This is a genomic window from Bacteroides sp. AM32-11AC (assembly GCF_003603515.1).
Lineage (GTDB): Bacteria > Bacteroidota > Bacteroidia > Bacteroidales > Bacteroidaceae > Bacteroides > Bacteroides uniformis.
In genome coordinates this window covers 1-115343 of record NZ_QTNH01000010.1, presented here as the reverse complement: position 1 = coordinate 115343, position 115343 = coordinate 1, and the positions used below count along the sequence as shown (strand labels likewise).

General features: G+C 45.5%; 103 protein-coding genes, 3 tRNA genes and 1 riboswitch (1 of these 107 running past the window's edge). Of the genes, 39 read left to right on the top strand and 67 right to left on the bottom strand.

Annotated elements, in window-relative coordinates; all coding sequences use genetic code 11:
- A protein-coding gene (locus DW800_RS12290) for a sensor histidine kinase (RefSeq protein ID WP_119958110.1) crosses the window boundary here: on the bottom strand, window positions 1-41 show its beginning. It extends 1531 nt beyond the left edge of the window; 41 of the gene's 1572 nt are visible here — the first part of the coding sequence; it begins with the start codon at window positions 39-41; its stop codon lies off the left edge, out of view.
- A 201-nt stretch (window positions 42-242) separates the two neighbouring features.
- On the opposite strand from DW800_RS12290, the gene DW800_RS12285 reads away from it, so the two are divergent.
- Window positions 243-2396 (top strand): outer membrane beta-barrel family protein, encoded by a 2154-nt coding sequence (locus tag DW800_RS12285; protein WP_057281297.1) that lies wholly within the window; start codon window positions 243-245, stop codon window positions 2394-2396.
- 115 nt (window positions 2397-2511) lie between these two features.
- Window positions 2512-4182: a formate--tetrahydrofolate ligase gene (locus DW800_RS12280; protein ID WP_005829089.1), complete on the top strand. Its 1671-nt coding sequence runs from the start codon at window positions 2512-2514 to the stop codon at window positions 4180-4182.
- 105 nt (window positions 4183-4287) lie between these two features.
- On the opposite strand, the gene glyA is transcribed toward DW800_RS12280, so the two are convergent.
- The 5 genes from glyA to pyrB form a co-directional block, all read right to left on the bottom strand.
- Window positions 4288-5568: a serine hydroxymethyltransferase gene (gene glyA, locus DW800_RS12275; protein WP_005829088.1), complete on the bottom strand. Its 1281-nt coding sequence runs from the start codon at window positions 5566-5568 to the stop codon at window positions 4288-4290.
- Between the two features lie 103 nt (window positions 5569-5671).
- Window positions 5672-6442, bottom strand: a complete 771-nt coding sequence (locus DW800_RS12270; protein ID WP_008663573.1) for a porin family protein — start codon at window positions 6440-6442, stop codon at window positions 5672-5674.
- A gap of 23 nt (window positions 6443-6465) precedes the next feature.
- Window positions 6466-7032: a flavin reductase family protein gene (locus DW800_RS12265; protein WP_005829084.1), complete on the bottom strand. Its 567-nt coding sequence runs from the start codon at window positions 7030-7032 to the stop codon at window positions 6466-6468.
- Window positions 7029-7493: an aspartate carbamoyltransferase regulatory subunit gene (gene pyrI / locus DW800_RS12260; protein WP_005829083.1), complete on the bottom strand. Its 465-nt coding sequence runs from the start codon at window positions 7491-7493 to the stop codon at window positions 7029-7031. Before pyrI ends, DW800_RS12265 begins: the two co-directional genes overlap by 4 nt.
- A gap of 26 nt (window positions 7494-7519) precedes the next feature.
- Window positions 7520-8467 carry an aspartate carbamoyltransferase gene (gene pyrB, locus DW800_RS12255; RefSeq protein ID WP_005829081.1) on the bottom strand — a complete coding sequence of 316 codons (948 nt, stop codon included), beginning with the start codon at window positions 8465-8467 and terminating at the stop codon, window positions 7520-7522.
- Window positions 8468-9078: 611 nt separating this feature from the next.
- On the opposite strand from pyrB, the gene DW800_RS12250 reads away from it, so the two are divergent.
- The 5 genes from DW800_RS12250 to DW800_RS12230 all read left to right on the top strand — a co-directional run bounded on the left by DW800_RS12250 (window position 9079) and on the right by DW800_RS12230 (window position 15224).
- Entirely contained in the window at window positions 9079-11409 is a 2331-nt protein-coding gene (locus DW800_RS12250) for a transglycosylase domain-containing protein (RefSeq protein ID WP_005829073.1), read from the top strand.
- A gap of 71 nt (window positions 11410-11480) precedes the next feature.
- A complete protein-coding gene (locus tag DW800_RS12245; protein ID WP_005829072.1) occupies window positions 11481-11846 on the top strand; it encodes a 2-amino-4-hydroxy-6-hydroxymethyldihydropteridine diphosphokinase in 366 nt (121 codons plus the stop codon).
- A gap of 82 nt (window positions 11847-11928) precedes the next feature.
- Window positions 11929-12684, top strand: a complete 756-nt coding sequence (gene kdsB / locus DW800_RS12240; protein ID WP_117748778.1) for a 3-deoxy-manno-octulosonate cytidylyltransferase — start codon at window positions 11929-11931, stop codon at window positions 12682-12684.
- Window positions 12685-12696: 12 nt separating this feature from the next.
- Entirely contained in the window at window positions 12697-13986 is a 1290-nt protein-coding gene (locus DW800_RS12235) for a M16 family metallopeptidase (protein WP_009038484.1), read from the top strand.
- Between the two features lie 74 nt (window positions 13987-14060).
- Window positions 14061-15224, top strand: coding sequence for a phosphatidylinositol-4-phosphate 5-kinase (locus tag DW800_RS12230; RefSeq protein ID WP_005829069.1), 1164 nt, complete (start codon window positions 14061-14063; stop codon window positions 15222-15224).
- An 85-nt stretch (window positions 15225-15309) separates the two neighbouring features.
- Here DW800_RS12230 and DW800_RS12225 read toward each other — a convergent pair whose 3' ends face one another.
- Entirely contained in the window at window positions 15310-16248 is a 939-nt protein-coding gene (locus DW800_RS12225) for a ribose-phosphate pyrophosphokinase (protein WP_005829068.1), read from the bottom strand.
- A 124-nt stretch (window positions 16249-16372) separates the two neighbouring features.
- Here DW800_RS12225 and DW800_RS12220 point away from each other — a divergent pair, with 124 nt between their 5' ends.
- The 3 genes from DW800_RS12220 to DW800_RS12210 are packed head-to-tail and all read left to right on the top strand — an operon-like array spanning window position 16373 to window position 22895.
- On the top strand, window positions 16373-20719 hold the full coding sequence (locus tag DW800_RS12220) for a DUF5113 domain-containing protein (RefSeq protein ID WP_119958109.1): 4347 nt from the start codon (window positions 16373-16375) through the stop codon (window positions 20717-20719).
- A gap of 3 nt (window positions 20720-20722) precedes the next feature.
- Window positions 20723-21451, top strand: coding sequence for a DUF5932 domain-containing protein (locus DW800_RS12215; RefSeq protein WP_005829066.1), 729 nt, complete (start codon window positions 20723-20725; stop codon window positions 21449-21451).
- Window positions 21444-22895, top strand: a complete 1452-nt coding sequence (locus DW800_RS12210) for an AbgT family transporter (RefSeq protein ID WP_119958108.1) — start codon at window positions 21444-21446, stop codon at window positions 22893-22895. Before DW800_RS12215 ends, DW800_RS12210 begins: the two co-directional genes overlap by 8 nt.
- Here the strand turns inward: DW800_RS12210 and rpiA are convergent.
- Complete coding sequence (gene rpiA / locus DW800_RS12205; protein WP_117703317.1) at window positions 22870-23574, bottom strand: ribose 5-phosphate isomerase A; 705 nt, start codon at window positions 23572-23574, stop codon at window positions 22870-22872. The two genes, DW800_RS12210 and rpiA, sit on opposite strands and share 26 nt — an antisense overlap.
- Before the next feature lie 288 nt (window positions 23575-23862).
- On the opposite strand from rpiA, the gene DW800_RS12200 reads away from it, so the two are divergent.
- Window positions 23863-23936 (top strand) — tRNA-Arg (locus tag DW800_RS12200).
- 333 nt (window positions 23937-24269) lie between these two features.
- On the opposite strand, the gene DW800_RS12195 is transcribed toward DW800_RS12200, so the two are convergent.
- Window positions 24270-25229 (bottom strand): alpha/beta hydrolase family protein, encoded by a 960-nt coding sequence (locus DW800_RS12195; RefSeq protein WP_119958107.1) that lies wholly within the window; start codon window positions 25227-25229, stop codon window positions 24270-24272.
- A gap of 311 nt (window positions 25230-25540) precedes the next feature.
- Complete coding sequence (locus tag DW800_RS12190) at window positions 25541-25774, bottom strand: YecH family metal-binding protein (RefSeq protein ID WP_005825578.1); 234 nt, start codon at window positions 25772-25774, stop codon at window positions 25541-25543.
- 209 nt (window positions 25775-25983) lie between these two features.
- Here DW800_RS12190 and DW800_RS12185 point away from each other — a divergent pair, with 209 nt between their 5' ends.
- Entirely contained in the window at window positions 25984-26697 is a 714-nt protein-coding gene (locus tag DW800_RS12185; protein ID WP_005825577.1) for a hypothetical protein, read from the top strand.
- Window positions 26698-26767: 70 nt separating this feature from the next.
- Here DW800_RS12185 and DW800_RS12180 read toward each other — a convergent pair whose 3' ends face one another.
- Genes DW800_RS12180 through DW800_RS12170 form a run of 3 tightly spaced genes read right to left on the bottom strand, consistent with a single transcriptional unit; the run spans window position 26768 to window position 29955 of the window.
- Window positions 26768-28777 carry an alpha amylase C-terminal domain-containing protein gene (locus DW800_RS12180; protein ID WP_005825576.1) on the bottom strand — a complete coding sequence of 670 codons (2010 nt, stop codon included), beginning with the start codon at window positions 28775-28777 and terminating at the stop codon, window positions 26768-26770.
- 31 nt (window positions 28778-28808) lie between these two features.
- Window positions 28809-29255, bottom strand: a complete 447-nt coding sequence (locus tag DW800_RS12175) for a YhcH/YjgK/YiaL family protein (RefSeq protein ID WP_005825575.1) — start codon at window positions 29253-29255, stop codon at window positions 28809-28811.
- Window positions 29256-29289: 34 nt separating this feature from the next.
- Window positions 29290-29955, bottom strand: coding sequence for a DUF2461 domain-containing protein (locus DW800_RS12170; RefSeq protein WP_005825574.1), 666 nt, complete (start codon window positions 29953-29955; stop codon window positions 29290-29292).
- Window positions 29956-30290: 335 nt separating this feature from the next.
- On the opposite strand from DW800_RS12170, the gene DW800_RS12165 reads away from it, so the two are divergent.
- Complete coding sequence (locus DW800_RS12165; RefSeq protein WP_009038443.1) at window positions 30291-30521, top strand: DUF6965 family protein; 231 nt, start codon at window positions 30291-30293, stop codon at window positions 30519-30521.
- A 104-nt stretch (window positions 30522-30625) separates the two neighbouring features.
- Here DW800_RS12165 and DW800_RS12160 read toward each other — a convergent pair whose 3' ends face one another.
- From DW800_RS12160 to DW800_RS12145, 4 genes are all read right to left on the bottom strand, one after another.
- A complete protein-coding gene (locus tag DW800_RS12160; RefSeq protein WP_119958106.1) occupies window positions 30626-32323 on the bottom strand; it encodes an alpha-amylase family protein in 1698 nt (565 codons plus the stop codon).
- A 32-nt stretch (window positions 32324-32355) separates the two neighbouring features.
- Window positions 32356-33165, bottom strand: a complete 810-nt coding sequence (locus DW800_RS12155) for a patatin-like phospholipase family protein (RefSeq protein WP_005825568.1) — start codon at window positions 33163-33165, stop codon at window positions 32356-32358.
- Window positions 33166-33450: 285 nt separating this feature from the next.
- A complete protein-coding gene (locus DW800_RS12150) occupies window positions 33451-33960 on the bottom strand; it encodes a hypothetical protein (protein ID WP_044467741.1) in 510 nt (169 codons plus the stop codon).
- Between the two features lie 69 nt (window positions 33961-34029).
- Window positions 34030-35151: a DUF362 domain-containing protein gene (locus DW800_RS12145; RefSeq protein ID WP_005837094.1), complete on the bottom strand. Its 1122-nt coding sequence runs from the start codon at window positions 35149-35151 to the stop codon at window positions 34030-34032.
- 168 nt (window positions 35152-35319) lie between these two features.
- On the opposite strand from DW800_RS12145, the gene DW800_RS12140 reads away from it, so the two are divergent.
- On the top strand, window positions 35320-35967 hold the full coding sequence (locus DW800_RS12140; protein ID WP_119958105.1) for a DUF4476 domain-containing protein: 648 nt from the start codon (window positions 35320-35322) through the stop codon (window positions 35965-35967).
- Window positions 35968-36075: 108 nt separating this feature from the next.
- On the opposite strand, the gene thiD is transcribed toward DW800_RS12140, so the two are convergent.
- The 10 genes from thiD to fabD all read right to left on the bottom strand — a co-directional run bounded on the left by thiD (window position 36076) and on the right by fabD (window position 44697).
- Entirely contained in the window at window positions 36076-36903 is an 828-nt protein-coding gene (gene thiD / locus DW800_RS12135; RefSeq protein WP_035448499.1) for a bifunctional hydroxymethylpyrimidine kinase/phosphomethylpyrimidine kinase, read from the bottom strand.
- Window positions 36904-36917: 14 nt separating this feature from the next.
- Window positions 36918-37529: a thiamine phosphate synthase gene (locus tag DW800_RS12130; protein WP_119958104.1), complete on the bottom strand. Its 612-nt coding sequence runs from the start codon at window positions 37527-37529 to the stop codon at window positions 36918-36920.
- Window positions 37530-37542: 13 nt separating this feature from the next.
- Window positions 37543-38238, bottom strand: coding sequence for a HesA/MoeB/ThiF family protein (locus DW800_RS12125; RefSeq protein WP_119958123.1), 696 nt, complete (start codon window positions 38236-38238; stop codon window positions 37543-37545).
- A gap of 35 nt (window positions 38239-38273) precedes the next feature.
- On the bottom strand, window positions 38274-39407 hold the full coding sequence (thiH, locus tag DW800_RS12120) for a 2-iminoacetate synthase ThiH (protein WP_008664609.1): 1134 nt from the start codon (window positions 39405-39407) through the stop codon (window positions 38274-38276).
- A 20-nt stretch (window positions 39408-39427) separates the two neighbouring features.
- A complete protein-coding gene (thiC, locus tag DW800_RS12115; protein WP_117588841.1) occupies window positions 39428-41110 on the bottom strand; it encodes a phosphomethylpyrimidine synthase ThiC in 1683 nt (560 codons plus the stop codon).
- A 157-nt stretch (window positions 41111-41267) separates the two neighbouring features.
- A complete protein-coding gene (locus DW800_RS12110; RefSeq protein WP_009038437.1) occupies window positions 41268-42047 on the bottom strand; it encodes a thiazole synthase in 780 nt (259 codons plus the stop codon).
- A 23-nt stretch (window positions 42048-42070) separates the two neighbouring features.
- A complete protein-coding gene (locus tag DW800_RS12105; protein WP_022402453.1) occupies window positions 42071-42721 on the bottom strand; it encodes a thiamine phosphate synthase in 651 nt (216 codons plus the stop codon).
- Window positions 42722-42726: 5 nt separating this feature from the next.
- Window positions 42727-42924 carry a sulfur carrier protein ThiS gene (gene thiS / locus DW800_RS12100; protein ID WP_005837106.1) on the bottom strand — a complete coding sequence of 66 codons (198 nt, stop codon included), beginning with the start codon at window positions 42922-42924 and terminating at the stop codon, window positions 42727-42729.
- Between the two features lie 70 nt (window positions 42925-42994).
- Window positions 42995-43085, bottom strand: a riboswitch (TPP riboswitch).
- Window positions 43086-43159: 74 nt separating this feature from the next.
- A complete protein-coding gene (locus tag DW800_RS12095) occupies window positions 43160-43702 on the bottom strand; it encodes a hypothetical protein (RefSeq protein WP_044467742.1) in 543 nt (180 codons plus the stop codon).
- A gap of 107 nt (window positions 43703-43809) precedes the next feature.
- Window positions 43810-44697 (bottom strand): ACP S-malonyltransferase, encoded by an 888-nt coding sequence (gene fabD / locus DW800_RS12090; protein WP_005825542.1) that lies wholly within the window; start codon window positions 44695-44697, stop codon window positions 43810-43812.
- 398 nt (window positions 44698-45095) lie between these two features.
- Here fabD and DW800_RS12080 point away from each other — a divergent pair, with 398 nt between their 5' ends.
- The 5 genes from DW800_RS12080 (at window position 45096) to DW800_RS12060 (ending at window position 52102) form a co-directional block, all read left to right on the top strand.
- Window positions 45096-45827 (top strand): NUDIX hydrolase, encoded by a 732-nt coding sequence (locus DW800_RS12080; protein WP_034523179.1) that lies wholly within the window; start codon window positions 45096-45098, stop codon window positions 45825-45827.
- A gap of 47 nt (window positions 45828-45874) precedes the next feature.
- On the top strand, window positions 45875-47353 hold the full coding sequence (locus DW800_RS12075; RefSeq protein WP_005825540.1) for a xylulokinase: 1479 nt from the start codon (window positions 45875-45877) through the stop codon (window positions 47351-47353).
- A gap of 105 nt (window positions 47354-47458) precedes the next feature.
- The gene (gene xylA / locus DW800_RS12070; RefSeq protein WP_005825539.1) at window positions 47459-48775 is read left to right on the top strand and encodes a xylose isomerase; all 1317 of its coding nucleotides are present in this window, start codon (window positions 47459-47461) and stop codon (window positions 48773-48775) included.
- A gap of 114 nt (window positions 48776-48889) precedes the next feature.
- Complete coding sequence (gene xylE, locus DW800_RS12065) at window positions 48890-50377, top strand: D-xylose transporter XylE (protein WP_005825537.1); 1488 nt, start codon at window positions 48890-48892, stop codon at window positions 50375-50377.
- A 192-nt stretch (window positions 50378-50569) separates the two neighbouring features.
- Window positions 50570-52102 (top strand): carbon-nitrogen hydrolase family protein, encoded by a 1533-nt coding sequence (locus DW800_RS12060; RefSeq protein WP_005825535.1) that lies wholly within the window; start codon window positions 50570-50572, stop codon window positions 52100-52102.
- A gap of 41 nt (window positions 52103-52143) precedes the next feature.
- On the opposite strand, the gene DW800_RS20055 is transcribed toward DW800_RS12060, so the two are convergent.
- Complete coding sequence (locus DW800_RS20055) at window positions 52144-52272, bottom strand: hypothetical protein (RefSeq protein WP_005837113.1); 129 nt, start codon at window positions 52270-52272, stop codon at window positions 52144-52146.
- 47 nt (window positions 52273-52319) lie between these two features.
- Here DW800_RS20055 and DW800_RS12055 point away from each other — a divergent pair, with 47 nt between their 5' ends.
- The 6 genes from DW800_RS12055 to DW800_RS12030 all read left to right on the top strand — a co-directional run bounded on the left by DW800_RS12055 (window position 52320) and on the right by DW800_RS12030 (window position 59411).
- Window positions 52320-53126, top strand: coding sequence for a hypothetical protein (locus tag DW800_RS12055; protein ID WP_005825533.1), 807 nt, complete (start codon window positions 52320-52322; stop codon window positions 53124-53126).
- 492 nt (window positions 53127-53618) lie between these two features.
- Window positions 53619-57107: an isoleucine--tRNA ligase gene (gene ileS / locus DW800_RS12050; protein ID WP_057258614.1), complete on the top strand. Its 3489-nt coding sequence runs from the start codon at window positions 53619-53621 to the stop codon at window positions 57105-57107.
- A gap of 33 nt (window positions 57108-57140) precedes the next feature.
- Window positions 57141-57521 (top strand): TraR/DksA family transcriptional regulator, encoded by a 381-nt coding sequence (locus DW800_RS12045; RefSeq protein WP_004290962.1) that lies wholly within the window; start codon window positions 57141-57143, stop codon window positions 57519-57521.
- 2 nt (window positions 57522-57523) lie between these two features.
- Window positions 57524-58156, top strand: a complete 633-nt coding sequence (locus DW800_RS12040) for a lipoprotein signal peptidase (RefSeq protein WP_005825525.1) — start codon at window positions 57524-57526, stop codon at window positions 58154-58156.
- A complete protein-coding gene (locus DW800_RS12035) occupies window positions 58153-59079 on the top strand; it encodes a DUF4296 domain-containing protein (RefSeq protein ID WP_005825524.1) in 927 nt (308 codons plus the stop codon). The genes DW800_RS12040 and DW800_RS12035 overlap by 4 nt, the downstream gene beginning before the upstream one ends.
- The gene (locus tag DW800_RS12030) at window positions 59076-59411 is read left to right on the top strand and encodes a hypothetical protein (RefSeq protein ID WP_005837115.1); all 336 of its coding nucleotides are present in this window, start codon (window positions 59076-59078) and stop codon (window positions 59409-59411) included. The genes DW800_RS12035 and DW800_RS12030 overlap by 4 nt, the downstream gene beginning before the upstream one ends.
- Here DW800_RS12030 and DW800_RS12025 read toward each other — a convergent pair.
- On the bottom strand, window positions 59359-60120 hold the full coding sequence (locus DW800_RS12025) for a TrmH family RNA methyltransferase (RefSeq protein ID WP_008664596.1): 762 nt from the start codon (window positions 60118-60120) through the stop codon (window positions 59359-59361). The two genes, DW800_RS12030 and DW800_RS12025, sit on opposite strands and share 53 nt — an antisense overlap.
- 143 nt (window positions 60121-60263) lie before the next feature.
- Here DW800_RS12025 and DW800_RS12020 point away from each other — a divergent pair, with 143 nt between their 5' ends.
- Window positions 60264-62573 carry a BamA/TamA family outer membrane protein gene (locus DW800_RS12020; protein WP_016273748.1) on the top strand — a complete coding sequence of 770 codons (2310 nt, stop codon included), beginning with the start codon at window positions 60264-60266 and terminating at the stop codon, window positions 62571-62573.
- A gap of 81 nt (window positions 62574-62654) precedes the next feature.
- Here the strand turns inward: DW800_RS12020 and DW800_RS12015 are convergent, their stop codons facing one another.
- From DW800_RS12015 to DW800_RS11940, 16 genes are all read right to left on the bottom strand, one after another.
- Window positions 62655-63209 (bottom strand): DUF3332 domain-containing protein, encoded by a 555-nt coding sequence (locus DW800_RS12015; protein WP_005825518.1) that lies wholly within the window; start codon window positions 63207-63209, stop codon window positions 62655-62657.
- 456 nt (window positions 63210-63665) lie between these two features.
- Window positions 63666-64088, bottom strand: coding sequence for an arsenate reductase ArsC (locus DW800_RS12010; RefSeq protein WP_011967356.1), 423 nt, complete (start codon window positions 64086-64088; stop codon window positions 63666-63668).
- 5 nt (window positions 64089-64093) lie between these two features.
- On the bottom strand, window positions 64094-65434 hold the full coding sequence (locus DW800_RS12005) for a permease (protein WP_011967355.1): 1341 nt from the start codon (window positions 65432-65434) through the stop codon (window positions 64094-64096).
- 10 nt (window positions 65435-65444) lie between these two features.
- Window positions 65445-65672 (bottom strand): thioredoxin family protein, encoded by a 228-nt coding sequence (locus tag DW800_RS19940; protein WP_041525701.1) that lies wholly within the window; start codon window positions 65670-65672, stop codon window positions 65445-65447.
- Between the two features lie 190 nt (window positions 65673-65862).
- Window positions 65863-66759, bottom strand: coding sequence for a permease (locus DW800_RS11995; RefSeq protein WP_119958103.1), 897 nt, complete (start codon window positions 66757-66759; stop codon window positions 65863-65865).
- A gap of 15 nt (window positions 66760-66774) precedes the next feature.
- Complete coding sequence (locus DW800_RS11990) at window positions 66775-67479, bottom strand: aromatic aminobenezylarsenical efflux permease ArsG family transporter (protein WP_011967352.1); 705 nt, start codon at window positions 67477-67479, stop codon at window positions 66775-66777.
- 6 nt (window positions 67480-67485) lie between these two features.
- Window positions 67486-67935 carry a nitrophenyl compound nitroreductase subunit ArsF family protein gene (locus DW800_RS11985; RefSeq protein ID WP_011967351.1) on the bottom strand — a complete coding sequence of 150 codons (450 nt, stop codon included), beginning with the start codon at window positions 67933-67935 and terminating at the stop codon, window positions 67486-67488.
- 77 nt (window positions 67936-68012) lie between these two features.
- The gene (locus tag DW800_RS11980; protein WP_041525699.1) at window positions 68013-68339 is read right to left on the bottom strand and encodes an ArsR/SmtB family transcription factor; all 327 of its coding nucleotides are present in this window, start codon (window positions 68337-68339) and stop codon (window positions 68013-68015) included.
- A 267-nt stretch (window positions 68340-68606) separates the two neighbouring features.
- A complete protein-coding gene (locus DW800_RS11975; RefSeq protein ID WP_011967349.1) occupies window positions 68607-69548 on the bottom strand; it encodes a relaxase/mobilization nuclease domain-containing protein in 942 nt (313 codons plus the stop codon).
- Window positions 69545-69901 carry a MobC family plasmid mobilization relaxosome protein gene (locus DW800_RS11970; RefSeq protein ID WP_011967348.1) on the bottom strand — a complete coding sequence of 119 codons (357 nt, stop codon included), beginning with the start codon at window positions 69899-69901 and terminating at the stop codon, window positions 69545-69547. Before DW800_RS11970 ends, DW800_RS11975 begins: the two co-directional genes overlap by 4 nt.
- A gap of 176 nt (window positions 69902-70077) precedes the next feature.
- Entirely contained in the window at window positions 70078-71016 is a 939-nt protein-coding gene (locus DW800_RS11965) for a toprim domain-containing protein (protein WP_011967347.1), read from the bottom strand.
- Between the two features lie 258 nt (window positions 71017-71274).
- Window positions 71275-72480, bottom strand: coding sequence for a primase-helicase family protein (locus tag DW800_RS11960; protein ID WP_119958102.1), 1206 nt, complete (start codon window positions 72478-72480; stop codon window positions 71275-71277).
- Window positions 72481-72831: 351 nt separating this feature from the next.
- Window positions 72832-73215 (bottom strand): hypothetical protein, encoded by a 384-nt coding sequence (locus tag DW800_RS11955; protein WP_011967345.1) that lies wholly within the window; start codon window positions 73213-73215, stop codon window positions 72832-72834.
- Between the two features lie 10 nt (window positions 73216-73225).
- On the bottom strand, window positions 73226-74437 hold the full coding sequence (locus tag DW800_RS11950; protein ID WP_041525618.1) for a site-specific integrase: 1212 nt from the start codon (window positions 74435-74437) through the stop codon (window positions 73226-73228).
- A 320-nt stretch (window positions 74438-74757) separates the two neighbouring features.
- Entirely contained in the window at window positions 74758-75195 is a 438-nt protein-coding gene (locus tag DW800_RS11945; protein WP_057098134.1) for a DoxX family protein, read from the bottom strand.
- 56 nt (window positions 75196-75251) lie between these two features.
- Entirely contained in the window at window positions 75252-76538 is a 1287-nt protein-coding gene (locus DW800_RS11940) for an NAD(P)/FAD-dependent oxidoreductase (RefSeq protein ID WP_008664590.1), read from the bottom strand.
- A 208-nt stretch (window positions 76539-76746) separates the two neighbouring features.
- Here DW800_RS11940 and DW800_RS11935 point away from each other — a divergent pair, with 208 nt between their 5' ends.
- Entirely contained in the window at window positions 76747-77940 is a 1194-nt protein-coding gene (locus DW800_RS11935; protein WP_117703314.1) for a BamA/TamA family outer membrane protein, read from the top strand.
- On the top strand, window positions 77927-79627 hold the full coding sequence (locus DW800_RS11930; protein WP_005837124.1) for a lipid A phosphoethanolamine transferase: 1701 nt from the start codon (window positions 77927-77929) through the stop codon (window positions 79625-79627). The genes DW800_RS11935 and DW800_RS11930 overlap by 14 nt, the downstream gene beginning before the upstream one ends.
- A 24-nt stretch (window positions 79628-79651) precedes the next feature.
- Here DW800_RS11930 and DW800_RS11925 read toward each other — a convergent pair whose 3' ends face one another.
- The 9 genes from DW800_RS11925 to DW800_RS11885 all read right to left on the bottom strand — a co-directional run bounded on the left by DW800_RS11925 (window position 79652) and on the right by DW800_RS11885 (window position 90693).
- Window positions 79652-80068, bottom strand: a complete 417-nt coding sequence (locus DW800_RS11925) for a DUF1893 domain-containing protein (protein WP_005825513.1) — start codon at window positions 80066-80068, stop codon at window positions 79652-79654.
- 1 nt (window position 80069) lies between these two features.
- Entirely contained in the window at window positions 80070-81470 is a 1401-nt protein-coding gene (locus tag DW800_RS11920; protein WP_009038429.1) for an aldo/keto reductase, read from the bottom strand.
- Between the two features lie 21 nt (window positions 81471-81491).
- Entirely contained in the window at window positions 81492-82988 is a 1497-nt protein-coding gene (locus DW800_RS11915; RefSeq protein WP_117703313.1) for a 4Fe-4S binding protein, read from the bottom strand.
- Window positions 82989-83184: 196 nt separating this feature from the next.
- Window positions 83185-84975, bottom strand: a complete 1791-nt coding sequence (locus DW800_RS11910) for a glycoside hydrolase family 15 protein (RefSeq protein WP_009038427.1) — start codon at window positions 84973-84975, stop codon at window positions 83185-83187.
- A 5-nt stretch (window positions 84976-84980) separates the two neighbouring features.
- Entirely contained in the window at window positions 84981-87236 is a 2256-nt protein-coding gene (locus DW800_RS11905; protein WP_009038426.1) for a bifunctional alpha,alpha-trehalose-phosphate synthase (UDP-forming)/trehalose-phosphatase, read from the bottom strand.
- A gap of 139 nt (window positions 87237-87375) precedes the next feature.
- Window positions 87376-87933, bottom strand: coding sequence for an NAD(P)H-dependent oxidoreductase (locus tag DW800_RS11900; protein ID WP_005825500.1), 558 nt, complete (start codon window positions 87931-87933; stop codon window positions 87376-87378).
- A 324-nt stretch (window positions 87934-88257) separates the two neighbouring features.
- Window positions 88258-88330: transfer RNA gene (locus tag DW800_RS11895), tRNA-Lys, on the bottom strand.
- Window positions 88331-88424: 94 nt separating this feature from the next.
- Complete coding sequence (locus tag DW800_RS11890) at window positions 88425-89228, bottom strand: MBL fold metallo-hydrolase (RefSeq protein WP_025835841.1); 804 nt, start codon at window positions 89226-89228, stop codon at window positions 88425-88427.
- Window positions 89229-89310: 82 nt separating this feature from the next.
- Window positions 89311-90693: an MFS transporter gene (locus DW800_RS11885; RefSeq protein ID WP_117703312.1), complete on the bottom strand. Its 1383-nt coding sequence runs from the start codon at window positions 90691-90693 to the stop codon at window positions 89311-89313.
- A gap of 207 nt (window positions 90694-90900) precedes the next feature.
- Here DW800_RS11885 and DW800_RS11880 point away from each other — a divergent pair, with 207 nt between their 5' ends.
- Window positions 90901-91590 carry an HAD family hydrolase gene (locus DW800_RS11880; protein ID WP_005825494.1) on the top strand — a complete coding sequence of 230 codons (690 nt, stop codon included), beginning with the start codon at window positions 90901-90903 and terminating at the stop codon, window positions 91588-91590.
- 42 nt (window positions 91591-91632) lie between these two features.
- On the opposite strand, the gene uxaC is transcribed toward DW800_RS11880, so the two are convergent.
- Entirely contained in the window at window positions 91633-93039 is a 1407-nt protein-coding gene (gene uxaC, locus DW800_RS11875; protein WP_117703311.1) for a glucuronate isomerase, read from the bottom strand.
- A 233-nt stretch (window positions 93040-93272) separates the two neighbouring features.
- Between uxaC and DW800_RS11870 the strand changes: the two genes are divergently transcribed.
- Together DW800_RS11870 and DW800_RS11865 are read left to right on the top strand one after the other, a co-directional pair.
- A complete protein-coding gene (locus DW800_RS11870; RefSeq protein WP_117703310.1) occupies window positions 93273-94334 on the top strand; it encodes a substrate-binding domain-containing protein in 1062 nt (353 codons plus the stop codon).
- Window positions 94335-94373: 39 nt separating this feature from the next.
- Complete coding sequence (locus tag DW800_RS11865) at window positions 94374-95822, top strand: tagaturonate reductase (RefSeq protein WP_117703309.1); 1449 nt, start codon at window positions 94374-94376, stop codon at window positions 95820-95822.
- A 108-nt stretch (window positions 95823-95930) separates the two neighbouring features.
- Here the strand turns inward: DW800_RS11865 and DW800_RS11860 are convergent, their stop codons facing one another.
- Together DW800_RS11860 and DW800_RS11855 are read right to left on the bottom strand one after the other, a co-directional pair.
- Window positions 95931-96464: an FHA domain-containing protein gene (locus DW800_RS11860; RefSeq protein ID WP_005825486.1), complete on the bottom strand. Its 534-nt coding sequence runs from the start codon at window positions 96462-96464 to the stop codon at window positions 95931-95933.
- Window positions 96465-96514: 50 nt separating this feature from the next.
- Window positions 96515-97669, bottom strand: coding sequence for an SPOR domain-containing protein (locus DW800_RS11855; RefSeq protein WP_117703308.1), 1155 nt, complete (start codon window positions 97667-97669; stop codon window positions 96515-96517).
- A 234-nt stretch (window positions 97670-97903) separates the two neighbouring features.
- Here DW800_RS11855 and DW800_RS11850 point away from each other — a divergent pair, with 234 nt between their 5' ends.
- The 4 genes from DW800_RS11850 to DW800_RS11835 are packed head-to-tail and all read left to right on the top strand — an operon-like array spanning window position 97904 to window position 102030.
- Window positions 97904-99322 carry a capsule assembly Wzi family protein gene (locus tag DW800_RS11850; RefSeq protein WP_035448527.1) on the top strand — a complete coding sequence of 473 codons (1419 nt, stop codon included), beginning with the start codon at window positions 97904-97906 and terminating at the stop codon, window positions 99320-99322.
- A gap of 4 nt (window positions 99323-99326) precedes the next feature.
- Window positions 99327-99875 (top strand): dTDP-4-dehydrorhamnose 3,5-epimerase, encoded by a 549-nt coding sequence (gene rfbC, locus DW800_RS11845; RefSeq protein ID WP_117703307.1) that lies wholly within the window; start codon window positions 99327-99329, stop codon window positions 99873-99875.
- A 3-nt stretch (window positions 99876-99878) separates the two neighbouring features.
- Window positions 99879-101192 (top strand): UDP-glucose dehydrogenase family protein, encoded by a 1314-nt coding sequence (locus DW800_RS11840; RefSeq protein WP_005825480.1) that lies wholly within the window; start codon window positions 99879-99881, stop codon window positions 101190-101192.
- A 37-nt stretch (window positions 101193-101229) separates the two neighbouring features.
- A complete protein-coding gene (locus tag DW800_RS11835) occupies window positions 101230-102030 on the top strand; it encodes a DUF4738 domain-containing protein (RefSeq protein WP_057097908.1) in 801 nt (266 codons plus the stop codon).
- A 36-nt stretch (window positions 102031-102066) separates the two neighbouring features.
- On the opposite strand, the gene DW800_RS11830 is transcribed toward DW800_RS11835, so the two are convergent.
- Together DW800_RS11830 and serB are read right to left on the bottom strand one after the other, a co-directional pair.
- Window positions 102067-103353 (bottom strand): DEAD/DEAH box helicase, encoded by a 1287-nt coding sequence (locus DW800_RS11830; protein WP_044467634.1) that lies wholly within the window; start codon window positions 103351-103353, stop codon window positions 102067-102069.
- A 128-nt stretch (window positions 103354-103481) separates the two neighbouring features.
- A complete protein-coding gene (serB, locus tag DW800_RS11825; RefSeq protein ID WP_005837143.1) occupies window positions 103482-104711 on the bottom strand; it encodes a phosphoserine phosphatase SerB in 1230 nt (409 codons plus the stop codon).
- A 276-nt stretch (window positions 104712-104987) separates the two neighbouring features.
- Here serB and DW800_RS11815 point away from each other — a divergent pair, with 276 nt between their 5' ends.
- The gene (locus DW800_RS11815; protein ID WP_044467870.1) at window positions 104988-105488 is read left to right on the top strand and encodes a thioredoxin-like domain-containing protein; all 501 of its coding nucleotides are present in this window, start codon (window positions 104988-104990) and stop codon (window positions 105486-105488) included.
- Window positions 105489-105760: 272 nt separating this feature from the next.
- Here the strand turns inward: DW800_RS11815 and DW800_RS11810 are convergent, their stop codons facing one another.
- Genes DW800_RS11810 through lon form a run of 3 tightly spaced genes read right to left on the bottom strand, consistent with a single transcriptional unit; the run spans window position 105761 to window position 110501 of the window.
- Window positions 105761-106897, bottom strand: coding sequence for an LptF/LptG family permease (locus DW800_RS11810; RefSeq protein ID WP_005825471.1), 1137 nt, complete (start codon window positions 106895-106897; stop codon window positions 105761-105763).
- The gene (gene tgt, locus DW800_RS11805) at window positions 106894-108024 is read right to left on the bottom strand and encodes a tRNA guanosine(34) transglycosylase Tgt (RefSeq protein ID WP_005825470.1); all 1131 of its coding nucleotides are present in this window, start codon (window positions 108022-108024) and stop codon (window positions 106894-106896) included. The genes DW800_RS11810 and tgt overlap by 4 nt, the downstream gene beginning before the upstream one ends.
- Window positions 108021-110501, bottom strand: a complete 2481-nt coding sequence (lon, locus tag DW800_RS11800) for an endopeptidase La (protein ID WP_005825468.1) — start codon at window positions 110499-110501, stop codon at window positions 108021-108023. The genes tgt and lon overlap by 4 nt, the downstream gene beginning before the upstream one ends.
- Before the next feature lie 171 nt (window positions 110502-110672).
- Between lon and DW800_RS11795 the strand changes: the two genes are divergently transcribed.
- From DW800_RS11795 to DW800_RS11785, 3 genes are all read left to right on the top strand, one after another.
- A complete protein-coding gene (locus DW800_RS11795; RefSeq protein ID WP_005825467.1) occupies window positions 110673-111380 on the top strand; it encodes a tRNA1(Val) (adenine(37)-N6)-methyltransferase in 708 nt (235 codons plus the stop codon).
- Between the two features lie 86 nt (window positions 111381-111466).
- A tRNA-Pro gene (locus DW800_RS11790) sits at window positions 111467-111541 on the top strand.
- A gap of 129 nt (window positions 111542-111670) precedes the next feature.
- Window positions 111671-112879: a tyrosine-type recombinase/integrase gene (locus tag DW800_RS11785; protein ID WP_119958101.1), complete on the top strand. Its 1209-nt coding sequence runs from the start codon at window positions 111671-111673 to the stop codon at window positions 112877-112879.
- A 49-nt stretch (window positions 112880-112928) separates the two neighbouring features.
- Here DW800_RS11785 and DW800_RS11780 read toward each other — a convergent pair whose 3' ends face one another.
- From DW800_RS11780 to DW800_RS11760, 5 genes are all read right to left on the bottom strand, one after another.
- Entirely contained in the window at window positions 112929-113156 is a 228-nt protein-coding gene (locus DW800_RS11780; RefSeq protein WP_119958100.1) for a DUF6965 family protein, read from the bottom strand.
- A 115-nt stretch (window positions 113157-113271) separates the two neighbouring features.
- Entirely contained in the window at window positions 113272-113769 is a 498-nt protein-coding gene (locus tag DW800_RS11775) for a hypothetical protein (RefSeq protein WP_061411836.1), read from the bottom strand.
- A gap of 195 nt (window positions 113770-113964) precedes the next feature.
- Window positions 113965-114426, bottom strand: coding sequence for a DUF6808 domain-containing protein (locus DW800_RS11770; protein WP_119958099.1), 462 nt, complete (start codon window positions 114424-114426; stop codon window positions 113965-113967).
- The gene (locus DW800_RS11765; RefSeq protein WP_119958098.1) at window positions 114423-114947 is read right to left on the bottom strand and encodes a glycoside hydrolase family 108 protein; all 525 of its coding nucleotides are present in this window, start codon (window positions 114945-114947) and stop codon (window positions 114423-114425) included. Before DW800_RS11765 ends, DW800_RS11770 begins: the two co-directional genes overlap by 4 nt.
- Before the next feature lie 22 nt (window positions 114948-114969).
- A complete protein-coding gene (locus DW800_RS11760) occupies window positions 114970-115311 on the bottom strand; it encodes a hypothetical protein (protein ID WP_119958097.1) in 342 nt (113 codons plus the stop codon).
- Window positions 115312-115343: the final 32 nt, after the last annotated feature.

Sequence of the window (115343 nt, the reverse complement as noted above, 5' to 3'; positions counted from 1 at the left end):
ACGATGACAAGTATGGCAATATATTTGAATGGCAGTTTCATGTTTGTTTCCGGTTACTTTTATACATACAAAGGTAAGATTAATATTGTGAACCCTATCATCCGATAAGACTAAATAACACTCCCGATAACACTGGATAACACTTGGTAAGCCGCTGATAACACAAGTTTCTGCTGATTCTGCCGTACTTTGCAGACGAAGATTTGCAGAAGAAGAATATAAACATAAATAAAAAGAAGAACATGAAACGATTCTATTTACTCCCTATTGTATGCTGTGCTTTGAGCATCAGCCTTTCGGCACAAGAGAACAACGGCACTGCAACCACCTCCGGTGCGGACGACAACCGCATCCTCAGCGCCGACAGCCTTATTACGACCGATGCCCGTCTGGACAGCCTTTATCAGACCTTGCCGGAAGTGATGATTACCGGTGAACGCCCCATCGTAAAGGCAGCGCAAGGCAAGCTGGTGTACGACCTGCCCCGCCTTATCCGGAACCTCCCCGTAGACAATGCCTACGATGCCGTGAAAGAGCTTCCCGGCGTCATCGAGATGAATGGCGGGCTGCAGTTGGCAGGCCAGGGAGTCACCGTTATCCTGGACGGCAAAGTAACCACCCTCAGCACAGAGCAGCTCTATTCCTTGCTGCGCAGCATCCCTGCCAGCCGCATAGAGAAGGCGGAAGTGATGTACAACGCCCCTGCACGCTACCAGGTGCGTGGCGCACTGATCAATATCACCCTGAAACAATCGGCAGGCGGCCCCGGCTCCTGGCAAGGCGAACTCTATGCCAAGTATCGCCAGAAGCATAACGAAGGCTTTGAGGAACGCGCCAGCCTGCTCTTCAGCAAAAATAAATTCTCAGCAGATTTTCTTTACTCGCACAGCCATGGCCGGGGCTACTCTACTACCGACAAAGAGGCTGTGCACACCCTGGCAGACGGCTCGGTTCACCCCATGACAACATATGAGGTGGGCCGTGGCCGCAGCCATACCCATAATTTCAGGGTAGGGGCGGACTATAACATCGCCAAGGACCATCAGCTGAGTTTCGTCTATAACGGTGGCTATTCCACCTCCCACAACTGGACGGGCGTGACGGGCACGCAGGTGTCCACAACTCATGGCAATAGCACCGACTGGCTGCACAACGGCCGTCTGGACTATCGTACCCCTTTCGGCCTCAAAGCCGGTGCCGAACTGACCTACTACCGTTCCCCGTCCGACCAGTTGCTGCATAGCCGCATGCAGGACGAGGAACTTGACTTCTACACCGAAGATTGCCAACGCATCAACCGATGGAAATTCTTTCTGGCCCAGGAGCACAGTCTGGGAAAAGGTTGGGATTTGAATTACGGAGCCATCTATACTACCAGCATCGACAACAGCTACCAATATTATTATGACCCCGAAACCGGTGGACAACTGACCTCATCGGATGCCTTGAGCAATATGAAGTCCCGCCGCCGCGAGCAGACCTGGAATATCTATGCAGGTTTCAGCAAGAGTTTCGGCGACAAACTTGCTTTGGACGCTTCCCTGGCTGTGGAGCATTACAAGACTCCCGTCTGGAACCAGTGGGACTGGTATCCCATCGTCAACTTGAACTATATGCCGGCACCGGGACATATCCTTCAGCTCTCTCTGAGCAGCGACAAGGACTATCCCGACTACTGGGCGGTGCAGGATGCCGTCTCTTACATCGGTGGCGGATACTCTGAGCTGCATGGTAATCCGTTGCTGAAACCGGCGCAAGAGTATGAGCTTAAAATGACCTATATTTTGAAGAGCAAATACATCTTCAGCGCTTGGTTCAACCATACCAAGGACTACTCCGTACAGACGCTCTACCAATCTTCCGAACGTCTGGTTGAAATCTACAAGACACTCAATTTTGATTATCAGCAACAAGCAGGTATACAAGCCTCTATACCGTTTAAGGTGAAGAATTGGTTGAATTCTCGTCTTACCCTCATCGGCTTGTGGCATCGCGAAAAGGATGGTGATTTCTGGGATATTCCTTTCGATAGAAAGCAATGCTATGGCATTGCCCAGATGAACAATACTTTTACTCTCTCCACCAAACCCGACTTGAAGCTGACGGTGACCGGATTTGTGCATAGTAAAGCCATTCAGGGCATCTACGACCTGCCTACGTCGGGCAATGTGAATATTGCCCTGCGCTACGGCTTCGCCAAGAACAAAGCCATTCTCAACCTCTATTGCAACGATATTTTTGAGACGGGACAGATTTCTCCCCGCATCCGTTTCAAGACGCAGAATGTGACGAATCATTACTCATGCTTCCGCGAATTCGGCGTATCGTTCACCTATAAATTCGGTGGATATAAGGAGAAGCAACGGGAGGCAGTGGATACGTCGCGGTTCAAATAGATAGAAGATGCAGGTGGTCAGGTGAAAATACGGTATTCTTTTGTACTTTGCCACATCTTTCGTACTTTTGCAACTTTCAAAACATTAAAGTTGTTATTTAAAGAAAAGACTCTGTATGAAATCGGACATTGAAATAGCCCGCAGCATAGAGCTGAAGAAGATAAAGCAGGTGGCTGAAAGTGTGGATATCCCGCGTGACGAAGTAGAGAACTATGGCCGTTACATAGCCAAGATTCCTACGCATCTGATTGATGAAGAGAAAGTGAAGAAGAGCAATCTGATACTGGTGACGGCTATCACGGCTACGAAAGCGGGTATCGGTAAAACAACCGTGTCCATCGGGCTGGCATTGGGGCTGAACAAGATTGGCAAGAAAGCGATTGTGGCTTTACGCGAACCCTCGCTGGGTCCTTGCTTCGGCATGAAAGGCGGTGCTGCCGGCGGAGGATATGCCCAGGTGCTTCCCATGGAGAAGATAAACCTGCACTTTACGGGCGACTTTCACGCCATTACCTCCGCACACAACATGATTTCCGCTTTGCTCGACAATTACTTGTACCAGCATCAGGCAGACGGCTTCGGACTGAAAGAAATCATCTGGCGGCGCGTACTTGATGTGAATGACCGTTCCTTGCGGAGCATTGTCACCGGATTGGGACCGAGCACCAACGGCATTACCGAGGAGTCGGGCTTCGATATTACCCCGGCTTCCGAAATTATGGCTATTCTCTGTCTGGCAACGGACCTCGACGACCTCCGTCGCCGTATCGAAAATATTATTCTGGGATTCCGTTTCGATGGTACTCCTTTCACAGTGAAGGAGTTAGGAGTAGCCGGTGCCATTACCGTACTGTTGAAAGATGCTATCAACCCCAACTTGGTACAGACTACCGAAGGCTCTGCTGCTTTTGTTCATGGAGGACCGTTCGCAAATATTGCCCATGGTTGCAACTCCATTCTTGCCACAAAAATGGCCATGACATTCGGCGATTATGTAGTGACGGAAGCCGGTTTCGGGGCTGACCTGGGTGCGGAGAAGTTCTACAACATCAAGTGCCGCAAGAGCGGCCTACAGCCCAAGCTGACGATAATCGTTGCTACCGCACAAGGACTGAAGATGCATGGCGGTGTCAGTCTGGACCGCATCAAGGAACCCAATATGGAAGGACTGAAAGAGGGCTTCGGCAATCTGGACAAGCATGTACGCAATTTGCGTTCATTCGGCCAGCAGGTCATCGTGGCATTCAACCGTTTTGCCAGTGATACGGACGAGGAGGTGGAAGCTATCCGCCGCCATTGCGAAGAAAAGCTTGAGGTAGGTTTTGCCGTGAACAACGCCTTTGCCAAAGGAGGAGAGGGAGCCGTTGACCTTGCCAATCTGGTAGTAGATACTATCGAGAACAAACCATCCGAACCGCTGACCTTCACCTACGAAGAGAGCGATTGCGTGGAACGTAAAATAGAAAAGGTAGCCTGCAACCTCTACGGGGCAAGCGTAGTGACTTACAGTCTCCACTCCCGCAAGGTTATCAAACTGATAGAGCAGATGGGTATCAGCCATTACCCCGTCTGTATTGCCAAGACGCAGTACTCCTTCTCTGCCGACCCGAAGATATACGGTGCAGTCAACAACTTTGAGTTCCACATCAAGGATATTGTGGTCAATAACGGTGCGGAAATGATTGTAGCCATCGCCGGTGAAATTCTCCGTATGCCGGGATTACCCAAGAAACCACAAGCCGAACACATTGATATTGTGGACGGAAATATAGAAGGGCTGAGCTAAACGCGCGGAGCGCGTTTAGAATTAAAAATTAAAGGCTGCGCAATGTTCGCTTTGAACTGCGCAGCCTTTAATTTTTAATTCTTAATTTTTAATTCTGTTTGCTTATTAATAAGCAAACAGCGGGTATTCTTTCATCTTCGCATTGACGCGTGCACGTACCTCTGCGATGACTTGTTCGTTGTCTACGTTGGACAGAACGGTTTCAATCATCTCGGCAATTTCGAGCATCAGGTCTTCCTTGGCACCACGGGTTGTGATGGCAGGAGTACCCAGACGGATACCGGAAGTCTGGAAAGCCGAGCGGCTGTCAAACGGAACCATGTTCTTGTTTACGGTGATGTCGGCAGATACCAACGCCTTCTCGGCAACCTTACCGGTCAAATCGGGATATTTGCTGCGCAGGTCTACCAGCATGGAGTGGTTGTCCGTACCGCCGGAAACGATGGTGAAGCCACGGTCTATCAAGGCTTGTGCCAGGACAGCGGCGTTTTTCTTCACCTGCTTGGCATATTCTTTCCATTCCGGTTGCAGGATTTCGCCGAAGGCAACGGCTTTGGCTGCGATGACATGTTCCAGCGGACCACCTTGGATACCGGGGAATACGGCTGAATCCAGCAACTGGGACATCATCTTGATTTCTCCCTTCGGAGTTTTCTTGCCCCAGGGATTGGGGAAGTCCTTACCCATCATGATAACGCCACCGCGAGGACCACGCAGAGTCTTGTGGGTAGTGGAGGTCACGATGTGGGCATATTTCACGGGGTTATCCAGTTCACCGGCTGCAATCAGTCCGGCAGGATGAGCCATGTCAATCATTAGGATGGCACCTATCTTGTCCGCGATTTCGCGCATGCGCTTGTAGTCCCATTCGCGGGAATAAGCAGAACCGCCGCCGATAATCATTTTGGGTTTCTCGCGCAGGGCAACTTCTTCCATCTGGTCATAGTCCACACGTCCGGTTTCCTGGTTCAGATTGTATTCGCAGGGAGTATAGATAATACCGGAAGTGTTGACCAGTGAACCATGGGAGAGGTGACCGCCGTGTGCAAGGTTCAGTCCCATGAATTTGTCGCCCGGATTGAGCACGGCGAGGAATACGGCTGCATTGGCTTGTGCACCGGAGTGCGGCTGTACGTTGGCCCATTCTGCGCCGAAGATCTGTTTCAAGCGGTCGATGGCAATCTGCTCACTCTGGTCCACTACCTCACAACCACCATAGTAACGCTTGCCGGGGTATCCTTCAGCATACTTGTTGGTGAGGCAGGAGCCCATTGCCTGCATAACCTGGTCACTTACAAAGTTCTCTGATGCAATCAGTTCAATGCCTTTGAGCTGACGTTGGTGTTCTTTTTCGATAAGTTCGAAAATTAAATCATCTCTTTTCATTCTGCTTATTAGATAAGTTTGATAAATCTGTGTTCTCTTATTTAAGCGCACAAATTTACGGGAAATAAATGAATAAATTGAAAGAAAAGGAAGAAATTTACTGTCAAAAGAACACTCCGAAAGAAAAACTCAGCACATTGTCCCTGCGGTGAAAACGGATTTCGTTTTTCGTGTTTTCGTCTGCAGCGTTGTTGTCGGCCGGAATATCGTATGTCACGCTTTTGGAGATGTTATGCAGCCCCATGTCGTAACGGAAGTCGAAAAAGACGCGTGAGATGGTGACGGATACGCCGACGGTGAAACTGAGATTGAGCGGACGCAGCCTTTCACGGATATTCACCTGGTCGAAATTCTCGAAGTCGATGTCACTTTTCCTGTCCCATATATAGCGCACTTTGGGTCCTCCAAAGACGGCAAGGCTGTACGGCCCCTCCTTGATGAAGTTGTATCCGTAGATGACGGGGATGTCTATACTGTGGATGGACGATGTAATGGAGGCTTCCTCCAGCCGGGCTCCTGATGCGGCGTCTTCGGGCAGAGGTTTCTCGAAGGTGATGTTGCACCGGTTGATGTTGTAGGATATTTCCGGTTGCAGGAAGTGGCGATCGAAGTTTATCCGCATGAAAAGGGAGCCGAAATATCCTATCTTGTAATTGTTCTGCACTTCGTCGATGGGCACTCCGTTGACGCTGAACTGGGATACAAGGAACAAGGAAGAGGTGAAACCGCCTTTGAAACCGAAATTGACCGGAGTTTCCTTGCGGTGTCCGGAATGCTCTTCGTCGGCAGTACCGGGCACAACCGGAGTCTGTCCCCACATCATGGCGGGGAAGGCCAACAGATATAAGCCCATCAAGATTCGTCGCAACTCCATCTCTTAAAACCTTTATCGCATTATTACTTCTTTTTCTCTACTGACCATCCGAATTTGCCTATCTTTTCTCCCAGCTCATAATATCCACCGTGCACATAGACCAAGGGATTCGTTTCCGCCAGTTCCAGTTTGCCGGTTTCAGGGTTCAGATTACGGGTATCGGCACGTACATTTACCACATCCGCTATAAACATGTCGTGCGAACCGAGAGCCATAATCTCCTTTACCCGGCATTCTATGCAAAGCGGTGATTCCTCGATGAGAGGCGCGCTGACTACGGTGCTTTTCCCCGGTGTCAGATGCATTTCCTCGAATTTGTTGTAGTCCTTTCCGGAGCGTACGCCACACCAGTCCGTGGCCCGTGCCATATCTTTCGTGGTGAGGTTGATGACGAATTCCATATTCCGCTTGATGATGTCGTAGGAGTGGCGTTCGGGGCGTACGGAGATGTAGCACATGGGCGGGTTCGTACAAATCGTCCCCGTCCATGCGATAGTCAGAATGTTATATTCCTCCGGAGTGCTTCCGCAGCTCACCAGTACGGCGGGCAGCGGATAAATCATTGTTCCGGGTTTCCAGTCTTCTTTCATATAATCTCAATATCTTCTCTGGTCTGCTCCTTTTCGCAGTAGTGGCATTTGATGACGCAATTGTCCTTATCCACGACATGAAACAACGTAGGCATAGGCTCATTGTTCGTGATGCACTTCGGGTTGGCGCATTTCACGATTCCGCGCAGCTCTTCGGGCAGGCGGACTTCGCGTTTCTCCACCACTTCGTAGTCGCGGATAATGTTCAGTTTTACATTGGGAGCCACCACGGCGATACGGTTTATCTCTTCGTCGCAGAAGAACTTGTCGGCAATCTTGATGATACCTTTCGTGCCCAGCTTCTTGCTCTTGAGGTTGAAGCCGATAGTGATATTGTTGCTCATGTGTTCCAGTCCGAGCAGGGAGACTACGGTAAACAGTCTCTCGGAGGGTATATGGTCTATTACAGTGCCGTTTTCCAGAGCAGCAACCTGCAATTCTTGTTTCTTTTCGCTTAACATCTTGAAATATTTGTTATTAGACGATTCTACTGAATTACTCCTTTACTCTTTTTCACCTCATCCAGCGTGATGCCCAGTACATCGCACAGAATAGCTTCACGGGCATACAGTCCGTTTTGTGCCTGCTGGAAATAGTATGCCTTGGGATTGTCGTCCACATCATAGGCTATTTCGTTGACACGGGGCAACGGATGCAGGATGCGCAGGTTGGGACGGGTATGTTCCAGCATCTTGTTGCGCAGGATGTAGACATTCTTCACCCGCTCGTACTCCATAAGGTCGGTGAAGCGCTCGCGCTGCACACGGGTCATGTAGAGGATGTCGGCATCAGCAATGATTTCTTCCGTAAAGTCCGTATGTTCCACGTACTTGATGTTGTGCTCGCGGCAGTAAATTTTGTATTCTTCGGGCATCCGCAACTCGTCGGGAGCGATGAAGTGGAAAGTGGGGTTGAAGTGGCGCATGGCCATCAGCAGGGAGTGGACGGTACGGCCATACTTCAAGTCGCCGACCAGGAAGATATTCAGATTCTCCAGCGTGCCTTGCGTCTTGTAGATGGAGTAGAGGTCGAGCATGGTTTGTGAGGGATGCTGGTTGGCACCGTCTCCGGCATTCACAATAGGCACGGTGGTGACTTCACTGGCATAGCGTGCGGCCCCTTCGAGGTGGTGGCGCATCACGATGATGTCGGCATAGTTGCTCACCATCTTGATGGTGTCTTTCAGCGTCTCGCCCTTGGATGAGCTGGTGGCCTTTGGGTCGCTGAACCCGATGACACGTGCTCCAAGCCGGTTGGCGGCAGTCTCGAAACTGAGGCGTGTACGGGTGGAAGGCTCGAAAAATAAGGTGGCAACTACTTTCCCGTCCAATATATGCCGATTGGGATGGGCTTCAAACTCTTTCGCCATCTCGAGCATATAGAGGATTTTTTCCCGGCTATGCTCGGCAATGGTGACTAAACTTCTGTTTTCCATATCGTTGAATTCATTTATACTTTTCGAGAGTGTAAAGTTACGGAAAATATGCGGGCTACGGAAATATGCGGGGAAGTTTTTTGCGAAATATGGGCTGTTTTTTTAACCGTGTGGCTTGTTGTCCGGAATGCCACACTTCATCATCCGAAATGCCACACTTCGACAAAGTAAATGCCGCATTTCGCGAATGTTCAAGTGTGGCATTTGCCTTAGTCAAGTGCGGCGTTTGCCTTGTCGAAGTGTGGCATTCCGGACAGTGAAGTGTGGTATCTCTTTACGCCGTCGCCGTCGTTCTTTTTAACGACAACGTCGTTTTTTTCTCTTCTCTTCTTATCTTATCTCCTCTTACGCGCGCGAGGGCAAGTTTTCATTGTTTCAATCTGTATTATAGCTCATTACGATGTGTTTTTCCTTTCCGATTTTTTCTTCAAGTTTTCTAATTATTTTGCAATCGTTTTGCATTTCACTGACAGTTTCCATTAAAATAAACGGGCGTTTTTTTTGTGAATGCCGGAAATCTTATCCTGAAAAAGATATAAAAAGCATAGGCACATCCAATATATTTCCGTACCTTTGCCCTATTATTGAACTTTGATTTTAGCAACTGAAACATGATAAGGAAAGTCGTCAAAATCCTATGGATTTTCATCGCACTGATTTCGCTGGTGTGTGTCTTTATATTCTTTTCCATAGCCAAGGGCTGGATAGGCTATATGCCTCCGGTGGAAGACCTGGAAAATCCGAATTACAAATTTGCCACAGAAGTCTTTTCCGAGGACGGAAAAGTATTGGGTACTTATTCCTATAGTAAGGAAAACCGCGTGTTTGTGGGATACAATGATTTGTCGCCCAATATCATCAACGCCTTGATAGCTACGGAAGATGTACGTTTTGCCGAACATTCGGGCATTGACGCCTACGCCCTGACGCGTGCCGTAGTGAAGCGCGGTATCCTGATGCAGAAGAATGCCGGCGGTGGCAGTACCATCACCCAGCAGCTTTCCAAACAGCTTTATTCTCCCAGTGCCGACAATGTGATGGAACGTCTGTTCCAGAAGCCCATCGAATGGGTGATTGCCGTAAAGCTGGAGCGTTACTATACAAAAGAGGAAATCCTCACCATGTATCTCAACAAGTTCGATTTCCTGAACAATGCGGTAGGCATCAAGACTGCTGCCTTTACCTACTTCGGTTGCGAACCGAAAGATTTGAAGATTGAGGAAGCGGCTACGTTGGTGGGCATGTGCAAGAATCCGTCTCTCTATAATCCGGTGCGCTACAATGAACGTTCCCGCGGACGGCGCAATGTGGTGCTCGACCAGATGCGGAAAGCGGGATATATTACGGAAGCCGAGCGCGACTCCCTCCAGGCATTGCCTCTGAAACTGAAGTACAACCGTGTGGACCACAAGGAAGGGTTGGCCACTTATTTCCGCGAATACCTGCGCGGCGTGCTCACCGCCAAGAAGCCCGACAAGGCCAACTACCGCGGTTGGCAGATGCAGAAATACTACGAGGATTCACTCGACTGGGAGAACAACCCGCTCTTTGGATGGTGCGAAAAGAACACCAAGAAAGACGGTACCAAATACAACCTCTACACCGACGGGCTGAAAATCTATACCACGCTCGACTCGCGTATGCAGCAGTATGCCGAGGATGCCGTGACAGAGCATCTGAAGGAACTGCAAGGTTACTTCTTCAAGGAAAAGAAAGGGGCCAAGAAAGCTCCCTACACCTTCCGTCTGACCCAGGAGCAGGTAGACGAGATTCTGGGACGTGCCATGAGGTTGTCCGACCGCTACCGCATTATGAAGAAAGCCGGAGCCACCGAAGCTGAAATAAAGAAAGCCTTCGATACCCCGGAGGAGATGTCCGTATTCAGTTGGGAAGGGGAGAAAGACACCATTATGACCCCGATGGATTCCATCCGTTACTACAAGTTCTTCCTTCGTGCCGGTTTCATGTCCATGGACCCGCGCAGCGGACATGTCAAGGCATACGTAGGCGGACCGAACTACCATTACTTCCAGTACGATATGGCCATGGTGGGACGCCGCCAGGTAGGTTCTACCATCAAGCCTTTCCTTTATACATTGGCTATGGAGAACGGTTTTTCTCCCTGCGACGAAGTGCGCCACGTGGAATACACGCTGATTGATGAAAACGGAAAACCGTGGACGCCGCGTAATGCCAACAAAAAGCTGATTGGTGACATGGTGACTGTGAAGTGGGGGCTGGCAAACTCGGACAACTGGATTACGGCCTATCTCATGAGCAAGCTGAATCCCTATAATCTGAAACGTCTTATACATACTTTCGGTGTCCGCAACCGTGATATAGTACCTTCCGTTTCACTCTGTCTGGGCCCGTGCGAGATTTCCGTCGGCGAGATGGTAAGTGCCTATACCGCATTCCCCAACAAGGGTATCCGGGTAGCTCCGCTGTTCGTGACCCGCATCGAGGACAATGATGGAAACGTGCTGGCAACCTTTGCTCCCGAAATGCAGGAAGTCATCAGTGTATCCAGCGCTTACAAGATGCTGGTCATGCTGCGTGCCGTTGTCAACGAAGGTACCGGAGGCCGTGTGCGCCGTCTGGGTGTGAAAGCCGACATGGGCGGCAAGACCGGAACGACGAACTACAATGCCGACGGCTGGTTTATGGGCTTCACGCCTTCGCTTGTGTCCGGTTGCTGGGTGGGCGGTGAGGACCGCGACATCCACTTCGATACGATGCTTCACGGACAAGGTGCTTCCATGGCATTGCCTATCTGGACCAAATACATGGTGAAAGTGCTCGGTGACAAATCTTTGGGATATGATGAAAATGAAACATTCCAGTTGCCCGAAGGCTATGACCCGTGCAAGGATGATGTGAATCTGGAAGGAGACACCCATATAGAAGAACCGATAGAGGGACTCGACGAACTGTTTAATTAGTTGAAAGGTGAAAATTGAAAGTGGAAAGGTAAACTTTCAATTTTCACCTTTTCCCCTTTCACCTTAAAAAAATGGATTATACGATTAGTATTGGGAGCAACGAACAGCGGAGGGAGAACATGGAACTGGCTCGCAGACGCTTGACGGAACTTTTTTCGGGAATACGTTTCTCGGAAGAGGAGGAGACGGTACCTTTGTTCTTTCACCGTCCGAATCTGTTCTCCAATCAGGTGGCATGCTTTGCTTCCGATAATCCGGTAGAGGAAGTCACCGCCTGCCTGAAAGCCATCGAACGGGAAGCCGGAAGGAAGCCCGAGGAGAAGGAGCAGGAAATTGTACGGCTGGATATAGACTTGTTGTCTTGTGACGGGACTGTCTATAAGCCAAAAGATTTGAAACGTGATTATATCCTGCGAGGATTGAAACAACTGTTATAATTAATAAAGAATATAAGGAGATGGGTCGATAGTATATGAACACTTTCGGACACACTCTCATTTTAAAAAACGAAGATTGAAAATGAAATTTTTAGGAATCATACCTGCCCGTTACGCATCTACGCGTTTTCCAGCCAAACCATTGGCGGTGTTAGGTGGAAAAACCGTGATACAGCGAGTATACGAGCAAGTGGCAGGAATCTTGGACGATGCATACGTGGCTACGGACGATGAGCGTATTGAAGCCGCAGTAAAAGCATTCGGAGGAAAGGTGGTAATGACTTCCACCGAACATAAAAGCGGCACCGACCGCTGTCAGGAAGCTTGTACAAAAATAGGAGGACAGTTTGATGTCGTGGTGAATATCCAGGGGGATGAGCCTTTCATCCAGCCTTCGCAGTTACAAGCCGTCAAAGCATGTTTCGACGATCCGGCCACCCAGATAGCCACTCTGGTGAAACCCTTTACGGTAGATAATGGTTTCGAGGCACTGGAAAATGTGAACTCTCCGAAGGTTGTGCTCAACAAAAACAGGAATGCCCTCTATTTTGGCCGTTCCATCATTCCCTACCAGCGTAATGCGGCGAAGGAAGACTGGCTGAAGAACCATACGTATTATAAGCATATCGGCCTTTATGCCTATCGCGTAGAGGTACTGAAAGAGATAACCGCCCTTCCGCAGTCATCCCTCGAGATTGCCGAATCATTGGAACAGCTTCGTTGGTTGGAAAACGGATACACTATCAAAGCAGGTATCACGGATGTAGAAACTATCGGCATAGATACTCCTCAAGATTTGGAACGGGCAGAAGAATTTCTTAAAAGCCATGGGCTGTAAACTAGAAAGCCCATGCTGAACCGAAGTGACCAACCCCGGATTCTTGAACCGGAACAACTGGTGGTGCAAAGGCCGGAACGTATCAAGTTGCCTAATGGCGTGCCATTGAGCGTGCTCAATGCCGGTGACAATGAAGTGACACGTATCGATCTCCTCATGGCAGGCGGCCGATGGCAACAGAAACAGCCCTTGCAGGCGTTGTTTACGAACCGCATGCTTCGCGAGGGCACCCGACGCTACGATGCCGCCCGGATAGCGGAAAAGCTGGACTATTACGGAGCCTGGCTGGAATTGTCCAGTGCATCCGAGTATGCCTATGTCACCCTTTATTCTCTGAATAAATACCTTCCCCAAACGCTTGACATATTGGAGTCTATCGTCAAAGAGCCGGTATTTCCCGAGAAAGAGCTGGGAGTGATTGTAGACAACAATATCCAGCAGTTTCTTGTCAACTCTTCCAAGGTGGACTTTCTGGCGCACCGCGGATTGGTGAAGGCTCTGTACGGCGGGCAGCATCCCGGTGGACGTCTGGTGCAGGAAGAGGATTATCGGCGCATCACTCCTGCGGTGCTACGCGAGTTTTATGACCGTTACTATCATTCCAATAATTGCAGCATCTATCTCTCGGGTAAGGTAACCGGTGATTGCATCCACAGGATAGAGTCCTTGTTTGGCTGCGAGGCTTTCGGTACGGATTTCCGTAAACCGGAGAAGACAGAATTCCATCCGGTTACCACCTCCGGAAAACGTATCTTCATCGAACGTCCGGACGCCCTGCAAAGTGCCGTCCGTATGGGCATGCTTTCCCTGGACCGTAATCATCCGGACTACTTGAAGGCCCGCGTACTGGTCACACTGTTCGGGGGTTATTTTGGCAGTCGCCTGATGTCCAATATCCGGGAAGATAAAGGATACACATACGGTATCTCCGCAGCCATCATGCCCTATCCGGGGCAGGGAGTGTTGGCGGTCAGTGCCGAAGCCGCCAACGAATTTGTGGAGCCTCTTATCGGTGAGGTTTATCATGAAATAGACCGCCTTCAGAACGAGCTGGCTTCCGATGGAGAGCTTTCCATGGTGAAGAACTATATGTTGGGAGACATGTGCCGTAGTTATGAATCTGCATTCTCGCTGGCAGATGCCTGGATTTTTGTGCAGGTATCGGGCTTGCAGGATACCTACTTTGCCGAAGCACTGGATGCTGTCAAGGAGGTTACTCCACAAGAAATCCGTGAACTTGCAGGGCGGCATTTATGCAAAGAGAAATTAAAAGAAATAGTGTGCGGCAAAAAAATGTCATAAAAAGCGGGAGTTATCGCATCATTTTACCGGATAAATCCTACCTTTGTCAATTATCAACTATCAATTATCAATTAATGAAATATCTATATACTGCACTCATTCTGGCTTTCTTATGCCAAGGTGGAGCCACTGCCCAGGAAAAAAAAAGCGGCTTTTTCGATAAAGTGAAAAGTACATTCTCTTCGGAGATAAAGATAGGTACCTATACGTTCAAAGATAACGGGGCCGTCTATACCGGTGAAATAAAAGGGCGCAAGCCCAATGGAAAGGGGAAGACCGTTTTCAAGAACGGCGACGTCTACGAGGGTGAGTATGTGAAGGGCAAGCGTGAAGGCTACGGTACATATATGTTTCCCGACGGTGAAAAGTATGAGGGGCAATGGTTTCAAGACCAGCAGCATGGTAGGGGTATCTACTATTTTATGAATAACAACCGTTATGACGGCATGTGGTTTCAGGATTACCAGCACGGTAAAGGAACCATGTACTATTACAATGGTGATATTTATGAGGGCGACTGGGTGAATGATAAACGCGAAGGCCAAGGAACGTATACCTGGAAGAACGGTTCCAAGTATGTAGGCTCGTGGAAGAATGACAAGAAAGACGGCAAAGGAACACTGACCTGGAATGACGGTTCCAAATATGACGGGGAGTGGAAAAATGATGTCCGGGACGGTAAAGGAACTTTTGAATATGCCAACGGCGACAAATATGTAGGTGACTGGAAGGACGACATGCAGCATGGCAAAGGTATTTACTTTTTCCATACCGGCGACCGTTACGAAGGTTCTTATGTTCAAGGTGAACGTACCGGAGAGGGCATTTATTACCATGCCAGCGGCAACAAGTATGTGGGCAGCTTCAAGGATGGAAAGCAGGAAGGCCACGGCACATTTACGTGGGCAAGCGGCGCCGTTTACGAAGGTAATTGGAAAGATAACCAACGTGACGGATACGGTACTTACAAATGGAATGTAGGTGACTCTTACGAAGGTGAATGGAAAGACAATAAGTTCAACGGCCAAGGTACCCTGATTCAGACCGATGGAACCAAATATAAAGGCGGTTTTGTGAACGGTATGGAAGAAGGTAGCGGTATCCAGGAGGACAAGAACGGAAACCGTTATGAAGGCTTCTTCAAACAAGGCAAGAAACACGGTCCGTTTGTAGAAACAGACAAGAACGGAAAGGTGATACGAAAAGGAACCTACAAGATGGGAAGGCTGGAGAATTAGAATTAAAAATTAAAGGCTGCGCAATGTTCACTTCAGAACCGCGCAGCCTTTAATTTTTAATTTCTAATTTCTAACCGCTCCGCGGTTAGATAATGTATTGTGAACTGATTGATTCATTGTTCATCACCCGCTTGATGGTTTCGGCGAACATATCGGCAATGCTCAACTGTTTAACCTTGTCACATTTTTTAGAGTAGGGGATACTATCAGTAAATACCATTTCCGTTAGTGCGGATTCTTGTACACGGAAAGAAGCCGGGTCGGACATTACACAGTGGCTGGCAATGGCACGGACAGATTTGGCTCCTGCTTCCAGCATGATGTTGGCAGCCTTGGTAATGGTTCCTGCTGTATCTACAATATCGTCTACCAATACTACATTCTTGTCTTTTACATCACCGATGATTTGCATGGTGGCAACCACGTTTGCTTTTTCGCGTGTCTTGTTGCACAATACCAAGGGTACACCGAGGTATTTGGAGAATGTGCTGGCGCGTTTTGAACCGCCGACATCCGGGGTGGCGATTACCAAGTCTTCCAGTTTCAAGGATTCAATATAGGGGAGGAATACTGCTGATGCATACAAATGATCCACCGGAATATTGAAGAAACCTTGAATCTGGTCTGCATGAAGGTCCATCGTAATCAGACGGTCGATACCTGCAACAGAGAGCAGGTCGGCCACCAGTTTAGCGCCGATGGAAACACGGGGTTTGTCTTTTCTGTCCTGACGTGCCCAACCGAAGTAAGGGATAACGGCTACAACGCTTTTTGCCGATGCTCTTTTAGCAGCATCAACCATCAGCAGAAGTTCCATCAAGTTGTCAGAATTAGGGAAGGTTGATTGAACCAGGAATACATGCGAGCCACGGATAGATTCCTCATAAGAGACTGCAAACTCACCATCTGCAAAATGGGTGATGTTCATCTTTCCCAGAGGGCAATCAAGGCTAGCGCAGATTTTCTCTGCAAGGTATCTCGAATTTGTTCCGGAGAATACCATAAAGGGTGCTTTTTCGCTCATTTGTGTAATAGATGTTACCTATTTGTTAATTTGCATGCAAAGGTAGGAATTTCCCGTTACATAAAACAAGAGTTATTGTATAAAAATTATTTTTCTTTCCCGGATTTATTCGTAGCTTTGCTTTATGAAACGACTTTCTTTTATATGGTTTGCGGGGTTGTTGTGCCTTTGTACAACAATGGTTTCGTGTGTGGGAACGGCACCCATGAAGGAAGTACGCCTTATCGACTCTCTAAACCAGGTGGCTTATGCTTTTCGTTATAAAAACCTGGATTCATCCTGCCATGCGGCATCAAGGGCCTACCGTGAAGTCAGCCTCTATAAACAAGGAAAAGCGGAAGCATCCAATAATCTGGGCTTTTGTGCTTTTATGCGCATGGATTTTGAGCAGGCCGAAAAGTTTCATATGGATGTCTATAATCTGACCAAGAATGAACTGGAACTCCTTATTGCCGACATCGGTTTGATGAAGATTTATCAGCGGACGGCGTTGAACAAGGAGTTCTACGATTATCGCAATAGTGCCTTGCACCGTATGAAAAGAATAGCGGAGGATGACAATCTGTTTGTGGACCAACACGAGCAAATGCGTTTGAATTATGCCCGTTCGGAATTTTATATTGTATCTGCTGTGTATTATTATTATTTGCAACAGCGTCCGGAAGCTGTAGCCTCTATTAATGAAGTTACTAAAAAACAAGAGTTGCTGGCAGATACCAATCAGCTGTTGTATTATCACTACATCAAAGGTTCTGCTGCCTTATGCGAGGGTGAGACACCGGATGAGCGAAGACTGAGAGAATTTGATGAGCTCTATACCGCATGGCAGTTGGCTTCGCGCAAGGGCTATCTTTACTTTGAGGGCAATGGAGTGCAGGGACTTGCCAACTTGATGGCTTCACCGGATAATTACGCATTTTTTCAAGACCGCCGCTCCCATGCCTTGACACGTTTTGGAGTACCGGTAGATTCGCTGCTTCCCATGCGTCTGGGGCAGTTGGCATTGCAAAAATTCAGCCAATACAAGGATTTGTATCAGATAGCAGGTGCATATGTATCTATCGGCAAATACCTGAATGCCCACAGTCACTATACAGAAGCTCTTGACACGCTAAAACTTGCTCTGGAATGTGTAAATGACCATCACCGCCTTTTCTATGACTGCCACGATAGTTTGGACTGGCTGAAAGCATTTGACCGTCGAGATACGATTTGTGCGGAGAAGGCATGGATGGAGCAGAAACTGAAAACCGTGCCCGAGTGGATTTCACGTATTCGTGAACAGTTGAGCGTTTCGTATGCAGGACTCGGAATGAAAGAAAAATCAGACTATAACCGCAATATTTACCTGGATATCCTTGAAGATACACGCCAGGATAAAGAACTGGAAAGCCGCTATCAGGCATTAGAAAAGGAGGCGGGGCAGCTCAACGTCGTGTTGTCACTGGTCATTGTGGGCTTCGTGCTTGTATCCCTCTTTTTCTGGTTTTTCAACAAGCGTTCCAAAGACCGGAACAGAGTGCATCTCCGCCGTCTGCAGCTGATGCTGGATATCTGTCAGAAGATAACGGCATCCATTCCGGCAGATGCACAGACTGAGGAGGAAATCATCGACTCTATCCGGACGGCTGTCTGCCCGGAATTGGAAAAGCTGTTTGGAGTGAAGGACATCCGCATAGACAACGGGCAATTAGTGTTCCCGCGTCGGATGAGCAAGGATGAGCAGGCGATGGTACGGGTGATAACCCCCTATATCCAATGGGCAATCGACAACGGCATGACGTCCATCTCCCTTGGGGATGAGCGCCGCAGACTGGAAAAGCAACGCTACATTTACGAGCAGCACATCGCGGGGAACAAACGGCAAAATCTGATAAAGAAAGCATGTATGGCTATTGTAAACGGGATTCATCCGTACATAGACCGTATCATCAACGAAGTGCAGAAACTGACTCAAAAAGGATTCATCAAAGAGGAACGGATAAAGGAGGAGAAATACCAGTATATCGACGAGTTGGTTACTACCATCAACGAATACAATGATATTCTTGCCCTTTGGATAAAGATGAAGCAAGGAAGCCTTAGCCTGAACATAGAGACGTTCGAATTGAATGAACTTTTCGAGCTGCTCAGGAAAGGAAGCCGTACATTCGAGATGAAGAGACAGTCGTTGGAGGTGCAGCCTACGGATATCCGGGTGAAGGCAGACAAAGCCCTTACATTGTTTATGATAAATACACTGGCAGAGAATGCCCGTAAATATACCCCTCAGGGCGGTATGGTGAAAGTATATGCACGGCAGGAGGAGGATTACGTGGAAATCTCGGTAGAGGATAATGGTTGTGGATTGTCACCGGAAGATGTAGCCTGCATCGTGGGAGAAAAAGTATATGACTCGAAAGCCATCGGTATGAGTGACGCTCCCGACAAGGAGGAATTGAGGAAGAACAAAGGAAGTGGCTTTGGACTGATGAACTGTAAGGGCATCATTGAAAAATATCGCAAGACGAATGATTTGTTCAAGGTCTGTCTGTTCAATGTGGAGAGCGGGCTGGGAAAAGGCAGCCGTTTTTATTTCCGTCTGCCTGCCGGTATCCGTAAGTCCGTGTCGGTGTTGCTCGTCGTGTTGTCTTTGTGCATGTCATCCTGCCGGCATGCTGTGGAACAGCCTGCTTCCGGAGAGGTGTTACCGGATTCTTTGGCACTGCTTGCACAGAATGAATACGAAGCTTTGCTGGACGAAGCCTCCGATTATGCCAATGAAGCTTATTACTGCAATGTAGACGGAGAATACGAACTGGCTTTACAATACATAGATTCGGCAATGTATTGCCTGAACGAACATTACAAGCAATACGCCCATCCTATACATCGCTATATGACGCTGACGGGAGACGGGGCGCCTGCGGAACTGGATTGGTGGAACCAGATGTTCAATTCGGATTTCCATGTAATTCTGGATATCAGGAATGAAGCGGCAGTCTCATTTCTTGCATTGAAGCAATGGGATGACTATAGTTATAATAATGCTGCCTACACCACCTTGTACAAACTGTTGGGAGAAGACCAATCCTTGGAAGAATATTGCCGGCAGCTGGAGCGTTCCACCAACAACAAGATGGTGGGCATTTTGCTGGCGGTGGTTTTGCTGTTCGTATTACTGTCGGGATATTACATACTCTATTTCCGTAAGCGTCTGGTGAACCGCTGGAATCTGGAGCAAGTACTGGAAATTAATGGAAAGGTGTTCAATGCCTCCTTGTTGCCGGTTTCGGATACGGAGGAAATGTTGCAGCGTGAGGAGGATACATTGAAGGAAATCCCGCGGCAGATTGTAGGTTCCGCTTTTGATGCAGTGAACGAACTTTTGAGTATCGACCGGTTAAGCATAGCTGTATACAACGAGACTACACATAAGCTGGAATACACTTCCAATCCAGTGGAAGATACCGCCGTGGACGAGTTGCCTATCTGGAGGAAATATATGGAGAATTGCTTTGAGCAGCAAGAGTACATATCGGAAAAGGGTATACAAACATTGCCGCTTGTTGTGGATGCGGGAAATATGTGTCGTTGCATAGGTGTGCTGTGTCTGGAACGCAGGGAAGGTACGGAGCAGGAGACCGACCATTTGCTTTTGGAACTGATAGCCCGTTATGTCTCCATTGTAATCTTCAATGCAGTGGTTAAGTTGGCTACGAAATACCGGGACATCGAAGTGGCTCAAGATGAAGCCCGGCGAGCTTCCTGGGAAGACAGTTTGCTGCATGTACAGAACATGGTGCTGGATAATTGTCTTTCGACCATCAAGCATGAAACGATTTATTATCCGAACAAGATAAAGCAGCTGATAGGGAAACTGCGGTCCGGCAAACAGACAGAAGCGGAGGAGCGGGAAACGGTGGTTGCCATCAGCGAATTGATAGAGTATTACAAAGGTATCTTTACGACACTCAGTTCATGCGCTTCCCGCCAGTTGGAAGAGGTGACTTTCAGGCGTGCGACAATATCTGTGCCGGAACTTATGGCTACTGCCGGGAAATATTTCCGCAAAGTGTATAAGGGAAACAAGGCGCATATTGATTTTAAGATACAACCGTTGGAAGGACGGATTACCGGCGACTGGAACCAGTTGCGTTTCCTGCTTGAAAACCTGATAGACGAGGCTTGCTCCGTAACTCTGGATGGAGCTGTCTGTCTGTCGGCCCGGGAAGATGGGGAATTTATACGTTTTCTGTTTACAGATATGCGCAGGGAAAAGACCCGTGAAGAATTGAACCAATTGTTCTATCCCGACTTGTCCCGCATGACGGCCGGTGAGAAAGGAGAACTGTATGGTACGGAATATCTGGTGTGCAAGCAGATTATCCGCGACCATGACGAGTTTGCCGGACGCCGGGGATGCCGTATCAATGCCGAACCGGGAAAGGAAGGAGGTTTTACAATATATTTTACGCTACCGAAAAAATGAAATATGGAAGACAAAAAATTTAAAGTAATCATCGTTGAAGATGTCAAGTTGGAGCTGAAAGGGACGGAAGAGATTTTCCGCCATGAAATTCCCAATGCGGAGGTAATAGGTACTGCTATGACTGAGCAGGAGTTCTGGACATTGATTGAAGCCGGCGTACCGGATCTTGTTCTGCTGGACTTGGGATTGGGAGGTTCGACCACAATCGGGGTGGACATCTGCCGGAATATCTTCAAGCGTTATCCGGGAGTACATGTGCTGATATTCACGGGAGAAATATTGAATGAGAAGTTATGGGTGGACGTACTTGAAGCCGGTGCCGACGGCATTATCCTGAAAACCGGAGAGTTGCTGACCAAAACCGATGTGCAGGCAGTGATGGACGGCAAGAAGCTGGTCTTTAACTATCCGATACTGGAGAAGATAGTGGAACGCTTCAAGAAATCTGTCCTGAATGATGCAAAACGTCAGGAAGCAATCATAAGCTATGATATTGATGAGTATGACGAGCGTTTCCTCCGTCATTTGGCACTGGGCTATACCAAAGAAATGATTGCCAATCTTAGGGGAATGCCTTTTGGAGTCAAGTCGCTGGAGAAACGGCAGAATGACTTGGTCGGCCGTCTTTTCCCGCCTAGTGAACGGGTGGGGGTGAATGCCACTCGTCTGGTGGTGCGTGCATTGGAACTTCGAATCTTGAATATAGACAATCTGGAAGCCGACGATGAGTAAACTCCGAATGCCACATCCCGCTACGATGTTCTTCCTGCTGACGCTGGCAGTCATCCTCCTTTCATGGATATTCGATGTCTATGGTCTGAGCGTGCTGCAACCGCAGACTGGAGAAGAAATACGGGTGCAGAGCCTGCTGAGTCCGGAGGGCATACGCTGGCTGCTGCGCCATGTCATAACCAATTTTACGGGATTCGCTCCGTTAGGGCTGGTGATTGTGGCTATGTTCGGAATAGGGGTGGCACAGCATTCGGGTTTCATCGATGCATGTATTCGCAGGGGGGTACGACGTCCACGTGATCCTTGGCGCATTATTCTGCTGGTCATTGTCTTAGGACTGTTGTCCAATATAGTGGGAGATGCAGGATATATCATTCTGTTGCCGATAGCTGCAACTTTGTTCCAGTCTGTCGGTCTGCACCCCATTGGAGGTATAATTACAGCTTATGTTTCAGTCTCTTGTGGCTATAGCGCTAATGTGTTTTTGAGTACATTAGACCCCATGATTGCCTCTGTAACGCAAGAAGCGGCTGATAGGATGAATATTGCTCCGGGGCAGACTGGACCGCTGTGCAATTATTATTTTCTCTTTGTTTCCACGTTCCTGCTTGCATTCATCATTTATCATATTACCCGCAGGAGCTTGTTGCCACGTTTGGGAAAGTACGCAGGGGATATTCATTTTAATGGTTACAAGCAATTGTCACGCAAGGAACGGAGAGCTATGTTGGGAGCTGTATTTGCAGGCTTGCTGTATATTGCCATTATTCTGTGGGCTACATTCTCTTCATGGGGGATATTGCGGAGTGTCAATGGTGGGCTGATTCGTTCTCCGTTTATAGTTGGTATTCTGTTTTTGCTTTCGTTTGGAATAGGTTTGATGGGGATGGTCTATGGTTTTGCCTCCGGCCGATACCGTACGGACGGTGATGTGATAGAAGGACTTACGCAGCCGATGAAACTGCTGGGCGTTTATTTTGTGATAGCTTTCTTTGCCTCACAGATGTTTGCTTGTTTTGAATATTCCCACTTGGACAAGTGCATTGCCATTTTAGGCGCTAATCTGCTGTCCTCCGCCTCTTTGAGTAGTTTATGGATATTGATTCTCTTCATTCTTTTTACGGCGCTGGTCAATCTCTTTATGGTATCTGCCACAGCTAAATGGGCTTTTATGTCTTTCATTTTTGTTCCGGTATTGGCAAGTATGGGCATTTCGCCGGATATGACCCAATGTGCGTTCCGTATAGGTGACAGTGCAACAAATGCCATAACACCTTTTATGTTCTACATGCCACTTGTCTTGACCTATATGCAGCAATATGATAGGCAATCCACTTATGGTTCACTACTGAAGTATACTTGGAGATATTCTTTAGTCATTCTATTGGCATGGACTGCCTTATTTGTACTTTGGTACATCAGCGGTTTGCCATTAGGACTGTAATGTCATAACCAATGAACAGCCCGCTTTCGATAACCCCGGTAATGGCTTTCAGTTTCTGTTCCAAATCAGGAACAATGTTGCTGAGATGAATGTCAAGAATGAAATTACCGCTTTCGGTAAATACCGGACCGTCTTTTCCTTCTGCAAGACGTAGGCTGATTTTTGAAGCTCCCAATAAGCGTATCTCGTTTTCCACATGGGAGAGAGCATGTGGAAACACTTCCACCGGTATGGGGGATTTGCTCCCCAGTTTGCTGACAAGCTTGCTCTCATCGACAATGATGTAAGTCTTACCACTGCTTTTAATGAGAAGTTTCTCCTTAAACATGGCTCCACCACGTCCTTTGATGAGGTTATTATGCGGATCCACTTCGTCTGCACCGTCGAATGTCCAATCCGGACGCTTATTCCACAGAGTAGTTTGCGGCAGGCCAAGCTGTATACATGTCATCGAAATTTCGGCAGATGCCGGAATGATTTCTATATGCAAAGATTCTTGTTTAACTCGTTGAGCTAATGCAAACAAAGTGAGATAAACGGTAGAGCCGGAGCCTGCTCCTATGACATCACCGTCTTTGGCCAGTCCGGCAATCTCCTGGGCTACCAATTCCTTACTCGCCTTATTGCTGATTTTATTTGACCATTGCAATTCTTGTATCAACTGATTTTCCCATTCCATCTCTTTAAAATTTAGTTGTTATTACTCTTTCATTCATTTTCGGGTCAATGCTACTTTTCCTACTTGAATATTCCTCCATATTTTTACTTTTTATAATTAGTAACATTGATAATTTGCAAAATGTTTTAATACATCTGTATATAAATACCGTGTATCTTATTTGTAAAGGTAACTAATCATTACTTTTTATGTAGCAAATGAGCCTTTTATACATAGGTAACGAAAAAAGGTGATACAAAAATTTGCAATATTCGTAAAAAAGCGTACCTTTGCACCGCAATTAAGGCTGGTTCCGTAGCTCAGCTGGATAGAGCAACGCCCTTCTAAGGCGTGGGTCTTGCGTTCGAATCGCAACGGAATCACAAGGAAAAAACCGCAAATGGCTAATAAAAAGCTTTTGCGGTTTTCTTGTTTTAGAATTAGAAAATGTCCGCATTTTGTCAGCATAGGTTGTAATGGGAAACAAATTGGAGTATTTGTTTTACATTGCAGGCAAGATTTATTTGCGATACCTGGAGAAAAAATTATCAATCCAACGGACTAGATATACTATAATAACTCCGGCTATGACCATACTGATAATACGTACCAACATAATTTATAGAATTAAAGATTTGTTTTTATGGAATAATAATGTGCAAAGATAATTGATTGGTGGAGAAACAAAAACTCTGGAAAGGATATAAAGATAGGAATTAACGCATATTTTCACGGATATAATCTTCTATTGTAAAATCACTCTTATATCTAGATATTTCCGGATTCTTCTCTACAGTCGTAATGCAACGTTTTTCTTTACCAAGTACCAACCGGTTTAGGAAGCTCAGGATGTCATGACGATTATCCTTCATAGGAGAATAGGATAGGGAATGTCCTATACCTTCCGCTATATAGAAATAGTATGCTGTCTCTTTTTCTTTCAGTTGCATACAGATAAAGTTTGAGCCCCATAGCCCCATTTCCTCTACTACTGCCTTAGTAAAAGGAACCGTGCTGTCGGCATCACCATGGAACAACATAAGAGGACAAGGGGACATTATCCATTTTGGAATACCATTGGCACAGATTGCTCCAGAAAAGGAAATGACCCCTGCATAATTGAAATTGGCAGGTAATCTGTCCGCAAAAGCCGTTTGATTGCAAATCTCATACTCTGTTTGAAGGGCAGTTATCGCACCTGCACTCGAACCGCAAGCTATAATTTGTGCAGGATTTATTTGCCATTCTACACTATGCTCAATTATATAATTTGTAGCATCACCAAAATCTTCTACAGCACAAGTGATTGCTTGTTGCAGGGTAGAAGAGAATCCTTGCAAGTCCGAATACTCCGATTTATCTATATCCTTTAATTGGGTACGGTAATCTGTTGATACTGCCACATAGCCGGCTCGTGCCAAAAAATGAAAATAAGAAATGTAATCGGGATTATCTCTTCTCCCGCCTTTGAAACCTCCCCCAAATGCAAAAAGAATGACGGGCTTTGATTGTGTCCCTTGTATTTGATCAATCATTACATACTTGTCCAGTTTCAGAGTATCAGCCTTTTTGATGGCAAAAGTATATGTTTGCTTGTCAATATGCTGTGCATGCACAACAGTAGCTATACTCAATAATGAGCATGCCATCAAGATAAAAATAAAGCGTTTTCCCATATTCAGTTTATTCTATTAATGCTGCGTGGATTATCTGACCTACAAAGATAGAATAAAACTATAACTAAAAAGGGGAAAGATGACATTTAGACATAAAAAAAGGCTATCTATCCCAGACAGCCAATCTTTTTTATTAACCTTAAATCTAATACTATGAAAAACACAGTACAAAGATACGTACTTGCAGGAGATATCCAAATTTTAGCGGGTAATCAGCGGATATTATAACATGGTTTAGTAGAATATTATTTCCGTTAACTATTAACATAAATAATATTCAATTTAACAGAAGAAGGAATTAATATTCCTCATCAGTGATTGCAAACTTTAGTCATGTCCACTGTAAATCCACCATTGGCGGGTATAAATTTTCCTTTTCTTTTAAGAAATTCTATCAGGGTATCTACATCCATATTGTTGGCAGAGCAGGTGAAAAAACGCTGCTGCTCGCCGAATTTTTGGATAATGGCTTCTCTCAATGATAACTCAGTATAACTATTACCTTCCATCATGTGAAGGACTTCATGTGCATGTAATTGTTCCATAATCTTTTTTTGTGGCAAAGATAATATGATATTCTAAGTATAAGTGTAACATATGTGACAAAGCCCAACACACATATCCGGATATTTGCTTTTACGTAAAATAACACTTGTTACGACTATGCTAAAAACCTCAAAAAAAGTAAAAAGGTTTTGCTTCTATACCATTGTAAACTAACTTTGGGAATCAACTTTTAAATGAATTAAAGCATATGAAAAAATTAATCTTATCTATTGCACTATGTTGTGCAGCTACGAATTTCTTTGCGCAGAATGCTGACCCTGCCCAGTTGGTCAACGATGGTAAGGCTGCTCTTGAAGCTAAAAATTACCAGGAAGCTTACACAAAATTTAGTACTTATCTGACACAAACAAACAACCAAGATTCCGTAATTGCATATAACTGTGGCGTTTGTGCCGATAAGATAAAGAAACCTGCCGAAGCTTTGAAGTATTTTGATATTGCTGTACAGAAAAAGTATAACCTGGCAAATGCTTATATAGGTAAAGCCGGTGCTTTGAAAGATTTGAAGAAAAATGATGAGTATGTTGCCACTTTAAAGGAAGGGCTGGAAGCAAATCCCGGTAATAAGACATTGACTAAATTGTATGCCACTTATTACGTAAATCAAGGTATCATGGCGCAGAAAGCCAAAAAGATGGATGCAGCCGAAGAAGCATTTAAACAAGCCATAGCTATCCAAGCAGATAATGTAAATGCACTTAACAGTCTGGGTTCTTTGTATTATAGTAAGGGTGCCAATACCATGAAAACAGATGTAGAAAAAGCAAAAGTTGAATTCAAGGAAGCCAAAGAATATTTGGATAAACTTATTCCATTGCTCTCTGCGGACAAACCAGCTCAAAAGAAGATGATGGATAATGCAAAAACGATGTTGAACTTCATCGACAGTCAAGTGAAATAAAAGACTCATATATAAAAAAGAGGCAGATATCTGAATTGATATCTGCCTCTTTTTTTGTGTTATGAAATGACTATTTAGTTCTTCTCAGTACAACAGCTGTACGTGCCGGTATGTAAAGCTTCAGCCACTCCTTCTTGTCTTTTTTGTAAAGCGGGTCGTGGATGGTAAAATGTTTGATGGTATCATCCGTCAAACCATTACCGCCATAATCTGGATTATCAGTATTCAAAATAACTTCATAAGTTCCGGCAGGAACCAAGAAACCGTAATCAGTAAAAGACTGCTTAGGGTTGAAGTTGAATACAAAAATCAAGTCCTTGCGCATATAGGCCAATACCTGGTCACCGTCATTATGCCATATTTCTTGGACCGGAGTAGCCTGGAAGTTCTTTATGCTTTTTACAACTCCCAACATGGCAGCATCAAAGTCACCCATATAATGATATGCCAGATTCTTGTTGTCCACCAAATTCCATTGGCGGCGGGCATATTTACAAGACCAACCGTTACCTTCACGGGGGAAGTCAATCCATTCCGGATGTCCGAATTCATTGCCCATAAAGTTAAGATAACCGCCATTGATAGTAGTCGCAGTCAGTAAACGTATCATTTTATGGAGGGAAATGCCTCGATTTACGGTATAGTTCTCGTCTCCTTTCTGCATGTGCCAGTACATATCCGCATCAATCAAGCGGAAAATGATGGTTTTATCGCCCACCAAAGCTTGGTCATGGCTTTCCGCATAGGAGATGGTCTTTTCATCTTTGCGGCGGTTGGTCACTTCCCAGAACATGCTGGATGGCTTCCAGTCTTCATCTATTTTCTCCTTGATTGTCTTAATCCAATAATCGGGAATATTCATGGCCATACGGTAATCAAATCCGTAGCCGCCATCTTCATATTTTGCCGCCAGTCCGGGCATTCCCGATACTTCTTCGGCAATGGTGATGGCTTTGGCATTGACCTGATGGATAAGCCGGTTGGCAAGTGTCAGATAACAAATGGCATTGTCGTCTTGATGTCCGTTGAAGTAATCTCCATAATTACAGAATGCTTCTCCCAAACCATGACTATAATATAACATGGAGGTTACTCCGTCAAAACGGAAGCCGTCGAAATGATATTCTTCCAGCCAGAATTTACAGTTAGACAGCAGGAAGTGAATAACTTCGTTCTTGCCGTAATCAAAGCAAAGTGAATCCCAAGCTGGATGTTCCCGACGTCCACCGGGATAGAAATATTGATTAGGATCACCGGCAAAGTTACCCAAGCCTTCCACTTCATTCTTCACAGCGTGTGAATGGACAATATCCATGATAACGGCAATCCCCATACTATGGGCTGTATCAATCAACTCCTTCAGTTCTTCCGGAGTACCAAAACGGGAAGAAGCGGCAAAGAAACTGGAAACATGGTATCCGAAGCTACCATAATAGGGATGTTCCTGGATAGCCATAATCTGTATGCAGTTGTAGCCTTCTTTGGCGATACGTGGAAGAATCTTTTCCTGAAATTCCTTATAGCTACCGACCTTTTCCTCCTGCTGAGACATACCGATATGGCATTCATATATCAATAAAGGATCTGTAGATGGCTTGAAAACCCGCTTTTTCATTTTATAGGGTTTCTCCGGAGCCCAAACCTGGGCACTGAATATTTTAGTCTGTTCGTCTTGTACGACACGTGTAGCCCATGCAGGAATGCGTTCACCGCAACCACCGTCCCAATGTACCATCAGCTTGTACAAGTCACCGTGTTTCACGGCATCAGCAGGAAGCTTGATTTCCCAATTACCGTTTGCTTTACGCTTCAAGCTATATTTTTTTTCTTCTTTCCAATCGTTAAAAGTTCCGACCATAAAGATTTGGGTTGCGTTAGGCGCCCATTCACGGAAAACCCAACCATCGTCAGTACGATGCAGGCCGAAATAGAGGTATCCGGATGCAAAATCAGACAAGGTTAGTTTTCCTTTGTTGGTCAATTCCGATTCTTTGTCTATGGCATGTTGATGACGTCCGTTGATGGCATCGGCAAAAGGTTCCAGCCATGGGTCATTCTTGATTAAATTCAATGTTTCCATAAAGAGGATGAGTTTTGGATATTTGATAAATTTACGCTTTAACTTTCACAATTATTTTTTTTACACCGTCAGGGGTAATACCCGGAGCATGCCCGTCCTGAGGGAAAAAGATAGCAAACATTCCGGGCTTCACTGCAATATAGTCCTCCGCCAGTCCTTCAAAAAAAGTGATGTCTTTTTCCGCATTGTAAGGAGCATCAACCGGAAGGCAGTCTTGGGCGGCGGTATAACCCATTATCTCCGTACCGGACAAGGGTATTTGAATGTCAATATAGTCTTTATGGGTTTCCAGTTTGGCATTTTCTTTTTCTTTTGGGTTTGTCTGCGCCACGTTGACCAGCAAGTCCTTTCCTTTCAGTTCGGTCTTGCCGATTTCCAAAGAGTGCAAGTCATGTGATTTTAAAAAATCAATGGCCTGCTCAAACAGAGGATGCAGCAAAGTATATTTTTCTATGTTTTCAAGTCTGTCTATAACCATAATTCAAATGTTTTAAGTTAGTTATATAGGTAAATTATTCAAAGTCGTCTATGGTGTAATTCACAAAATCAGAAAAACGCTTCATCTGCTTGAAGATGTCGTCTGTACGATCCAAAAAGTCTGGAGCAAGAAAGAAGCTGTCCGGCTGGCAGCAGGCAACCGTATACTCTTTACACTGAAGGTATTTCAGATAGGGATAGTCCTTTGGAAATCCTTTTGGAGCTGTTTTTAGAAAATTCTCTCCGATGACGGGAAAGTATTGCTTGAAAGCAGGATCTTCCACTATACTGCGAAATTCATCTATATTGTCGTATACCGCTTGTCGCAGAGCTCTTAACAAGGGCGGGGGAGGACAATAACTTCCACCGGCCAACAAGCAGTTTCCCGGTTCCAGATGCACGTAATAGCCACAATGGTCGGATTTCTTTCCTTTCGCATTGATATATCCTCCCAGATGTGTCTTGTAGGGAGTTTTATCTTCGGAAAAGCGTGTATCACGATAAATACGGTATGTACAGTCCTTTGCTTCTATACCACGGATGCTTTCATCAAATAAAGAGATACGGGAGATAATTACTGTAAGCAAGTTTTCAAACTCGCTGCGGGCGACTTCATACTGTTCCCGGTGAGAATTGAACCATTCACGATTGTTGTTTGCAGACAGTTCTTTCAAAAATTGAAATATAACAGGGATATTCATATCATATTCTTTCCTTATTATCTGCCAAATTTACGGATAATATTTCTAACATGCTACAAAGAAGGGTAAAAAAAAGCATCGGCTCTGGTAAACCGATGCTCCTTACACATTTATCAATCAAACAGACGCTTCTGTTTTTGATGTACTTACTTATCACAAGCGGGTACGTCTCTTTTAATTAATCTTATATCTAATACTATGAAAAACACATTTAGATAACACAACAAATTGGAATTTTGTTCATGCAGATGAGGATAACTTTAGCATAAAAAAATGGGTGGGTCATTTTATTCTGCATCCGGTTTGCACTATCTTTGCAAGAAAATATGTAGAATATGGCCGAATATAAATTTGATGAAGATAGCGTTAAAGCGCTGATAGCTTGGGCAAAGAGCACATCTTTCCCTCAAAGTGTAACATTGTCTGATGCTGAGAACATAGTGGATGTGAAACGTTTTGTGCAAGCTAACCTGAGTGACATAGATGCACATTATCCTGATGATTTTTATAATCCTGCCATCACGCGGCTATATCGGCTGAAGGAATATATGGAAGAGAACAAATAAAGACTTGGCACTGATTATGCGGAAAACCACGAAGCGATTAAGAAATCCGTGTTGTTCTGCATAATCAGTGCCAAATCTAATAAATCACCAGAGTTGTGATTCCGTTATAGCTTTATCTTAAGTATCTTTCCTCCATATCCTTCGACGGCCACATTAGTAGCCTTATAGGGAAGCAGACTTATGTTTTCTTCTTTTCCGCTGAGCAGCTCCGTAGCTTTGTACTGGTCCATCTGCGGTATTTGCAGGAAGTCAAAAGCATGAGAAGGAATATTTATGGCAAGGTCTGCCGAGATATGGTCGAAGTTCACGACGAACAGCAACAGGTCTCTCTCAAATTTGCGCAGGAATGTATATTGCTTATGTTCATTAAAGCGCCATCCGTTGACATTGGCATACATCAAATCGAAGAAAGCCCCCTGAGAGATGGCCTTTTCTTCATTGCAAAGAGTCAGTAGCCGTTTATAAATGCTGTATAGGTGTTTCTGGTCCTCCGTCAGCATCTTGCCGTCGAACTTGCCGCCATTGCGCCAACGGCGGATGGTATCTACACTCCAATAGTCAAAGATGGTTGTACGTCCGTCTCGGCCGCTGAAACCTTCACTATCCATGCCCAGCTCACCAAACTCCTGACCGAAATAAATCATCATCGGATTGGTGTTCATGCAGGCTGACACAATGAGTGCCGGAATCGCCTTGCGTGGGTTACTGGCAAAAAAGTCGGAAGCGATACGTTGCTCGTCATGGTTTTCCAGAAAGTTCAGCATGCGTTTTTCTATACCTCCCAGACTTTGCCAAGAGCGGGTGATGGCAGTTGCCGATTCATACCCGCAAGTAACAGCCCGCAAGGTATCATAAAGTCCTACTTTGTCGTATAAATAATCAAACTTGCCACGGAACAAGTAATTCTTGTATTCTCCCGGGTTATAGACTTCGGCTATAAACAGCAGGGAGGGATATTGCTCCTTTACCTGCGGGATTGCCCATTCCCAGAACTCTACGGGAACCATTTCGGCCATATCGCAACGGAAACCGTCTATATTCTTTCCCGCCCAGAACAGCATGATATCCAGCATCTTGGTCCATGTGTCGGGAATGGGGTCGAAATGGCAAGTCCCGCCGTTCTGATAATCCACTCCATAATTCAACTTTATAGTTTCGTACCAATCGGTGATGTTTGGATAAGCGTCAAAACGGTTGTTTCCGGTAGCTTTTGCCGGAAACTCCCTATAAGGTTCGGCGGCTGTACCTTTCATGTCAAATTGGCCATGCAGTTCCGATTTCGGGATATAATAGAAGTTATTATATGGGCTGAACGCATAATTGGTATCATCGTTTGAACCCAGTTGTGAAGTGCCATCCGGCTGGGCATCCGAGTGATATTGACGGGCTACGTGGTTGGGAACAAAATCTATGATAACCTTCAGACCGCTACGGTGAGTGCGCTGCACCAGATTCTCAAACTCTCTCATACGCTCCGGTACGTCCTTGGCGAGATCCGGATCGACATCATAGTAGTCCTTGATGGCATAGGGAGATCCGGCTTTACCTTTCACAATGGCCGGATGGTCGGGTTGGATATTGTGACGGCGGTAGTCAGTTTGCGTAGCATGCTCGATGATGCCCGTGTACCATATATGTGTAGCGCCAAGCTTCTTGATTTCTCCCAACGCCTTGGCTGTAAAGTCAGCCATCTTGCCGCATCCATTTTCGGTGATGCTGCCATTATTGATGCAGTGGTTATTGTTGTTTCCGAATAGTCGGGTGAACACTTGATAAATAATCAATTTGTTTTCGTCGTTCATTTCTTTGTTTTCTATGTTATAGAATGGTTATTTTATTCTTTCCAAATGCTGCCTTTGTCAATGAGCAGGCGTTCCAATATATCATTGGTCGTATTATATCCCTGCATGAATATCTCCTCCGCCTTTTCCAGCTCTGTATTGCTGTATCCTTCCAAGTTATAAGGTTCTATCAGCAAATCAGCCTTCTCGCGTTCAGGAAAAGAGTTGGAGCGGAACATAAAATTATAGGAACGTAAGGCAATGCTCACAATGTTCATTTTATACTTGGTTGCCATCAGAGGGCTGACATTCACGGCAATCACTTTTTCGCATATACGGCGGAGGGTAGAGACAGGCAGGTTCATCAGCAGGCCTCCGTCCACGTAATGGGTGCCGTCTATATTGACCGGGGCAAACAATACCGGCATGCAACACGAAGCTGCTACGCGTTCGGCGATGTCACCCTTATGGAAATGTACCAAACGTCCATGGTCCAGATCAGTAGCTGTAATAATCAGAGGAATTTGCAGTTCTTCCAGTTTTTTGGATTTCAAATTGCTTTTCAGGAAATCGATGAATTCTCCCAATTCAAACAATCCGACTTTGGGAATCACCAGTTTGGTCAGGTCCTGAAACTTGTGCCCGGCAAAGTAGTCAAGAACTTTATGCGGTTCATTGCCGTCGGCGTAGAATACCCCGGCCAAGGCTCCGGCGCTGACTCCGGAAAGTATATTGGGCTTTATGTCATGTTCCAATAAGGATTGCATGGCACCCAAATGGGCAAAGCCTTTGATGAAACCGCCGCTTAAGGCAAAACCTATTGGATATTTTTTAGTGAACCAGTTGTTCGTTACTACTTCCATGTTGAAAATATGATATATTGTTCGGCACGAAATTAATGATTTTATTGTAGGGAGAAAGGAAAATAGCGGAAAAAAGTTCAAAGTATTAAGAGAAAAGTCTTCTCTATTAAGGAGAAAGTTTTTCTTAGTTAGGGAAAAAGTTTTTATCAGTTAAGAAAAAACTTTGTTTATGGTTTGCGGATGTCTATCCCAAGGCTTGGGATAGACATCCGCAAACTGGGGATATGTATCCGCAGTGTGCGAACAAAGTTTTAGGATTAAGGGATACTGTTTGAGAATATACGTTTATTTCTTTGCGATTGCTTTCAGCAGTGCATATCCTCCAAACCACTGAATCAGCATGCCCGGAATCCCCATACGGAAATCTTGCACAGCCAGAAAGAAATTACCGCACAACGCCCATTCAAAGACCGTACCGATAATTTGATAGGAGAGGACTACACCCAGCAATGCCAATAAAGAGATATTCTTGGCATAGCGTGCAGCAAGAGCGGCGGTTCCGGCCAGCAGACCGGACTTTATAAGTATGGCCGGCAACACGGCTGCTGCAGGCATGGCAAAAAGCAGATGATTGATGACCGGAGACAAGAGAGCCGTCAGCAGACCTACCTTGAAACCATATTTATAAGCAGCTATCAGTGTAAAGAAATAGATGGGAAGCAACGTCGGACCGCCTGCTGGGACCAGATGGCAGAGTTGCGGCAAGGCGATGTTTCCTGCCACGAACAGCAGGGCGAATAGATAGGTCTTTACGTTGCCGAAAGGCAAAGAATAAAGTTTTGCAGATGTTTCCATTTGTATAATATTATGCATTAGTTGATAAATCTATTTTTATTATGACTGTTTAAAACTGAAAAGGTTTAATCAAATCTTCACCAATTCATATTCCATGGTTCCCAATCCTATTTTCTCGGCATGGCGCAATCCGGCAAGCCAGTCCGTGTCGGGGTGCATCAAGTGGAACTTGTCGCATCCACACAAGTCGTCGTGCTCGTGTGCCGTGGCAAGGCAATTGTTACCGTGCAGTATCGGGGCTTGGATGACCATATCTGCACATGCCTTGTCCAGTGCAACCGGGTCTGCCGAAGCCAGAATGCCGAGGTCGGGCACGATGGCGGCATCGTTGTGGTTCCAGCAGTCGCATTCGGGAGATACGTTCATGATGAAGCTGATGTGGAAATGGGGCTTGCCCATAACGACAGCGAGGGCATATTCCGCAATCTTGTAGTTCAGGCGCTCGGAGGTATCTTCGGCTCCCATCACGGCACCGTCGTGCTGGCAGAGGGCTACGCACTGTCCGCAACCTACGCATTTGGTGTAGTCTATTTCTGCCTTGCGGCTGGTATTGAGGTGCACAGCGTCGTGTGCGCAGTGCTTCACGCAGATGTTGCAGCCTATGCAGCTTTCTACGTCAATCTTGGGTTGCGAGGCGCAGTGCAGTTCCAGCTTTCCGCCTACGCTGGCACATCCCATGCCCAGATTCTTCAAAGCACCGCCGAAGCCGGCTTGTTCGTGTCCCTTGAAGTGGTTCATACTGATTACAATATCGGCGTCGGCTATCGCTGTACCGATTTTGGGTGCCGGACAATATTCTCCGTTCAGAGGGATTTCGCGGTAGTCCGTTCCCTTCAGTCCGTCGCCGATGATGACCTGGCACTGGGCCGAAATGGGGTTGAACCCATTCTCCATCGCGCTTTGCAAGTGGTCTACGGCATTGGCGCGACGACCGGAATACAGTGTGTTGCAGTCCGTCAGGAAAGGTTTGGCTCCCAGGCTGCGGAGCAGGGTTGCCATTCGAGCTGCATAATTGGGACGCAAGTATGCCAGATTGCCGGGTTCGCCGAAATGGATTTTGATGGCAGCAAAGCTATCCTTCAAAGGGAGTTGCTCGATGCCTGCCCGTTTCAGCAAGCGTTCCATTTTATCCAAAAGATTGGATGTAGGGGAAGTACGCAAGTCAGAGTAGTATACTTTTGCTTTTTCCATGTGTTTTACCTGTTTATAGTGATAGTATCTGCAAAAATAACGGATTATTTCCATATTAATAGGTATATGGCTAAAAAAAGTAGGGAAATCCCTTTTGACAAATAGGGGGATAATAAGAGGTCTATCCATGTTTCTGCCTACCTTTGTGGCAACTAAAAACTCGATAAGATGAAAACAATCAGACTAATTATTGCGGGACTGGTAATGACGATGGGATTCAGCAGTTGTTCCAGTTTGTTTTATGATGCTAAGGTAGATGTGTTGAACAGTATCCAGAAGGGGATGAGCAGGCAGGAGGTCACCAAGATATTGGGAACTCCAGAGTATCGCCGCTTCGACCGGGATATAGAAGAATGGGAATATTCCAGAGTGCTGTCCGGTAAAAGTAATATCAGCCGAACTCAGATTGTCGTGACTTTTGAAGGTGGGAGAGTCGTTGCGATGGATTCATTCTCCGGAGAGCCACGTACGTTGCCGGTTGTTCCCAGTGAAGTAGTGATTGATTCTCCAGTCCCGGTTTACGTCAGAGGGATGCACCCCGAAGACTTCCGGCATTTTTATGAAAAAGTGAAGTCCCGCCCTTTCAAGGATGATCAAATCGAAATGATGAGAACTGTTGCCCGAAACAACAGTCTGAACTGTGTGCAATGTGCCAGTTTGATGGCACTATATACTTTTGATGACGACAAGATGAAAGTCCTCAACATATTCGCTCCCAATATCGTAGATCCGGAAAATTACGAAGCGATTTTAGACGTCATTGATTCACTGTTCAAGAAAGACGATGCCAAGAAAATTCTGGGCATACGCTATTAAGAAGCAGGCATGTCGAAACGCATTGTCCGTTGGTGCCAAACACATGATGTATCGGAGGCTGACAGATAATGCGTTTAAGGTAAACAGATAATGCGTTTCGACGAGCTCTTATTCCGATAAAGGAAAGTGCCATAACGGACCGTTCCCGTGCCCTATATTCATGTCTTTCCCCCGGTTTATCGCAGTACCGATATACTCTTTAGCCTTGCAGACCGCTTCATCGAGTTTGTTGCCACCGGCAAGAAATGTAGCTATGGCAGAGGAAAGGGTACACCCTGTGCCGTGCAGGTTACGGCTCTCTATTTTGGGGTTGGAATAGAGGATGCATCCGGATGGCAGGACGTCAGCCCCGGCAGAAGGTTGCCGGCAATAAAGCACGTCGCACATGTCATTACCCTCCAGATGTCCGCCTTTGACGAGAATAGCGGTGTTGTATCTGCAGGATAATTCCTGTGCCGCTTGTCGCATCTCCACAGTACCGGTAATGGTTTGCCCCCAAAGCAGGCTTGCTTCATTCAGGTTGGGAGTAATGAGGGTGCATAGCGGAAACAGTTCCGTCTTAATGACTTGTATGGTTTCTTCGGTCATCAGTCGCCGTCCGCTGGTCGATATCATGACGGGGTCATAGACTATACACTCCGGAGTATAAGTCTGAAGACAATCGACAATGGTGGTCACAATACTGGCATCATGTACCATACCTATCTTGACGGCATCCGGCCTTAAATCATCCATAACAGAGGTGATTTGTGCCTTAACCATATCCGCAGGTATCGGATAAACCGATTGTACTCCCAGTGTGTTTTGTGCAGTAACAGCCGTGATGACGGAAGCGGCATAACCTCCCAAAGCGGAAATGGTCTTTATGTCTGCTTGTATGCCTGCACCGCCCGAACAGTCGGAACCGGCAATGGAAAGGATAATAGGGGGAAGCATGAGATAATTAGAAATTAAAAATTAAAAATTAAAGAGGGGGGGGAGGAGAGCTGTTTCAGGTGGAGGAAGTGGGGGATGAAATCTTCCTTCGCTTGCTGCCAGATGTCTCCTAGCAGGACGGCACCTCCGAAACCTAAAGCGGCTATTTCCGGAAGATGCTCCAGGCTGATGCCACCCAATGCCATGACGTTGGAATCGATGATACCTGCTTGCTGTGCTTTCTTCAAGGTATCGCAGGAGTAAGCGGAAGAGTAGCCTTCTTTGGATATACTGTCATAAATGGAACTGAGGAACACATAGCTACAATCTGATTTATGTTTCAACACTTCTTCAAGAGAGTGGCAGGAACAACTGATGTGTCCCTTATATCCGAACGGTATCTGCGGATTGCGCCCGTTCAGATGAATTCCTTTCAGACCGAAAACGGATGCCAGCTGGAATTGCTCATGCGTGACAATGCGCGGCATATATTCCATCGGCAACTGCCGCAGGAAATACTCCATCTCTTCTGCCGAAGCTCCCGGCTTGCGCAGATGGAGTATTTCCAAACCGTTTTGGAATAAGGAGGTAACTGCCACTGCTTCTCCTTCAAAGAATTGCGGCGTGGTAATGACTATCAGCTTCATATCTTTATGGATGCTATAATGAGAGAATATACGACTGCATGGTCCTTAAATCAATCGTCCATAGCTTTCCAGCCAAGGGTTCGCCGTAGCCACAAATCAGTTTCAACACTTCATTGGCTTCTACGCTACCCACAATGGCAGGGGTTACGCCGATAACCGATTTGTCCGGAGACGGCATGAGCAGTGTCCCTTCTTCATCCGGATAGAGGTCACGGTAAGTCTTCGCACCTTCACCGTAGCAGAAAACGGATACTTGGCCTTCAAAGCCTTGAATGGCACCATAAACGTAGGGCTTGCCCCAAGCGTTGCATACGTCATTCAGCAAGTAGCGGGTAGCGAAGTTGTCGCACCCGTCTACCACTATATCGTAGTTCCTTATCAGTTCTCCGGCATTCTTCTTGTCCAGACGGAAGGGGTATACTTCCACGTTTACATCGCTGTTCAAACCCTGCACTCTACGGGCGCCACATAGAGGTTTAGGCTGCCCAAGGTCAGCTTCAGCATACAGAACCTGACGTTGAAGATTACTGATGCTGACTTGGTCATCGTCCACCAATCCCAGCGTTCCGACTCCTGCTCCCGCCAGATAGAGGGCAATGGGAGAACCTAATCCTCCCACACCGACTATCAACACCTTGGCATTACGCAGTTTCTCTTGTCCGGCTTCGCCTATTTCGGGAAGGGACGTTTGTCTGGCATATCGGTTCATTTGTTCATTGTTATTAAGGTTCTGTATTCGGTCACTCATCTCTTGAAAGCCTTCAAATCAAAACTCGCATCCCAATCTTTCCACACTGGTTCGCGCCCCAGGCGTTTCAATGCTTTGTCCACTTCCACAGCCTTGCGCTCGTCGCTGACATGAAACTGTTCCAGTGTTTGCGGATAGCTGTAATATCCTCCCGGTTCGGTCTTGCTTTCGGCGCTCATGGTTGTCACACCGAGTGTTGCCATATGGTCGCGTATATCGGCAGGCTCGCGGGTGGAGTAGGAGATGTCTACATCATGGTCGAAGATGCGCATGGCGAAAGTGACTTGTGCCAGTTCGCGGTCGCTCATGATGACATTGGGCTGGAAGCCGCCGTTCTCCGAAGGACGCATACGGGGGAAGTTGACGCTGTATTTCGTTTGCCAATAATGTTTCTGGAGATAGCGCAGGTGATAAGCCATCATGGTGATGTCTGTCCGCCATTCTTTCTCCAGACCGATGAGCACTCCCATGCCGATGGAATGGACGCCTGCCTGCCCCATGCGGTCGAAACCATTGACACGCCATTCGAATTTGGACTTCATGCCACGGGGGTGGTAGATGTTGTAATTCGACTTGTGGTAGGTTTCTTGAAAACAAATCACGCCATTCATGCCGTGTTCTTTCAGCGTTGCATACTCTTCCGTTTTTAAGGGCATCACTTCTATTTTCAGATTGCTGAAGTAGGGTTTTGCCAGGTCCAGTGCACGGGCTATGTAGGGCACGCCTGCTTTGGCCGGATTTTCTCCCGTCACCAACAGCAAATTCTCGAAAGGTGCCAGCTTCTTGATGGCCTTGTATTCGTTCACGATTTCTTCTTCCGTCAGTATGGTACGCGGCATGGGGTTGCTGATATGGAAACCGCAATACACGCAAGAGTTGGTGCAGGAATTCGTGATGTAAAGAGGCACGAACATGGAGATGGTTTTCCCGAATCGTGCCTCGGTGTATTTCTTGCTCAATCGTGCCATCGTCTCCAGATAGGGGGCAGCGGCGGGTGAGATGAGGGCCATGAAGTCCTCTACATTACAATGTTCTTTGGAGAGGGCACGGCGTACATCCGCATCTGTCTTGGCATGGATGCGTGCCGTGGTTTCCTCCCAGGATATATGTTCTAATTCGTCTGAAAACATAGTGCTCTATCAATTCCCATTTATTTCTTTTTTAATTCTCTCGACAACCGCATTGCACAGAAGTTTGGTCCGCACATCGTGCAATACTCCCCATCCACATGCTTCCCTGCATGGAAATAGCTGAACGCACGTTCCGGGTCGAGCGACAAGTCAAACTGGTCTTTCCAGCGGAATTCATAACGTGCTTTGCTCAGTGCATTGTCACGCACTTGTGCTCCGGGATGCCCTTTTGCCAGGTCGGCGGCATGGGCGGCTATCTTATAGGTGATGACACCTACACGCACATCCTCCTTATCGGGCAGCGCCAGATGCTCTTTGGGGGTGACATAACAGAGCATGGCCGTACCCAGCCAGCCTATCTGTGCCGCGCCGATGGCAGACGTAATATGGTCGTAACCCGGTGCGATGTCCGTCACGATGGGGCCGAGCGTATAGAAAGGCGCATCGTGGCATTTTTCTATCTGGCGCTCCATATTCTCCTTAATCTTGTGCATGGGCACGTGGCCGGGACCTTCGATGAAAGCCTGCACATTCTTGTCCCAAGCACGCAGCACAAGCTCGCCCATCGTGTCGAGTTCTGCAAACTGCGCTTCATCGTTGGCATCGTGCGTAGACCCCGGACGCAGCCCGTCTCCCAAAGAGATGGCAACGTCATACTGTGCCAGAATGTCGCAAATGTCATCAAAGTGTTCGTAAAGGAAACTCTCGCGGTCGTGCACCAGGCACCATTTGCTCATGATGCTGCCGCCACGGCTCACGATGCCGCACAACCTTTTCTCGGCCAGATGCACATTGTGGCGGCGTATGCCGGCATGGATGGTGAAGTAGTCCACTCCCTGCTCGCATTGTTCAATCAAGGTGTCGCGGTAGATTTCCCAGGTGAGGTCTTCCACCTTGCCGTTCACTTTCTCCAATGCCTGGTAGATGGGGACAGTGCCCACGGGAACGGGACAGTTGCGGATAATCCATTCGCGCGTTTCGTGTATGTTCTCGCCCGTGGAGAGGTCCATCAGCGTGTCGCCGCCCCATTTGCAGCTCCACAATGCTTTCTCTACCTCTTCTTCGATGCCCGAGGTGGTGGCGGAGTTTCCGATATTGGTATTTATCTTCACCAGGAAGTTACGGCCTATAATCATCGGCTCTGCTTCGGGATGGTTGATGTTGGCAGGAAGCAGGGCGCGTCCGGCAGCAATCTCCTGGCGTACAAATTCCGGTGTGATGTGCGTCTCTATTCCCAGCTCCGCGCAGTTCATGTTCTCGCGAATCGCCACATACTCCATTTCAGGCGTGATGATACCTTGTTTGGCATAGTACATCTGCGTGCAGCATTTTCCTTGAAGGGCGCGGTAGGGCAGGGTGATATGCTCAAAGCGCAGAGAGTCGAGCGACCGGTCGTCGCGGCGCATGCGCCCGTACTCCGACGTTATTTCGGGAAGCTGCTCCACATCGCCGCGTTTCAGTATCCATGGTTCGCGCAGGCGGGGCAGCCCTTTCTTCAAATCCACTTCAATGGCAGGGTCGCTGAACGGTCCGCTGGTATCATACACATACACTTCCGGATTCGGAGTAATCACCTTTTCTCCATCTACGAAGTTCGTACTGGGCACTTGCTCCACCTTGCGCATAGCTACGCGCAATTCGGGAAACAAGGTGCCCGGCAAATATACTTTCTCGGAACGGGGGAATTTTATCTTCTGGTTCATTTTTCTTTAGGTTTTGTTATGTAGAGATTTACGATTAGACAATTTACGATTTACGATTGGAGTTTGTATTGTTAAACAACCTCTCTCAACCGGTAGGTTTATGATTGCATGAGTAACTTCAATCGTAAATCGTCTAATCGTAAATCTCCCTGTTTTGTCATTTTTCATTCAAGAAAGCCGTCAGCGGTGAGCTGGCTTCCGCAACAAAATTATCTGCCTGTATGCCCAGACCTGCTTCGTATGCCATGCGTCCTGCCTCTACAGCCTGCTTGAACGCTACCGCCATGGTCACGGGGTCGCCCGCCACTGCAATGGCTGTATTCACCAGGCAAGCCGAAGCGCCCATTTCCATAGCCTCTGCCGCATGGCTCGGGGCACCGATACCGGCATCCACCACTACGGGGATATTGGCTTGCTCGATGATTATTCTCAGGAAATCCCTTGTCTGCAGTCCTTTGTTTGTACCGATAGGAGCACCCAGCGGCATGACGGTGGCGGCACCGGCTTCTTCCAGCCTCTTGCACAGTGTGGGGTCGGCCTGGCAATAGGGCAGTACCACAAATCCTAACTTGACCAGTTCTTCTGTGGCTTTCAGCGTCTCTACAGAATCGGGCAACAGATAGCGGGGGTCGGGGTGTATCTCCAGTTTCAGCCAGTTCGTGCCGAAAGCTTCACGCGCCATCTGTGCAGCAAAAACAGCTTCTTCGGCATTGCGCACGCCGGAGGTGTTGGGCAGAAGCTGGATACCGGGATGCTGTATGTGTACCAGCATATTGTCTTCCTTGTTGTCCAGTTCAATGCGTTTCATGGCTACCGTCACCATTTCTGTGCCGGATGCCAGGATAGACTGCTCCATCACTTCATCGGAATTGAACTTTCCGGTTCCTAAAAACAGACGGGAGTTGAACTCACGTTCCGCAATCACTAATTTTTCCATATCAGTCGTCATATATTAATTCTTTATTTTTCATTCTCCATTAAAGAAATGATTCTTTTCATTTCATCTGCCGGACTATCGGCATGCAGTACCGTGCCCGAAAGGGCAATCCCGCTTACCCCCGTCTGCATAACGGCTGGAATATCCGCTATGGTTATTCCACCGATGGCTACTATCGGAAGGTGTATATCCTTCTCCTGCATCCGGTGGATGATAGCTGTATATCCTTCCAGTCCCAATATCGGACTCAGATTCTTCTTGGTAGTGGTGTAGCGGAAGGGGCCGCAGCCTATGTAGTCGGCACCGGCTTTGTAGTGTTGCAGTACATCCTCAAAGGTATTTGCCGTGCCGCCTATAATGTACTCCGCGCCCAGAATCCGGCGTGCGTCGGCTATGGGCATGTCTTTCTTTCCAAGATGTACGCCGTCGGCATGCAGCTTCTTTGCCAGTTCCACATGGTCGTCAATGATGAAGGTGGCACCGTATTGCCGGCAAAGGGCCTGCACTTCCAAAGCTACGGGTTCTATCGTTTCCACCGGGGTGTCTTTCATGCGCAGTTGCACCCAGCGGCAACCGCCCTCAAGAGCCATGCGTGCAGCATCCAGATACGAATATCGTTCCGTATAGTGCGTGATGAACTGCATTCCTCCGTTTTTCAGTCTCTCGTCCTTCATCTTCCTCACCCTCCGCAAGCTGCTTTGATAATGATGATGGGCATGTATTCCCTCAGGATGCATTTTGTCCATTCCGTGCGAAGTACAATACGGTTGTCTACGGCCACGGCAATGCCTTGCATCGGTAGGGCAAGTTCCTCGATAAGTTGTGAAAGGGTAGTGGCGCCGGTTTTCACTTCCTTGTTGTTGACCAATACTTTCATTTTTCTGTTCATTAAGAAATAAAACAAATGGAAGTAAATACAAAGAAGCGTCTTTACGGCAAGTTCAGTGAAGAAAGAAATATCCAATTCCTACGGCAGTACTAACTGCATCAGGTTCGAGGGTATAATCTCAGCCCGTCGGGGCACCCCTTTGTCTTTACGGCAACAAAGGTAAGGGAAAATCGGAAATAAAAAACAAAAGAACGTACTTTTTATTTCAGTGATTACTTTTTGTTTACTCGCGCCCCTTTGTGGCACGTATCTTTTTCAGCGTATTCCGAACAGTGGTTCTGACTCCAGTTGAATAAAAATCAAGCTCTGTATTTTCCAGTATCAGTTGCAATTCCTGCAGCAGTTCCGGCTCCTTCCTGCAAAGCAGATAGGCTATTCTGATGGAAAGGGCTTGCACTCCTATGCTTTCTTGCGGAGATAGCATGTGGTCCAGGCAGTAATTCAGCAAATCGACGGAGATTGGAGTAGGGATGGGAATATTATACAGTATAGATAATAAGAGACGTTTGGAACCGTCGTGCGTGCAGTCTATCAGCCGTTGAATGATTTCATCGTACAGTAGGATGAACCAGTCGGGATGGATTTCGCTCAATTTCTCGCATACCCATATTGCCCGCCATGACACCGTCTGTTTTTCATCGTATGTCAATCGGTATATATCTTCAAAATACTCGGGGCAGAGGCATACCTCTTGTACCAGAGAGTCTATCGATAACTTATGAATAGGTACTGCCAAGGTATTTCTGAACTCCGTAATCTTTTCCATATATCCCATTTTGTTGTGAGTGGCAAATATAAAGGAAATGGCCTACTAAAACAAGAAAGGCTGTCTATTTGAAGAAAGACAGCCTTGAAAATATTCTATTTAAGGAATTATGCAATCCCGTGAGCCGTAGCTTCCGGTGCAATCTTCTTGATAAGACCTTGCAGCACTGCACCAGGACCGCACTCTGTGAAGTCCGTAGCACCATCGGCAACCATGTTCTTCACTGTTTGCGTCCAACGTACCGATGCTGTCAGCTGAGCCACCAGGTTCTTCTTGATTTCTACCGGGTCAGTATGAGGCATAGCGTCTACATTCTGATATACGGGGCACTTCGGAGCATGGATTTCTGTTGCATTGATGGCTGCTTCCAGTTCAACTTTGGCAGGGTTCATCAGCGGAGAGTGGAACGCACCGCCTACCTTCAACGGCAGAGCACGCTTTGCACCTGCAGCCTTCATCAGTTCGCAAGCCTTGTTGATACCTTCTATGGAACCGGAAATTACAATCTGTCCCGGGCAGTTATAGTTGGCTGCCACGCAAACTTCACCTTCAGCACTTACTTGAGCGCAGATTTCCTCAACCTTTTCATCCGGCAGGGCAATAATGGCTGCCATAGTGGAGGGCTGTGCCTCGCAAGCCTTTTGCATAGCCATGGCACGGGCATACACCAGTTTCAGACCATCTTCAAAGCTCAGTGCACCGGCAGCAACCAAGGCAGAGAACTCGCCCAATGAGTGACCGGCGGTCATCTCCGGCTTAAAGTCATCGCCCATGCAGAGGGCGGAAATAACGGAATGAAGGAACACGGCAGGTTGGGTAACTTTAGTCTGGCGCAGGTCTTCATCTGTTCCGTTGAACATAATATCAGTAATACGATACCCGAGGATATCATTTGCTTTCTCAAAAAGTTCCTTGGCTAATGCCGAATTTTCGTACAGGTCCTTTCCCATGCCAACGAATTGGGCACCTTGACCCGGAAATACAAATGCTTTCATATTTACTCGTTTTTTAGTGTTTAAATAAAAAGTGCTGCAAAGGTAGAGGTTTTTCTGATATTCACCGCACAAACGGATGTTTTTTGTGCAATGCCCTTACTTTAAGGAGGGAAGCTAAAATACAATATGTATGCTTGGGCCTTCTGTGGTATCCGGAGGCTGAAATACTTATAAATGAAACACTTTCTCCTTATTGTACTTCCTACAATTAGACCTCTTGTATATTCTTGTAAATTACATATTGTATTCCATACGATAACAACTGAAAATGATATTGTATAAAGTAAGATATGTATTCAGTTGAAAAATAATGCTTTATAACATTATAAAAATATTCTTTTCCTTTATTGCAAATTAGAAAAACCTATTTATATTTGCAGCGCTTAACGAGATATATTATGCAAAACATAGAACAAAAAACGCCGTTGGCAAACAATCATATCTCTGTGGACTGTGTAGTGATTGGTTTTGACGGAGAACAGCTAAAGGTTCTGCTGATTAAGCGTGCAGGAGAGGAAGAAGGAGAAATCTTTCATGATATGAAGCTTCCCGGAAGTTTGATTTACATGGATGAGGATTTGGATGAAGCTGCCAAACGGGTGTTGAATGAATTGACGGGGCTGAAGAACGTCAATCTGATGCAATTCAAGGCATTCGGCTCAAAAAACCGTACGAAGGACCCCAGAGATGTACATTGGCTGGAACGTGCCATGCAGTCCAGGGTGGAGCGTATTGTCACCATAGCCTATCTTTCCCTGGTGAAGATAGACCGCGCATTGAACCGTGATTTGGACAATTATCAAGCCAGTTGGGTAGCCATGCCGGATATAAAGGCTCTGGCATTCGACCACAACCTGATTATCAAGGAAGCCATTACCTATGTCCGTCAGTACGTCGAGTTCAACCCGTCTTCACTGTTCGACTTGTTGCCGCGTAAGTTCACCGCATCCCAGCTTCGCACTTTGTACGAACTGGTGTATGACAAGCAGTACGACGTACGCAATTTCCATAAAAAAATTGCCTTGATGGAGTATGTCGTCCCCCTGGAAGAAAAACAGCAGGGCGTGGCCCACCGGGCGGCACGCTACTACCGTTTCGACAAAAAGATATACAATAAAATCCGACGGTAGCCGGATTGTAAATTCTTCATATCACTTTCATTTTAATATTGATAGAAATGTATTTATTAGGTTATGACATCGGCAGCTCGTCTGTAAAAGCGAGTCTGGTAAATGCGGAAAGCGGCAAGTGTGTATCGTCTGCCTTCTTCCCCAAGACTGAAGCGGAAATTATCGCAGTGAAGCCCGGCTGGGCAGAGCAAGACCCCGGAAACTGGTGGGAAAACTTGAAACTGGCCACACAAGCGGTATTGGCAGAATCCGGAGTAAACGCAGAAGACATCAAGGCGATCGGTATCTCTTATCAGATGCATGGCTTGGTATGTGTAGATAAAAACCAGCAGGTGTTGCGTCCTGCCATTATCTGGTGCGACTCCAGAGCCGTGCCCTACGGACAAAAGGCTTTCGAAACATTGGGAGAGGAGACTTGCCTTTCACATCTGCTGAATTCTCCGGGCAACTTCACGGCCTCCAAACTGGCTTGGATTAAGGAGAATGAGCCTTCCGTTTACGAAAAGATTCATAAGATAATGCTGCCGGGCGACTATATCGCCATGAAGTTGAGCGGTACCATCTGTACCACGGTGTCCGGTTTGTCCGAAGGGATGTTCTGGGATTTCAAGAACAACCGGGTTGCCGACTTTCTGATGGACTATTATGGATTCGACTCCTCTCTGATTGCCGACATCAAACCGACTTTCTCCGAGCAGGGACGTGTCAATGCTGCTGCAGCCGCAGAGCTGGGTCTGAAAGAAGGTACGCCTATCACTTACCGTGCCGGCGACCAGCCCAACAATGCCCTTTCCCTGAATGTATTCAATCCGGGTGAAATTGCTTCTACCGCCGGAACGTCCGGCGTGGTATACGGCGTGAACGGTGAGGTGAACTACGACCCCAAGTCACGTGTCAACACCTTTGCACACGTCAACCATGCTGCCGGGCAAACCCGTCTGGGTGTTCTGCTGTGCATCAATGGTACGGGCATTCTCAATTCATGGGTAAAACGCACCGTTGCTCCCGAAGGCATCTCCTACAGCGATATGAATCTGCTGGCGGCGCAAGCTCCCATCGGCAGTGCCGGTATCAGTATCCTGCCCTTTGGAAACGGTGCGGAGCGTATGCTGGAGAACAAGGAAATAGGCTGCTCCATTCATGGCATCAACTTCAACCAGCACGGCAAACAGCATATCATCCGTGCAGCACAGGAAGGCATCGTTTTTTCCTTTAAATATGGAATCGACATCATGGAACAAATGGGCATTCCCGTGCAGAAAATTCATGCAGGCAAGGCTAATATGTTCCTCAGCCCGCTGTTCCGCGAGACATTGGCCGGTGTGACGGGAGCTGTCATCGAACTGTATGATACCGACGGCTCTGTAGGTGCCGCCAAAGGCGCCGGAATCGGTGTGGGCATATACAAGGACAACAACGAAGCATTTGCCACGCTTGAGAAGCTCGAGGTGATAGAGCCGAAAGTGGCAGACCGCCAGGCTTATGCCGACGCATATGCGCGCTGGAAACACTGGGTAATGTGCTAATGTGCACATTAAAACGTTAGCACGTTAAAACAATAAATTAATAATTAACCCCGTGATGAATGTGTCTGTCATTGGCACATTCTCACATTAAAACATTAAATTCTTATGGCAACAAAAGAGTATTTTCCCGGAATAGGAAAGATTAAATTCGAAGGTAAAGAGAGCAAGAACCCGATGGCATTCCGTTATTACGATGCCGATAAAGTAATCATGGGTAAGAAAATGAGCGAATGGCTGAAGTTCGCCATGGCATGGTGGCACACTCTTTGCGCAGAAGGTGGTGACCAATTCGGTGGCGGAACAAAGAAATTCCCCTGGAACGGTGAGGCTGACAAGGTTCAGGCTGCCAAGAACAAAATGGACGCCGGCTTTGAATTCATGCAGAAAATGGGTATCGAATACTACTGCTTCCACGATGTAGACCTCTGCGAAGAAGCCGAGACCATTGAAGAATACGAAGCCAACTTGAAGGAAATCGTAGCGTATGCCAAGCAGAAACAAGCAGAAACCGGCATCAAACTGTTGTGGGGTACTGCCAACGTATTCGGCCATGCCCGCTACATGAATGGTGCAGCCACCAATCCCGATTTCGATGTTGTGGCACGTGCCGCCATCCAAATCAAAAACGCCATCGACGCTACTATCGAACTGGGAGGCTCAAACTATGTATTCTGGGGCGGTCGCGAAGGCTACATGTCATTGCTGAATACAGACCAGAAGCGTGAGAAAGAGCACCTCGCACAGATGTTGACCATCGCCCGCGACTATGCACGTGCCCGCGGCTTCAAAGGTACCTTCTTGATTGAACCGAAACCGATGGAACCTACAAAACACCAGTATGATGTAGACACCGAAACCGTTATCGGCTTCTTGAAGGCTCACAATCTGGACAAAGATTTCAAGGTGAACATCGAAGTGAACCACGCTACTTTGGCGGGCCACACCTTCGAGCACGAACTCGCAGTAGCCGTAGACAACGGTATGCTCGGCTCCATCGACGCCAACCGTGGTGACTACCAGAACGGCTGGGATACAGACCAGTTCCCCATTGACAACTTCGAACTGACCCAGGCAATGATGCAAATCATCCGTAACGGAGGCTTTGGCAATGGTGGTACAAACTTCGATGCCAAGACCCGTCGCAACTCCACCGACCTGGAAGACATTTTCATTGCCCACATCGCCGGTATGGACGTGATGGCACGTGCACTGGAAAGTGCAGCCAAATTGCTTGAAGAGTCTCCTTACAAGAAGATGCTGGCCGACCGCTATGCTTCCTTCGACAGTGGTAAAGGCAAGGAATTTGAAGATGGCAAACTGACGCTGGAGGATTTGGTAGCTTACGCAAAAGCCAACGGTGAGCCGAAACAGACCAGCGGCAAGCAGGAATTGTATGAGGCAATCGTGAATATGTACTGCTAATAATGATCAATGTTTAGTGATTAGTGGTTAATAAGTTGCGCATGAGGTGTTTCAATATTAATCATTAATCGCTAATCATTAATCGCTAATCATTAACCATTAATCATTAATATCATGAATTATACAGAAAAAGGCAGTAAACTCTACCTCTTCTCTATTGTGCTGGTAGCCGTCATCGGGGGCTTGCTTTTCGGCTACGATACAGCAGTCATATCCGGTGCCGATAAAGGGCTTCAGGCATTTTTTATGGGTGCCTCCGATTTTGTCTACACAGATACGATTCACGGCATTACCTCTTCCAGTGCACTTATCGGATGTATCATCGGTAGTGCTCTTTCGGGATTCTTCGCATCCAATCTGGGACGTAAGAATTCTCTTTTCATAGCCGGCGTCTTGTTCTTTCTGTCGGCATTGGGCTCCTACTACCCGGAATTCCTTTTCTTCGACTATGGTGTTCCTTCCTATTCCTTGCTCGTGGCATTCAATTTCTACCGTGTATTGGGAGGAATCGGCGTAGGTTTGGCATCGGCCATCTGCCCGATGTATATTGCGGAAATTGCGCCGAGCAACATTCGCGGGACTCTGGTATCATGGAATCAGTTTGCCATTATCTTCGGCCAGTTGGTGGTTTACTTCGTGAATTTCCTTATTCTGGGCGAGAATTCAAATCCGGTGATAAAGGCCATTGAAGGAGTCAACCAGATTCTGAATCCCGAAGCGGCAGCATGGACCACAGAGATAGGATGGCGTCTGATGTTTGTCAGTGAGGCTGTTCCTGCAGGAGTCTTTGCGTTGCTCGTACTGTTTGTTCCCGAAACGCCACGCTATCTTGCCATGAGTGGCAAGGATGATAAGGCACTCCAGGTGTTAAGCCGTATCAACGGCTTGGCTCAGGCAAAGGTTATTCTGTCTCAAATCAAAGCCACGGCAGAGGAAAAGACGGAAAAGCTTTTCACTTATGGCTGGATGGTTATCTTTATCGGTATCATGCTGAGTGTATTCCAGCAAGCGGTAGGTATCAACGCCGTACTCTATTTCGCACCGCGTATCTTCGAAACGATGGGAATGGGCAACCCGATGGTTCAAACCGTCATCATGGGTATCATCAATATTCTGTTCACGTTGCTGGCTGTCTTTACAGTCGAGAAATGGGGACGTAAACCGCTGCTCATCTCGGGGTCTATCGGCATGGCGATAGGTGCTTTCGGAGTAGCTCTTTGCAACGTTGTGGCAGGGCTTCCTCCCATGTTGGCTGTTGTCAGCATCATGGTCTACAGTGCTTCGTTCATGTTCAGCTGGGGCCCCATCTGCTGGGTACTGATTGCTGAAATCTTCCCGAATACCATCCGTGGCGCTGCAGTAGCCATTGCCGTAGCCTTCCAATGGATATTCAATTTCATTGTATCTTCCACCTTCGTACCTATGTACAATATGAGTTTGGGAGATATGGGAGACAAGTTCGGGCACATGTTTGCTTATGGCTTATACGGAATCATCTGTGTGGTGGCTGCTCTGTTTGTCTGGAAGCTTGTTCCCGAAACGAAAGGCAAGACACTGGAAGACATGACCAAGCTGTGGAAGAATAGAAGAAACAATAGATAAGACCGTCATTGAAACTGTCCATATAAGACGGGAAAGAGGAGGCCTGATGAATGCCTCCTCTTTTTGTTATCAATTCCGTATCTTTTCCCTTATCCGTTCAAGATGGGAAAGAAAAATCTTCGGAGGGGAAGATAACATGTAAGGATAAACCGTACCTTTGCACTGTTTTTAATCAGGAATAGCAAGAAAGTTATGGATTCAATGAAAATCAATAAGGTGCAGATACGCAATCTGCAGATTGAAGATTATGACCAGTTGGCACAATCGTTTACGCGCGTTTATTCAGACGGAAGCGATGTGTTCTGGACGCACAAACAAATAGAAAAACTGATACGCATCTTCCCCGAGGGGCAGATTGTGACGGTGGTTGACGAGAAAATCGTGGGCTGTGCGCTTTCCATCATAGTGAACTACGATGATGTGAAGAACGACCACACTTACGCCCAGGTTACGGGCAAGGAGACTTTCAACACCCACAATCCGAAAGGCAACATACTTTATGGCATCGAAGTCTTTATCCATCCCCAATACCGTGGCCTGCGTCTGGCACGCCGTATGTATGAATACCGCAAGGAACTTTGCGAGACATTGAACCTGAAGGCAATCATGTTTGGCGGACGTATCCCCAACTACTACAAATATGCCGATCAAATCCGCCCCAAGGAGTACATAGATAAGGTGAAGCAAAAGGAGATCTTCGACCCGGTGCTGACCTTTCAGCTCTCTAACGACTTCCACGTGCGAAAGGTGATGCGCAACTACCTTCCCAATGATGAGGAGTCCAAGCACTACGCCTGCCTGCTGCAATGGGACAATATCTACTATCAGGCTCCCACACAAGACTATGTAAACCCCAAAACCACTGTCCGCGTAGGCTTGGTACAATGGCAGATGCGTACCTACAAGACACTGGATGACCTTTTTGAGCAAGTGGAATTTTTTGTGGATGCCGTGAGCGACTACAAGAGTGACTTTGTCCTTTTTCCCGAATACTTCAACGCACCGTTGATGGCAAAATTCAACAACGAGGGCGAGTCGCAGGCTATCCGCGGGCTGGCGGCCTATACCGAGGAAATCAAGGAGCGTTTCGTCAAGCTCGCCATCAGCTATAACATCAACATTATTACGGGCAGTATGCCGCTTATCAAGGAAGACGGGCTGCTATACAACGTAGGATTCCTCTGCCGACGTGACGGAAGTTATGAAATGTACGAAAAGATACATGTCACTCCCGACGAGATAAAGTCCTGGGGACTGAGCGGAGGCAAGTCCATCCAAACTTTCGATACGGACTGTGCTAAGATAGGCGTGCTGATATGCTACGATGTAGAGTTCCCCGAACTGAGCCGCATCATGGCAGACCAAGGCATGCAGATACTCTTTGTTCCTTTCCTTACCGATACGCAGAATGCTTACAGCCGCGTAAAGGTGTGCGCCCATGCTCGTGCCATCGAAAACGAGTGCTTTGTAGTGATAGCCGGCAGTGTAGGCAATCTTCCCCGCGTGCACAACATGGACATCCAGTATGCCCAGTCCGGCGTGTTCACTCCCTGCGACTTCGCTTTCCCCACAGACGGCAAGCGTGCGGAAGCCACTCCGAATACCGAAATGATTCTTGTGTCGGATGTGGATCTGGACTTGCTGAATGAACTGCATACCTACGGCAGTGTACGCAACTTGAAAGACCGGAGAGGCGATTTGTACGAGGTGAAGATGAAAAGATGACTTTCCCGAATGCCACACTCGGTTGCCTCCAATGCCACACCTTATTCTCCGAAATGCCACACTTCATCGTCCGGAATGCCATAGGTTTCGGACAACGGAGTGTGGCATTTCAGCTGCTGAAGTGTGGCATCCGGGACGATGAAGTATGGCATTTCGGATGGTAATTCCATAGTTTATCCGTATCTTTACAAAACTTTTATTCTAAAAAACAGAAACAATGGCCAAGAAAGCTCTCTCTGCTCCCGAAATACCTCTCTGCATCAATGTGTTGCGATTACTTAACTACCGTCTGGCTCCCGACGAGCTGATTCTGTTCGACTGGCTTACAGTAAAACAGATTTCTTTTAAATACAAGCCTTTCCATTACTCCCAGGCGCGTGTAGAGGAAGAAACCCGTATCCGCCGTACCCGGCAGGAAGTCATCATTAAGCAATTCTCGGCCTTGGGCTTCTTGAAAACCGACATAAAGGTCAATTCCGTCACCCGTGGACGTGTCCGCTATTACTCCGTGGACTTCAGTGTACTTGCCGACGTGGATGTCCTGGTAGAAATCATCATGCCCCAAACCACGCTCTTCCGTGACTTCATCCTCTACTTTGCCTACCACGCCACTATGCAGAAGAAGAGCAAGGAAGAACAACTGAAGCCTGCCTCCGCCATAAATCACGAGGCTGCCGCCCGAATCTATCAACTGCTGAGCCAAGTCTATGACGAGCGCCGCCAATACTATAATGATGGGGGACTGACCGGAGATGTGAAGCCTGAACGCTCGAAATCTGCCATGCAATTGCAGCATAACAAACCCATAGAACGTAAACTGGCAAAGTTGGCAGACTACTACAACGATAACAGCATCAAAAACGCCTTTCTTGCCTATGTGGACGAAATCCTGACCCAAAAGAAAGAACCCGAAAACCTGATGTATTACTTTCTCTCTTTCGATGAGACATCGGATTGTTTCGGAGTGGTGAATCATTACCTTAATTATTTCACCTTGCATTATAGTTACAGCAGCAACAGTTGAAGTCTATCCGCTGATGATGCTGTTATTATTTCTTTTAATATAATACTTTATTATTCTTTCCCATGCTGTTCTCTGCACGCTTATTGCTGATTGCAGCAATAGCATTCGCAGAATTCTACATACCATTTGTTGAACTCAGCAAAATAGCCCTCTCATTTGTTGTTTTCAACGTAGTTTTCAGGGGGTAGGTTTTGGCAAATTCTGCGTTTTTTGTCGTTTTTTGCTTAGGGAACCCTGCATTGCCCCAAACGACATCTACAAATGCACTTCTATGTACTAATTCGGGAAAAGAGAAAAGAGGGACAGTGTTGAGTGAGCGAATATTTTTTAAAATCGTACCTGCATATTTTTTTGTTCTTAAAAAGTCTCTTGTATTTAAGTTTTTTGTAAATTTGCACCCTTAAAATGGAGAAGGTAGCTTTTGACGTACCAAATGCCTATCAAGAGTATCTTCAATCGTAAATTGTAAATTGTCAAATAGTAAATATCAAGATGGGTAAGAAGTTTGCCGAATATTCGAAGCTCGACCTTTCCGAAGTGAACGGAAAAGTGTTGAAGAAATGGGACGAAAACCAGGTTTTCGCCAAGAGTATGACAGAACGTGAAGGTTGTCCTTCTTTCGTATTTTTCGAAGGACCTCCCTCGGCCAATGGTATGCCGGGCATTCACCACGTAATGGCTCGCTCCATTAAGGACATTTTCTGCCGTTACAAAACGATGAAGGGGTTCCAAGTAAAGCGTAAGGCCGGATGGGATACTCATGGACTGCCCGTGGAACTGGGTGTGGAAAAAGCACTCGGCATTACGAAAGAGGATATTGGCAAGACTATTTCCGTAGCAGAATACAATGCTGCCTGCCGCAAGGACGTCATGAAGTTCACCAAGGAATGGGAAGACTTGACGCACAAGATGGGCTACTGGGTGGACATGACGGACCCGTATATCACCTACGACAACCGCTACATCGAAACCTTGTGGTGGCTGCTGAAACAGCTCTATAAGAAAGGACTCCTTTATAAAGGGTATACCATACAACCTTATTCTCCTGCTGCCGGAACCGGACTCAGCTCGCACGAGTTGAACCAGCCCGGATGTTACCGTGACGTAAAAGACACGACCATGGTGGCACAGTTCAAGATGAAGCATCCGAAACCGGAAATGGCAGAGTGGGGAACTCCTTACTTCCTGGCATGGACCACTACTCCGTGGACGTTGCCCAGCAACACTGCGCTCTGCGTCGGTCCCAAGATAGACTACGTGGCCGTACAGACTTACAACGGATATAGCGGTGAGAAGATGACTGTTGTCTTGGCAAAAGCACTGCTCTACACTCACTTCAACAAAAAAGCGGAAGACATTGCATTAGAGGATTATAAGCCGGGTGATAAGCTGATACCTTTCAAGATAGTAGGTGAGTACAAAGGCCCCGATTTGGTAGGTATGGAGTACGAACAGCTCATCCCTTGGGTGAAACCGATAGACGTTGCCGAAGACGGTAGCTGGACTCCCAGCGACAAAGGTTTCCGTGTAATTTCTGGTGACTATGTGACGACTGAAGACGGTACGGGTATCGTACACATTGCCCCGACCTTTGGTGCGGACGATGCTTTTGTGGCACGCGCTGCAGGTATACCGTCCTTGTTCATGATAAACAAGAAGGGTGAGACCCGCCCGATGGTAGACCTCACCGGTAAGTTCTTCTTGATTGACGAACTGGACGAGGAGTTTGTAAAGGCATGTGTCAATGCAGACCTTTACAAAGACTATCAGGGCAAGTGGGTAAAGAATGCCTATGACCCTCAATTCACCGTAGACGGCAAGTATGATGAGCAGGCTGCACAAGCTGCCGAATCATTGGATATCGAACTCTGCATGATGATGAAAGCCGCCCGCCAGGCATTCAAGATAGAAAAGCATGTACACAATTATCCGCACTGCTGGCGTACGGACAAACCCGTATTGTACTATCCGCTGGATAGCTGGTTTATCCGCAGCACCGCTTGCAAGGAACGTATGATAGAGTTGAACAAGACCATCAACTGGAAGCCGGAAAGCACCGGTACGGGACGTTTCGGCAAGTGGCTGGAAAACCTGAATGACTGGAACCTCAGCCGTTCACGCTACTGGGGTACTCCGCTGCCCATCTGGCGTACAGAGGACAATAGCGAGGAAAAGTGTATCGAGTCTGTAGAAGAACTTTACAACGAAATAGAGAAATCCGTAGCTGCCGGCTTGATGCAGTCCAATCCTTACAAGGAGAAGGGCTTCCAGCCGGGTGTATATACCAAAGAGAATTATGACAAGATAGACTTGCACCGTCCTTACGTGGACGATGTCATCCTTGTTTCCAAAGACGGCAAGCCGATGAAACGCGAAACGGACTTGATTGACGTTTGGTTCGATTCCGGTGCCATGCCTTATGCACAGATACACTATCCGTTCGAGAATAAGGAACTGCTGGATAGCCACCAGGTATATCCTGCCGATTTCATCGCCGAAGGGGTGGACCAGACACGCGGTTGGTTCTTCACGTTGCACGCCATCGCTACAATGGTGTTCGACAGTATTTCTTATAAGGCTGTCATTTCCAACGGCTTGGTGCTCGACAAAAATGGTAACAAGATGTCCAAGCGTCTGGGCAATGCCGTAGACCCCTTCTCGACCATCGAGAAATACGGGTCCGACCCGTTGCGCTGGTACATGATTACCAACTCCTCTCCGTGGGACAATCTCAAGTTCGACGTGGATGGCGTGGAAGAGGTGCGCCGCAAGTTCTTCGGAACACTCTATAACACCTATTCATTCTTCGCCCTCTATGCCAATGTTGACGAATTTGAATACAAGGAAGCCGACGTGCCCATGACGGAACGTCCCGAGATAGACCGCTGGATTCTCTCCGTGCTGAATACGCTGGTGAAGAACGTGGATACCTGCTACAATGAATACGAGCCTACAAAGGCAGGACGTCTCATTTCCGAATTCGTGAACGACAACCTCTCCAACTGGTATGTCCGCCTGAACCGCAAACGTTTCTGGGGCGGTGGTATGACGCAGGACAAGCTCTCTGCATTCCAGACACTCTATACATGCCTCGAAACCGTGGCTAAGCTGATGGCACCCATCGCTCCGTTCTATGCTGATATGCTCTATTCCGACCTGATTGCAGCTACGGGACGCGACAATGTGGTTTCCGTACACCTTGCCAAGTTCCCCGAATATAAGGAGGAAATGATAGACAAGGGATTGGAAGTCCGCATGCAGATGGCACAAGACGTCACTTCCATGGTATTGGCACTGCGCCGCAAGGTGAACATCAAAGTCCGCCAACCGCTTCAGTGTATCATGATACCGGTAGTGGATGAAGAACAGCGTGCACACATCGAGGCTGTGAAAGCACTTATCATGAACGAGGTGAATGTGAAAGAAATCCAGTTTGTGGACGGTGCTGCCGGTGTACTGGTAAAGAAAGTGAAATGCGACTTCAAGAAGCTGGGACCGAAATTCGGTAAGCAGATGAAAGCCGTGGCTGCTGCTGTGGCAGAAATGTCCCAGGAAGCCATTGCCGAGCTGGAGAAGAAAGGCTCTTATACGTTCAATCTGGACGGTGCAGAAGCCGTGATTGAAACGGCAGATGTGGAAATCTTCAGTGAGGATATTCCGGGATGGCTGGTTGCCAACGAGGGCAAACTGACCGTGGCTCTGGAAGTTACCGTTACCGAAGAGCTGCGCCGTGAGGGTATTGCACGCGAGCTGGTAAACCGCATTCAGAATATCCGCAAGTCGAGCGGTTTTGAGATAACAGATAAAATAAAGATTACATTATCAAAAAATCCTCAAACAGATGATGCGGTAAATGAATATAATGACTATATTCGCAACCAAGTTTTAGGAACTTCACTGACGCTGGCAGACAACGTAGAAAATGGTACAGAACTGAACTTCGACGATTTCTCGCTGTACGTGAGCGTTGTGAAAGAATAATTAAATACTAACCCTGATTAACACGTAAAAGTTATGGCAGAAAAGACTAGATACTCAGATGCTGAATTGGAAGAATTCCGCGCTATCATTATGGAGAAGTTAGAGTTGGCACAACGTGACTATGAACTGTTAAAGGCCAGCCTGACGGGTGCAGACGGTAATGACACCGACGATACATCTCCTACGTACAAAGTACTGGAAGAAGGTGCCAACACCTTATCCAAGGAAGAAACCACACGTCTGGCCCAACGCCAGTTGAAGTTCATCCAAGGATTGCAGGCTGCTTTGGTGCGCATTGAGAACAAAACATATGGCATTTGCCGCGAAACCGGCAAACTGATACCGGCAGAGCGCCTTCGTGCAGTGCCCCATGCCACTTTGAGCATCGAAGCTAAAAACAACGGCAAGAAATAAAAATGGGTAAATTCTTTACGAAGGGCCGGATAGCCTGCCTTATCATATTTTCGGTATTGGTTATAGACCAAATTATCAAGATTTGGATAAAGACCCACATGTACTGGCATGAGAGTATCCGGATTACGGATTGGTTCTATATATACTTTACCGAGAATAGTGGTATGGCTTTCGGTATGGAAATATTCGCCAAACTGTTCCTGACCTTGTTCCGCATTGCTGCAGTCACGGTCATTGGCTGGTTTCTGTACAAGTTCGTGAAGCAAGGCATGAAGACCGGATTTATCATCTGTGTGTCTTTGGTCTTGACGGGAGCCTTGGGAAACATTGTCGACAGTGTGTTCTATGGCGTGCTGTTCAACGAAAGCACCCATTCGCAGATAGCCTCCTTCATGCCTGAAGGAGGGGGATATGCCCCGTGGTTCCATGGCAAGGTGGTGGATATGTTCTATTTCCCCATCATTGATACAAACTGGCCCGCATGGATGCCGTTTGTCGGTGGAGAACATTTCATTTTCTTCAGCCCGATATTCAATTTTGCGGATGCAGCAATCAGTTGCGGTATCATTGCTTTGCTGTTGTTCTACGGCAAGGACTTCAATGATGCCTATCATGCTGCCATAAAGAAATCATGAAAGGAATAAATCGAATTCAATGGTGTAGCGTAGTCCTTCTGGTGTTCAGTCTGACGGCTTGTAAGGTGAAAAGACCTGAAACCGTCCTTCCGGATGCCAAGATGGAAAACGTGCTTTATGATTATCACATAGCCAAAGCTATGGGTGAAGAAGTGCCGTATAACGAAAGTTATAAGCGGGTGCTATACATTGAATCGGTTTTCAAGAAATATGGCATTACTCAGGCCGATTTTGACTCTTCTATGGTCTGGTTTGCCCGTAACCCGGAAGTACTTACCAAAATCTACGAGAAAGTGAATGTACGGTTGAAAGCCGAGAGAGACGGTATCAACCACTTGATTGCCCTGCGTGACAACAAGCCGAAAGAATCACTTCCCGGAGACAGTATCGACGTGTGGATATGGCAGCATATCTATCAGTTGACGGGTATGCCCCTGGACAACAAGATAACGTTTACGTTGCCATCAGACACCAATTTCCACGACCGTGACACGCTGCGCTGGAGCGTGCGCTTCCGTTTCCACAACGGTGCACCGGACAGCATACATGCTCCGTTGATGGCGATGCAGATTCTTTACGAAAAGAATGACAGTGTCATCAGTGCCATTCGGAAAGTACAAGACACAGGTGTGGAAACGCTCACCTTGTTTGCCGATACTTTAGGAGAAATCAAGGAAATACGCGGGTTCATCTATTATCCGCAGCAGGAGACTCCACAGCCTTTGCTGGCAGACCGTATCTCACTGATGCGCTATCACGCCACGGACAGCTTGGTCATTGCCCCAAAGGACAGCCTTCAGCAGGCGACAGACTCCCTTCGCAAAGACAGTATCGGAAAACCTGAGAAATTGAAACCTCTGGAAATTCAGGAGCAGGAAAATACCACGACTCCCAGAACCATACGTCCCCGTCCGAAAGCATGAAACGCTACGCTTCCCATTTTCTGTTTCTTCCCGGGCATGGCTATCTGAAACAATATGTGGTGGAGATAGGTGAAGGACAATGTGTATCACGTATCTTCCCATTGACAGAAGAGGTGGAGAATACGGAATGGCTACCGGGAGTCATAGCTTTGCTTACGGAGGTGGAAACAGACTATCCTCATTTTGATACGTGCTGCAATATACTGACGGCAATCCCTCCGGTTATCGAGGAAGAATTGCCTTATTTGATTCCCTGGTTGTTTTTTCCTTTTGATTTTACTACAATGCAGCCTGGCGCCGGAACTCAGCGCAAACTACTGCTGTGGCAATAGCCACGTTCAATGACTCCGAGGTCTCACGGCTGGCGGGATAATTCGGTATGTATAGTTTGCGGTTGATGAGTGCCTCCACTTCTTTTCCGATGCCATTTCCTTCATTACCCATCACAATCAGCCCATTTTTCGAAAGCGGTTGTCCGTACATATTCTCTCCGTCCAGGAAAGTGCCGTAAACGGGAATATCCTTCAGTGAGCGGATGAACTCGGGTAGGGGAGTATAATGCAGTCTGACGCGTGCGATACCTCCCATCGTGGCCTGCACAGTTTTGGGATTATAGATATCCACCGTGTTGGGCGAACAGAAAATATGCTCTATCCCAAACCAATCAGCAAGGCGGACAATCGTTCCCAGGTTACCGGGGTCTTGCACATCATCCAAAGCCAGACAGAGGGAGTGGCTGATGACGGAAATATCCGTCTCCTCATCCGGCTGCCGGAACACAGCCAGCACTTGTTGGGGAGTTTTCAGCAGGCTGGCACGCGAAAGTTCCTCCTCCGATACTTCCGTGACATCCGTTACGGTGGAGAGAGGGCGGTTCCGGGAAAGCCATTCTGAAGTTGCCAGCAAGAACTGACAAGGAAAATGTCCCAACAAATCCCCTACGAGTTTAGGTCCTTCTGCCAGAAATACCTTGTCGGCCTTCCGGTTCTTTTTCTGCTCCAACGAGTGGATATATTTAATGCGATTTTTACTTAATGCCATAGGACACACATGTTATCATTTGACAAAAATACGTGATTATTTCAATATAATCAAAAACTCTGCACTCTTCCGGCGTTTTTTATTTCGGGAACAAAAAAATACAAGTATATTTGTAGCTGTTTATGCGCAATTAATGACTCGGTATGAATAAAGGTTTCCGCTACGCGATACTTACTACTATCGTACTTTTGTTGGCTTCCTGTTCTTCTACCAAATATGTGCCGGACGGCTCGTATTTGCTGGATGAAGTGCGCATACATACTGATAATAAGGAAGTAAAACCATCCAATCTCTCCATGTACATCCGCCAGAATCCCAATGCGAAGTGGTTCAGCCTGATAAAGACCCAGTTGTATGTCTACAACTGGTCCGGACGGGACTCTACACGCTGGATAAACCGTACATTGAGGAAATTAGGTGATGCCCCGGTCATATACAGTGAGGAGGAAACCAACCGGACCAGGGAAGAAATCACTAAGGCTGTGCAGAATATGGGCTATATGGGCGCCCTGGTGGAACCGGTACGCCAAGTCAAGAAGAAAAAGATGAAGTTGGTCTATAAAGTGACAACCGGCAAGCCCTATAAAGTTCGTACCTTGAAATATGATATCCAGGACAGTAAAATAAAGGAATACATGCGGCAGGATTCCGCAGTAACCTTATTATCCGAAGGCATGTATTTTGATGTCAATGTACTGGATGCAGAACGCCAGCGCATCACAAACAAACTGCTTCAGAATGGATATTACAAGTTCAATAAAGAGTACATATCCTATACTGCGGATACTGTCCGTAATTCTTATCTGGTAGATTTGACACTGCATTTGGCTCCATACAGACAGCATAACGAGGATACGCCGCAGAATCACCGGCAATACACTATCAATAAAGTGAGTTTCATTACCGATTATAATGTGTTGCAGGCATCCACCCAGAACAGCATCGAGGTGAATGATTCATTGCATTACAAAGGCTTTCCCATCTACTACAAAGACAAGCTTTATCTGCGCCCCAAAGTGCTGACCAACAATCTGCGCATCACTCCGGGAACTCTCTATAACGAGCAGAACGTGCAGCGTACCTACTCCAACTACGGACGCCTGCAAGCCCTGAAATATACCAATATCCGTTTTTTTGAAGTGCAACAGAGTGACAGTGCAAAGCTCAACGCCTATGTGATGCTGACCAGAGGCAAGCATCAGTCCGTATCCTTTGAAGTGGAAGGCACAAACTCTGCCGGCGACCTGGGAGCTGCCGCTTCGGTGGCTTTTCAGCACCGCAACATGTTCAAAGGTTCCGAAACATTCATGTTCAAACTACGTGGGGCATACGAGGCTGTGTCCGGTTTGCAGAGCTCCTTGAATCAAGACTACATAGAATTAGGTGCGGAAGCAACCATCAACTTCCCACGGTTTATGTTTCCCTTTGTATCCAGCGATTTCAAGCGGAGGATAAGGGCTACTACAGAATTCGGATTGCAATATAACTACCAGATGAGACCCGAATTCACGCGCATTGTAGCATCTGCCGGATGGAGCTACAAATGGGGGGTACAACAACAGCGTTCGCAGCATCGCATTGATTTGCTGGACATCAACTATCTGTATATGCCCAGCATAGACCAGACATTCAAAGAGGATTATCTGGAGAAAGACGAGAACTACATCCTCAAATACAATTATGAAGACCGCTTTATTGTCCGCACCGGCTATAGCTATATCTACAACAGTGCCGGAAGAGCATTGATGAATAACTCCGGTATCGGAAATTCCTATACCATCCGCCTCAATTTTGAATCGGCGGGTAACTTGTTGTATGCTGTGGCAAAGCTCGGAGGAATGAAAAAGAATGCATCGGGGGAATACACTTTGTTGAACATTCCTTTTGCCCAATACCTGAAAGGCGATTTTGACTTTGCCAAGAATCTGGTCATTGACAACCGCAATTCATTGGCATTTCATTTTGGTGCCGGTATTGCCATTCCATACGGCAATGCAACAATGCTTCCATTTGAGAAGCGCTACTTCTCCGGCGGCGCCAACAGTGTGCGCGGATGGTCTGTACGTGATTTGGGGCCCGGTTCTTTCCCCGGCGATAATAACTTCATGAACCAGTCGGGAGACATCAAGCTGGATGCCAGCATTGAATACCGCACACGGTTGTTCTGGAAATTCAGAGGAGCCCTCTTTGTAGATGCCGGGAATATCTGGACAATACGGGATTATAAAGACCAGCCGGGAGGTCAGTTTGAATTTGACAAGTTCTATAAACAGATTGCTGTGGCATATGGTTTAGGATTGCGTCTTGACTTGGATTTCTTTGTATTGCGTTTCGACGGGGGTATGAAGGCCGTCAATCCGGCGTATGAGAAGAAAAAAGACCGTTATCCCATTATCCATCCTAAATTCAGCCGCGATTTTGCCTTCCACTTTGCTGTGGGATATCCGTTCTAATGGGAAGTGGAAAGGTGAAAATGGTTATTGGGCATCTATGCACCCAGCCATTTTCAACTTTCACCTTTCCATTTTCAACTTTTAATTAAAAGCGTAATAGCTGTCAATCATCGTCGCCTGACGTGCTGCTGCCACACCTTGGGCATCCAGCGTCACTGTCATTTCCTCACCGTTCGGAAGGGTCATTTGTGCAGTGCCGTCATTGTTCATTTGCAGCAATTCTGTGCTGACACCATCGGCAACAACATTCCAAGTATTCAACTCTTTGTTGTAAATGAGTTCCATAGAAGCAGTCTCACCTTCTTTGGTGATAGAATAGCCGTTTTCAAGTGTCTCTACCAGGTAGTCACCGTTTTCGCCTTTCACTTTCTTTACATCACCAATGCTGGCCATAGGGTTTGAACCACTCCAGAATTCGATGGAGTTGATGACCAATGCATCGGCCAGATAGCAAACGCCATATACCGGGATAATATTGAATGCCAGATAAACCAGTTCGTTTACAAACTTGGTACCAATACCTTGATTCCAGCTGACCAGTTTACTATGCAGTCCAAAAGAACCGATACAAGAACTGAAAAGAAACGAGCCGCAAATCATTACGGTCGCAGCCATCTTCAAATTGAACTTTTTCATAATCACTCTTTTTTATTTTACTGTGTTTAATTAGCTTTATAGCTCATCGAGTTATTTTAAGCATCCGCAAATATAGGATTTTTAAAGAAAATCCTATTCAAGAATAGTATTTAATTAAGAATAAGCCACTTATGATATGTTTTACAAATATGAGGTAATGACTTGGCAATGGTCATAACTTCTGCGATATGCAGTGCTTTTCTGTCAAATAACTCTGTATGTGTGCAAAGATACTATTTTCTGTTGAACATATGGTCTGTTATCAAGTAAAATTTGGAGGTTTTGCACTCGTTAAGTGATGTGCGTGATTCTGATGAAAGAAAAACAGAATGTCCGAGTAATAAAAACATCGGCAGACCTACAAAGAGGTTGCCGATGTTGCTAATGGAGCGTGTGATTGGTAGATTGAGTAGAACAAGAAAATGTATGCTGAGGTAACTTCTTCTTTATTGGTCATCAGCAATGACCCTTAATGTGAAGATAAAAATCATAGAATTTCATCTTGATATTATCTCGTACTCTACGGAACTCGTTTTTAATAAAATCGGGTGTTCCTGTTACATCGGAAGGGTCGTCAAAGCCGATGTGCAAGCGATGTTTGACATGTCCTGCAAATACCGGGCAGGTTTCATTGGCATTTCCGCATACCGTTATTACATAATCCCATTCTTGGGTAAGGTATTGCCTTACATCTGTGGGAGTATGTTCGGATATGTCTATGCCTATTTCACGCATTACCGCTATGGCATTAGGGTTTACTTGTTCAACAGGATGTGTGCCTGCCGAACAGACCTCAATCGTATCATCCAATGATTGCAAAATGCCATGAGCCATCTGACTGCGGCAACTATTTCCTGTACAAAGTATCAATACTCTCATAATTTCTAAAATAGATTTCCATATATAAAGCCTGAAACCGTTGCCATTACGATTACAAGAGTAACATATACAATGGTCTTCTTTGTACCCATTACACCACGGATGACCAACATATTCGGAAGAGACAATGACGGACCAGCCAACAGCAATGCCAGTGCCGGACCTTTACCCATGCCGGAAGCTAACAGACCTTGAATGATTGGAACTTCGGTCAATGTGGCGAAATACATAAATGCACCTGTAAACGATGCAAAGAAGTTAGACAAAAGCGAATTACCCCCGACTGCCCATTCTATCCAACTGTTCGGAATGACACCTGCAATGGCTGTATTGTCGTGCGTTGAGCCAAGCAGGAAACCTGCTGTCACTACACCTATAGCCAGCAACGGCAATATCTGTTTGGCGAAACCCCACGAGGATATTGCCCATTCCCTGTTTTCTTCATCCTGTTTGTCAAAGAGCAGGATGACGGCGAGAGCGGTAATCGCAACAATCATCGGCACAAGTGGAATCAGTTTTGTATCATCAATAAACAGATTGGCAAGGATGACGGAAACGGCAGTAGCCATCGCGCCAAGTACCACCCCAAGCACTCGCAGTTTCAGTATTCGGACAAGCGACCAGCAAAGCAACAGCGACAATGCACCGACAATATACCACTTGTAAGTGAATATATAATACCAGAGTCCAGTATCTGACGAAGCAGGTGCGCCCCAGTTTGCAAATACAAGGATAAGAACCAGCGTAAAGAAATGGAACGAAGTCTGCCACATCGGACGTTTTTCTGGGGGCGGAACGATATTCATCTGTTCCTCTTTCTTGGCTTTCTCTTCCTTGCGGAAAATGAATGACATTGCCAATCCGATGATAACGGAGAATAGTACAGCACCGATTATTCGTGCCACCCCCATTTCAAAGCCCAAAATACGAGCCGTCAGTATAATCGACAGAATGCTTATTGCCGGACCGGAATACAGGAATGCCACTGCCGGACCCAATCCTGCACCACGTTTGTAGATGCTTGTGAACAATGGCAGTATAGTACACGAACATACTGCAAGGATTCCACCAGAAATGGCTGCTACCGTATAGGAGAGCCATTTCTTGGCATTAGCCCCGAAGTATTTGAGTACCGAACCCTGACTTACGAATACGGCAATTACTCCGGCAATGAAGAAGGCTGGCAGCAAGCACAAAACCACGTGCTCCCTTGCATACCACTTCGCAAGGTCAAGCGTTGCAGTGACGGCTGTCATGAACCGTTCGCTGTCAAGTGGCAGAAAGAATACTGCCACAAAAACAGCGACAATCCATAACAGAATTTTCAACTCCTTTTTTAACTCCATACAAGACAGATTAAATTCCCAACAGTTGTTTTACTTCACTTTCAGACGGAACATGTCCCTTTATTTTGACAGTACCGTCCACTACAACCGCAGGAGTTGCCATAATGTTGTAGCTCATTATTTCGGCAATGTCCTCTATTTTCGTAAGCTTCACATCAAGTTTGTTTTCGCTGACCACTCTCTCAATAACTTGATAGGTTGATTTGCATTTGGCGCACCCCGGTCCCAATATCTTGATTTCCGTTACCCCTGAATTATTTGCAGATGACTTATCTCCGCAGCAACAAGACGTTTCTGGTTTTTCGGGCTCTTCTATTATCAGATTACTGCCACATGAACACGAGCAAGGCTTCGGAGAGAATAATGAAGCCCAGAATCCTTTTTTGTTTTCTTTTTTTGTTTCCATATTCTTTTGATATTTAATTGTCTTACAATAATATGTTAAATAAATAACCTGTAATTACAGCCGTAAGGAATATTACAACGACAATCGTTGCGACCAATTTCTTACGGACAATGCTTGCAAGCATTGTCATTTCCGGAATTGCCATACCTGCACCGCCAATAACCAACGCTATCACAGTGCCGATGCTCATACCCTTAGCCATCAGTGCGACCCCGATAGGGATTGCCGTTTCAGCACGGATATACAACGGTATGCCCAATACGGCTGCGATAGGAATGGCAAACAGATTGTCTGGTCCGGCTATCTTCAGCACAAAATCTTGTGGCATATAGCCGTATATCCCTGCTCCGAGTGCGACTCCAATTAACAAGTAACCTAAAATAGGGCGCAGACTGTCCCAAGCCGAAACGAATGCTTCTCTCAGTTTACGCTTTATAGTCCATTGTCTTTTGTCCTCACTGCCTACGTTATGTTCGTTACGGAGACGTACGTTTTTCACATACTTCTGCATCCCCATTTTTTCCAATACCACACCGAACAGGACCGAGGCGGCGAAAGCAATAATGAAATATGCAAGCATCGCCTTTACACCGACCATTGCCCCCAACATTCCTATTATTATAGGATTGAGCAGCGGAGAAGCTATAAGGAATGACATGGTACTTCCAAAAGGAACTCCGGCATTGAGGAAACCGACTGTCATCGGAATGGTGGAACAGGCGCAAAATGGGGTGAGTGCCCCGAATCCTGCTGCCATGACATTGCCTAAGATTCCACGTCCAGAAAGCCATTGCTTGATTTTGTCTTGCGGAATATACATCAGTATTATTTCGACAACCGCACTGATCAGCAGGAACAGTGCTATCAATTCTGCCGTGATAAACACGAAGTATTTTAATGTTTCTATCAAAGTGTTCATTGCATCCTTGGTTAATTAAAACATTACGATACAATAATATACTCCTATTCCTACGAACAGGCAACCAACAATTCCATTCAGCCATTTCTGTACGGTCTGCATCTTGCCGTAGAAACTGCCGATGTGCTGGACACTGAACGCCAATATCCAAGCGACCACCAAAACAGGCAATGCCGTAGCAATGGCAAACAATATCGGCAACAGATAACCCATCGTTGCTGTGGCAGACATCGGTATCAGCATACCGAAATAGAACACACCGCTTGTAGGGCAGAATGCCATAGCGAACAGCATTCCAAGAGCCAATGCTCCCCAACCACCCTTTCGTGCCAGGCTTTCACCATTACCTTTGAATCCGAAAGAGGGCAATTTGAGTTTGTTACCGAATAGAATGAACATCCCGGTCAGAAGTAATGCCGGACCGAGAATCAATTCTCCATATTTGCCTATGAATTTCTGGATACCGAACAGACTTGCCCCTTCTTTCAGTATAAGAATCAAGATGACACCTAATACGGTATAGGCGATGACACGACCCAAGGTGTATAAAAGACCGTTACGAAAGATGCGTTGCCTGTTCTTGATGTCTTTGCTTATAAAACCGATTGCCGCTATATTTGTAGCCAACGGACAAGGCGATACCGCTGTAAGTAATCCTAACAGGAATGCCGTCAGTGTCGGTGTTGTGCTGCTATCCAATAAAGTCTGTAGCCAGTCCATATATGATTATTTCAAGGCGGTTCGGATTTTACTATTTATCTCGCTTTTGAATGCATCTGGGTTCTTACGAGCATTGGCAAAGGCATATTCGGTAAGGTTCTCATAGGTTTCTTTCCCGTCTATCCACTTGCTGATGAACAAGGAAGACCATGTAACCTCGTATTTCTCGGCAATCTTTTCATTCTCCGGTTTGGAAATGTCAATTGCCTTGAAAACCACAGTACCGTTCTTAATTTCTTCTGCGAATTGTGCTTCAATGACTTCTTTGGCGTTTTTCTCTATCGCCATACAGGTGGCACATCTCTGTTTACCGTGAAAATACAGAATTTCCACACGGTTGTTCACTTCTTGTGATTGTGTCTGTTCCACTTTCACAGTGTCGTTCTTTTTTGCATCGTTGTTTCCGCAAGCGGTCAGTCCGAAGCAAACGACAAAAGCCAAAATCAGTTTGTTCATACTTCTTCTTTTATTTGATTAAACTTATGTTTGTATTTCGTAAAACAACGAACATTTGGGATAAAAAAGAATTGCGATTACTTGCAACATCTTTCTTTTTCGCACAGGCATTGCCCAAAAAATTCGGTGAAGAGCATAGAGGCAATCTTCCAATTTTCACGGTTGATGCAGTATTTTACTTTGGGAGTTTCTATTTCTCCCTGTATCAATCCTGCATCTTTCAGCTCTTTCAGATGCTGAGAAACAGTTGCTTTAGAAATCGGCAGTACCTCATGTATATCTCCGAAAAAACACGTATTTTGCTTTATCAGAAATTCAAGAATTGCCATTCTCGCTGGATGTCCCATTGCTTTGGCGAACCGGGCAAGTTGCTCTTGAGTTGTAGTATATTCTTTATTATCCATTTTCACGGTGTTGTTTGTTGTTCGCAAAATTACGAACATATTTCGGAATGCGCAAGTGTTTCCGATTATTTTTATTTGTGCAGTATCATTTTAACTTATCTTTAGTCGAAAAGAGATAAGAGCGAATACAATCCAATAATTCACCCTTATCTCTTTGTTTTGTTTTTATCCCGTTCGGATGGATTTCATCTTTCGCACATAATCCCGAACGTCCGATTATAATATAGTCGCCGATGAAATTTTCCACCGGACTATGTTCTATGGTTGTTACAATCTCATTCCTCGTTTGCGTTTCTTCTTTCTACGAAGTATCTCTGCCATTTCCTGATTGGCTTCTACATCAGCAGCGTTGCAAGAAGAATCACTACCGTTCAGCAATCCCAATGAACCGTTGAAGAACTCACTTTGTGCTATGCTGGATGGTGTACTTGGTGTAGCAACTTCATATTCGTTGGTCATCATTCCTTTCCGTTCCCTGCATCTGTTACTCTGCAAAGCTGCGTCAATCTTGGAATAGCTGAAACGCCTATCCACCTTGGACCCGTTGAAGTGGTAGCCGTTCTTGGTGAACACTACGCCTTGTATCTCGTCCGTCTGTCCTCTGTGGCTGAAATGCACTTCCACTCCTTGCCGTTTTAGATTTGCGACAAGCACGCCCCAGTTTCCACATATGCCGACTTCCGTTTTAAGGATGTCGTAAAGCTCGTACTTTGTCTTATCCGGCTCTTTCAATCGGTTGCGTTTGACATTCTCCTTCCCGTTTGCCATGTGCAAGCCATATATCAAGGTTAGTTCCTTGCAGATACGGGTACTGCGCAGACGCTCGTGCCTGTCGGATATGGTATTGCCGTTGTTGTCTATGCGGTTGAAGGCGATATGCACGTGCGGATGCTCCTTGTCGAAATGACGGGCGATGAAGAACTGCGTGTCCTTGATTCCCATCCGTTCCATATATTCAAGTGCGATACCTCCCATGACACAGTTCGTCAGACGTGGCTCATCCTCTTTGGAAAAACTCAATGCGATATGCCCGACAGGTTTCGCCACATTGCCGTTCATCAGCGACTGGGCATTGAAACTCATGGCAATGGTTTCCTTGTTCTCCATAAACAAGCCATCATATGCGACAACTTGGGCATTCTTTCCTTTATCAAGGATATAATCCACCACACCCTTGAAGTCGCTTCCCTTTACGATTTTCGCCATCATATCCCTATCTTGGTTAAGAGTTCGTGAATCCTTGCCACTGCCACCTTGCAGTCCCACCGTTCATCGTGGAAGCCTCCGGCGTTAGCCTTGTGCGCAAGCTGGTTGAGATTGTTCGCCATGCCACAGAGTTGGCGGATGTATCCGGCGTGTTCCTCAGACAGTCGTTCTTTCACATGACCGTTCCGGAAACACCCCCTCATATATTCACTCGGTGATACACCAGCCTCATGCGCCCGTGTCAGCAGACGGTAGTAGTCGGCTGTCGCCATCTTCACCGCGACACGGTATTTCAGTTTCTCGGTCGCTTCCTTCTTGGGGCGACCACCCTTGTTACGTTCCTTGTTCTGTTCCATATTTCGTTTCTTCTAATTCTGTTACTGATTATACTGTATAGACCAACGGGATGCCATCTTCCGAAACTTGGGAAGTGGGTAGCAAGCGGTTTCGGTACGCCCGAAACACAAACTTGCTACCTCCCAATCCTTATGGAATGAGTTTTGAGCATCTCACGTTTTTCTTGTTCAAGGTGCTATAATCCAAGTCCTTTCTTTTTGGGTTTTACGATGGTTCGTGGAGGTGGATTAACGGTTACATTCTGCCACTTACCGCATAGGTAATCGTTCAGGTCTTTATGTCCGTTGTAGTTGTCGGAGAAGTCCCTGATACGACCGCTGAACTCTCTTGCCAATTCCAAGTAGGCATTTCTTCCAGCCTCGTCATTGTCAAGCAGGCAGTGGATGCGCTCGTACCCATGCAGCACATCCATTGCTTTGGAAACATTGGCAACCGAATTGAGAACGACATAATCCTGCCCATCAAGATTGGGCATGGTCGGGCAGTTCTTCATCCGCAACGTGAGGAAGGACAGATAGTCCATCATACCCTCGAACACGAGACACTTCTCTTGCTGTTCTCCTTGCTGGCGTATATAACTGATGTCTTTGGGTGCGATGCAACCCTTGAAAAAACGGTTACGCACTTCATATCCTCCGGCAACATTGGGAAAGCCGATGGCGAAATAGGGCTTGCCGTTATGGATGAAGTGCAGCTCCTTACATTCCAGCCTTGCCAAGTTGATGTTTATTCCCCTTTCCTGCAAATAACGGAGCAATGCAGGATGGGTAAGTTCTCCCACCTCCAAATGCTGGAAACTCGGTTCGGATGCTTGCTGGCGAAAAGAGAAAGATACGGAACGGATGTGCGGTACTCGCTCCGCTATCTTGTTGAGCAAGTAGGGCACATAGTCGGATGCGTATAGTTCCTCTGCCAAAGCGATGATGTTACCGCCTTTGCCAAGCCCGTAATCGAACCACAGGTTACGGTCGGTGTTCACTTTGAACGAGGCTTCCGTTTCCTCCCGGAATGGTGATTTGTACCAAAGGCTGTTGCCTTGCTGTTTGACGGGCGTGTAGCCCAAACTTTGCAGATAGTCTGCAATTCTGATTTGTTTTGCTTCTTGGATGTTCATGGTTTATTCTTTCTACGGATTTGATGATGAGTGTAATAATGTTGATTTGATGAATGACACATATATTATGCTGTATGTTAAGGCTTTATTTCCTCAACATCTTCTCAACAAACCACTCACAAAAAGAGAATCCAACAAAGGATGCTGTTGTTTTCTCAACATTTCTTTTCGATTGTTGAGCATTTGTTGAGAGTGTATGTTGTTTGTTTTCAGCATGGTTATATACTTATTCAACAATTCAACAAAAAAAGAATGATGTTACAGGGAGTCAAGTTGCTTCCTTGTGACTGTATAGAACCGTCCAACTCTCTTAATCGGCTCATAACGGCACTCCCGATTGTAATTAAATTGGTAGGTCGTATAGGTAAGTCCGTTGGATGCCGGAGTAAGTTTCCAACACTCTTGCAGCACTTTCCGTACTTGGTACTTCTCCACCTTTACCTGTGAGTGTACCAGCAAAAGAAGAAGGTCGTTGTAACAGAACGAGAATGTGTCCGTACCGACACTGTCCATGATGTCAAGGATAAGTTCGTGTATCTCTATCTCCAATCGGTTGCGGTTGCTGCGGATAATCTTCCGCAAGGCTTCGGTATGCAACAACGAGGGTGCAAACCACATACGGCTTTCTTTTTCGGTGGATAGCTGTCTGTGTTGCAGGAAATGGAGAAAGGCAGGTATCTCCGCTTTCAGCTTTTGCAGGAAGTCGGTATCATCGGACTGCAAGCGGTCTATCTTGCGTACCCAATAGCGTGTTTCTCCTGCATCTATGATTACGGGCAGATACTCGTTGTTGGAGCACAGCACAAACTTGGCAAAGAACGCTATCTCGTCACGGTCTTTGCCTTTGGCTTCCACTTTATAGGATAGAGTTGTACTGAGGTTCTTCAACCGCTCGCTGTCCTCCCTGCGGTTGAGCAGCACTTCATCCACCACGATAAGGAGTTTTCCTGCCCAATCGGAATTGAACTGGCTGCGGAAGTCCTCGTTGGTGTTGAACGTGACATTGTTCTGAAAGAGGGCTTTCAGAAAGTTCAGGAACGTGCTCTTGCCCGTATTGCGTTCTTCCGATACCAACAGCAGGATGGGCAGTTTTTGTACGGGTTGCAGGTAGAGCAGTTGCAGATAGTCCATTCCTAACTCGTATTGCTCCCCGAAAATGTGGCGAACCAATGATTGGATGCAGGGAAACTCGCCTTGCTGTGGACAATGCTCTATCGGCTCATAGAGGTTGAGAAACTTGTCCACCACGGGACGATAATCCACATGGTTTGGGACTGTACAGAAACCGTCATACTTCGGCACGGTGGCGAGATAGTCCTTGCCATAGTCCTGCCGTAGTGTCTCGTTGTTCCACACAATGCGTTTCCTCACATAGCCACCGTTCAGACGGGTCTGGTTCACTAACTTGTAGAGGGTTGTACCCACTCGGATAAACTCCTCCTTTTCGTTCTTTGTTTTTGTCATTTACATTTCGCTTAAATCGTTAATAGTTAATCAAGTGCAAAGCTACGGCAAGTCACGCGAAAGCCTGATAAGCAAATCACAGCAGAACGGCGCAAAATTTACACGGAATGAAAAACTTGCTGCGAATTGCACAGGAAGCAGGTAAAGAGCATATAAAGCAAACCCGAAAAAGCATCCGTTACAGGTCTGCTTCTTCGGGCTTTTGTTGGTAATACGTATTATTGGTAAAACAGCAATACGTTAGTTCAACTGAATACTAATACGTTTTACCAACTGAGTGTTTTATCAGCAATCAATTGACAGATAAAGATTTGTCGGTTTCATGATTTCATGTCGTCACATTATTGGATTTTATGCCTGATAATTAGAAGCCTTTGTCCCGTTACTGCCCAGCGAAAAGAAGAAGGTTGTTTTCTCTTTTCGCAAGTACATCCTTTTAAGAATGGCATTGCGCATTTGTTCCGCACCGAAACTATTGATACGGAAAGCAAGCGCAACTATCATCGTGAGACTGAATACATTTGCATGATAGCCGTTTTCCAATCTGATATACTTCTGAACCTCGTATTCTTTCAATGCTCCACTTTTATATATGGCTCTGATGGAAGCTCGGAATGTGGGGGCAATTACTCCGAATAAATCGCCAAGTTCCTGTTCGCTCATCCAAATGTCTGTGACATTGTCCGGCATTATGATATTGCCGGATTCACTCATTGTTATAATACTTCTTTTCATAAGCCATTCTTTATATGGTGAAATGTCCGCTAACCTTATCTTCAAAAGCAGAAATGTCGTTTTCAAGTTTCGTGTTGGTCACTTTTGCATAAATCTGCGTAGTAGTGATATTTGTATGTCCGAGTATTTTGCTGACACTTTCTATTGGCATACCATAATTAAGGGCTAAAACAGCGAAGGAATGCCGGCTCAGGTGAAATGAAATGTTCTTTTCTATTCCACACATTTTTGCCACAGTCTTGATGCGCCTATTTACCATATCGTAAGAATTTATGTTGAACAAATTCTTACCATTTCTGAATGGCTTATTTCGCTCAATTATTTGAGCGGGAATGTCCATCAGCTTGATTTGAAACGGCACACCTGTTTTCTGCCTTTTGGATACAATCCAACGTGAGCCATTCAGTTCCACGATATTGTCTGTGGTGAGATTTTTGATGTCCACGAATGATATACCCGTCCAGCATCCGAAAATAAAAATGTCCCTTGCAATAGCGAAATTGGCATTTTCCAATTCGATTGTACTCATGGCTTTGATTTCGTTCTCTGTCAAGAAGCCACGTTCCTTATGGTCAGGATTCACATGATATTGTGCAAATGGATTTCTCGGTATCTTCCCGTGGTAATGAGCGGAAGTTACGATATGCTTCAATGGTATGGAATATATCCATACGGAAGATTGGGCAAGTCCGACCTCGTTACGTAGATACAGACAATAATCATGGATAAACTCTTCCGTCAGTTCATTCATCCCCATATCCGAACGCTTATAATGGTTTTTCATAAATTCGGCGACATATTTCCTTACGGTAAGATATTTACGGTATGTACGCTCCGAACGGTCTTTCCCAACACGTTTGGCAAAATCCGCATTCATCTTATCAAAGGCACGTAACACCGTTTCATACTCTGTGCCGATACCTTGATAGGCATTGCGTACCATTTCGGCAGTTACAAATGCCTCCCGGTCAGAAAGCCGCTGGTAATGCTTTGCTATCTGCGCCTTGATATTATCAAGCGCATGATTAACATCCATAGACTTACGGCTCTTACCTTTAGCCCGATTAGCTTTGGCATCCCATAACTCCTTGGATATACTCTGTTTACAACTGAACTGAGCAATCGTCCCATTGATGGTAACCCGTCCCATGATAGGGACAATTCCACTCTTCTCTTTGCTTCCATTTACATAGAAGACAGTCTTAAATGTACTTCTCATAATCCTTGCTTTTTGTTTGGTGCAAAATTAAATCATGAGAGTCATAAGGGCAGAACGCAAACCTACGCAGAACGCAGAAAAATAGGAAGTTAGTGTTAAAAGTGCATTTGATACGAGGTAATGGTTTGGAAGCATAACAACTTCTATATTCTGCTCAGACCATGTCTTCACTACTTATGCCACTTGAAGCCACTTTATGCCAAACACCACTGATGGTCAGTACATTCTCTATGTTTTGCTCATATTTTCATTTTTAAGTGACATTTTTTACGAAAATACATCCTATTTGAGCTTAAAATCTGTTTTCAGTAAAACGGAAGTGTCTATTTACGAGCCTTTTGGAAAAGAGCTTTTCTTATCCAGCGGTCAACGGCAAACTTGCCCGGACCTATTATATACATCAATATGAACACTACCAGATATACAAAAGCCAACTCTTTCGTGGCAAACGGGTCATTACCATGAATTACAAAAAAGGCAACAGCCATTGTAAACACCATTGGTATCATAGCCAAACGATAGAGAAAACCTATAATGAATGCCATGGAACATGCCAATTCACCAAAGATAGCCAGTCCTAAAGACAGCGGACTGCCTACACCCAGCGGGTCAGGGAAAACGGCCGACAGCTCTTGAAAGTTAGTCCACTTCTGGATACCGTGGTTCATTAATAATATACCGAATACAATTCTTGCAATCAATAGCATAGCAGATGTTGCCGTTCCGTCCGGTTTGACGGGAAATAAAAGTTGTTTTAACATATTCATTCGTTTTTAAGTTCGTATATGAACTATAACAAATATTACTCAATAAAAGTTTACTCCCGCTTCAAGGGTTTGATGATAATCCGTAAAGACGGGTCATAGGTAAAGTAACTCCACATCCAGTCTACGAAGATGAAAAGACGGTTCTTTACACCCACAATACTCATCAAATGGATGAATAGCCACACAGCCCATGCCGGAAAACCGCCAAAACGCAGTTTCTTAAGCTCGACTACGGCATGATTGCGGCCAATGGTCGCCATGGAGCCTTTGTTTTGATATATAAACGGCTGCAACGGCAGGCCTGTTTCTGCACGCTGCAAGTTCCTTATCAAGTTGCGGGCCTGCTGGATGGCTGGTTGCACCACTTGCGGGTGTCCTTTGGGATACTCCTCAGAAATCATAAGGGCCGTATCCCCGATAGCGAAAATATTGGGATATTGAGAAAGACGGTTATAAGTGTCCACCTTCAAGCGGTTTCCCGGTCCATAGGCATCGGCAGGCAATCCTTGAAGGCTGTTTGCCTTGACACCGGCCACCCAGAATACATTTTTGGTATCGATGGCAGTCCCGTCATTCAATGCCAATTGATAATTCTCGTATCCCATCACCCGTTGGTTCAATTTGATTTCCACATCACGCTTCTTCAGATAATCGGCCACTTCTTTGGAAGACTCTTCTGAAAAAGCAGACAAGAGCCGGGAAGAGCCATCCAACAAGATGATACGCATCTCATTGATATTCAAGTCCGGATAGTCTTGAGGAAGGACAAACTTCCTCATCTCGGCCAAAGCACCAGCCAACTCTATTCCCGTAGCTCCACCGCCTACAATGGCAAAGGTCATCAGACGCCTGCGCTCTTCTTTATTACCGGTGTTCTGGGCTTGTTCAAAACTATCCAATATCTGGTTTCGGTTGAACAAGGCTTCCGAAGTATTCTTTAGTGCCATGGTCTGTTTCTCCAGCCCGTCGTTTCCAAAATAATTTGTGTTGCAGCCGGTGGCAATGACCAAATAGTCGTATGCCAGCGTGCCGATGGAAGTCTCCAGCAGATTGTGTTCCGGGAAGACTTGCTGTGCTTCACAAATACGTATATGGAAATGCTCTCTTTTTTTGAAGATTTTTCGGTATGGGAATGATATGGCACTCGGTTCAATACCTGCTGTGGCCACTTGATAGAGTAACGGTTGGAAGATGTGATGGTTATTCTTATCCAGTAAAACTATCTGAAACTTGTTGCTTTTCAATTTTCGTGCCAGCTTTAATCCGCCAAAGCCGCCGCCTACGATTACCAGTCGTTTCTGTCCCTCTTTATCGGGAATGTCCATTGCTGTTTTCATAATTCAATATCATGTTGTTCTTTGTAATATTAAAATAACAGTATAAATCGAGGAAAGTTCTATAAATGATGTAGTTAAAAAGAGTAAACCCCACATGCAATGTAGAAATGAACATTAAAAGAGAAAAATTGGAAACAAAAAGAACAGTAACATTGTTGTAATGAAGAACATAAAAACTAACTTTGCCACGGAAGTTTTCTACAAGTAAATGGACACTAAATTGACAAAATGGATATTACCAATATTGATGCTGATTACAGAAACGGCTGTTCATGCACAAACACACCTTGCAGAAGCAAAAAACTCTGTGGACTCAATTTCTACGTATCCGATAGACTCGCTTCCCAAGAAACGCAGTTTTTTCGGAAAAATTTTGAATTACTTCAACGATGCCAACAAAGAAAAGAAAAACAAGAAATTTGATTTCAGCATTATAGGCGGGCCTCATTATTCCAGTGACACCAAATTTGGAATCGGACTGGTGGCGGCAGGACTCTACCGTACCGACCGGAACGATAGTATTCTCCCTCCGTCCAATGTCTCTCTGTATGGGGATGTCTCCACAGTGGGATTCTATTTGCTGGGAGTACGTGGAAACCATCTGTTTCCCCAAGACAAATACCGGTTGAACTACAATCTGTATTTCTATTCTTTCCCAAGCCTTTACTGGGGACAAGGATATGACAATGGAGCCAATGATGACAATGAGAGTGAATACGATCGCTTTCAGGCGCAGGTTAAGGTGGACTTCATGTTCCGGATGGCACGTAACTTTTATATCGGTCCGATGACAGCATTTGATTACGTGTATGGACATGACTTTGAAAAACCGGAATTATGGAAAGGAATGAAAGCGCGTAGCATCAACGTGAGCTTGGGGTTTTCCTTGTTGTATGATTCACGCGATTTTCTAACAAATGCCTATAAAGGATATTACCTACGGATAGACCAGCGCTTCAGTCCGGCCTTTTTGGGAAATAAATATGCATTCAGCAATACGGAACTGACGACCAGCTATTACCAGTCCGTGTGGAAGGGTGGGGTGTTGGCAGGCCAGTTCCATACTCTGCTGAACTACGGAAATCCGCCCTGGGGACTGATGGCAACATTGGGAAGTTCCTATTCTATGCGTGGCTATTATGAGGGGCGCTACCGTGACAAGTGTGCAATGGATGCCCAGCTGGAACTACGCCAACATGTATGGAAGCGAAATGGAGTTGCCGTATGGGTAGGGGCGGGAACCATATTCCCGAATTTCTCGGAATTGGAGGCCAGGCATATTCTTCCTAATTATGGTTTCGGCTACCGCTGGGAGTTCAAAAAGAGAGTAAACGTACGTTTGGATTTAGGTTTTGGCAAACACCAGACCGGATTTATATTCAATATCAATGAAGCTTTTTAGAGACATAAAAAAATGGTTCGACAATCAGGAACATTTGTTCTATCTGTTTCTGGTCATTCTGATAGTACCCAATGTAGTGCTATGCTTTACAGAACCCATATCATGGACGGCAAAGATATGTAATATCCTGCTACCCCTTTCTATATATTATGCTGTAATGGCTTGGTCGAGAAACTGTGGCAGGACATTCTGGCTGCTATTTCCGTTCATCTTCTTCGGAGCCTTCCAGCTTGTATTGCTGTATCTTTTCGGTCAGTCCATTATCGCAGTGGATATGTTTCTGAATCTGGTGACAACCAATTCGAGCGAGGCGCTGGAACTGCTGGACAATCTGATACCTGCCATCGTTATTGTGGTAGTGCTCTATATACCTGCATTAATTCTGGCAACCATATCCATTGTACACAAACGCAGACTGTCCGAAGCATTCATCCGGCAAGCTCGCCGTCGCACTCTGTATGTGTTGTCTGCCGGAATATTATCCTTAGGCACTGCTTATTTGACAGATAACCGGTATGAGCCGAAATCCGAACTGTATCCTGCCAACGTATGCTACAACATAGCACTTGCTTTTCAACGGACGGCCCAGACGCGGAATTATCACAAGACCTCTAAAGATTTTACCTTTCATGCTAGAAGTACTCATCAGGCTGATGAAAGGGAAGTATATGTAATGGTGGTGGGAGAAACCTCACGGGCATGCAACTGGGCTTTGTACGGCTACGAACGGGAGACTAACCCGGGACTGTCGGGCATTGGCGGACTGACAGCTTTCAGCCATGTGCTGACAGAATCAAACACCACCCACAAGAGTGTTCCGATGTTGCTGTCGCCGGTCAGTGCTTCCAGTTTTGATTCCATCTATTATCAGAAAGGGATTATCACAGCATTCAAGGAAGCCGGTTACCAGACCGCCTTTTTCTCGAACCAGCGCTATAATCACTCATTTATAGACTTCTTCGGCAAAGAAGCCGACACGTATGATTTCATTAAAGAAGATGTAGGGGATTCCAATTACAACCCCTCTGATAACGAACTGTTGAAACTGGTAGCAAAAGAACTGGGCAAAGGAGTTTCCAGGCAATTTATAGTTCTCCACACTTACGGTTCTCATTTTAATTATAAAGAGCGCTATCCGGCAGAGCAGGCTTTCTTCCTGCCGGACATGCCCGTTGATGCGGAAGTGAAATACAAAGACAACCTGATTAATGCCTATGACAATTCTATCCGCTACACGGATAATTTTCTGGTTCGTCTGATAGATATGCTTCAAGAACAACATGTCAATTCTGCCCTGATATACACTTCAGACCATGGAGAAGATATTTTCGATGACAACCGGCATCTCTTTCTGCATGCTTCACCGGTACCTTCCTATTATCAGATACATGTGCCATTCTTTATTTGGATGTCCGACAACTACCGGCAGAGATACCCATCGTTATTGGAGGCCGCACAAGCCAATAGGCAGAAGAATGTATCTTCCAGTGCCTCATTCTTCCAGACAATGCTGGAAATAGGTGGAGTGGAGACCCCATACCGGAATGACTCTTTATCTGTCACCAGCGCTCTGTTTATCGAAAGACCCAGAGTCTATCTGAACGACCACAATGAAGCCCGCACACTGGATGATGTCGGTATGCTCAAGGAAGACTTCAAGATGCTGGAAGAGAAAGGCATCAGGTAATCAGGGAAAGAGAGCAGGCTGTTGCTATTTTGCCCTGATTCTTGATATAAAATTCTGAATCACCGGATACATCTCCTCTACCGTATTCAGCTCCATGCAAGCCGTCTCCAACGGGCACCAGCCGGTCTTGTCACGGTTAATGATATGGGGAACCTCTTGGGCAAAAGTCGTTTCAATTCCTGCTTCGCACAGCAATGCCAGCGCAGGAGTGCTGATTATATCGGCATAGACCGTTTTAAAGCCTCCCAGTACCATCAAAGCAGCGGCACCTTTCCCTATAACCTTATCGGCAATGGCAGCCCCCTTCATAAATGCAGAATCTGCCTGGTACAAATCATACAAATCCGCTACTCCCCGTTGGGTGAAAGTACGGACTTCCTCCCGGTTCTTCATAACACAAGAGTATCCTCCCTTGTGCAGTATGTCAATGATACTCTCCATTTTATAAAGTCTCTTGTTTCAACTGTTCTACAAATTTGTCAATACGATGCAGTTCTTTGGGAATATCAATCGTTTGCGGGCAATGCGGAGAACACTGGTTGCACCCGGTACAATGGTCGGCCTGCCTCAGTTTGGGTACACTTCGGTCATATCCTACGAGAAAAGCACGGCGTGCTTTCCGATAATTCTCATCCTGGCTGCTTTCCGGCACATTTCCTTCATTGACACATTTATTGTAATGTATCAAGATGGCAGGAATGTCAATTCCATACGGGCAAGGCATGCAGTACTTGCAGTCGTTGCAAGGTATGGTGGGGTACTCCATCATCAAATCTGCCGTATCATACAGATACTGAGTTTCCTCTTCTGTGAGTGGTACCAATGGAGAGTAAGTACGGATGTTATCCTGCAAATGTTCCATATAAGTCATGCCGCTCAGCACTGTCAGTACATCCTGGGGAGAACCGGCATAACGGAATGCCCAAGACGCCACACTGCGTTCGGGTTCGCGCTGCTTCAGCCGTGCCACAATATGGTCGGGGACATTGGAGAGCCGCCCACCCAGCAGAGGCTCCATAATGACAGCAGGGATCTTACGCTTGGCCAGCTCGTCATACAGATACTCTGCCTTGAAGTTGCTGCCCGAAGCATGTTTCCAGTCCACATAATTTAACTGTATTTGTACAAAGTCCCAATGAACTTCACCACGGTCATGCATCTGCAAGGCATAGTCATAGACTTCGATATCTCCGTGGAACGACCATCCCAAACGGCGGATGCGTCCTGCTTCACGCTCCTTGACAAGAAAATCAATCATACCGTTGTCTATGTAGCGTTTGCGGAATTGCTCCATGCCACCGCCACCAATCATGTGTAGCAAATAGTAGTCTATATAGTCCACCTGCATATCCTCGAACGACTTACGGTACATGGCGATGGAACCCTCGCGAGTCCAGGTATCAGGATGAAAATTGGATAGTTTGGTGGCAAGATAGAACGATTCGCGTGGATGGCGTTTCAGAGCTATTCCCGTAGACTTCTCACTCCATCCTTGTACATACATCGGAGACGTATCGAAATAATTCACGCCATGGGCAATGGCATAATCCACCAGTTCGTTTACAGCATCCTGGTCTATCATTTCCCCTTTTCCATCCGGAGCAGGAACGGTAGGCCAGCGCATACAGCCATATCCTAAAATAGAAACTTTGTCACTCCCCAAACCAGGAAAACTACGATAGGTCATTTTATCCGTCGGAATGGGGCCCAATACTTTACTGCCTTCACTGCTTCCTTCCTTAGAACCACATCCATAGAGGGCAGCAGTAGATGTGGCGGTTGTAATTCCCACTATCTTCAAGAAATCACGACGGTTCATATTGTTTTTATGATGTTCTTCCATACTTATAGAAATTCTACTTTGTTATATAATTCGATGTCTTTCATGTCCTTCCACATAGATGGCACTGAACGGACGGGCCGGACAAAGATTCTCACATGCCCCGCAGCCGATACAACGCTCCACATTGATTACCGGAATCTTTGGAGAATCCTTGTCTTCAGGTATACTCGGCACCATTTGTATGGCTCCCGTCGGACAATGGCGTGCACAGTTGCCACACTGCACACCATCCGTCAGTGGTATGCAATTTTTCTTTACCCACACGGCATGCCCTATCTGAACGGATGATTTATCAGCTTTGGTTATCGGACGGATAGCCCCTGCAGGACATACCTCCGAACATTTTGTACATTCCGGTCTGCAATAGCCGCGTTCGTATGACATTTCCGGTTGCATCAATTTCCTTAAGTCTGCAGAAGGACGAAGAACCTGATTGGGACATGCCGACACACAGAGCTGGCAGGCCGTGCAGTGTTGCGCCATATTGCGGGCACTCAATGAGCCGGAAGGAGTGAGGGGAGTGCTTCGCTCAGGAATCTTCTTATCTTCAATGGCTGCCAGTCCTCCGTCTACTTTCTTTTCCTGCGCTTTTAAAACAGAAGTGGCTGCAACCAGAGCCGTTGCTGTGAAAAAACTGCGGCGGGTTTCGTTTATCTGTTCCGAATCTGCCTTGCCCGCAGCAGGTTTACCGAAAGGATGATACTTGTAGGAAATGGCTCCATGCTTGCACTTCTCAATGCAGTTCATGCAAACCACACACCGGCTTGCATCAATCTGATGCTCCTTAAAGTTGATGCAGGCTGCCTTGCAGTTGCGTGAACAAAGACTGCATTGGTTGCACTTTTCCGAATCTATTGTGATGCGGAAAAGCGAATAACGTGAAAGGAAGCCCAAGACCGTTCCTACCGGGCAAATCGTATTACAATAGGTTCGTCCGTTGCGTCCGGCCAGAACAACAAGCACAGCCAAAGTAGCGGCAGCAATAATAAAAGTCGGCAGGCTCTTCAACCATACATCCGTTTCATAAAAGGCATAACTGTCTGCCCGTTCAGCCAGATAAGCAAGCAGATTGTTGCCCCATTGCCATATAGGTTGAAAAAGATTATTGGCAATACGTCCGTATGCACTATAGGGTGCAAGTAGAGCAGCCAATGAACCAATTCCGGCAATCAAGGCAATGATAAACACACCCAATACGCCATAGCGCAGCCAAGATAAGGCCGGAGAATAAGAGTAAGGAAGCTTCCTGCGTTTTTTGGGTTGCCGGCCCAGCCATGCCAGTATATCCTGAAATACCCCTAAGGGGCAAATCACAGAACAATAGATACGCCCGCATACCAAAGTGAGAATTACAAGAAACAATATCACTCCCACATTTAGCGCCAATACAGCCGGCAAAAACTGGATTTTGGTCAACCAGCCGAACCACCCATGCAACGTTCCCGTAAAATCAAGGAACAACAAGGTGATGAGTACAAAGCAAATCATTGCAAAAGTCAGTCTAATCTTCCGTAACATGATAATCCTTTATTTTGAGTTCCTAAACTATATCAGCGATATGAGTACAAAACAACTGCTGAAATAGTGAAATTTTATTTATGCAAAAATACATAAAAAAAGAAAGGTATCATCATTCAATGGAATTAAAAACGAAAGAAAGAAGGACAAATACAAAATGCTCCCATTTGCAGTATTAATTAAGTTCCCCTCCTCGTTACGGCCGGATAAAAGCCAATCTCTTATTTTCTTCTGCAAACAGAATAGCCGTATTGACTAATGCCAAATGCGAATAAGCTTGTGGAAAATTCCCCAGTTGTTCCTTCGTATTAAAATCAATATCCTCACTGAATAACCCCAAATGATTGGAATATGTCAGAACATCATCAAACAAACAACGGGCTTCTTCCTTTTCTCCGATAACAAAAAGCGCACGTATCAGCCAAAAAGTGCAAATGGTAAAAGCCGAAGAAGGAAGCCCGAAATCATCTTCGCTGTTATACCGGTACATCAATCCCTTATGCAAAAGAGCTTTTTTCACAGCCTTCACTGTCTTATGGTATCGGATATCGTCTGCTGCAATAAAACCGTAAGGTTCCATCAACAGCAAAGAGGAATCCATTGCCATATTATCATAAGTCTGCGAGAAACTTTGAAGTTCTTCCTTCCATCCATATGTCATTACATCCTGCCATACCTTGTCAGCTTCCTTTTGCCAACGTTCACTATAACCGTATTTATTGAGCATGGAAGCTATCTTTGCACCACGGTCCAAAGCCACCCAACACATCACTTTGGATGAAACAAAATGGCGGCTTTCTCCTCTGATTTCCCATATCCCCTTATCTGGTTTCTTCCAATCTTCCATTACCGTGGAAAGAATGCTCTTTACCATTTCCCACATATCCTCTATTTCGTCTAATGTACCGGGCATCAGCCGATAGTACTGGTAAATCAAATCCATCAGATAACCGAACGAGTCATTCTGCTTTTGATGGTAAGCATCATTACCTATCCGTACTGGTTTGGAATTCTTATATCCGGACAAATGCTCCAGAATAATCTCGGTCAGCTGCCTTTCTCCCCGAATGCCGTACATTATCTGATAGGATTCGTGCTTGGATACGAAAGTGGACTGTATGAACTTCATAAAACGTCTTGCTGCTCCTATATGGCCTATCTGGAACAAAGTTTCGATAGACATGGAGGCATCCCTCAACCAACAGAACCGATAATCCCAATTACGTACTTCGCCGACGGATTCGGGCAAACTGGTAGTAAGGGCGGCCAGTACGGCTCCGTTATAGTAAGACATCAGTTTCAAAACCAGCATGCTTCTTTCTATCACATCATTATAGAGAGAATATTTCTTAGTACGGTTGGTCCAATTAAGCCAATAAACCAAAGTACGGCAATATTCAATTTTTTCCCGTTCAATGTCCACCGGAATGACCTTTTCATTGTATGACAAAAGAAAGAACTCATCTTTTTCCAATATAATTTCTTTTTTCTGTTCGATGTTCTGCAAAGGAAGGGAAGAATACAAATATTGTCTATCTTTATTATCAGAAGAACAATAGCTTTCTATAAATTCAGAAGTGACATTATGAATCACTTTACCTTGCGCATAATTGGGAGCAGGGACATAGTTTACTTTGAAACGGGGCTTACCTTTTATCCACCTCACATATCGATACAATTCTGCCGGAAGATAATGGGCATTTTCGTAGGAACGGTAATAAGGCATGTAATCAAGTACGACAAATTCTCCCTCTTTCGAAGAAAAAGAAGTAGACAATATGTTAGTGTGAGGAACGTAAGATTGTGAGATATGATAGTCTTCTGTAACGTCAAATCCAAAACTTCCTCCTCTTTCCCGATCAAGTAGTGATGCAAAGATAGACGGAGAATCAAAATCGGGAAAACACAACCAGTCTATGCTGCCTTTTTCGGATATAAGTGCGGCAGTCCGACAATTGCCTACTACCCCATAATTTAAATTACTCATTTTTACTATTTTGTTTTTAACAAGTCTCTGAAAAAATCGAATATCCCTTTCAAGCTCGTTTTGACATTCTCGCCAATGGGTTGTTTCATGTCTTTCTTGTTCGCCAGAATTTGAAGAAAAGGCAGGACTTCCGTTTGTGATGGCATATTATAGCTTGCTGCCTCCGACACATATCCCACCTTGATTGTCACTGCATTCACCGGCAAAGCTTTGAACATATCTTCATCCGTAGTATCATCTCCCATAGCTATGATAAAGTCATAATGTTTCTTTTCCAACTGGCGTCTCACTTCGGAACCTTTATTATAATCGGGAGACTTAATCTCCACTACTTTATCTCCTTGTATGATTTGCAGCTTTTGCTGTATACAGATGTTAACCAGCACATTGATAAGTTGCTGTGCCCGCAAAGCTCCTAACCATGCATCACTTTCCCGGTAATGCCATGCCAAAGCCGTTTCCTTGACTTCAAGGTGGGAACGAGGCGTCTTTTCGACAAAAAGCTTCAAGATGGACACCAATCCGGAACTCCATTCCGCTTTGTTTATGTTTTTGTGCCAGATGCCATTTTCCTTATAGAAAGCGCCATGTTCCGCAGCCATTGCAATAGGTAAATTTCCCAACCATTTTTCTAAAGTAAAATGGTCGCGACCACTATTCACAACAACATGGTTGGCCGGGTCGGAAACCAGCTTCTGCAATGTGGCAATGAGTTCAGGGGTGGGTTTAGCATTTTCCGGTCGTGTCTTGAGCGACGCCAACGTTCCGTCATAATCCAGCAAGATAAGCCGTTGCTTAGCCTGGTTATATTTCATTTTGATGGCACCAATAATACCGGCGGATATCCTTTTCTTACGAAGCTGTTCATTCTTACGGCACGTATCGCTCCATTCACTTACAAAATCTGCCGCCCACTTATTAACCGTTTGTACGGAAATAATTTTCTGCATGTGTTGCAAGCGTTTCAGTTGTTCCTGTTCGGGCATCTCCAAAGCCCGACAAATGGCCTGCTTTATCTCCTCAGTGTCATTGGGGTTAATCAACAATGCATCCGTCATCTCAATAGCTGCACCTGCCATTTCACTCAAAATCAAAACACCCGGATTATTATTTTTCGAGGCTACATATTCCTTGGCAACCAAATTCATGCCATCACGAAGTGGAGTTACCAAAGCTACATCAGCTATATAGTACATTGCCACCAGTTCTTCAAATGAAAAACCGTGATAGAAATAGCAAACCGGAGTCCAGTCCATCGTAGAATACTGTCCGTTTATAGAACCTATTTCTTCGTCAATCTTGGTTTTTAGCTCAGCATAACTATCTACATGGTCACGTGATGGAACAATGACCATTGCCAATGTAACTTTTCCACAATATTCAGGATGACATTCTAAAAAGGCAGCAAATCCCCATAAACGGTGCAGAATGCCTTTGCTATAATCCAAGCGGTCTACAGAAAGAATCAACTTATGATTCCCGAAAAATTTCCGTGTACGGTCTATCGCCCGCCGTACTTCCGGTCTGGAAGAAGCATTGTGATACAGTCCGTAGTTGATTCCCATAGGAAGAGCATCGATCCTAACTACTCTATTCCCGAGTTGTGCTTCGTCCAGTTTAAAGTCAATACGCAATACCCGTTCGACAGCACTGATAAAATGCCGCATATAGTCATGAGTATGGAAAGCTATAAAGTCAGCACCCAATAATCCTTTCAGGATTTCTGCACGCTCCGGTAATATCCGGAAAAGTTCATAGGAAGGGAAAGGGATATGATGGAAATATCCGATATTCAAATCCGGGTAAACCTTCCGAAGCATTCCGGGAAGCAGCATTAGCTGATAGTCTTGAATCCACACCTTGTCACCTGGACGTATCACGCGGCAAATGGCATCGCAGAACAACTGGTTCACTTCCTGATACGATTGCCAGAAAGAGTTCCGATACAGCGTATAAACAAAAAAGTAGTGACATAATGGCCAAATAGTACTATTACTATAGCCTTCATAATAATTCTTTATCTGTATTTCGGACAAGAATACTGGGTGGAAATTTATTCCTTCCAATCTAGAAGTGATTTCCTCTTTACTTTCTTCGTTGTCAACGCATATTCCAGGCCATCCAATCCAATGTTTTTCGTAGGAAATCTGAAGTGAGTCCAAACCGGTAGCCAGTCCGCCTTCACTTCGTGAAAATACGAACGTTTCATCCTCTTTGGTAACCTTAACGGGTAATCTGTTTGATATAATATAAAGTTTCATGTATGAGTTAACACAAGAAATATGCCAATTCATACAATATTTTATTTATTGCTTAAAATCAGTATTTTAGAAAAAGATAAAGAGAAAAACAAACATTCAAAAATGAAAAAGAATGTTCCATTTCGATATGGTCCTACTATTACCAATTATCACTGAAAATGTCTTTCTTCACCAATGCTTCAATTCTTTGCTTATAGCAATTTATCCCTTCTGCTATATTTTTACTAGCTTCCGAGGTCCCCATTCCATAGACTACAAGAGGAGTTTGCCATATCATTCCAGCATGTACAGCACTTGCTTGATAAGGTCTTAACAACTCATCCACCGTAAAACGATTTCTTCCTCCGCTTCTATAAGCATCATGTTCAGAGCCGGCAGTAGTGACCACCATCAATGTCTTACCAGCCACAGCAGGAGTTTTTGCCAGATAAGTAAATACTTCATCCAACCATCTCTTCAATAAAGAAGGAGCCGACATCCAATAGAACGGAAACTGAAATACAAGCGCAGATGCATGCGATATGATAGTGCTCCATATCTCTGCATTAAAAGCATCTTCCATACGCATCTCATATAAATTGTATATGGCTACCTCTCCCATGTCACTAATAGCATCCATCAATGCCTTGTTAGCTCGCGACTCTTTTATATTGGGATGTGTCAGAAGAACTACTACTTGCTTTGAATCTTTATCCATATTGTTTTTCTTTTAGTTTAAAATCATTGATGTGTGTACAAATATACAAAATATAGATATACGAGTAGGAGGAAATAAAAGTTTTCTTCCTACTTTCATTTTCTGACATATATTTTCGAATGTGACGGAAGAGGCAGAAAGCGGGTGAGGGCAAAGGTATAAAAACAAACTTCTGAAGAATTTATTATGCGGACTAACGAAAAATAATGTATCATCCCCATATAGATTTACTAGTGATTCCGTATGAGGAGCTTATACCCATCAAAGCATGTTCTTGTTAAGACAACTTAAAAAAGGAACAACAGTAGTTGTTCCTTTTTTAAGTACACCCTCAGGGATTCGAACCCTGGACCCACTGATTAAGAGTCAGTTGCTCTACCAACTGAGCTAAGAGTGCATTCCTTATTTCTTGTTTGCGGGTGCAAAAGTAGTCCTTTTATTTTATTCGTGCAAACAAAACGGGGTGTTTTTTGCGATGGAATGGGATTTTTTTATTCAAACTCGTATAAATCAGAAGGAGTAGTACGCTTCAAAGCACACAACTGTACATCCTTTCCTACGATAATTCCTTTTTCCCTTAATTTCCATTCCACTGTTTTATATGCCAATTCAGGATGATTGTTGTCCTTGCTCAAATGACAAAGCCAAATATACTGTAAATGTTCCGTCATATTTTCCGAAAGAAATTCAGCAGTAGCAATATTACTCATGTGTCCGGTGCGGCTGGTAATCCGTTCTTTCAGGTATTGGGGGTAGGTACCCATGCGTAACATTTCCTCATCGTAGTTGGCTTCCAATATCAGATAATTGGCCTTTCTGATATATTCTGCGGCCGTAGGAGTAATTTCACCAAGGTCTGTAAGAAAGGCAAACACTTTTCCATCTATCTCAATGCAATAGCCCACATTGTCCGTACCGTCATGAGGCACCTCGAAAGATTCGATATGAAAATCTTCCAACTGCATGGGTTGCTGCTTTTCCAGGTAACGGACAGACGAATATAACTTTTCTGTCATGCAATAGCTCCGGTTGATACCCTCATGAATCCGGGCAGTTGTATAAATAGGAATATTCTGTTTCTCACCCAATCCGCCTACCGCTTTAATATGATCTGCATGATCGTGCGTAACAAATACCGCACGTATCATTTCCATGCTGATACCTGCTTCTTTCAGTCCTTTTTTTATCGTCCGTACTGCAATGCCGGCGTCGATGAGTATTCCATATTTTTCTGTGCCTATATAATAACAGTTGCCGCTGCTTCCACTGGCAAGGCTTATAAATTTTACTTTCATCCTAATCTCCTTAATTACAAAAAAGCCGTCGCTTTTAAAAAAAGTGACGGCAAATATACAAAAAGTATGCAATATATAAACCTTATGCCTTCTTCTTTTTGTCGATGAATTCGGTAGTTTTGGCAAAAACGAATAATGCTATTGCCGCAACCAATCCTATAACAGCGAAATAATACCAGATATAATGTGCATTGACACTGGCTGCTTCCCACGCTTCGCGGGTTTCAAACAAGACTGGATCAGGACAATATTTTGTCAGAAGCACCCCCGCAATACCGAATCCGAAAATAGAAGAGAGGAATGAATGAAGATGACTGAAACCGAGGTACATACCTTCTTCGCCCTTGGGGGCCTGCAAAGAGAAGTATTCCAGATAACGCGGTGAGATAAAACATTCTGCCAAAGCTTGCACAACAATACCAAACACCATCAGCAAAGTAATATTGCTCATGCCGGAAATAATATCGTTGCCCAGCAAATTACCGCATGCCATCAGCAATGCCGATACCGGAATAAGAAACATGCCTATATTCATAGAAGTAATAGCTGTGCGCTTTGCCATCCACCGGGTGATAAAACTTACACAGCAAACCACTACAAACGGGTTTACATTGGCTATCCACCCCGGTTTGGCTGTTTCACCCGCCATACGGATGACATATTTGGGCATAGTTGCATAGAGCTGTTGCTGCACCATCCAAAAGCCGGTTACGATGAGGATAAGAATCAACAAACGCCAATTAGTGATAATACGCAGAAAACCTTGCCCAATTTCACGCATGCTTTTCCCTTCACCTGCTGTATGTGCCGATTTATACAATAAGATGACAGCCAATAATGCCAGCACCGTCATGGCAGCCGAGAAGTAATTGATATAAATATAAGCTTGCTCACCGATAACATTCCGTAGAGGGTCGACCACCGTTTTTCCGGTAAAAGCTCCTATATTCACCATCATATAGAAGATGGAATAGCCGCGAGCACGGGTAGCCTCTGTTGTTTCCTTAGCCACCGATCCCGATATGATAGACTTGATGAACGAACCTCCTACCATGATAACAAACAATACGGGGACAATCATCCAGCGGTCATTACTATCCGGCAATCCTGAAAAACGGGTTGTCTCGCCATACTCCACCAGACCGGCTGTTTCCAGTAGGGTGGGAAGCAATCCCAAGCCCAAATACCCGATGGAAAGCAGTGAGAAAGCAATAATCATCGACTTTCGGAAACCTATCTTATCGGCATATGCGCCCGTAAAGATAGGCAACAAATAGAGCCCTCCCGAAAACAGACCGGAAATCATGCTTGACTCAAAATCATTGAAACCTAAAATATTGGAAAGATAAATGGTAAGAACAATAAATACAGCATAATATGCCATGCGTTCGAACAGTTCTACTGTACTGCTTACCCAAAAAGCTCTGCTGAAGCCTTTGGAAGCGGGTTGGGGTGATGTCATCATCCTTTTGTACGATTAAAATTTATGTATTAAATGAAAAAATAAATGCAAAAATAGGAAATTAATATCGTGTTTGCAAGATATTAATTTTCTGCAAACACAATATTAATAAGTTGCAGACAAGATATTAACTTCCCATTTATCACTATTTATCTTTTCATTTATATAGAATACTCCGTATCTTTGGACGCTTTTATAAAACGACCATTCATGAAAGATAAAATCGAATTTATAGCTTTTGACGCTGATGACACACTGTGGGAAAGCGAACTTTATATTCAGGAGTTCGAGCACAAATTCTGTAACCTTTTAAGGCAATATCTGCCTGCTTCATCCATATCACAAAGGTTTTTTGAAACAGAAATGAAGAATCTGCATATGTATGGCTATGGGCTGAAGAGCATAATGCTCAGTATGACTGAAACCATCTGCAAAGTGACAGACGGAAACGGGAATATGCATCTTATAGAAGAAGTAATAGGATGGGGACAAGAGCTTCTGCAGAAACCGGTTACACTACTGGAAGGCGTGAAGGAGACCATATCGTCACTTCATGGGAAATATAAATTGGTGTTGGCCACTAAGGGGGACTTGTTCGACCAGAAAAGAAAAATAGAAGCTTCCGGACTGCGAGAATATTTCCATCATATCGAAATTATGAGTGACAAGAAAATCGATGATTACCAGAGGCTGATTGATACATTGGGCTGTCCGCCTGAAAAACTCCTGATGATAGGTAATTCTGTAAAATCAGACATACTTCCGGTATTGGAACTTGGGGGATACGCTGCCCATGTACCATACCACGTGACTTGGGCATACGAGCAACATGAAGGGGAAATACGACATCCCAATTTTATACGATTGGATAGTATCAAAGGAATATTAGATAAGCTATAAGTTATGGGTGAAACTGCATAACTTATAGCTTACTATTGCTTTTTAGAATTGGAAGAAATTCTTAGCGTTATAATAGCTGATATCTTCAATCATCTGGTTTACGCGTTCCATCTCGGAAATAGGAATTTCACCATTTTCTACATCACGGCCTACAAGATTACACAATGTACGGCGGAAATATTCATGGCGCGGATAGGAGAGGAAGGAACGGGAATCGGTCAGCATACCAACAAATCGGCTCAATAAGCCCAGTACAGAAAGGGCATTCATCTGCTTTTCCATACCATCCTTCTGGTCAAGGAACCACCAACCGGAACCGAATTGAATCTTACCGGCAACCGTACCATCCTGGAAGTTACCCAGCATAGTAGCAATGACTTCGTTGGCGCATGGATTCAAATTATAAAGAATAGTCTTGGTCAGCTTACCATTGGAGTTTAAGCGGTCGAGAAATTTAGCCATAGCTTTTGCTGTAGTAAATTCGCCAATGGAATCAAAACCGGTATCAGGACCTAACAGTTTGAACATCTTACTATTGTTGTTGCGAATAGCACCATAATGGAACTGTTGTGTCCAACCTTTCTCCCAATCCATTTCGCCGAACACAACCAGCATGGCCGACTTGAATTTCAGAATTTCCTCCTTCGTCAATCCAGTACCGCCATATACCTTGTTAAAGATAACCTTAACTTCCGCTCCTGTATAATCCTCGGCATAGAATTCTTCAATTCCGTGGTCAGACAGTTTACATCCTTGTTCCGCGAAAAAATCGTGACGCTTACGCAAGGCAGCAACCATATCGTCAAAGCAGGAAATAGCCACATCGCTCACTTCGGCCAACTTTTCTACATATGCGCGAAAATCGGCAGGAACTTCCACCGCCATTGCCTTATCCGGACGCCAAGTAGGCAACATCTTGATTTCAAAACCGCTCTCGCGTGTCTTGATATGATATTCCAAGGAATCAATAGGATCATCTGTAGTACAAACCACTTCCACGTGATAACGGCGCATCATGCCACGGGCGGAATATTCAGGCTGTTTCAGCTTCTCATTACATTCATCATAAATTTCACGGGCCGTATGAGGATTGAGAATTTTATCGATTCCAAAAGCGGTCTTCAATTCAAGGTGGGTCCAGTGGTACAACGGATTACGGAAAGTATAAGGTACCGTTTCGGCCCACTTTTCAAACTTTTCCCAATCTGTAGTATCCTTACCGGTACAGAAACGTTCGTCCACACCATTGGTACGCATGGCCCGCCACTTGTAGTGGTCACCTCCCAACCAAATCTCAGTCAGTGACTTAAACTGATAGTCTTCCGCCACCATTTGAGGAATCAAGTGACAATGATAGTCGATAATTGGCATTTTAGCCGCATGCTCGTGGTACAACTTCTGTGATGTTTCCGTTTGCAACAGAAAGTTTCCGTCCATAAAGTTTTTCATCTTCTTGTGTTTTAAGTATCTAAAAATATTACTTTCTATTTATTACACCTATATAGTATTGATTGTAAAGCTAATAGGTCGTATAATTGTTTTTAGTTTTATTAACCGTTATCGAACACAAAAGTAGAAATTTTACTTGGAGAAACAAAATAATTCGTATCTTTGCGGCGAATATTTATAATATTTAAGCTTCAGACGTCTCACCTTTACCGCCTTAGGCAGCATACCTCAAGATGGAAAACAAGAACTATACCATTAAAGACATAGCACGCATGGCCGGCGTCTCTGCCGGCACTGTAGACCGCGTACTGCACAACCGCGGAGACGTATCCGTTTCCAGTAGGGAAAAAGTCCAGAAAGTACTCGACGAGATAGATTATCATCCCAATATGTTTGCCATCGGGCTGGCGGCTAAAAAGCGCTATCATATTGTCTGCATTATACCTTATTATATAGAACATGATTATTGGCATGCTGTAGCAGCGGGAATTGACCGTGCCGCACAAGAATTACGGCCGTTCAATGTTGGGGTTAGCTATCTGTACTATCGGCATGCGGACAAATCCTCCTATAAAGAAGCATGTGCTGTGCTCCGGGAGGAAAATGCCGACGCCGTACTTGTTGCCCCGAATTTCCGAGAGGAGACCATAAAACTCACTACTTATTTGGAGGAAGCGGATATTCCCTATGCATTCATAGACTTCAATATTGAACAGACGCATGCCTTGTGTTATATCGGACAAGATTCCAAAACCAGCGGATACATTGCTGCCAAGATTCTGATGCGTAGCTATGAAAAAGGGCAGGAGCTTGTGTTATTCCTGAGCAATCAGAAAAACAATCCGGCAGAAATCCAGATGCAACGCCGCCTCGAGGGGTTCATGCAATACCTTTCCGAGGAACATAAGGATTTGACTATCCATGACATTGTGTTGCACAAGGAAGATACTGACGGCAACAGACGGATATTGGATGCTTTTTTTAAAGAACATCCCCAAGCCGTACTGGGAGCTGTTTTTAATTCCCGTGTTTATCAAGTGGCAAGTTATCTGCACGAAAAGGGGTGGAAGCTGGCAGGACTTGTGGGATATGACCTTTTACACAAAAATACAGAGTTCCTGAAAACCGGTGAAGTAACCTTTCTCATCGGTCAACGTCCAGGCCTGCAAGGCTATTGTGGCGTAAAGACTTTATGCAACCACGTGGTATTTAAAAGACCGGTCACTGCAGTGAAATACATGCCCATCGACATATTGATGAAGGAAAACATAGACTTTTACTTTGAGTTTGAATAATTAAAAAATTACATATCAACCATTTAAATCATTTTTTAAATGAAAGCATTAAACAAAGAAACTGCTCCCAAAGCACAACGCCCGGAACGCATTATCCAGTTTGGCGAAGGTAATTTCCTTCGCGCATTTGTGGATTGGATTATTTATAACATGAATCAAAAGACCGATTTCAACAGCAATGTGGTAGTAGTCCAACCCATTGATAAAGGTATGGTTGACATGCTGAATGTCCAGGATGACCTTTATCATGTAAATCTGCAAGGTCTGGATAAAGGAGAAACCATCAACAGTCTGACTATGATAGATGTAATCAGCCGTGCCTTAAACCCCTATACTCAAAACGATGAGTTCATGAAATTGGCCGAACAACCGGAAATGCGTTTTGTCATTTCCAACACGACGGAAGCAGGTATAGCCTTTGACCCTGCTTGTAAGCTGACAGATACACCGGCGTCTTCTTATCCGGGCAAACTGACACAGCTGTTGTATCACCGCTTCAAGACATTCAACGGCGACAAGAGCAAAGGACTGATTATCTTCCCTTGCGAACTCATCTTCCTGAATGGCCACAAGTTGAAGGAGACAATCTATCAATACATTGAATTATGGCAATTGGGTGATGAGTTCAGAGCTTGGTTTGAGGAAGCCTGCGGTGTGTATGCAACACTGGTGGACCGTATCGTTCCAGGATTCCCCCGCAAAGACATTGCCGCTATAAAAGAAAAGATACAGTACGATGACAATCTGGTAGTGCAGGCTGAAATTTTCCATTTATGGGTCATCGAGGCTCCGCAAGAAGTCGCCGAAGAATTCCCTGCCGACAAAGCCGGACTGAATGTATTGTTTGTTCCTTCTGAAGAACCTTACCACGAAAGAAAAGTAACCTTGCTGAATGGACCTCATACCGTATTGTCTCCAGTAGCCTATCTGTCGGAGGTAAATATTGTACGCGATGCCTGCCAGCATCCTATAATCGGACAATACATCCATAAAGTGATGTTTGACGAGCTGATGGAAACGTTGAACCTGCCGAAAAACGAATTGAAAAAGTTTGCAGAAGATGTATTGGAGCGCTTCAACAATCCGTTTGTTGACCATGCCGTAACCAGTATTATGCTGAACTCTTTCCCTAAATACCAAACCCGTGACCTTCCTGGCCTGAAAACCTACTTGAAACGTAAAGGAGAACTGCCGAAAGGTCTGGTATTGGGACTGGCTGCCATCATCACGTATTACAAAGGAGGTACCCGCGCAGACGGCACAGAAATCATCCCGAATGATGCTCCCGAAATCATGCAGTTATTGAAAGACCTTTGGGCAACGGGGGATACCCGCAAAGTGGCAGAAGGCGTATTGGCAGCCAAAGACCTTATCTGGGGGGAACACGGAGACTTGAATACCGTTCCAGGATTGACAGACATGATTACCTGCTTCTTAAAATCCATCCAAGAAAAAGGCATGCAGGAAACAGTAAAAGGTATTCTTTAATTCCTATGATTTTAAACAAGCAGACCGTACAAAAGGAGTTTTTATACGGTCTGCTTTATTTATACCACATTTGATGGGAAATAATTAAGCCACAGTTTTCTTTTTTGTCTAAAGGCTTTCCTGCTCTGCTGCCCGCAATATAAAAGTAGTGGCACCAATAGTTACAATGGCTCCATCCTCAATGCGAATACGGTCTTTGTCACCCAAAATTTCATTATTAAGGAAAGTTCCCGTCAGGCTGGGAGCATCGCGTAAGGTATAAATCAACACTCCCTGCTTATTACGCTTTACATTAATGATACAGTGACGCCGGTCCATACTCATATCCGAAGTCTCAATCGGCACATCGATAACATTCCCCACGCAACGCCGGCCTATGATATTGTCACCTTCTTGCAATGGAAGTACCTGCTTAAAACCAAACACGTTCTCAATGACCGTGATGCTGCCAAAAGCCTCTTTAAACTCCGCTTCATCCGGACGTTCTTCCTTTTGAGGGGCTTTCATCTTTGATTTACCTAAACGGATACTGAACTGCTTCTTACACTGGTCACATACAAAGACCAGTGATTGGCCTTCGGTATACTTGGTTTCATCGAATGTTAAGTAATTCTCACATTTGGGACAACGGATACGCTTCATGATAGTTAAAAATTAAAGAATTAAAAAATAAAGCAAGGGTAGATTACTTTCTACTTCTTTAATACCCAAGCGTTCTTATACGTTTCATTCTGGCGAACTCTGTTCAATGCCTGATATGCTTCTGTTTCTGTGCCACAAGACTCAATGCTGACACGCATTTTACCATCTCCAACAATTGCTTTTGCATGAGGGTAACCTTTTTCAATCAGTTGCTTTGCCATTGCTTCGGCATCCTTCTCAGTACCTACACTGGCAATGATGACGTGGTATTTCTGTGCAGAGACAGGTGACGGGGCGACAGTCCCTGCTGTGGTCTTTTGAATTTCACTCTTTGTTGTTACAGATGTTGAAGAGGACACTTCTGCCGCCTGCTGCTTAGGCTGAGAAACAACCGGAGCATTCTGCGCGTTAGCTTGGCCCACCTTAACCTCTCTTACGGCAACCGGAACCACCTTTTTCTTTGCCTTCTGCCCCGTGTTTTTTTGAACCGACGCTTTCGGAGTGTCGGCCTTCCGGCTAACAACAATCGGATTAATGGCAAGGGATTCCTTTTCTATCATCTCAAAAAGTTCATTCGGAAGTAATTGCGCATAATTTCCTTCAACCACTTCCGTATTCTCTATCGGTGTAGACAAAAAGAAAAACAAGGCAACCACTGCAATCATGGCAACCGCATTCGACAAATAGGAACGGTTGAATTTAATCTCAAACCTTCGCTTTTTGTCTTCCGGCACAACTGGAACAGAATAACGGATGGTCTTTTCCATGTACGGTTTCTTCAGTTCCGCCAGTTCCTGCATTTCAAAACTATCCAACCCATATAAGTAAGGAGTGGTTATCTTGTGGTCATAGGGAACAAAGTCATAAATACCATGAATGGAGTAACGCAATTCGCCAATGTTGGGCAAATCCACCTTACCTTCTTCATGGAGAGCAGTGAATATATGCGCCACTTCTTTTTCTACAATCCGCGTAGCATCAGAAAAATCAGTATCATAGACAGCCATATAGGATTGTACAAGTAAGCCGTCATTCATCTTCAGTTGAGGATTGAAACCGATAATACGGGTAGGGGGCAGAAAAACATTCTCTTCCGCTACTCTCATTGCCGGAGTATAATGAGCTACAAATCCTCCCAAACCGGGAACAATGACACAATCGTTCTCCAATAACAATACTTCTATGTGCTGTGCTAATTCAATCATGCTACAAAAGTAGCGGAAATATCGGATATACGCTAGTTTCAGAGCTTTTTTCTTATCAACAAATTATGAACATTGCACATTGAAAATGTATTTGAAAAAGGTTTTTTGGCAAGAGAAGGAATTTTTACCGGAAAAATTTCTACTTTTGTACCGTTTAACTATACTCGTCAAGAATAGAAAGACAATTGCCCCTCGCAAGAGTATACAAACCTAAACACTTAACAAAAGACTATTATGCGTATTATTTTCTGTCTGATGGTTTTCTTGTTCATAGGAAAGAACACGATGCTGGCACAGCAGCTGTCCTCATTCGTAGAATATGGAGCAGCCCTGCATACCGGTGACAATACTCCTCTTTGGCAGGTCAGCAACCAGCAAGGACTCACTTCGCTCGACAACAATACTTACATACGTGGAGGAATATCCTACAAACACCAACTTGGAAAATGGAAGTTTGAAGAAGCACTGGATTTGGTTGCAGCAGCCGGATTCAGCACGACCTCCTTCATTGTACAGCAGGCTTACGTAGACATCCGTTACAAGTGGTTTGGATTCTTTGCCGGAAGCCGGGAACAGAATTCTCCATTGCTGAATCAAGAGCTGAGTAGTGGCGGCATGACCTGGTCGGGTAATGCGCGTCCCATCCCACAAGTACAGATAGGCATACCCGAGTATGTACAGTTGCTACCCCGTTTAGGCCTGAAAGGAGAAATCTCGTACGGATGGTTTACAGATAACAAATACCAGCGGGAGCAAGTCGGAGAAAAATACTGGTACACCAAGAGTATCAAATACCATCATAAAGAAGGGTTCCTGCGTATCGGTATACCCAAAGGAAAATGGCAACTGGAACTCGGAATGACCCTCGACACCCAATTCGGAGGATACAAGATTGGAGGTTCCGAATTGGGAGACTTGGGCAACGGATGGAAGGATTACGTACGCGTATTCTTCCCCGGCCACGGGCGTGAGGACGGACCGGTAGGTGAACATCTGGCTTTCCAAGGCAATTTTCTGGGTAGCGAATATATCAAAATGACTTATCGTCCTAAGGAAGATTTCTCCATCAGCGCCTATCTGGACAATCATTTTGATGACTTCTCCGCCATGGCCAAACTCAACGGTTGGGATGGCTTATGGGGTGTGGAATATAAATCCAACCATAGACAAGCCATCAACGGAATCGTTATCGAATATCTCCAGACTACCAATATGAGCGGTCCACTGCACGGTTTGCAAAATTCTGTAGTAGGTAAGACCGGAGGAGCCGACAACTACTACAACAACGGTTACTACCCAGGATGGGCACATTGGGGTATGGCGATAGCCAATCCGTTGATAGCATCGCCTATCTATAATAAGGATGGCGATATGAGTTTCAAGTACAATCGCGTTAAGGCCCTGCATCTGGGATGGAGCGGCGACATCAGCAGTGAGTGGAGATATGTGGCAAAATTGTCCCACAACAGAACTTGGGGAACTCCTCATCGTCCGATACCCGATATATTAGAAAATTTTTCTACTTTTGCATCGTTTTACTATATTCCCCGTAAATGGAAGGGCTGGTGCTTCAACGCGTCCCTTGCATTGGATATGGGAGAGATATATGGAGACAATTTTGGATTCCAACTGAAAGTACATAAAACATTTTAAGAAAATGAACTACATACAAACAGAGATTGACGGCGTATGGCTGATTGAGCCGAAAGTATTCCATGATGCCCGCGGATACTTTATGGAAGCATTTAAGGAAGAAGAGTTCCGTGCACATGTCGGAAACGTTCACTTCATCCAGGACAATGAGTCCAAATCCTCTTTCGGTGTATTACGTGGTCTTCATTACCAGAAGGGTGATTGCAGCCAGGCCAAACTGGTACGTGTCATTAAGGGAAAAGTGCTGGACGTGGCTGTCGACTTAAGAAAATCTTCTCCCACTTTCGGAAAGTATGTCAGTGTGGAGCTAAGTGAGGAGAACAAAAGACAATTCTTCATTCCGCGTGGTTTTGCCCACGGTTTTCTGGTGCTGAGCGATGAAGCTGTCTTTACATACAAGGTAGACAACGTATACGCACCACAATCCGAGGCATCCATCCGTTTTGACGACGAAGCCATCGGTATTGAATGGCCCGTTGCTACGGAACAGCTTCTATTATCAGATAAAGACGGACATGCCGTATCGTTCAAGGATGCGGCCTATTATGAATAAAATATGAAAATAGCCATTGTCGGTACAGGATACGTCGGTTTGGTAACCGGAACCTGCTTTGCGGAAATCGGTGTCAACGTTATTTGCGTAGACACGAACAGTGAAAAGATAGAGTCACTGAAAAAGGGTGTTATTCCTATCTATGAAAATGGACTGGAAGAAATGGTTAGCCGGAATGTGAAAGCAGGACGCCTGCAATTCACCACGTCTCTGGAGAGTTGTCTGAATGAGGTGGAAGTGGTATTCAGTGCCGTAGGTACACCACCCGATGAGGATGGAAGTGCCGACTTGAGCTATGTGCTGGAAGTTGCCCGCACCATTGGACGCAATATGCAGAAATATGTGTTGGTGGTAACCAAAAGTACCGTTCCCGTAGGTACTGCCAGAAAAGTGCGGGCTACCATTCAAGAAGAACTTGATAAGAGAGGGATGAACATTGACTTCGATGTCGCTTCGAATCCCGAGTTTCTGAAAGAAGGTAATGCTATCAACGATTTTATGAGTCCCGACCGTGTAGTGGTGGGAGTAGAGTCCGAACGAGCCAAGAAGATAATGAGCAAGCTCTACAAACCATTCCTGCTGAACAACTTCCGTGTCATCTTTATGGACATCCCTTCTGCAGAAATGACAAAGTATGCAGCTAACTCCATGCTTGCCACCCGCATCAGCTTCATGAACGACATTGCCAATTTGTGCGAATTAGTGGGAGCGGATGTAAACATGGTGCGCAGTGGTATCGGTTCGGATACCCGTATCGGACGCAAGTTCCTCTATCCGGGGATAGGTTACGGCGGTTCATGCTTCCCTAAGGATGTAAAGGCACTGATTAAAACGGCTGAACTGAGCGGCTACAAGATGCGTGTACTCCATGCAGTAGAGGAGGTGAACGAGAAACAGAAGAGTATCTTATTCGAAAAGTTGCAGAAGCATTTCAATAATGATTTGGAGGGAAAGACCATTGCCATTTGGGGGCTGGCCTTTAAACCCGAAACAGATGACATGCGTGAAGCCCCGGCTCTGGTATTGATTGACGAGTTGCTGAAGGCCGGTTGTAAAGTACGTGCCTACGACCCGGCTGCCATGAACGAATGCCGACGCCGCATAGGAGAAAGTATTTATTATGCAACAGATATGTATGATGCTGCGCTGGATGCAGATGCACTGATGCTGGTGACCGAATGGAAAGAATTCCGCCTGCCTTCATGGGCAGTCATCAAGAAAACTATGGAACAGCCGTTGGTATTGGACGGACGTAACATTTACGACAAGAAAGATATGGAAGAACAAGGTTTCACATATCATTGCATCGGAAAATAAAGTTGCAGAAAAAAGAAAAGAAATAAATAGGGACGTTATGACAATAAAAAGAAGTGCGATTCTCATTGTACTTGTTGTCTCATTGGCATCATGCAGCAACAGACAAAACGGGGAGGTTTCCGTCAAGGAAGACCTTACTGCAAAACAACTGTTGCAAGGCATCTGGGTGAACGATGAAACAGAAATGCCGTTGATGCGCATCGAAGGGGATACGGTATATTATGCCAACCCGCAAAGCGCTCCCGTACCTTTCAAGGTTGTTCACGATACAATCTACATATACAGTAATGAACCGGTGGCCTATAAGATAGACCGTCAAACGGAATACAGCTTCTGGTTCCACTCGCTGGCCGACGAAGTAATTAAACTGCATAAATCAGAGAATGCGGAAGATTCTTTGGTTTTCACCAGTCGAGAAGTGGAGGTCATTTCTACTACTCCGGAAGTGATAAAGAAAGACAGTATCGTAACATACAAGAATACAAGATATAGGGGATATGTATATATCAACCCCTCAAAGATGAAGGTTTTCAAGACTTCCTATTCTGAAAATGGAATCAGTGTGGACAATGTGTATTATGATAATGTAATCCACATCTGTGTATACGAAGGGAAGAAGATGCTTTATGGCCAGGACATCACTAAAAAGATGTTTGCGGATATATTCCCTGCCGAAATGCTGGACCAGGCCATTCTTGCCGATATGAATTTCATGGGTGTGGATAGTAAGGGGTACCATTATCAGGCAACCCTCGGCATACCCGAAAGTTCCGTATACAATTTGGTAAATATGATTATTGGTTTTGACAATACAATGAACATAGAAAAAGCGGAATAAATCCGCTTTTTCTATTTCTTTTCTTCACCACAATGTTTATTTCTTCTCGCCGCCATTCTGTGGACGTTTGGCTCTGGGCTTTCCACCTTTACTGTTGTTACGGCCGTTCTTGTTTCCTCCTGGCTTACGTCCGTTTCCACGGCCGCCCCGTCTTCCTCCGTCAAATGCTCTCGGCTTGTATTCGGGGGCTTCGCCCAGCTCCTCGGGAACCGGTATCTTATAGATGTCCCTATCCAGGAATTTTTCGATATTCTTAAAGTTCCCCTGCTCCTTTTCGGAAACGAAAGTGATGGCTACGCCGTCATTATTGGCACGCGCCGTACGTCCGATGCGGTGCACATAATCTTCACTGTCGTGGGGAACGTCATAGTTTATCACCAGACGGATGTCATCGATATCAATACCTCTCGCAACGATATCTGTAGCTACCAGGATATTGATACGTCCTGCCTTGAATTCGTACATCACTTCTTCGCGCTGTGCCTGCTCTAAATCGGAGTGCATTTCACCAACGTTCAGTTTCATCTGCTTCAAGGCTTTGGTCACTTCCTTCACTTTCAGTTTGGAAGAAGCAAAGATGATGACGCGTTCCGGCGTCTCCTCTGCAAAGAGGCTACGGATGATGCCCAGCTTCTGATTCTCGTAGCAGACATAGGCTGCCTGCACAATCTTTTCCGCTGGTTTGGAAACCGCCAACTTCACTTCGGCGGGATTGTTCAGAATGTTGCCAGCCAACTGTTGTATCTTGGCAGGCATGGTAGCAGAGAACATAATGGTCTGCCGCTCTTTAGGGAGAAACTTGACAATCTGCATAATGTCATCATAGAATCCCATATCCAGCATCCGGTCTGCTTCATCCAAAATAAAATAAGAGACACGGGAAAGATCTACATAACCAAGGCTAAGATGGGCTATCAAACGCCCCGGGGTAGCAATAACGACATCAGCACCCAGTGTCAACCCTCTTTTCTGCTGCTCGAACAGTATTCCGTCATTACCGCCATACACAGCCACGCTGGAAACCGGCATGAAATAAGAGAAACCTTCCATCTGTTGGTCTATCTGTTGCGCCAACTCGCGGGTAGGAGCCATGACAATGCAATTGATGGCATCGGCAGGGTGTCCGCCCTCTGAAAGCTTGTTCAATATAGGCAACAAATATGCGGCTGTTTTTCCCGTTCCGGTTTGTGCCACTGCTATTAAATCTCGACCTTCGAGTATGACGGGAATTGATTTTTCTTGTATGGGGGTGCACTCTTCAAAGCGCATGGCATCCAGTGCCTCCAGCACATCGCCATTTAAATGTAGTTCTGAAAACTTCATGTATCTCTTTTAAATTTGCGTACAAAGATAGGAAAAAGACTTATAAAATAGACTCTTACAGTAAAAAAATAAGCCCTTGGGACAATAATTATCTCAAGGGCTTGCAAATTTGTTTCAAGCATCTGCCTTCAACGGGGAATATCAATGTATGAATCCTTAAATCCCAGAAAGTAAAGTACGCCATCTAAGCCGATGGTGTTGATGGATTGCTTGGCATTGGCAACTACTTTGGGCTTTGCATGGAAAGCGATTCCAAGGCCGGCAATTCCCAGCATGGGCAGGTCGTTGGCACCGTCGCCCACAGCAATAGTCTGCGCAATATCCACTTTCTCCACCTGAGCTATCAAACGCAGCAACTCCGCCTTACGCTTACCGTCGACTACATCACCGAGATAGCGGCCGGTCAGTTTGCCATCCTCTATTTCCAGCTCGTTGGCATACACATAGTCTATACCGTACTTCTTCTGGAGGTACTGCCCGAAGTAGGTAAACCCTCCCGAAAGAATAGCTATCTTGTAACCGTATTTCTTCAAAACATACATCAGGCGATCCACACCTTCCGTAATGGGAAGATTCTCTGCAATCTCCTGCATCACGGACTCATCCAATCCTTTCAACAAAGCCACTCGTTCGCGAAAGCTCTCGATGAAATCTATCTCACCACGCATGGCACGTTCGGTAATGGCCTTCACCTGGTCGCCCACACCTGCACGTATGGCCAATTCATCAATCACTTCCGTTTCAATCAGCGTAGAGTCCATATCGAAGCAAATGAGGCGGCGCATCCGGCGGTACATATTGTCCAACTGGAAAGAGAAATCCATTTCCAGTTCGGTTGCCAGTTTCATTAACTGTTCTTGCATGGCAATACGGTCTTTCGGAGTGCCACGAACGGAAAATTCGATGCAGGCGCGTGTACGCGATTCGCATTCGTCCAGCGGGATACGTCCTGTAAGGCGCTTGATGGCATCGATATTCATGCCTTGCTCTGCAAGAATACGGGTAACGGCAGATATTTGACGGGCAGACAACTTACGCCCCAATAAAGTAAGAATATAGCGGTTCTTTCCCTGCATATTCACCCAATCCTCGTACTCTTTGGTAGTAATGGGGTAGAAACGGACAGTCACTCCCAGGGAGGAAGCCTTGAAAAGCAGTTCCTTCATAATGAACCCCGAGTGTTGTTCTTCCGTCTTGCACAAAATGCCCAACGAAAGAGTATTGTGAATATCTGCCTGGCCAATATCCAGAATGGTAGCATCATATTTCGCCAGAATTTCCGTCACGGAAGCTGTCAGTCCCGGACGGTCTTCACCCGTAATACGTATCAGGATGAGTTCAGTGTTCAATGGTTGCATAAGTCATCTTTTTGATAGAATAATAGGCTACAAAAGTAAGGAAAATTCCCGCTATTTATGCTAAATAACATAAAAATATGCCTCTAAAAAGTGAGAAAAATGCTTGTTTATTTGGAAGTTTGTTTCGGAATTACTTACCTTTGCACCCGATTTCAGAATTAAAAGCTTTGATTATCAGTGTCTTTATCACTATTCAAGGCTTTGACAAGACGATGTTCCGGGAAGAAATCACTGTTGAAGGACAGTCCCGGATAGTATTAACCAAAACCGTGCCGCATGAAATATGCAAAATGGATTTTTGTTGTATTACTAATAAGTTCCTTGACTTCTTTTGTAGAAAAAGACAAACCTACCGGAGGTTTGAATGTGGGTGACATGGCCCCGGATTTCAAAATCCAAACCATGTCGGCAGAGCAATCCCAAACCGAACTTTCAGACTTGAGAGGAAAGTATGTATTGCTCAGTTTTTGGGCAAGTTACGACGCGCAGTCCCGGATGCAAAACGCAAGTTTGAGCAATGCGCTTCGCTCTACTGCCCGCAACAATGTGAAGATGGTTTCAGTTTCATTCGATGAGTATCAGTCAATCTTTGAAGAAACCATCCGTAAGGACCAAATAGTTACGCCCACTTGTTTCGTGGAAACTAAAGGCGAATATTCCGGCCTCTTTAAGAAATATCGCTTGGGCCGCGGATTCACTAACTATTTACTGGATGATAATGGTGTAATTATTGCCAAAAACATCTCTGCTGCAGAACTTTCCGCTTACTTGAATTAAGCTTGCTGATGCCCGGTGCATACAACAGCAACTTAAAGAACCTGTAAGACGAAAGTGAGGGTGTTCCCTAGAAACCGACGTCTCTTTCCGGCAAAAAAGGGAACAGAACAAAAGAGGAAAATGAATACAACAAAAAGCCCCTCCCGCACTTGTACAACGCAAGAGTGGGAGGGCTTCTTATTTTAATGGGCTTCCAGAGACAAACATCCTAAACCTCTGCTTTAGTACGCCAAACCTCAACTTGAGCAAGCTGAAGTAGAGGTTTAGAATGCTTATTTCGGCGCTTTCCTATATAGATAGAATGCAATGAAGGCATACATTATATTCGGTATCCACACAGCGATGACCGGAGGCATGTTGCCGTTCACGGCAAATGTGGAAGCAATGGTCTGAAACAGAATATAAGAGAAACTCAATGCCAAGCCTATACCTAAATGCAATCCCATTCCACCTTTCGTTTTCTTGGAAGACAAAGACACTCCAATCAGCGTCAGGATAAAGGAGGCAAACGACATGGCAATGCGTTTGTGGTACTCTATCTCAAATTCCTTAATGTTGGCAAAGCCGCGTTGCCGCTGCCTGTTGATGTACTCGCTTAGCTGAGGGCTGGTCAACATCTCCTGCTGGTTCTTCATAATCAGGAAGTCGGCAGGCTCCATAAAAAGGGTAGTGTCTATGCGGTCACCCTTCGTGATACTCTCCTTCATGCCATCCATCTGGCGAATCATATAATCCTTGATTTTCCACTTATGCACGGCCGTCGTGTCGTAGGTAATGGAACGGGCTGTAAGGTGGGAGACCAGTTGCTTGTCATTGAACTTGTCCAAAGAAAAGCGATAACCGGTCTTGCTGTAGTCTTCAAAACGTTCGATATAGGCAATTACCCCCGAATCCACTTCCAGCTGGATGTTCCGTGCCGTATTCGCCTTACGGGGTTTGTAGTACTTGTCCTCAAAATTGATACGTGTCACACTGCCTTTGGGAATGACATAGGACCCGAGGCAGAATGTTACTACCGCAATGATTGCTGCAGACACCATGTAAGGACGCAACATACGCTTGAAGCTCATTCCCGTAGAGAACATAGCAATAATTTCCGAGTTCTCTGCCAGTTTGGAAGTAAAGAAGATTACTGCGATAAACACGAACAGCGGACTGAACAGATTGGCAAAGTAGGGGATGAAGTTCAGATAATAATCAAAGACAATAGCATTCCACGGCGCTTCATGAGACATGAAGCGGTCCATCTTCTCGTTGAAGTCGAACACCACCGCAATGGAGATAATCAATGCGATGGCAAAGACATATGTACCCAGGAACTTCTTAATGATGTACCAGTCCAGCCGCTTCAGGAATTTACCTCTCGGCAGCTTTATATTCTTCCATATCCTCCAGTTCATTTTTCTCATAATCTTGTCGATACGCGTTTCACCATCATCGGTTTCCAGGTAGCAAAGTCGCCTGCAATGATATGCTTACGTGCCTCGCCTGCCAGCCACAGATAGAAAGCCAAGTTGTGGATAGATGCTATCTGCATGGCAAGCAGCTCTTGTGCATGGAACAGATGGCGCAAGTATGCCTTGCTGTACATGGTATCTACGTAGGAGGCACCGTCTGCTTCAATGGGAGAGAAATCCATTTCCCATTTTTTGTTGCGCATGTTCATGATGCCGTCCTTGGTAAACAACATGCCGTTGCGTCCGTTGCGGGTAGGCATCACACAGTCGAACATATCGACACCGCGTTCAATGCCCTCTAGAATGTTTACCGGGGTCCCGACTCCCATCAGATAGCGAGGCTTGTCTTTGGGAAGAATACCGTTCACCAGCTCAATCATCTCGTACATCTTGTCTACAGGCTCGCCCACAGCCAGACCGCCAATGGCATTACCGTCAGCACCTTTAGAGGCAACAAACTCTGCCGACTGCTCGCGGAGGTCGCGATAGACGCACCCCTGCACAATGGGAAATAAGGATTGCTGATAACCGTACTTCGGTTCTGTTTCGTTGAAACGCTTGATACAACGGTCTAGCCAGCGATGTGTCAATCCCAGTGATTTTTTGGCATATTCGTAGTCCGAATCCCCCGGAGGACATTCATCAAAGGCCATCATGATGTCTGCACCGATAGTCCGTTCTATATCCATCACCTTCTCCGGTGTAAAGATATGCTTGCTACCATCGATGTGTGAACGGAATTCCGCACCTTCTTCGCGCAACTTGCGGATACCGGACAACGAAAATACCTGGAAGCCGCCACTATCTGTCAGCATAGGACGGTCAAAGCCGTTGAACTTATGCAGTCCACCGGCTTTTTCTATCACTTCCAGTCCCGGACGCAGATAAAGATGATAGGTATTACCCAATATAATCTGCGCCTTTATGTCCTCTTTCAGCTCAGGCAGATGCACGCCTTTCACTGTTCCCACTGTACCTACCGGCATAAAGATAGGTGTCTCAATCTGCCCGTGGTCAGTAGTAATCAGTCCGGCACGTGCATTGGTCTTGCTGTCTGTATATTGTAACTCGAATGTCATTCCTCTTTCTTTTCGGTCTTTTCTTTCTTTACGGACAAGTCGATGGCATCGGCTACTTTTTCATCAGTCAGCGCAATGGCAAACACTTCCTTAATATCTTTCACATAGTGGAAAGTCAGTCCTTTCAGATATATATCCTGTATCTCTTCTATATTCTTGCGGTTCTCGTCGCTCAAGATAATCTCCTTGATACCGGCACGCTTGGCAGCCAGTATCTTCTCCTTGATGCCTCCTACCGGAAGTACCTTACCGCGAAGTGTTATCTCTCCCGTCATGGCAAGATTGGCCTTCACCTTTTTCTGGGTGAGGGCAGAAGCGAGGGAGGTAGCCATCGTGATACCGGCAGACGGACCGTCTTTCGGAATGGCGCCTTCGGGCACATGGACATGGATGTTCCAGTTATCAAAAATCTCTTCGTCAAGATTCAGCAGGGAGGCATGCGCCTTGATGTATTCCAATGCCAGCATGGCCGACTCTTTCATTACATCACCCAAATTGCCGGTCAATGTCAAACGTCCACCCTTGCCACGGCTCAGGCTGGTTTCCACGAAAAGTATTTCACCACCTACGGCAGTCCACGCCAGACCGGTCACCACCCCTGCATACTCATTACCCTGATACTTGTCCCGGGTATATTCGGGTGCACCCAGGAATTCATACAAGTCTCCCGGTTTTATTTCGGTCTTCGCAAAATAACCGTCCGTAGCATATTGGCGTGCAGATTTACGGAGTATCTTTCCGATTTTCTTTTCCAGTTCGCGCACGCCGCTCTCACGGGTATAATTCTCTATAATGGCTTCCAGTGTGTTCTTCGGAATCTTGATATCATTCTTTTTCATACCGTTTGCCTCCAATTCCTTCGGAACCAGATGGCGGCGGGCAATCTCAATCTTTTCTTCCGTGATATAGCCGCTTACCTCAATCAGCTCCATACGGTCCAGCAACGGTCCGGGGATGGTATTCAGATTATTGGCAGTAGCGATGAACATCACTTTGGACAAATCATAGTCCACATCCAGAAAGTTATCATGGAATGTAGTATTCTGTTCCGGGTCGAGCACTTCGAGGAGGGCAGAGGAGGGGTCTCCCTGGCGGTCGGCACTCACCTTGTCTATTTCATCCAGAATAAATACCGGATTGGAGGAGCCTGCCTTTATCAGATTCTTGATAATCCGTCCCGGCATGGCACCGATATAGGTTTTACGATGACCGCGAATCTCAGCTTCATCATGCACGCCTCCCAGCGACATACGGATATACTTACGCTTCAAGGCGGCAGCAATGGAACGCCCCAAAGAGGTTTTTCCCACACCCGGAGGGCCATACAGACAGATGATGGGGGACTTCATATCGCCCTTCAGCTTTAATACAGCAAGATGTTCCAGAATGCGTTCCTTCACCTTCTCCAAACCATAATGGTCTTTGTTCAGTGTCTTTTCTGCATTGACAAGGCTCAGATTATCCGTCGTATAAATGCCCCACGGTAAACTAAGCATCGTCTGCAGATAGTTCAGCTGCACGCTATAGTCGGGAGACTGGGGATGGGTACGTTCCAACTTATCCACCTCTTTCAGGAACGTAGCCTTCACCTCATCATTCCATTTGATGGTCTCCGCCTTCTTACGCATCTCCTCTATTTCCTGCTCTTGACCGCCGCCACCCAGCTCATCCTGAATGGTTTTAATCTGCTGCTGCAGGAAATACTCACGCTGCTGCTGGTCTATATCCTCACGTGCACGCATCTGGATAGACTCTTTGATTTCGGCAAGCTGCACTTCACGATTCAGAATCTCAAGCAGGCGGTAGGTACGCGCCCGCAAAGAGTCGATACGGAGCAGTTCTATCTTTTCGTCTTTCTTGAGTGGCAGGTTCGTACAGATAAAGTCTACCAAAAACATTGGATTGGTAATGTTCTTGATGGCAAATGCCGAATCCTGCGGAAACATATCGGATGACTTGATGTAGCGTACTGTCAAGTCTTTACACGCCTCTACCAATGCATGGAATTCCTTGTCATTCTTCTCCGGAAGTTCTTCATTCAGCGTAGCTATCCGTCCCTTCAGATAAGGAGTCGTATCCGTAATCTCCTTCAGTTCCATACGTTTGGAGCCTTGCAGAATGACGGTAGTTGTCTGGTCTGGCATTTCAAGCACACGTACTATCTTGGCAACTGTACCGATGGTATGTAAATCCTCAAACAGAGGTGTCTCTGTTTCAGCCACCTTTTGGCATACAACAGCTATATAAGAATTTTTCTTTTCTGCTTCACGCACCAATTTGAGGGAAGATTTTCTTCCTACAGATACCGGCATAAACACCCCAGGGAACAATACCATATTTCGGAGAGGCAATATCGGTAAAACCTCTTCTACCTCAATGTCCATCAATTGTTCTTCATTCCCCTCAAAATCAGCAATTACAGAGAAAGCGTTTCCGCTTCTATCTTCGACATCACTCAGGTAATTTCTTTTCTTCATTTCTTTCTTTTTAGTTTATGTCATATTGGCAGGCCAATAAAGCGCCTGCAAAGTTAAGCTATTTCTTCATAAATAAACGTTCTTCACCCTTTAAAAAGACAAAAACAGTGCCAATTTTATGACAAATATGCAGGCTTTGATTATTTTTGAGCCCAATTAAAGAAGATAAACATGCCAAAATCATCTTTTAAGTTTAAACAATTTACCATATTTCATGATAAATGCGCCATGAAGGTCGGCACAGATGGTGTACTACTTGGGGCATGGGCCCCGGCAGACAAAGCAAAGCGTATACTGGACGTTGGAACCGGTACCGGATTAATAGCCTTACAGTTAGCGCAAAGGAATCCGCATGCCCGGATTACTGCAATCGAGATAGATGCGGCTGCAGCCGGACAAGCCACAGAAAATGTATCTCACTCTCCATGGGCCGATAGAGTAGAGGTCATATGTCATGATTTCCGAGATTATCAGCCGGAAAACAGATTTGACCTCATCGTTTCCAATCCTCCCTATTTTATAGATGCGTTGAAATGTCCTGACGAACAAAGGTGCACAGCACGGCATGCGGGCAATTTGAATTACGATTTACTGTTTCATCGTTCGGCATCTTTGCTTGAAGAGCAAGGAGTCGTAAGCATCATTATTCCAGCGGAAGCTGAAAAAACGGTTGTGGATACAGCTTGGAACCATAAGTTGTTTCCATTGCATCGTGTGCAAGTCTTCACCAAGCCCGGAAAACCGTGTAGACGGGTATTGCTGAACTTTGGTTTTGAAGCAAAAGAGTGTAGAGAAGAGAAACTCTGTATTGAGGTGAATCACAATGAGTTTACCCCTGAATATGTAGCTTTAACGAAGGATTTCTATCTGAAAATGTAATTTTAATTGCATAAAACTTGCCTAAATGTTTGGTTGGTATCAGAATTGTTTTTACCTTTGCACTCGCTTTTCAGAAGTAAAGTATTCGGGGTGTAGCGCAGTCCGGTTAGCGCACCTGCTTTGGGAGCAGGGGGTCGTGGGTTCGAATCCCGCTACCCCGACTTAAATAAATAAGTTGTTGATTTTCAACAACTTATTTTTGTATATGGAAGCGTCCAACAAGAATAACTGTCTATTTAACTGTCTATTGAGTTAGTAAATCATCACCCTTAATTCAAAAAACAGCAAAAATGGCAAGAAAGAAATCAGTATTTATCCTGCCCAAGCTAAAGGATTGTGGCGGAGATCTAACAAAAAAATGGTATGTGGAATATTCCTTGAGGGATCCACAAACCGGGGAGATGAAGCGGTTCCGGCATTATGAAGGCTTTGCGGAACTGGCAACGGAAAGTGCCAGGCGTGCCCATGCCGAGAAAGTGATTTCTACAATCAAAAACAAACTCAACAGTGGAGAGGATCCGTTCGCAGAAAACCATGTTACCTATCAAGACGAGCTCATGTATCAGGCCATGGTCAACAGATGGGGCAATGACAGCAGGGGTGCCGTCAGTATCAGAGTGCACATTTCAGAATTCCTCCAACTGAAAAAAGCCGAACTTGCGCATTCCTCCTATCAGACTTACTGTTCCAAACTGAGGATCTTCTGTGAATGGGTGGAAGCAGGGTGCTTGGCAAACAAGAACGTGCATGTAATATCAGAAGAACATATACACAAGTTTTTTTATCACATAGTCGAAACTGGACATGTCAGTCGCAGGACAGTATTGAAATACAAGCAGTTATTGCATACTTTTTTCGATTACTTACTACACAAAAAGCTTGTTGTAGCCAATCCAGTCACCAATATACCTAATCTTGGTGAGAAAAGAGACGAAGCGGCAAGCCCAATTCCAGACAAGATCCGAAATATATTGATTGACTATATGAGAGAGCACGACCCGCAACTCCTGCTATTATGTCAGCTTGAATACTATTGTGCAATCCGTCCGAAAGAATGCTTGTATCTGCAGATACGTGACATCAATCTGGAGACAGCATCCATTACCATCCGTCAGGATATCAGCAAGAACGGACTGACAGAAACAGTCAACATGCCAAGGCAGCTTTATGAAGCTCTTGATGACCTGCTGAAGATAGGCAACTATCCGGAAGACTGGTATCTTTTCTCTCGAGACGGCCAGCCAGGAAAATACAAGCTTGGAAAAAACACCTTCAGATATAGATTTGACAGAATCAGGGATAAACTGGGATTAAGCAAAAGATACAAGCTTTACAGCTTCAAACATACCGCTGGAGTAAAACTGGTCAATGCAGGAGTTAATACATGGGAAATCCAAAAGCACTTCAGGCATAAATCAATTACTACTACAGAGAGATACTTGCAAAAAAGATTCGGAGTAAAAAGCTCCTTGATACAAGAGGATTTTCCCGATATGTAGATATAAATAATGTAGGAGGCTAATATTGGTCTCCTACACTCCTACAGTCCTACATATTATCTTCCATATATTTTTTCAACCGATACAACCTGTCAATCGCCGGATTGTAGAACGGGTCCGGATAGTGCTGGTTTATGTCGCAGATGTTGGCGTGGACGTACATGGAGGTATCAAAAATATGTTCTGCCTCACTTAATGTCACCTCTTTGGGTAATAGTGCGTTCTCAGCCCATTTCATTAAGGCATTCACGCTTTCTTCGTCATAATTGTATGCCATATTTTTTTGTTGCAAAGATAAATCATAGCAGAGAGAAGCCAAAGAAAAAAGGTCGCTTATTGGACTGCTTTACCTATCAAAACCTTACGATGTAAGAATGATGGATGCCTATTACCTAATCCCACCAAGAAAACAACTTGTAAGTTCTGATTTTATTATATAGATACCACGCCTTATATCTTCTCAATTCCTCTTTATGAATAATTTCAATATCATAATCATCTGTCGGGAAATTAAATAGGCAGAACCTTGATGCATTTTTAGTGTTAATGTATAGATTCCTACAAGCTATTATATGCGGACTTTCTACCATTTCATACATACCGTCATCTCTACGCATAGTCTTCATTCCTGAAAATTCCAACTGCAAATTATCTTTTTCGAGCACAATATCCAATAGGCCAATGCAAAGTTGCAAGTCTCTTGCCACTATAGGCATTTTATCCGAACGCGTACACTTTTTAAAGTATTCATACATTTCTATTATTTTCTTGCGCTCTATTTCCAATAAAAACGTATAATCCCAATCAAAATCCTTTTCTAAAAGCCTGCACCACGAATTAATCTTTGCACGTTTATAGTTGGACTCAGACCTATTTCTTCTCTGTTTCATATCTAATACTATTATTATTTGTTCTTACTTTCAGATAATCATATCTGAGCTTATATCAACTTAGATATAAAAGAAAGTAGGCACTGGAATACTTTTAACTAATCATTTCTTGTATAAAAAGCCCCGACGGAAGCCGGGGCCACTTATCAAATGAATGATAAGTAAAACTACTACAGCAACAAAGGTATGTTTTTTCTACCACATAAACAAATTATAACTCACCCCACCACCGACATAAAAACCACCCGGATAGCCATATCCTACCTGCAACCCTAATCCCCAGCGCTTCCTTTTCGGCTTGACAACCACCGGATGATAGATATCATTCGTCACCGTCTGATACACAGTCTTCGGATACACCACCATACTATCCAGCCGAGGGTCTACATATCCACTTACCACAGCACGATACGAACTGTCTCTATATATCACTTGCTTGCGATGAAGCAAGGTATCACCTATCCGTGTCGTATCATCCGGCACGAAACGCCAGAACACAGCCATCGGTGCAGAGATAAGCATCGTATCTACCTTGACAACCGTCTTTATCTTCGTCTCTACACGAACTTCAGCCGGAGGCTGCTCATGCGGACGGAACCAAGCCGTCACACAAGCTATAAGCAGCAATACAACCAATATCCACAGTAATCTTTTCATTCCTCGAACCTTAAATCATTAATCCGATTCATCCACCCCCGTTTGAATTTATTGTTCGCCGGACGTTTTTTGCATATATCCTCGATGAAATCGAACCGTGCAATCTTAATCATGTCGAACAACTCACGAGGGTTCCTGGCATTCACCGCAGCAATGGTCTTAGGACCTACAATACCATCTACAGAAACACCAAGCAACCGCTGCGGTATTTTTATTCCGTGTGCACCCGATGCCCACACCCAATCGACAAGGATATTAGCAACTGATTGCGATTTAATCTCGTCAGCTTTCCATCTGTCCCAATAATGCGGCTTGAGCACCCGGTTAACGACATCCTCACGGGTAAGCAGACGCAGGTCATCCACGTCTATATCACCGTCGCCGTCCTTGTCATAGCCGCATGACTTCCACGTACCGATAGTCACACCCATATTCGTAGCACCTCCAAGGTCTGCCGGGTCATTCACGAAACCGCCTTCCCATTTTAGGATAAACGGTGCAAGTTGATTCACATTCGCCATTTCAATTTTCCTCCTTATTCAATTAATACCCATTTTGCGGTTCTCTATCACCGCACTTCTTTCTCTCACACCGTTTCAGTGCCAGTTCCAGTTTCAGGTCAGAATTAGTCTCCTTCAGTGTAAACAGCTCATCCTGTGCCTTACGGAGCCGGTCTGTCTGCTCCACAAATCGCTGTTCCTTCTCCGAAAGCTGCTTCTGCAGGAACTCGTTGTACTCCCGTAATGCCTTGAACTCCTCGACATCAGCATGCGCGTCCTCAATACGCGCGTTGGTCTTACGCGACATCCACCACTTAATAAGCTGCTTGATGCCCTCAATGCCACCGAGTGCGGTCACCAACATAACCCAATCATTCATACCCATTTTATTACTTTATTTATAACCATCAAATTGTC

What these genes read in the sequence shown, in the direction of transcription:
- DW800_RS12285 (WP_057281297.1), top strand. Translation starts at nt 243, where the DNA reads ATGAAACGATTCTATTTACTCCCTATTGTATGCTGTGCTTTGAGCATC.
- DW800_RS12280 (WP_005829089.1), top strand. Translation starts at nt 2,512, where the DNA reads ATGAAATCGGACATTGAAATAGCCCGCAGCATAGAGCTGAAGAAGATA.
- glyA (WP_005829088.1), bottom strand. Translation starts at nt 5,568, where the DNA reads ATGAAAAGAGATGATTTAATTTTCGAACTTATCGAAAAAGAACACCAA.
- DW800_RS12270 (WP_008663573.1), bottom strand. Translation starts at nt 6,442, where the DNA reads ATGGAGTTGCGACGAATCTTGATGGGCTTATATCTGTTGGCCTTCCCC.
- DW800_RS12265 (WP_005829084.1), bottom strand. Translation starts at nt 7,032, where the DNA reads ATGAAAGAAGACTGGAAACCCGGAACAATGATTTATCCGCTGCCCGCC.
- pyrI (WP_005829083.1), bottom strand. Translation starts at nt 7,493, where the DNA reads ATGTTAAGCGAAAAGAAACAAGAATTGCAGGTTGCTGCTCTGGAAAAC.
- pyrB (WP_005829081.1), bottom strand. Translation starts at nt 8,467, where the DNA reads ATGGAAAACAGAAGTTTAGTCACCATTGCCGAGCATAGCCGGGAAAAA.
- DW800_RS12250 (WP_005829073.1), top strand. Translation starts at nt 9,079, where the DNA reads ATGATAAGGAAAGTCGTCAAAATCCTATGGATTTTCATCGCACTGATT.
- DW800_RS12245 (WP_005829072.1), top strand. Translation starts at nt 11,481, where the DNA reads ATGGATTATACGATTAGTATTGGGAGCAACGAACAGCGGAGGGAGAAC.
- kdsB (WP_117748778.1), top strand. Translation starts at nt 11,929, where the DNA reads ATGAAATTTTTAGGAATCATACCTGCCCGTTACGCATCTACGCGTTTT.
- DW800_RS12235 (WP_009038484.1), top strand. Translation starts at nt 12,697, where the DNA reads ATGCTGAACCGAAGTGACCAACCCCGGATTCTTGAACCGGAACAACTG.
- DW800_RS12230 (WP_005829069.1), top strand. Translation starts at nt 14,061, where the DNA reads ATGAAATATCTATATACTGCACTCATTCTGGCTTTCTTATGCCAAGGT.
- DW800_RS12225 (WP_005829068.1), bottom strand. Translation starts at nt 16,248, where the DNA reads ATGAGCGAAAAAGCACCCTTTATGGTATTCTCCGGAACAAATTCGAGA.
- DW800_RS12220 (WP_119958109.1), top strand. Translation starts at nt 16,373, where the DNA reads ATGAAACGACTTTCTTTTATATGGTTTGCGGGGTTGTTGTGCCTTTGT.
- DW800_RS12215 (WP_005829066.1), top strand. Translation starts at nt 20,723, where the DNA reads ATGGAAGACAAAAAATTTAAAGTAATCATCGTTGAAGATGTCAAGTTG.
- DW800_RS12210 (WP_119958108.1), top strand. Translation starts at nt 21,444, where the DNA reads ATGAGTAAACTCCGAATGCCACATCCCGCTACGATGTTCTTCCTGCTG.
- rpiA (WP_117703317.1), bottom strand. Translation starts at nt 23,574, where the DNA reads ATGGAATGGGAAAATCAGTTGATACAAGAATTGCAATGGTCAAATAAA.
- DW800_RS12195 (WP_119958107.1), bottom strand. Translation starts at nt 25,229, where the DNA reads ATGGGAAAACGCTTTATTTTTATCTTGATGGCATGCTCATTATTGAGT.
- DW800_RS12190 (WP_005825578.1), bottom strand. Translation starts at nt 25,774, where the DNA reads ATGGAACAATTACATGCACATGAAGTCCTTCACATGATGGAAGGTAAT.
- DW800_RS12185 (WP_005825577.1), top strand. Translation starts at nt 25,984, where the DNA reads ATGAAAAAATTAATCTTATCTATTGCACTATGTTGTGCAGCTACGAAT.
- DW800_RS12180 (WP_005825576.1), bottom strand. Translation starts at nt 28,777, where the DNA reads ATGGAAACATTGAATTTAATCAAGAATGACCCATGGCTGGAACCTTTT.
- DW800_RS12175 (WP_005825575.1), bottom strand. Translation starts at nt 29,255, where the DNA reads ATGGTTATAGACAGACTTGAAAACATAGAAAAATATACTTTGCTGCAT.
- DW800_RS12170 (WP_005825574.1), bottom strand. Translation starts at nt 29,955, where the DNA reads ATGAATATCCCTGTTATATTTCAATTTTTGAAAGAACTGTCTGCAAAC.
- DW800_RS12165 (WP_009038443.1), top strand. Translation starts at nt 30,291, where the DNA reads ATGGCCGAATATAAATTTGATGAAGATAGCGTTAAAGCGCTGATAGCT.
- DW800_RS12160 (WP_119958106.1), bottom strand. Translation starts at nt 32,323, where the DNA reads ATGAACGACGAAAACAAATTGATTATTTATCAAGTGTTCACCCGACTA.
- DW800_RS12155 (WP_005825568.1), bottom strand. Translation starts at nt 33,165, where the DNA reads ATGGAAGTAGTAACGAACAACTGGTTCACTAAAAAATATCCAATAGGT.
- DW800_RS12150 (WP_044467741.1), bottom strand. Translation starts at nt 33,960, where the DNA reads ATGGAAACATCTGCAAAACTTTATTCTTTGCCTTTCGGCAACGTAAAG.
- DW800_RS12145 (WP_005837094.1), bottom strand. Translation starts at nt 35,151, where the DNA reads ATGGAAAAAGCAAAAGTATACTACTCTGACTTGCGTACTTCCCCTACA.
- DW800_RS12140 (WP_119958105.1), top strand. Translation starts at nt 35,320, where the DNA reads ATGAAAACAATCAGACTAATTATTGCGGGACTGGTAATGACGATGGGA.
- thiD (WP_035448499.1), bottom strand. Translation starts at nt 36,903, where the DNA reads ATGCTTCCCCCTATTATCCTTTCCATTGCCGGTTCCGACTGTTCGGGC.
- DW800_RS12130 (WP_119958104.1), bottom strand. Translation starts at nt 37,529, where the DNA reads ATGAAGCTGATAGTCATTACCACGCCGCAATTCTTTGAAGGAGAAGCA.
- DW800_RS12125 (WP_119958123.1), bottom strand. Translation starts at nt 38,238, where the DNA reads ATGAACCGATATGCCAGACAAACGTCCCTTCCCGAAATAGGCGAAGCC.
- thiH (WP_008664609.1), bottom strand. Translation starts at nt 39,407, where the DNA reads ATGTTTTCAGACGAATTAGAACATATATCCTGGGAGGAAACCACGGCA.
- thiC (WP_117588841.1), bottom strand. Translation starts at nt 41,110, where the DNA reads ATGAACCAGAAGATAAAATTCCCCCGTTCCGAGAAAGTATATTTGCCG.
- DW800_RS12110 (WP_009038437.1), bottom strand. Translation starts at nt 42,047, where the DNA reads ATGGAAAAATTAGTGATTGCGGAACGTGAGTTCAACTCCCGTCTGTTT.
- DW800_RS12105 (WP_022402453.1), bottom strand. Translation starts at nt 42,721, where the DNA reads ATGAAGGACGAGAGACTGAAAAACGGAGGAATGCAGTTCATCACGCAC.
- thiS (WP_005837106.1), bottom strand. Translation starts at nt 42,924, where the DNA reads ATGAAAGTATTGGTCAACAACAAGGAAGTGAAAACCGGCGCCACTACC.
- DW800_RS12095 (WP_044467742.1), bottom strand. Translation starts at nt 43,702, where the DNA reads ATGGAAAAGATTACGGAGTTCAGAAATACCTTGGCAGTACCTATTCAT.
- fabD (WP_005825542.1), bottom strand. Translation starts at nt 44,697, where the DNA reads ATGAAAGCATTTGTATTTCCGGGTCAAGGTGCCCAATTCGTTGGCATG.
- DW800_RS12080 (WP_034523179.1), top strand. Translation starts at nt 45,096, where the DNA reads ATGCAAAACATAGAACAAAAAACGCCGTTGGCAAACAATCATATCTCT.
- DW800_RS12075 (WP_005825540.1), top strand. Translation starts at nt 45,875, where the DNA reads ATGTATTTATTAGGTTATGACATCGGCAGCTCGTCTGTAAAAGCGAGT.
- xylA (WP_005825539.1), top strand. Translation starts at nt 47,459, where the DNA reads ATGGCAACAAAAGAGTATTTTCCCGGAATAGGAAAGATTAAATTCGAA.
- xylE (WP_005825537.1), top strand. Translation starts at nt 48,890, where the DNA reads ATGAATTATACAGAAAAAGGCAGTAAACTCTACCTCTTCTCTATTGTG.
- DW800_RS12060 (WP_005825535.1), top strand. Translation starts at nt 50,570, where the DNA reads ATGGATTCAATGAAAATCAATAAGGTGCAGATACGCAATCTGCAGATT.
- DW800_RS20055 (WP_005837113.1), bottom strand. Translation starts at nt 52,272, where the DNA reads ATGGAATTACCATCCGAAATGCCATACTTCATCGTCCCGGATGCCACA.
- DW800_RS12055 (WP_005825533.1), top strand. Translation starts at nt 52,320, where the DNA reads ATGGCCAAGAAAGCTCTCTCTGCTCCCGAAATACCTCTCTGCATCAAT.
- ileS (WP_057258614.1), top strand. Translation starts at nt 53,619, where the DNA reads ATGGGTAAGAAGTTTGCCGAATATTCGAAGCTCGACCTTTCCGAAGTG.
- DW800_RS12045 (WP_004290962.1), top strand. Translation starts at nt 57,141, where the DNA reads ATGGCAGAAAAGACTAGATACTCAGATGCTGAATTGGAAGAATTCCGC.
- DW800_RS12040 (WP_005825525.1), top strand. Translation starts at nt 57,524, where the DNA reads ATGGGTAAATTCTTTACGAAGGGCCGGATAGCCTGCCTTATCATATTT.
- DW800_RS12035 (WP_005825524.1), top strand. Translation starts at nt 58,153, where the DNA reads ATGAAAGGAATAAATCGAATTCAATGGTGTAGCGTAGTCCTTCTGGTG.
- DW800_RS12030 (WP_005837115.1), top strand. Translation starts at nt 59,076, where the DNA reads ATGAAACGCTACGCTTCCCATTTTCTGTTTCTTCCCGGGCATGGCTAT.
- DW800_RS12025 (WP_008664596.1), bottom strand. Translation starts at nt 60,120, where the DNA reads ATGGCATTAAGTAAAAATCGCATTAAATATATCCACTCGTTGGAGCAG.
- DW800_RS12020 (WP_016273748.1), top strand. Translation starts at nt 60,264, where the DNA reads ATGAATAAAGGTTTCCGCTACGCGATACTTACTACTATCGTACTTTTG.
- DW800_RS12015 (WP_005825518.1), bottom strand. Translation starts at nt 63,209, where the DNA reads ATGAAAAAGTTCAATTTGAAGATGGCTGCGACCGTAATGATTTGCGGC.
- DW800_RS12010 (WP_011967356.1), bottom strand. Translation starts at nt 64,088, where the DNA reads ATGAGAGTATTGATACTTTGTACAGGAAATAGTTGCCGCAGTCAGATG.
- DW800_RS12005 (WP_011967355.1), bottom strand. Translation starts at nt 65,434, where the DNA reads ATGGAGTTAAAAAAGGAGTTGAAAATTCTGTTATGGATTGTCGCTGTT.
- DW800_RS11995 (WP_119958103.1), bottom strand. Translation starts at nt 66,759, where the DNA reads ATGAACACTTTGATAGAAACATTAAAATACTTCGTGTTTATCACGGCA.
- DW800_RS11990 (WP_011967352.1), bottom strand. Translation starts at nt 67,479, where the DNA reads ATGGACTGGCTACAGACTTTATTGGATAGCAGCACAACACCGACACTG.
- DW800_RS11985 (WP_011967351.1), bottom strand. Translation starts at nt 67,935, where the DNA reads ATGAACAAACTGATTTTGGCTTTTGTCGTTTGCTTCGGACTGACCGCT.
- DW800_RS11980 (WP_041525699.1), bottom strand. Translation starts at nt 68,339, where the DNA reads ATGGATAATAAAGAATATACTACAACTCAAGAGCAACTTGCCCGGTTC.
- DW800_RS11975 (WP_011967349.1), bottom strand. Translation starts at nt 69,548, where the DNA reads ATGATGGCGAAAATCGTAAAGGGAAGCGACTTCAAGGGTGTGGTGGAT.
- DW800_RS11970 (WP_011967348.1), bottom strand. Translation starts at nt 69,901, where the DNA reads ATGGAACAGAACAAGGAACGTAACAAGGGTGGTCGCCCCAAGAAGGAA.
- DW800_RS11965 (WP_011967347.1), bottom strand. Translation starts at nt 71,016, where the DNA reads ATGAACATCCAAGAAGCAAAACAAATCAGAATTGCAGACTATCTGCAA.
- DW800_RS11960 (WP_119958102.1), bottom strand. Translation starts at nt 72,480, where the DNA reads ATGACAAAAACAAAGAACGAAAAGGAGGAGTTTATCCGAGTGGGTACA.
- DW800_RS11955 (WP_011967345.1), bottom strand. Translation starts at nt 73,215, where the DNA reads ATGAAAAGAAGTATTATAACAATGAGTGAATCCGGCAATATCATAATG.
- DW800_RS11945 (WP_057098134.1), bottom strand. Translation starts at nt 75,195, where the DNA reads ATGTTAAAACAACTTTTATTTCCCGTCAAACCGGACGGAACGGCAACA.
- DW800_RS11940 (WP_008664590.1), bottom strand. Translation starts at nt 76,538, where the DNA reads ATGAAAACAGCAATGGACATTCCCGATAAAGAGGGACAGAAACGACTG.
- DW800_RS11935 (WP_117703314.1), top strand. Translation starts at nt 76,747, where the DNA reads ATGGACACTAAATTGACAAAATGGATATTACCAATATTGATGCTGATT.
- DW800_RS11930 (WP_005837124.1), top strand. Translation starts at nt 77,927, where the DNA reads ATGAAGCTTTTTAGAGACATAAAAAAATGGTTCGACAATCAGGAACAT.
- DW800_RS11925 (WP_005825513.1), bottom strand. Translation starts at nt 80,068, where the DNA reads ATGGAGAGTATCATTGACATACTGCACAAGGGAGGATACTCTTGTGTT.
- DW800_RS11920 (WP_009038429.1), bottom strand. Translation starts at nt 81,470, where the DNA reads ATGGAAGAACATCATAAAAACAATATGAACCGTCGTGATTTCTTGAAG.
- DW800_RS11915 (WP_117703313.1), bottom strand. Translation starts at nt 82,988, where the DNA reads ATGTTACGGAAGATTAGACTGACTTTTGCAATGATTTGCTTTGTACTC.
- DW800_RS11910 (WP_009038427.1), bottom strand. Translation starts at nt 84,975, where the DNA reads ATGAGTAATTTAAATTATGGGGTAGTAGGCAATTGTCGGACTGCCGCA.
- DW800_RS11905 (WP_009038426.1), bottom strand. Translation starts at nt 87,236, where the DNA reads ATGAAACTTTATATTATATCAAACAGATTACCCGTTAAGGTTACCAAA.
- DW800_RS11900 (WP_005825500.1), bottom strand. Translation starts at nt 87,933, where the DNA reads ATGGATAAAGATTCAAAGCAAGTAGTAGTTCTTCTGACACATCCCAAT.
- DW800_RS11890 (WP_025835841.1), bottom strand. Translation starts at nt 89,228, where the DNA reads ATGAAAGTAAAATTTATAAGCCTTGCCAGTGGAAGCAGCGGCAACTGT.
- DW800_RS11885 (WP_117703312.1), bottom strand. Translation starts at nt 90,693, where the DNA reads ATGATGACATCACCCCAACCCGCTTCCAAAGGCTTCAGCAGAGCTTTT.
- DW800_RS11880 (WP_005825494.1), top strand. Translation starts at nt 90,901, where the DNA reads ATGAAAGATAAAATCGAATTTATAGCTTTTGACGCTGATGACACACTG.
- uxaC (WP_117703311.1), bottom strand. Translation starts at nt 93,039, where the DNA reads ATGAAAAACTTTATGGACGGAAACTTTCTGTTGCAAACGGAAACATCA.
- DW800_RS11870 (WP_117703310.1), top strand. Translation starts at nt 93,273, where the DNA reads ATGGAAAACAAGAACTATACCATTAAAGACATAGCACGCATGGCCGGC.
- DW800_RS11865 (WP_117703309.1), top strand. Translation starts at nt 94,374, where the DNA reads ATGAAAGCATTAAACAAAGAAACTGCTCCCAAAGCACAACGCCCGGAA.
- DW800_RS11860 (WP_005825486.1), bottom strand. Translation starts at nt 96,464, where the DNA reads ATGAAGCGTATCCGTTGTCCCAAATGTGAGAATTACTTAACATTCGAT.
- DW800_RS11855 (WP_117703308.1), bottom strand. Translation starts at nt 97,669, where the DNA reads ATGATTGAATTAGCACAGCACATAGAAGTATTGTTATTGGAGAACGAT.
- DW800_RS11850 (WP_035448527.1), top strand. Translation starts at nt 97,904, where the DNA reads ATGCGTATTATTTTCTGTCTGATGGTTTTCTTGTTCATAGGAAAGAAC.
- rfbC (WP_117703307.1), top strand. Translation starts at nt 99,327, where the DNA reads ATGAACTACATACAAACAGAGATTGACGGCGTATGGCTGATTGAGCCG.
- DW800_RS11840 (WP_005825480.1), top strand. Translation starts at nt 99,879, where the DNA reads ATGAAAATAGCCATTGTCGGTACAGGATACGTCGGTTTGGTAACCGGA.
- DW800_RS11835 (WP_057097908.1), top strand. Translation starts at nt 101,230, where the DNA reads ATGACAATAAAAAGAAGTGCGATTCTCATTGTACTTGTTGTCTCATTG.
- DW800_RS11830 (WP_044467634.1), bottom strand. Translation starts at nt 103,353, where the DNA reads ATGAAGTTTTCAGAACTACATTTAAATGGCGATGTGCTGGAGGCACTG.
- serB (WP_005837143.1), bottom strand. Translation starts at nt 104,711, where the DNA reads ATGCAACCATTGAACACTGAACTCATCCTGATACGTATTACGGGTGAA.
- DW800_RS11815 (WP_044467870.1), top strand. Translation starts at nt 104,988, where the DNA reads ATGAAATATGCAAAATGGATTTTTGTTGTATTACTAATAAGTTCCTTG.
- DW800_RS11810 (WP_005825471.1), bottom strand. Translation starts at nt 106,897, where the DNA reads ATGAGAAAAATGAACTGGAGGATATGGAAGAATATAAAGCTGCCGAGA.
- tgt (WP_005825470.1), bottom strand. Translation starts at nt 108,024, where the DNA reads ATGACATTCGAGTTACAATATACAGACAGCAAGACCAATGCACGTGCC.
- lon (WP_005825468.1), bottom strand. Translation starts at nt 110,501, where the DNA reads ATGAAGAAAAGAAATTACCTGAGTGATGTCGAAGATAGAAGCGGAAAC.
- DW800_RS11795 (WP_005825467.1), top strand. Translation starts at nt 110,673, where the DNA reads ATGCCAAAATCATCTTTTAAGTTTAAACAATTTACCATATTTCATGAT.
- DW800_RS11785 (WP_119958101.1), top strand. Translation starts at nt 111,671, where the DNA reads ATGGCAAGAAAGAAATCAGTATTTATCCTGCCCAAGCTAAAGGATTGT.
- DW800_RS11780 (WP_119958100.1), bottom strand. Translation starts at nt 113,156, where the DNA reads ATGGCATACAATTATGACGAAGAAAGCGTGAATGCCTTAATGAAATGG.
- DW800_RS11775 (WP_061411836.1), bottom strand. Translation starts at nt 113,769, where the DNA reads ATGAAACAGAGAAGAAATAGGTCTGAGTCCAACTATAAACGTGCAAAG.
- DW800_RS11770 (WP_119958099.1), bottom strand. Translation starts at nt 114,426, where the DNA reads ATGAAAAGATTACTGTGGATATTGGTTGTATTGCTGCTTATAGCTTGT.
- DW800_RS11765 (WP_119958098.1), bottom strand. Translation starts at nt 114,947, where the DNA reads ATGGCGAATGTGAATCAACTTGCACCGTTTATCCTAAAATGGGAAGGC.
- DW800_RS11760 (WP_119958097.1), bottom strand. Translation starts at nt 115,311, where the DNA reads ATGGGTATGAATGATTGGGTTATGTTGGTGACCGCACTCGGTGGCATT.